This is a genomic window from Pseudomonas saxonica (genome assembly GCF_007858365.1).
Taxonomy (GTDB): Bacteria; Pseudomonadota; Gammaproteobacteria; order Pseudomonadales; family Pseudomonadaceae; genus Aquipseudomonas; species Aquipseudomonas saxonica.
Window position 1 is genome coordinate 1 of the sequence record NZ_VFIO01000006.1, and the last position, 115,343, is coordinate 115,343.

Sequence of the window (115,343 nt, forward strand, 5' to 3'; positions counted from 1 at the left end):
GCGTACGGCCCTCGCTTCGCTCAGGTGTCCCTCACTCCGGTCCCGCTCCGTGGGCACGCTGCGACGGGCCATCCATGGCCCGATCGCAGCTCTCCCGGCATCCATGCCGGTCGACCCACTCCGCGAAACCTCCACTCGGCCTCCCGAAGGGGCGGCAGATCAAGATCAAGATCAAAAGCAAGAGCAAGAGCAAGAGCAAGAGCAATTGCACCGTAAGCGTCCGGTTAAGTCGCCTTGACGCAAGGGATTGAAGGTAAAGGCGCTGATGCAAGCGTGAGAAGTGGCCAGATATCTATCCAGTTTTTGGACTTGAACCGTTCTTGATAGATCTTTGTTTTCTCCGTGGCAAACTTCCCTGCTGGTCTGATAACCAACCCAAACAGATCATCGAGGCCCAATGGCGCTGCGACCTCGCATGAACCTGACTCTCCTAGTCTGACGGCTACCGCTGTTGCGGTTTCCGGCCAGTAGCGCATTGCGTCGGTCGTTGAAAGGTAGGGTTCATCCCCATTCTGAACATGCATTCTGGCTTGGTTTTTTACAGACCACATTGCAGTCGGGTCTAGCCCTCTGAGGAGCATCTCCAAGGCTTTATCTTCCTCTGGAGAGCAACGTTTATGATCAAACCAAATGACGTCGACGTCTGTTGATACAGGAGAAGGACTGCGCCCGTGTAAATAGTCCCAAACCGCGTTTCGGAGGAAACCTGCTCCTATCCAGCAGTCTGGCAAATTGAGGGAACGCACCATTTTCAGTAGTCGCCAGCGGATGGGATCTTCTGAAATAAGCGCTTGGATTATTGATATATCGTCCACGAAAAACTCCCCTTTTCAAGCTATGCAGATATCCACTGATGCGGCAGCAGTTGCTCGATCTCGCTGGCTCGCTGCGTCGGCAGCCGCGTCAGCACATCCTTGAGATAAGCATAGGGATCATGCCCGTTGATGCGCGCCGACTGGATCAGGCTCATGATCGCCGCCGCTCGTTTGCCGCTGCGCAACGACCCAGCAAACAACCAGTTCGAACGTCCAAGCGCCCACGGCCGGATCAAGTTTTCGATCTGGTTGTTGTCGATGGGCACAGTACCATCTTGCAGGTAGCGCGTTAGCGCTACCCAGCGTTTAAGGCTGTAATCCAGGGCCTTGGCCGTGGCCGAACCCTCGGGCACAAGTTCGCGTTGAGCCAGCATCCACTCATGGAGTTTTTCAGCGATGGGTACCGCTGTTTCCTGGCGTAATCGCCAACGGTCTTCGTCGCTCATGTCCTTGGCGTGCCGCTCGACTTCATACAGCGCGCCAATCGAGTGCAACGCCTGTTCCGCCAACTGACTTTTATTCGCCACGTGCAGGTCGAAGAACTTGCGACGAGCATGCGCCATGCAGCCGATTTCGGTGATACCCGACTCGAAGCTGGCCTTGTAGCCGGCGAAGTCATCGCAGACCAGCTTGCCGTTCCAGGTGCCCAGGAAATTGCGTGCGTGTTCACCGGCGCGGCTGGGGCTGAAGTCGTATACCACAGCCTTTAGGGCCGAGAACGGCGTAGAGCTGTAGGCCCAAACGTAAGCGCGGTGAGTTTTCTTCTCGCCGGGCGCTAGCATTTGTACTGGCGTTTCATCGGCGTGAACCACGCGCTGGGCCAGCACCACTTCGCGCAGTGCATCGACCAGAGGCTGAAGCTGCACGCCGGTTTGGCCAACTCACTGCGCCAGTGTCGAGCGAGGGATGGCCAAGCCGGCACGGCCGAAGATCTTCTCCTGTCGATAGAGCGGCAGGTGATCGGCGAACTTGGCCACCATCACGTGCGCCAGCAGGCCGGCAGTGGGGATGCCCTTGTCGATCACCTGCGGCGGCACCGGGGTCTGAATCAGTGTCTCGCATTGCCGACAGGCCCATTTTCCACGCACATGCTGTTCGACGGTGAACACGCCCGGCGGTTGGCAAAGAGGTAAGCGCAGTGCGGCTTTGCCGCACCGAATACCGCGACCACTCTGGCCAATGCCGTCTCAGTGCCGGCACGGGCGACGGCGATCATGAGTTTGATCCAGTCGGCGCGGCTCAACGGGCATAATCCGTATGCTTATTTGAAGGACGTCCTCACGCGCCTGCCGACGCAACGGACGAGTGAAATAGGTCACCTGCTACCGCGTCAGTGGGTGCCTACATAACTTCATAGGGTGAGCTGTGCGAGCACTTCGTCCGATGACATAACATCGGCATACTCATCACCGAGTATTGCCAAGGTCAGTTCATGAACGGTTGTGGCGTCCCAGGACTTTCCATGCGCCCCGACGACGGGCACGGCTGTCGTGGCGTCTGAGGGAAGGATGATGCTGTATCCGAGTGCTTTTCCCGCACGGACTGTAGCGTCCATGCCGTTATGAATGACAACGCCCGTCAGCACCAAACGCTTTACCTGCATCCCTTTAAGAATGGCATCCAGTTCGGTGCCAATGAAGGCGCAGTTTTCCTGTTTGATGATGACGGTTTCTCCCTTTATCGGGGCAACGTCTTTCTTGATGCCATTCCAGGGGCCATGGACGTAATAGCTGGATGTAGGAGTCTGTTCATCGTGCTTCACGTAAAGAACTGGCCAGCCGTTTGATCGCCAGTGATCGAGAAGGCGTTGGATCACTACCACATACTCAGGATTATTTTTGCCATCCCAATTCGGGCGATCAATGGCATCCTGAACGTCAAGGATAACAAGGGGAATAGGGCTGGATTGATCCTTCATATAATTTCGTCTCCTTTAGGTGGGGCAAGTAGACAGAGTGTGCTGCTACGAGCCTCTACCAGCAACTGATTGCAGCCGAAACTTGCCTGGGAACTGCTATCCGTGAAGCTCTTCGTAATGACCCTCTAGCTTATGCAAGGTGACTTCGGCAGACGCTTACGATGTAGGCATGTAAGGAGTAAATGCTTTCCCCTCTGACGCGTCGCTGCTCTTGCCGCTTTTTGAAAAAAAGGCAGCCGAAAACCCCAAGTGTGTAAAGCTGAATTGGCGAAGGGAATTGTCCTAGCCCAAAATTTTCCCAAATAACCGGTTCTCGTGCGTCTCGTTTTGAAATGTATACGAGGGCGATCCTAGGTGCTCATAACCTTGCCGTGGATAGAACATGAGGGCACGATTGTTCCCAATCCAGACGGTGGCCCAGAGTAGAGATGCGCCGCGAAGGTAGGCATATTTCTCAGCCTCTTCGACCAATCTATATCCGACTCCTTTTCCTGTGAATTTTTCTTGTACATAAAGCCGTTGCAACTCGGACGAATTTGGATGAGAAATCAGATCATGACCAGTGCTCATAGCTACCTGCGCGAACCCAACTAGGTGGTCATCAACCTCTGCGACGATAATAAAAGTGTCCGACTTAGCGATTATCTTTGACAGGTTGTCTGGAGAGAATGATTCCAAGACTTCTTTTGCGATAGAGTCCCGAATTCCCTCTGTAGCATAGGTGTCGAGAAACACCTGCATGCCAAGTACTGCGATACACAGAGCGTCTTGATCCGTCGCATCGCGAATAGCTATCTTTTGTGCTTCAGGCATTCAACTGCTCTCTGTATTGGAGCGTCCAATACACGCGAGTGAATGGGCGTCTCGGTTGGGAATAATCGATTGCCAGTTATGAGGCAATAGGTCGGTAACTTGACCCGCCCGCTGCGTCGGCAACCGCGTCAGCACATCTTTGAGATAGGCATACGGATCATGCCCATTCATGCGAGCCGACTGTATCAAACTCATGACTGCCGAAGCTCGTTTACCGCTGCGCAGCGACCCGGCAAATAACCAGTTCGACCTCCCAAGCGCCCACGGCCGGATTAGGTTCTCGATTTGATTGTTGTCGATGGGCACAGCACCATCTTCCAAGTAGCGCGTCAGCGCTACCCAGCGTTTGAGGCTGTAATCCAGAGCCTTGGCCGTGGCCGAACCCTCGGGCACAAGTTCGCGTTGGGTCAGCATCCACTCATGCAGTTTTTCGGCGATGGGCGCTGCTGTTTCCTGGCGTAATCGCCAGCGATCTTTGTCGCTCATTTCCCCCGAACGTGCTGCTCGACGGTGAACACGCCCGGCGTGTAGTCCAGCTTCTCGCTGACGTCTTCACCGATGCGCTGAAGCTGGCAGCCGCAAGCGCACTGAGTGGTGTCAGGTTCGTGATGGATCACGGTGCGCGGGAACTGCGGCGGCAATGGCGCACGCTTGGGTTGCTGGCGTGGCTCTGTCTGCGCAGGTGGGGGATGAAGGGCTTTTAGCTCCGCCTCGATGGCTTCGAGGTCGGTATTGAGCAGATCATTGAGCAAGCTGCCTTGCGCCGGGCTGATCTGCTCGCTCCGCTTGGCGAACTTGTGCCGCTTGAGAATGGCGATTTCGTGGGTGAGCTGCTCGATGATCGTTTCAGCGATGGATCTTTCTGCTTTGGGTGTCGACCTTGGATATCAACTGCGCAGCCAGCGTGCGCAGTTGTTCAGGGGGCATTTGGTCGAGATCGGGCAAGGAAGTCATGCCGTGGATTTTACCAAAGCAGCCTGAGTGCTACAGCTGAAAGGCAGCGTTTAAAGCAATGTAATTGCGCTGCCCGCACCGACTCGTTGCCAAGGCAATCCCAGCACCAGCGCCTGATGTTGTTCGGGGTCGAGTTCGACGTCCGTGCCACGATGGATGCCGGGCCAATGAAACTTACCTTGGTTCAAGCGCCGTGCCGCCAGCCAGATACCGACGCCGTCGTGCACCAGGACTTTCATCCGGTTCGCCCGGCGGTTGGCAAAAAGGTAAGCGCAGTGCGGCTTTGCCGCACCGAACACCGCGACCATTCTGGCCAATGCCGTCTCAGTGCCGGCACGCGCGGCGGCGATCATGAGTTTGATCCAGTCGGCGCGGCTCAACGGGCATAATCCATATGCTTATTTGAAGGACGTCCTCACGCGCCTGCCGACGCAACGGGCGAGTGAAATAGGTCACCTGCTACCGCGTCAGTGGGTGCCTACATAACTTCATAGGGTGAGCTGTGCGAGCACTTCGTCCGATGACATAACATCGGCATACTCATCACCGAGTATTGCCAAGGTCAGTTCATGAACGGTTGTGGCGTCCCAGGACTTTCCATGCGCCCCGACGACGGGCACGGCTGTCGTGGCGTCTGAGGGAAGGATGATGCTGTATCCGAGTGCTTTTCCCGCACGGACTGTAGCGTCCATGCTGTTATGAATGACAACGCCCGCCAGCACCAAACGCTTTACCTGCATCCCTTTAAGAATGGCATCCAGTTCGGTGCCAATGAAGGCGCAGTTTTCCTGTTTGATGATGACGGTTTCTCCCTTTATCGGGGCAACGTCTTTCTTGATGCCATTCCAGGGGCCATGGACGTAATAGCTGGATGTAGGAGTCTGTTCATCGTGCTTCACGTAAAGAACTGGCCAGCCGTTTGATCGCCAGTGATCGAGAAGGCGTTGGATCACTACCACATACTCAGGATTATTTTTGCCATCCCAATTCGGGCGATCAATGGCATCCTGAACGTCAAGGATAACAAGGGGAATAGGGCTGGATTGATCCTTCATATAATTTCGTCTCCTTTAGGTGGGGCAAGTAGACAGAGTGTGCTGCTACGAGCCTCTACCAGCAACTGATTGCAGGCGAAACTTGCCTGGGAACTGCTATCCCCTGCACCTGCAACCTCCGGATGTTGGATCACTCTGCCACTGATTATTTCAATACTCCGGCGCGTAAAGCTCCCCCGCCTGCGGGTCCAGTAACCGCTGGACTATATCGCTCTGCAAAGCTAATAGTTTGCCATTGCGCTCATTCAGCAAAAGGCATCGCTCTGCACCACTCACCACTTCTTTCCACGCAGTGTGTACCCGTGCTCGCCTGACGGGCGCCAAGTAACCTATCAGGGTATCCATTGCCTGGCTCCCTGCGCCTAGCTGGAAGGCAGCCAACACTTTGCTGCGACGACGAGCACGCCCGCGTACAGCATCAAGCAACAGCAGAATGCTCTCATTGGCCACGTTGATTTCATCCGTGTCACGGGCCAGTAATAGCCCGTGAAGACGGGTCATCTGCTCATTGAGCAGGGCAAAATCCGTGACGTCATCCAATACATCCCGCTCAATGATGCTGAGCAGTTGATCACGCTGACTCAACGACTATCACCCTGATGATAAACAAGCATTGCTGCCGCCAATGCTGCAGTGTCAGTGACCAACTCACCCGCCGCCAACGCGGATTTGAGGCTTGCGACTTTGTCCAGGTCCAGCGTTGGCAGTTGCCCCAAAACTAACTGGATCTGTTCCAGGCCTGGTTTGACACTGGTCGGGGCGCTGACCGCAGCGACGGCTTTGTCTGTGGCAGACGGGCTTTTGCCGGTGCCCGCAGGCTCGGCACATCGGCTAAAACCAGTAGCCGGCTGACGGGTAATTTCCATGATGGGTTCCAGAACCAGGAGGTATAAGAACCCAAGGCGACGCACTGCAGCTCGTACTTAAATAATTTTTCAAAAAAAATCTGCTCCGCTTTGTTCTTCCCTGCCAACCCGGTAGCTGGTCTAAATGGACGATGTACCCACGACCCTGTCCGTGGAATAACTCGATAACTAGAACAAAACCGGGAGAACCCGTTGTGAATTCATTTGTGCGCCCTACCTGGCGAACTCACTACGCATTAGGCGTATTGGCTGCCATTTACGTGTTCAATTACATCGACCGGCTGCTGATGGCGATTTTGATCGAACCAGTGAAAGCTGAATTCGGCATTTCCGACACCGGTATCGGACTGCTTTCAGGCGTGACGTTCGCGGTGTTTTACACGGTGTTCGGCTTTCCGCTGGGGCGCCTGTCCGACCGTATCGGGCGCAAACCCGTCATCGCGCTCAGTTGCATTGCCTGGAGCCTGATGACGATTTTCTGTGGCCTCGCCGCCAGTTTCACGATGCTGGTGGTCGCCCGCATCGGGGTGGCTATCGGTGAGGCCGGAGGCACCGCGCCGTCGATGGCGATGGTCTCCGATCTGTACCCACCAGAACGGCGCTCAACCGCCCTTTCTGTCCTGATGCTGGGCTCCAGCCTGGGCGCTATTTTTGGCTTGGGGCTGGGCGGCTGGATCGCTCAACACTACGGCTGGCGCACTGCCTTTGTGGTGATCGGCGCACCGGGCATTTTCCTCGGTTTGCTGTTGATGCTGACCGTGCGGGCGCCCAAACCGACGATGCTGGTCAATCCACGGCAAGCTGTGCAAACACATTGGGCCAAGACTATCCGCGAGCTGTTTCAAACTCCGTCTTATCTGTGGCTGGTACTGACCGGGGGATCAGCGGCCATCGCCGGCTATGCCATCGGCACCTGGAGCCCCAGCTTCCTGATCCGTTCCCACGGTTTAAGCCTGCAAGATGCAGGGTTGTTGGCAGGGGTGGCCGGAGGCGCAGGGGCGACGTTGGGCACACTCACTTGCGGCATTCTCTGCGACCGTCTGGCGCGCCGCGACAAGGGTTGGCAAATCGGTGTGCCGTTAATTGGCACGCTGATCAGTATCCCGTTTGGCCTTGCCTACTTCCTCTGGCCCGTCGGCACTGCGTTTTCAATCGGTAACACGCCAGTGCCCACAGCATTCCTGTTTTACAGCGTGTTCAGTTTCTTCGGTACGTGGTGGGCAACGCCGTGTCTGGGGGCTATCTCGCATCTGTTCCCGGCGACTCGACTGGCGCAAGCGACCGCTATTTTCGTGATGGCCATGACCTTGCTCGGTGTCGGCGTTGGCCCGCTGTTGATTGGCATGCTCAGTGACGGCTTCGCCCATCGACTGGGCAGCGAAGGCCTGCGTTATGCCCTGGCGTCCTGTGTATCGCTGCTGGTAGTGGCCTCGGTTTTCCTGGCCATGGCCTTGCCGCGCTACCGTAATCACCTGAACCACATCGCGCCGTCGCCCGCCCCTTTGGCGAACGCTGTCAGCGCCTGATATTTGGAGAGCCTGTAATGACTGAACAAGACCTGCCACTGCCGATCGGCCACTTCGTCACCCTCGACAACGGCCTGCGCCTGCACTTTCTCGACGAGGGCAGCGGACCGGTCGTGCTGTGGTTGCACGGCAGTGGCCCGGGCGCCAGCGGCTACAGCAATTTCAAAGGCAACTACCCCCAATTTGTCGCCGCCGGCTTTCGCAATCTGGTGGTGGACTTGCCGGGTTTCGGGCGCTCGGACAAACCCGAAGACGTGAACTACGATCTCGACTTTTTCGTCAAAACCATCTCCGGGTTTCTCAAGGCGGTGGGCGTCAAACGCGCGATTCTGCTCGGTAACTCACTGGGCGGCGCGATCGCGCTGGGCCTGGCGCTGGCAGAGCCCGAACGTGTAGAGAAGTTGATTCTCATGGCACCGGGGGGCGTGGAAGAACGTGAAACGTACTTCAAGATGATCGGCATCCAGCGCATGGTCGAGTTGTACAGCGCCGGGCCGCTGGGCATTGAACAAATGCGGCGGATTATGAGTTTGCAATTGTTCGACAGTTCGCAACTGGACGACAACCTGCTGGCCGAACGCGTGGCCGTGGCCATCCACCAGCCACGTAATCTGTTCGCCACCATGATGGTTCCGAACATGACTGATCGCCTCGAAGAGCTGCAAGCGCCGATCCTCGGATTCTGGGGCACTGATGACAACTTCAACCCTGCCTCTGGCGCCCTGAAAGTGCTGAAGCATGCACCCAATGCCCGCTTTATCATGCTCAATCGCTGCGGCCACTGGGTTCAGGTCGAGCACCGCGAGTTGTTCAACAAGGCCTGCCTGGACTTTCTGCGAAGCTGACCGAGGCCTGAAGCTTCATCTCCATCACTTGAGCTCGGACTGAAATAACAATGACAAAATTCCCTCAGTTGCTGGCACCCGGACGCATCGGTTCACTCCAGCTGCGTAACCGCATCATCATGGCGCCAATGGGTTCCAATTTCGCTGAAGCCGATGGTCATTGTGGTGAACGCATTCAAGCGTATTACGAAGCCCGCGCCCGAGGCGGCGCCGGTTTATTGATCATGGGCGTGTGCTCGGTGGCGTTTCCGGCCGGCACCGCGGAGCCCTTTCAGGTGGGGGTGTCCAGCGATGAATTCCTCCCCGGTCTCAGCCGCCTCGCTGAACGTGTTCACCAACACGGTGCGAAAATTGCGATGCAACTGCAACACGCCGGCAAGACCTCGGTGCGTGACATGGCTGAAGGTCGGCAGCTGTGGGTGCCCTCAGTACCACCAGTGCTGCAAAGCGACATGATGGCGGCCTTGACACCCGAAGAGCTGAACAACTTTGTCAGCTCCATGAAACGTCGCGCTGAAGGCTCGCCGATCCGGGTTATGGACGACGCCGACATCGCGCAAATGATCGACTGGTTTGCCATGGCAGCCGACCGAGCCAAAAGAGCCGGGTTCGACGGTGTCGAAATACACGCGGCCCACGGCTACATCATTGCCGGTTTCCTGTCCTCTTATTACAACCAGCGTGAAGACGATTATGGCGGCTCGCTGGAAAACCGTGCCCGCCTGCTGCTGGACATCATCGCCGCCGTGCGGGCCAAGGTCGGTGATGAATTTGCCGTGTGGCTGAGGCTCGATGCCCAAGAACTGCACACCCCCAACGGCATCAGTTTGCAGGACGCTCAGGCCGTGGCGCGCATGGCTGAGGCCGCTGGCGTGGATGCGGTCAGCGTATCGGCCAGCGCGCGCATCATCAGCGGCGTGGTATTTACCGAAGCACCACTGGTGCAAAAGCCCGACGGCTTTCTGGAATGGACAGCGGCGATCAAGCGCAGCATCAATCTGCCCGTGATTGCGGTGGGCCGTATTGAACCGCAGTCAGGCGAAGCCGCCTTGAAACGCGGCGACTGTGACTTTATCGCCATGGCCCGCAAGCTGCTGGCCGACCCTGAGCTGCCGAACAAATTGATCAATGGCCAGGAAAACACCATCAGGCCGTGCATTTACTGCTATGTCTGTGTCAGCCAGATCTTTATCAACGAACGGGTCAAGTGCGCCGTCAACCCCATGACCGGGCATGAATTTGAATACGTCATCAGCCCGGCACTCACAGCCAAACATATCGTGATCATCGGCGCCGGGCCTGCCGGCATGGAAGCGGCTCGTGTCGCGGCCCTGCGCGGGCATCGGGTGACATTACTGGAGCGCAGCGACCGTCTGGGCGGCACCCTGTTCTTTGCTGGCCTGGCCTATGCCGAAAATGCCCGGCTGCTGGACAACCTCAAGGTGCAGGTGCAGCTATCTTCGATTGATGTTCGCCTCAACACCACGGCCAGCCCTGCCCTGTTGCGCGACTTGGCTGCCGATCAGGTGCTGGTGGCGGTGGGTGCCGAACGTTCAGCCCCGGCCATTCCCGGCGCCGAGCTGGACCATGTCTGGAGCGGGGACGAATTGCGCCGTTTGATGACCGGCGACCGCGCGGATGAAATTGCCAAACGTAAACTGTCCTTCACCCAGCGCACCCTGATGAAAGCCGGCAGTTTGGCCGGTGTGACGGACAGCAGCGAAGCCTTGCAAAAACTGTCGCGGATGTGGATGCCCCTGGGCAAGCGCGTGACCATCATCGGCGGCGGACTGGTGGGGCTGGAACTGGCCGAATTTCTGCTGGCCCGAGGCCGACAGGTGACTGTGCTCGAAAGCGGCACACATTTGGGCCGCGAACTGGCCATTGTGCGGCGCTGGCGGGTGCTGCATGAAATCCGTGTGCACGGTGGCGATCTCAAGACCGGCGCAAGTGTGACGGCCATTGACGGCAAGGGCGTGCATTATCAAATGGCTGATGGACAAGCTGCGTACAGTGAAGCCGACTCGGTGGTGCTGGCCATCGGTGCTCAGCCCAATACCGATTTACTGGATGAACTGAGCCGGGCGGGATTACCCGCCAGCAGCATTGGTGATTGCCACAGTATTGGTTATATCGAGGGGGCGATCAGCGCGGGCCATAAAGCCGGCCGCGAAGCCTGAAGCAGCAGCGGGCTGTAACCTGATTCAAACACCGAGTGGGATTTCGGCTAGCCTTTACTGTCGCTAAGCTGAACATGAAATTTTCTTAAGAAACGTTTCAGCTTTTTGTGGGCAAAATGTGCTCACCGACAAAAAGCCCACTCAGGTGAAGGTATGCCCCGCATTTTGACCATCGAAGACGATGCCGTAACGGCAAAAGAGATCGTGGCTGAGTTAAGCAGCCACGGACTGGAAGTCGATTGGGTCGCCAATGGCCGCGAAGGATTGGTACGCGCCGTCAGCGGTGATTATGACCTGATCACCCTCGACCGCATGCTCCCTGAACTCGACGGTCTGGCCATTGTGACCACCTTGCGCACCATCGGCGTCAGCACACCGATTCTGATGATCAGCGCCCTGTCCGATGTTGATGAACGTGTTCGTGGCCTGCGCGCCGGTGGCGATGACTACCTGACCAAACCCTTTGCCAGCGACGAAATGGCCGCCCGGGTTGAAGTCTTGTTGCGCCGTAAAAGCCCGGTCGACAAACACGAAACCTCGTTGCGTGTGGCCGATCTGGAGCTGAACCTGATCACCCGCGAAGCCAGTCGCGCCGAGCAGCAACTGAGCCTGCTGCCCACCGAATACAAACTGCTGGAATTTTTGATGCGCAACACCGGGCAAATCCTCTCGCGCATGATGATTTTTGAAGAAGTCTGGGGCTATCACTTCGACCCTGGCACTAACCTGATCGACGTGCACATTGGCCGTCTGCGCAAAAAAATTGATCCTCAGGGCCTGGTGCCATTGATTCGCACCGTTCGAGGCTCCGGCTATGTCATTGCCGAACCCCTCTAAGGGCTGGCGCTCCTCCAGCAGCCGACTGCTGGCGCTGTACAGCTTCTTGTTCGTGGCCTGGAGTTGCATCCTCATGGGGGTGCTGTATTACGAAGTGTCGGACTATCTGGGCAACCTGGCCAAGCACTCATTGATGCAACGCCAGCACCTGTTTTCACGCTTTCAGGGCGAGCAGCTGGACGAAGCGCTGGCCACCAGCCTGACGTTCGATATGCGCACCGTGGATGCTTACGGGCTGTTTGATGCGCAAAAGCGACCGCTAAGCGGCCCCATCCAGAGCATTCCTGAAGACCTGCCGCTGGATGGTGAAATCCATGAGTTGAGCACTTGCATCGTTTCCGATGACCCCAACCTGCCGCAAGACAGCTGCGACGCCGTAGCCACGCAGACTCACGATGGTCGCTGGCTGGTGCTGGTGCGCGATAACGGCTCACTGTTTGCTGTGACGCGGATCATTCTTCACGCGCTGTTGTGGGGTATATCGCTGACCATCATCCCCGGCATTGCTGGCTGGCACTTATTGCGCCGACGCCCATTGCAACGGGTGCGCGCGATTCAGGCCAGCGCCGAAGCCATCGTCGCGGGTGACTTGACCTATCGCCTGCCGCTGTCGGATCGACGCGATGAGCTCGACATGCTGGCCGCGATTGTCAACGCCATGCTCGACCGTATTGAGCTGTTGATGCATGAGGTCAAAGGCGTGTGCGACAACATCGCCCACGACCTGCGCACCCCGCTGACCCGGCTGCGAGCTCAGTTGTACCGGATTCAACAGCAAGCGGCAGAAGGTTCCCCTGAAGCCCTGCAACTGGAAGAAGTGATCGGTGAAACTGACACCCTGATGGCGCGCTTTCGCGGGTTGTTGCGGATTTCCGAGCTGGAAGACCACCAGCGTCGCTCGGGCTTCTTGCAACTCGATCCCTTGCCTTTACTTCAGGAACTGTACGACTTTTATCTGCCACTGGCAGAAGAAGGCCAGATCACGTTGGTTCTCGATGCTGCCGAACCGCTCCCAAGCTTGGTCGGCGACCGTGCCTTATTGTTTGAAGCGCTGAGCAACTTGTTGAGCAATTCGATCAAATTCACCCCGCCTGGTGGTGAGGTGATTTTGCGTGCAGTCAACGATGAAGGTAGCCCGCGTATTGAAGTGCTGGATACCGGGCCGGGTATTCCGGAGGCTGAGCGTGTGGCGGTATTTCAGCGTTTTTATCGGTGTGATGACACCCATGCAGGCTTCGGGCTGGGGTTATCCATTGTGGCGGCGATTGTCAGTTTGCATGGTTTTACACTGGAGGTGCGTAACCGCGACAACGGCGGTGCCTGGTTGACGCTGCACTGTCGGCAGAGTTTGATCAATAACCTGTAAGCACTGCGAATGCTATAGATACCCTCATCGCCACCGAGATTTTGATCTGCTTTTGATCTGGCTTTTGATCTTGATCTGCTGCCCCGTCGGGAGGCCGAGTGGAGGTTTCGCGGAGTGGGTCGACCGGCATGGATGCCGGGAGAGCTGCGATCGGGCCATGGATGGCCCGTCGCAGCGTGCCCACGGAGCGGGACCGGAGTGAGGGACACCTGAGCGAAGCGAGGGCCGTACGCAGGGGCAAGGCCTTTTTGCTTATTTTTGTGGTGGTCCGACACTCGGCTGTTTGACAAAAGTGAGCCGCCGTAAGGGCGGAACCCGTAGAAAGCCGTGATACATGAAATGGATATGTACACAGGCCGATTAAAAGCTGCAAGTACGTATCCATTTATTAGCGTCTAGCTGAAGTAATGGTTACGCCCTTACGGCGTGTCACTTTGCAAAAGCCGAGTGTCGGACCGTGACAAAGTAACCAAAACGCTTCCGCTCCCGCGTACGGCCCTCGCTGCGCTCAAGTGTCCCCAACCGAGCTACAACAGCATCACCCCTACAGCCCACATCGGGGCAAAACTCACCGGCAACCACACCGCCAGCCGTGGCCGGTAAGGCAGCAGCATAAGCAGCGCGAAACCACTTAACGAGATCAGCCCGAAACAGCCAACCGGGCCCATCGCCCATCCCCACGCCTGGCCACTGAAGTAAAAACTCAGTGCCAGACTCAACCAGCCGCCACCACGTAATAACCGACGCAGTCGTGGCGACGGCGCGGTATGCCAGACCTGTTTGTAGTGGCGTTCAAGCCCCTGACACAACGCCAGCATGGCGATGTAGGCACAGGCCAGCGCTGCAAAGAAATGACCCGCCATATCAGTTGCCCTCAGCCATTGCACCACTGTTACGACGCGGCATACGCACCGCCGCCGGTTGCGAGACTTTCCAGCTGGCCCACAGCAATAAAGCCCCCAGGCCCATCGCTGTCAGTTCCACACCTGCACGGCTGGGAAGTGCCCACGGGGCGTTGACCGTCAATACGCTGAGCAACGGCAATGTCAGGCACATCACCCCCGCCACCGCCAATTGCTCACGCCAGGCCTGCATCCGCGAACGAAACAGGGCATGGCCCACGCTCAACGCCCAGATGCAAAAGAACACATTCAGTTCGGCCGCCCCGCGGTCTGTCATGCCCGCAGGCAGCAACCGATTGGCCCACAGCAGGCTGATGCAAGCCAGACACAAACCAGCCATGACGGCCACGTTTATTGCTTCAACCAGCCGATACAGCACCTGCCCTACCCGGCCTTCACTGGCGTATTTCCGTCGACGCTTGACCGTGAACAAGACCAGGCCGCTGCCGATCATGGCAGTGCTGATCAAACCGCACACAAAGTACAGCCAGCGCATCGGGTATCCACCAAATTGAGCGAAGTGCAGCCCGGAAATAACTCGGTGCGTGAGAACGCTGGCTCGCATGTCTGTCGGCCCGGACAGCTGTTCGCCAGTGACCCCGTTAAACCGCATACCCTGGCCCTTGGTCAGGGCGATGCGGTTGCCCAGCAGTGGCCGAATCTGGATTTCGGCAGTGCTCTGCCCGGGGTTACTGATACTCACCCCTCCCAAGGGCCCCATCACCTCACGGGCTTTGGCCAGCAGCGGAGCCATCTGCACCAGAGGAGCAGGTTCGGCTCGTACTCCGCGTGCAGCTTCGCGCACCGCAGGCGCTGCATCTTGGGCCTTGAAAAAGGCTTCACGGTTGCCATCAAACAACGCGTCCATCGCGGCCGGCATGTAGATGATCAAAAATATCGCCAGACCGCTGTAAGTAATCATCAGGTGGAACGGCAGCAACAGCACAGCGCTCGCATTATGGGCATCTAGCCAGGAGCGCTGCCCCTTGGCCGGGCGGAAGGTGAAGAACTCCTTGAAGAATTTTTTATGAATCACGATGCCGCTGATCAATGCAGCCAGCATGCCCATTGCCAACGCGCCCACGAGATAAATGCCGATCATGCGCGGCAGGTGCAAGGTGAAGTGGAAACCGAAAAAGAACATCCCGCCTGCCGTTTCACGCACCGGCAAGACCTCGCCGGTGTCGGGGTCCAGACTCACCGAAACGCCATCACGGCGCCCGCCGGTTGAAGCCTGAAGCTGGGGCGAACGTTCGTTGGGCAAGCTGATACCCCACTGCCTGGCATCGGCCTTGTGTTCACTCAGATAGCCCAGCGCCAATTGCACTGCCTGCTCATCGCTCAGGTGGTGCGCAGGCAACTCCGGCTGCATCCAGTTATCGAGTTCCTGATCAAACACCGCCAGGCTGCCGGTCAGAAAAATCACCAACAACAACCAGCCGACAATCAAGCCGCCCCACGTGTGCAGCCAGGCCATTGATTGGGTCAGGGTCTGTTTCATCCAAGACGCTCCAGCCATTGCGGCCAAAAACCGATTGTGGCTAACGGCACCGCCAATACCGGGCCCATCCAGGCAGCCCACTGATGACGGGCAGCGAAGGCCCACAAAATAGCCAGGGTGTAGATCACAAAAGACAGCAGGCTGGCAACGATCAGCGAGTCCACATTGTCCAGCGGTAATACCCGCGCCAAAGCCGCCGTAAAGGCATAGGTAAAGACATAGCCGCCCACCAGTGCTGCCAGTGTGCGGGACAGGATCGGCAGCCAGGCCGAGGTTGCAAGTTTCATGGGTTCAATCCTTCACATGCTCTGTTTTTTTGCCTGCGCCAGATGCGACAACGGCGCGACACCCGCTACTTCAGATGTCACGCCATAAATGCCCGCACAGCCAACTGTGACAGGGCCCACCAGAGGATCAGAACGAACTGGTCACCGAGGCGAAATAAGCACGGCCCGCTTCGTTGTAGGTCTGCGCCCCGGCCTCATCCGAGTTGCCCTTGCGGTACAAGTGCTTGTCGAACAGGTTATTGATGCCCAGGCGCACGCTGAGGTGCTTATTGAACTCATAACCACTGCTCACGCCTACCAAACCGTAGGGATCGAGCGGAATCTGTACCGACTTGTCGAGTTCTTCGTTAGCCCGGTTGTTGCGCTTGGGCGCTTCCTGCTTGCCGTAGTAGGTGCCACTGACCTGGAAGGACAGTTTTTCTGTAGCGTACCAGTCGAGCATCGTATTCAAGGTGTACTTTGGAATGATGCTCAACGGATCACCGGTTTCCTTGTCCTTGCTTTCGATCATGTAGGTCAGGTTGGTGTTCCAGTCCAGATCGTCGCGCAGGCTGACAAACAGGTTGCCCTCGATCCCTTGCACAATGGCCTTGCCACTGTTCTCCCATTGCAGGACACGACGCCCGTTGGGCAAGCGGAATACTGCTTCGTTACTGGCGTTGATCTTGTTTTGATAGTCGTTGCGAAAATACGTACCGCTGGTGCGCCACGTTCCTTTGTCGAACGCCAGGCCAATCTCTTTGTTGATGCTGATTTCCGGCTTGAGGTCGGGGTTACCCACCAGATAGCAACCACCGAGGTTCACCTCGACGGAACTGCAACCCTGGCCGCGACTGTACAACAGGTAGTTGGGGTTGGATTGATACAGGTTCGGGGTTTTATAGGCACGGGCTATACCTCCCTTGATGCTCAGTTCATCGGTGATCTGATGAGACGCGTTGAGGCTCGGGCTCCAGTTGCCGCCGAACTCATTATGGTGATCGAATCGAACCCCCGGCGTGACAATGGTTTTGGCACCGACTTCGATGTTGTCTTCAACGTAAAACGCATAACTGTTGGCGGTTGTTTTGGTTTGTGTGCGGTCGGTGCCTGGCAGCCCCGGAGTGCCATCCGCGCCAGGGTCCCAGCTTTGCGGACGCAACGAGCCCGGATCATTCAACGATTCGTAAAGGTATTCGCCGCCCACCGTCAGCACCTGCTCTGTGCCCATGTGCAACGGCAGGTTCAATTCACCTGTGGCCCGCGTATTGCGCAAGCGTGACTCAAACGAGCCGGCGCTTTCAGAAGGTGCGCCTTCACCATAACCGGCCAGGCCTTCATTCAAACGTGAGTTGCGGGTCAGGTCGTGCGTCAGCGACGCTTTGGTTGAGCCCCAGTCAAACACGCCATTGTGCGTCGCGGAAAAGGTGCTGCGCTGAAGCACAGTGGTTTCTTTACCGGTCAGGCTGTTAACAAAATCTCCGCCACTGTTGAGCATGGTGTCACCGGCAAAGATGTTGCCCTGACGACTGTAACTGGCCTCCAGATCGAGACTCTGCTCAGGGGTGAACTGCCAGCTGAGCAAGCCATTGACGTCTTTGTTGCGCACCCCTTCACGGCCGGCCACCACACTGTCGGGTGACGCTTGCGCGGCCGTGTTGATGCCGGGATCGTCAGCATCGGTCTTGTTCACACCGCCATACACGCGAAATACCAGATCTTCGGTGATCGGGCCGCTGAGATTGAAGTTGGTGCGTTTACTAATGCCTTCGGCCTTGTCTTCAGGTGACAGGTAATAGGCTGTCAGCGAGCCGCTGAGTTTGTCGGCGGGCCTCTTGGTGATGATATTCACCACCCCGCCCATCGCCCCGGAACCGTAGCGAGCGGCGGCCGGGCCACGCAGGATTTCAATACGTTCGACTTCTTCGGCCGGCACCCAGTTGGTTTCGCCACGGGTATCACGGTCTCCACTCCAGCCATAGCGCTGGGCGTTGCGTGAAGCAGACGGTTTGCCGTCAATCAGGATCAGCGTGTTTTCCGGGCCCATGCCGCGCAGATCGATCTGGCGGTTGTTGCCACGAGCACCACTGGCGCTGTTACCCGTCAAGTTGACCCCCGGCTCACGGCGGATGATTTCGGAAAGATCATTCGCGGGTGGGCGCTTCTTGATGTCTTCTGCGGTGATAATCGAGACACCCGGTGCCTGTTTCAATTCTTGTGCGGCGGTGCCCAGCACACGGGTTTCTTCAAGTTGCAGTGCTTGTCTCGTCCCGTCGACCGGCAGGTCGCTGGCTTCTATCGGCACTTCATCGCGTTCGCGTTCCAGCGTGTCAGCCAGTAACGTTGGCGACGTCAGAGCGGCCAGGATAGCCAGTGAGAAATGACTGCGTTTAAATCGAGACGGCATGTCCAGTTGATCCTTAACCAGGGAGAATGCTCAGCAGGCCATAGGCTGGAAATCGCTCGCGCAGGCCCAAAGGGCACAACGTGTCTAGCTATTCCCGGCACTGCGAGACGCGCAATGATAAAGAATCTCATTTAAGAGTAAAGCGCAAATGATACTGCTACTCATTTGCGAGATTGCAGTTTCCCAGTCTCTATGGGCTATTCCTGCAGATTAATTTCATTACAAAATGTAAAACAGCTGAAATACACCGCATTATCAACCTGACTTAACGTCCCTCTTTTGAGCTTGCCCCCATGACCCAAGAACTCCAAATAATCGACCTGCACCGTGGCGAAGGTAAAACCGTGGTTAAAGGCGCCTTGATCACCACGCAGTACACTGGATGGCTGGCAGACGGTACGGTGTTTGACTCATCTCACGAACGTGGCAAGCCGTTCCAGTGTGTCATTGGCACCGGTCGCGTGATCAAGGGCTGGGACATCGGTTTGATGGGCATGCAGGTGGGTGGCAAACGCAAACTGCTGGTGCCCGCACAGCTGGCCTATGGTGAAAGAAGCATGGGCGCCCATATCAAGCCGAACTCAGACCTGACCTTTGAGATCGAACTGCTGGAAGTGCTGACGCGCGACGATTGAGCTCGCGTCATAAATAGGATGATTTTCAGGAGATAAGCGCGAGTGAATCGATTCTTCATGCGGTTTTTGACGCTTGCTCTATTCATAACCGTGGCGGGTTGTAGCACTCAGCCAGCGCAACCGGTGCGCTCGCCGGATCAAATACGTGCACGGATCGTACAACTGCTCCCGAGCACCGTGCAGGACCGTCAAGGTTGGGCGACTGATATACAGACCGCCTTTGCCGTCCAAGAACTGGACCCGACAGATGAAAACATTTGCTCGGTGCTGGCCGTCACTGAGCAAGAGTCGACCTTTCAGGCAGACCCACCCGTACCGGGTCTGGCGAAAATCGCACGCAGCGAAATCAACCGGCGCGCCAGCAAGCTGCATATCCCGGAATTTGTGCTGCGCAGTGCGCTGAATATCACTTCGCCCAATGGCAAGACCTATAACCAGCGCCTGGATACGGCCCGAACCGAGGGCCAACTGAGCGCGATTTTCGATGATTTCATTGGCATGGTACCGCTGGGTAAAACCCTGTTTGGCAGTTTGAACCCGGTACACACCGGCGGCCCGATGCAGGTCAGCATCGCTTTTGCACAAAAACAGGCACGCGATTATCCGTATCCAGTCACCGAGTCGATTCGTCATGAGGTTTTCACCCGACGTGGCGGCATGTATTTCGGCATTGCTCACTTATTGGGGTATCCGGTGGATTACCCACGATCACTGTACCGCTTCGCCGACTTCAATGCCGGCTGGTACGCCAGTCGTAATGCTGCGTTCCAAAATGCTGTCAGCAAGGCTTCCGGTATCCCGTTGGCACTGGATGGCGATCTGACCATTCCTGATTCCTATGCGGTCGGTGCCACCGAACGAGCCGTTCGCGCATTAGGCAAACAGTTGGATCTCAGCGAAAACGCCATTCGCAACCAGCTGCTCAAAGGCAACAGCCTGGACTTAAACGACACGGCGGTTTACCAGCGCGTCTATGCCCTCGCAGACCGCAAAAATGGCCAGCCACTGCCCCGCGCCGTATTGCCGGGTATTTCCCTGCAAAGCCCTAAAATCACCCGTAATCTGACGACTGCCTGGTTTGCCCAGCGTGTCGATGAACGGCGGCAACGCTGTATGAACCGGGCTAAAGCGCAGCCAAGCCTATGATAAATTCAGATACGAACAATTCAGTTGAGAAACACCAGATGTGGAGTAGTGTCGATCCTAATCATTCCAAGGACAATCCTATGGGACTCGCAGCCCGACACATCGAACCCGACATCAACAGCCCGGAGGCAGGCCGCGTTGCGCTGACCTTTTTCTTCAACCTGATGCAACATTGGGGTTGCACCAAGGATCAGCAATGCACCTTACTGGGGGCCATCGGCAATACCACCTATTTCAAATATAAAAAGCTGCCCGTCGTGCGCCTGCCCCACGATACCCTTGAACGTATTTCCTACCTGATGGGCATCCATAAATCCTTGCGCATTTTGTTCAGCAATCAGCCGGAACGCGCCTACGGCTGGGTGCACAAGCCCAATACCGCAGCGCCATTCAACGGCCAAAGTGCATTGAGTTACATGCTGGGCGGTCAAGTGGTCGATCTGGCTGACGTGCGACGCTATCTCGATGGCGTACGTGGTTGATGCGGGCGGTGCTGCCCGCATGGGACAACGCATGGCGAATCATCAACAGCGCGTTCCCGCCCATCTCGGTGTTTGAAGACACCCTTGACCCGGCAGACCTTGATATCGCCTTTGCGCTTGAAAGTTTGACCAATGACCGCCTGCGCGATCAGGCGGGCTTGATCACCCGGGTTAGCCCGCAAGACCGCCTGTGTGGTGCAGGGTCCACCCCGGTGATGGCTGCGTTCACCCATATAGGTCGAGCCAGCCGTTTTACCGATGGCAGCTATGGCGTGTATTACTGCGCCAGCAGCGTTGAAGCGGCGATTGCCGAAACCTGCTTTCATCAGGAGCAATTCTGGCGCGCCACGTGCGAAGCCAGTATCGAAATCACTCTGCGTACCTACATCAATCAGATCTGTCAGCCGATGATCGATGTGCGCCGAAAAACAGCGCTGCACCACCCCTCGCCCGAGACCTATGGCACCTGCCAGGCCTTCGCCCGCCCTTTGCGCGAAGACGGTGCCTGGGGGCTGCTGTACAAGAGCGTGCGGCTCAAAGGTCACGAATGCGTAGCAGCCTTTCGCCCTCCAGCCCTGTCGCTGCCGGTTCAAGGCCCGCACTTTCGTTATGTCTGGGATGACAAGCAGCAGGCCATTGCGTGGGTGTTACAGATCAGTGAAGTCGCGTTTTAAACACAACCCACACACCGGTTTAAACCAACACCGCTGTGTCACACGATGCACTGTTTGAACAATTCCTCCTTGATAATCAACAGTGCATCTTCGTAATAGCGCTCGCCCCGCGCTTCACTGAGCAACACCGAACGCACACTGCCCTCGCCTTCTGCAGGCGTGTGCTCACAGGTGAGGTAAAACTCGGCGGTGTCCGGTTTGAATTCCAGGTAATAGAACAACTCACGGCCTTCGCGGTGCCAATAGCCTATCTCTCTGCGCATGGGTATCCCTGGTCAATGTGAACCGGGCCACACAGTACCCGCATCGTCCAAAAACGCAAATCCCCCGTCACACACCCCCCGCTCGCCCTCGAAATCTTTACCCAAACCAACAAATCTGAACATTTACAGAACAAAAGTTACAACTTGGCACAAATATTTCTTGTCATTTCTCGTTCGTAATCTTCAGGCCGGGCACACAACGCCCAGGGTGGCTGTAACGCCCCCATTGCGAGCAGGGACGGCATCCACGTCCGCATTCAGTGCAAGGACTGGCCAAAAGTCAGGTCCAAGACCCGCTGTTATAAAGGAATATTCACGATGTGCTTAGTGTGCCTTATGCCAACCATGCCTCGCCGCACGACCCCTTTGCGCCCCCTGCCTCTGCGCCCTTGTTCTCCGGGCACCGACACATAGCCCGACCCGCGCTGTGACGCCCCGCTCTGTGCGCTGGGCGTTTGCTAGACGTACTCCGTGATCGACAACCTGCGTGCCTGGCGGCGCCGTGTGTGCTGCCACATCGACTCGTTTGTCCTTATCCAAGAAAGGTCAGTCATGTCTGAAGTTGACGCTATTACCGTTCCTCCTGATCGGCCGTGGGCCTTCGTGTGGCACTACATCCGCCTCTATCCCGGCTGGTACTGGGGCATTGCACTCCTGCAAATCGGCGCCGCCATGACCGCGACCTTGATGCCTTATGCCATTGGCCGCATTACCGGGGCGGTGAGTGACGGATTATGGGATCAGAGCGACCTGCTACAGGCCAGTCTCCCTGCACTCGGTCTTTTATTGGGCCTTGGGGTCGCGCAGATGCTCTGTGCCCGGGGCGCTACCTTTTGCATGATCATGGTTCGCCCGCATCAGAAAGTGCGCATCACCCGTGACCTGTTTGCCTATCTGCAACAACACTCACCGCGTTATTTCGGCGAGCACTTTGCTGGCAGTCTGGCCCAACGGATCAGTGAAGGCAGTATTGGTCTGTTGGACACCACGTGGGTATTGATCGTGGAGATGCTGCCGATTCTGGCGGTGTTGATCACAAGTCTCGTGCTGTTGACGCTGGCCTCGCCGTGGCTTGGCCTGAGCTTGCTGGTGTGGGTGATGTGTTACTCCCTGTTGGCGTACGCGCTGTCGCGTAAAGCTCAAGTACTCGCCCATGAACATGCGCAAACACGCAGTGTCACCACCGGCAAGATTGTTGATGCGGTAGGCAACCTGAGCAGCATCCGCCTGTTTGCCCGCCAGGGTTTTGAACTCGACTACTTGACCCGCTTTCAGGCCAAAGAAAAGAAAGCCGCCCAGCGTTCCTTCTTCTATCAGGAAAAAATCCGCCTGTTGCAGGACAGTTTATCGATCCTGTTGCGGGTCGGTCTGGTGGCCCTGGCGTTGTACTTGTGGCAGTTGGGCAAAATCGATGTCGGTCAATTGGTCATGGTTGCAACTCTGGGCCTGATGATTGTGGCGCAATGCAGTTTTCTCAGCATGCAGTTCATGCACTTGTTCGAGTTTGTCGGCAACATTGAAAACAGCATCAATACGCTGCTGCAACCTCATGAAATGCCCGACCGGGAAAAAGCCCAACCGGCTGTTATCAACAAAGGCGTGATTGAGTTTCGTAATGTCAACTTCAGCTATAACCCCGGCGCGCCGATTTTCAGAAACTTCAATTTGCACATTCGCGCAGGCCAACGGGTCGGTATTGTTGGCCAGTCAGGTTCTGGAAAGTCCACCCTGCTGAGTCTTTTACTGCGCTCTTATGACCCGCAAAGTGGAACCATTGAAGTTGACGGTACGGACATCCAGAATATGACTCAACAGTCATTACATCGTCATATTGGTTTAATTCCTCAAGAGCCCGGTCTGTTTCATCGCACCTTAAAAGAAAACATTGGCTATGGCGATGTACTCGCCAGTGACGCACATATTGTGCAGGCCGCAAAACGTGCTCATGCCCATGACTTTATCCTGCAAATGCCGGACGGTTATAACGCCTTGATCGGTGAACGCGGGGTCAAACTGTCGGGTGGCCAGCGCCAGCGCATTGCAATCGCTCGTGCGTTACTTAAAAACGCACCGATACTGGTCCTTGATGAGGCCACTGCCAGCCTCGACTCAGAGACTGAAAGCCTCATCCAGGGCAGCCTGGATGACATCATGGCGGACAAGACGGTGCTGGTCGTGGCCCACCGCCTTTCGACCATTGCCCATCTGGACCGCATCGTTGTACTGGATAAGGGCACCATTATCGAAGACGGCAGCCATGCCCAATTGCTGGAGCGCCGCGGGCTGTATTACCGGCTATGGCAGCATCAATCAGAGGGGGCATTAAGCGAAACCGACCCCACGCTGACAACTGCCTGATGCTCAACACACGTGTCAAACCCAGCGCTTTAAATTAAAACCGTTTTACCGAATAAACTGAACAAATAAGTGCACTAATACTTGGCACACTCCTGTCACTTTGGTGCACTTATTCAGGACAGCAATGCTTTAGTGTCAGATTGTCCAACAATCTTAATACCCCACTTAGTCGCGAGTAATTTATAAATAAGGGGCCTGCAACATAGGCACTAACCCTGTTTATAAAACACTCTAAATGCCGTACTTATTTATCCTGCCATGCACCCAACTTTGACGTTCTTGGCACAGCCGTTGCTTTACTTAACTTAACAAAACTACACGTGCTTCAGGCACTGACTTATCACCGATTTATCGGGAGCCAAGATGAAGTATTTGCCACGTAGCCCTTAACGCTAGAGATAAGTGAAACCTCACTTATCGAACGACTGAACCGACCATTCTCGTCCCTGCGTGCAAGGGCGAACGGAGCCTTATTGCCCTTCATTTAGTCGAGGGACTGTTAATGAGTGACGAGGTAAAAAACCAGACCCGCCCAGCGCCAGTGCTAGATGCTGAACGGATTAAACAGTGGACGCACATCAAACATGTGCCCAATACCTCGCAGCCGGGGGGTTTGGGCAAGCCGCAGATCATTATGTTGATTGGCGCGGTGGTGTTGCTGCACGCCAGCGCCTGGTGGTTTTTCCAGCAGGCCAAGGCTGAACCGTTGATCACCCCACCCGAAATACCGGAAATGACCGTTGAGCTGACCAGCCCCGCGCCGCCGGCCCCTCCGGTGGAAGAACCGCCGCCGCCCCCACCACCGCCCGAACCCGAAACACCGGAGGTGGATGAGGATGCGGTCAAGGAACCGCCCAAGCCGGTGGAGAAACCCAAGCCCATCGAAAAACCCAAGCCAGTGGTCAAGCCTAAACCGGTGCAAAAGCCACAGCCGGTCAAACCTGCACCACCGGCACCGGCTGCACCCGCAGCACCAACGGCGCCAACCGCCCCACCAGCGCCCGCCGCAGCGCCCGGCCCGGTTAAAGAAACCGCAGCCGTATCCGGGTTGGCGAGTTTGGGCAACCCACCGCCGCAATACCCGTCTCTGGCGTTGCGCCGCAGTTGGGAAGGCACCGTGGTGTTGCGCATCAAAGTGCTGCCCAACGGCCGTGCCGGCACCGTGGAAGTGACCAAGTCCAGCGGCAAGCAGGCATTGGATGACGCGGCTGTAGAAGCGGTTCGCAACTGGAAGTTTGTGCCGGCCAAACGCGGCGACACACCCATTGAAGGTTTTGCCACCCAGACCATCGCTTTCAAATTACCGGAATAACCCTGTCGGTTACCGACACTTACTTAGTTAGACACTGTGCGAGGTGTAGCCATGAACGAATCTCTGTCTTCAATGATTGTCCCTGGGGTGCTGTGGGCACTGGTACTGTTTTCGGTGATGAGCTGGGCCTTGCTGCTCATCAAGTCATCGCAGTACCTGCGTCAGAAATCGCAGAATAACCAATTCAGCAAAGCCTTCTGGGCCGCTCCCGACCTGCTCACTGCCGCGGAACACGCCAGCCAGTACCCAGGCTCTTTGGCGCGCATTGCCAACAGTGGCTTTGAGGCCATGATCGTCGATGACACACCACGCAATACCCAACAACTGGCGCACACCATCAACCGCTCCGACCGTCTGGAGCGCAACCTGCGCCAGCAGATTCAGAAGGAACGTCGTTCGCTGGAAAGCGGTCAGGCCATTCTCGCCAGTATTGGCAGCACCGCGCCTTTCATCGGTCTGTTCGGTACGGTGTGGGGCATCATGGAAGCGCTGCAAAGTATCGGTGTCAGCGGATCTGCCAGTCTTGAAACGGTGGCCGGCCCTATCGGTCATGCGCTGATCGCCACCGGCGTGGGCATTGCCGTCGCCGTACCCGCGGTACTGATTTACAACTTCTTCCTGCGCCGTCTGAAACTGGCCTCGGCCAATATGGACGACTTCGCTCACGACTTCGATGCACTCGCCCAACGCAGCGCGTTCGCCATCGACCGCCAGGCCATTTCCAATAAGCGCACCGCTGTGCGGGAGGCGAGCTGATGTCTTTCTCAACCCAGGACAGCGACGAAGTCCTCAGTGAAATGAACGTCACCCCGCTGGTGGACGTGATGTTGGTGCTGCTGGTGGTGTTTATTGTCACCACGCCGATGATGACCAACGCCATCAAGATCAACCTGCCCAAGACCGACGCCGTGGTGTCGGAGCAAAAGAAAGACCCGGTGGTGGTCAGTGTTGATCAGGACGGCAAGTTCTTTCTGGCCAAGAACGAAGTGGCCCCTGAGCTGCTGGAAAAAAGCCTTCAGGAAGTGAAAGCCAAGGATCCGGAAGTACGCGTGCAGTTGCAGGCGGATGAAGGGGTCAACTACGGCCAGGTGGCCAAGGCCATGGCTTCCATTGAGCGTTCGGGGATCAGCAAGATTTCCGTGATGACCGCCAAATGAGGCCCTCACCCCACCCCTCTCCCAAAGGGAGAGGGAGCTGATAAGTGCTGTTGCGCAAATAGGCTTCTGCCTTTAGCCCCCTCTCCCTTTGGGAGAGGGCTGGGGTGAGGGGTTTTTAACACCACACGATACACATGCCGCGCAAGGGCTTTCAGCCCATGCAGGGGAGCGGCTTGCTTGAAGAAAGTGTTTTGCCCGGGTCGACACAACCCATCTGGAGTCATGAGGGCCCATAAGGCCATTCCAATAAACGTCTAAAAAAGTCGGAAGTAACCATGCAGATGAAGCGTTCAGGTTTTACCCTCAAGCCCCTCGTTGCCAGCTTGCAACGGCATCGATTCGTGCCTCTGTACGTCATGGCGTTGGGGATTAGCGCAGGTCAGTTACAGGCTGCTGAAGCCACAGACGCTGAGGGCTCATCCAGCGCCGTCGCCGTGAGCGCAGACGCGGCTGCCGCACCTGCCACTACGCAACTGGATCGCGTCGAAGTGACTGGCTCGGCCATTCGCCGGGTTGATGCCGAAACCGCGGTGCCCATCACCATTCTGCGCGTCGAGCAATTGCGCAATGAAGGCGTGACCACCACCGCCGAAATCATGCAGCGCGTCACCGGTAACCAAAGCCTGCAAAACGCCGCTAGGTCGGTAGGCAGCTCAACCGGCGGTGCCAGCTTTGCCGACATGCGCGGCATCGGGGCCAATAAAACCCTGGTGCTGCTCAACGGGCGACGGTTAGGCAACAACGCCATCGACGGTTCCGCGGTTGACTTGAACACCATCCCGTTCGCCGCTATCGACCGCGTCGAAGTGCTGCGCGACGGCGCCTCGGCGTTGTACGGCACCGACGCCATTGGCGGCGTGATCAACTTCATCACCAAAAAATCGATGACCGACGGTACGCTGTCGCTGGGCGGTGAAGGCGCGGATGCCAGCGGGGGTGGCAGCAGCCACGACCTCAACGCCAGCTGGGGTTATGGCGACCTGGAAAAAGACCGCTTCAATGTCATGGGCGTGGTGGGTTACAACAAGCAGGACAGCCTGCGGGCCAAGGACCGTACCTTTACCAGCGCCTACGACCCCGGCCGTGGCCTGGACGGAACCTCCGGCACTGCGTTCCCGGCCAACTACGGCCAGAACGGGGTCAACACCAATCCGCTGGCGGGCAGCAACTGCGACGGGCCGGGCCTGGTGTCGCGTCAAGGCGTGTGCCGCTTCAGCACGCGCGAGTACATCGACTTGATTCCCGAGACCGAAAAAACCTCATTCTTTGGTCGAGCCACCGGCAAAATTACCGATGAAGACAACGTCAACCTCGAGTACTTCTTTGCGCGCAACAACAATGCCACGTCAGTCGGCCCTGCGCCCCTGAGCGGTTTGACCATGGACCCGACCTCACCCTACTACCCCGGCAATGGTGTGACGCCCGGTTCTACCATCCCCGGTTTCGACCCGACTCAACCCATTGATCTGAACTGGCGCGAAACCGCTGCCGGCGCCCGCCAATCCAAAGACCAGAACACCAGCCAGCGTCTGGTGCTGAGCTTCGACGGTGTGGCCAAGGGTTGGGATTACAACGTCGGCGCGTCGTATAACCAGAACAAAGTTGTATCCAGCCTCACCAACGGCTATATCAGCGACGCCGCCATGATCGACGGCATCGCTGACGGCATCATCAACCCGTTCGGCCCGCAAACAGCTGCCGGGCAGGCGCTGATCGATTCCAGCCGTTACCACGGCCAGTACTCCTCATCCGTAGGCCGCGTGACGGGCCTGGACGGTCGCATGAGCCGTGAAGTCGGCGACTGGTTCGGCGCAGGGCCTTCAGGCCTGGCCATCGGTGGCGAATTCCGTCAGGAGAAGTTCCACCAGAACTACGAGCCTTTCCTCGACGACGTCGGCAGCCTGGGCGTCACCTCGGAGGCCAGTGTTCAGGGCGATCGCACTGTCAAGGCGGTGTACACCGAGCTGAACGTGCCAGTGCTCGACAGCCTCGAACTGTCTGCCGCCGTGCGTCACGACAAATACAGCGACTTCGGCAACACCACCAACCCCAAATACTCGTTCCGCTACCAGCCTGTTAAAGAACTGGTGGTGCGCGGCGCCTACAGTGAAGGGTTTCGTGCACCGTCACTCTACGAGCTGTACAACACGCCCTATACCACCTACACCCAAGGCAGCTATAACGACCCAGTACTGTGCGCAGGCGGTGTCGTACAGCCCGGCGGCAACGCCGGACGTGACTGCGGCCAGCAATTTCTCAACCGCACCGGCGGCAACACCCAACTGTCACCCGAAAAAGCCCGTAACGTGACCGTAGGCTTTGTCTATCAGCCGGTGCGCAACCTGTCGGTGGGGCTTGATTTCTGGTGGATTCATATCGCCAACCAGATTGAGGAGTTCCCTGAGTCCACCGTATTCGACGAGGCAGGTACGTACGCCGACCGCTTTGTGCGCAACGCCGATGGTTCGCTGGCCTACGTGCAGACCGGCCTGGCCAACCTGGGTGCGGTTAAAACCAGCGGTGTCGACGTGTCGATGGACTACAAATTCCCCAACACCCCTTACGGCCAGTTCGGCCTGGGCCTGCAGGGCACGTATGTCTCGCGCTACGACTACCAGACCACCATTGGCGGTTCGTACACCGACCGCGCCGATGCGTTTGAAGGCACGGGCGTAATTTCACGCTGGAAGCACGTACTGAGCGGTACCTGGAACCTGGGCGCGTACCGTGCCTCGTTGGTCAACCGCTTCACCAGCGGTTATGACGACTACGACACCGAGACTCACTCCCGTGTAGCGTCTTACACGCTGTGGGACATCTCCGGCGGTTACACGTTCGACAAAACCGTGGACCTGGACGTGGGGATCAAAAACATGTTTGACCGCAACCCGCCGTTCACCAATCAAACCTACAACTTCCAGACCGGATACGATCCACGTTATGCCGATCCAATGGGCCGTACTTTCTTCGCCCGTGCCACTTACCATTTCTGAGTGAGCACCGTTGCTGGCAGACACCTGCCAGCAACGGTTTAACTGCGAAATCGCGACCCTGCCGCTGTTTAACGCGCACTGCGGCGGGGATTTTTCCAGGCAGTCAACGGTTCAACACGCGGTACAAGGAAGCCCCATGATGTCTGCATTTTTCCTGCCCCTGCTCCGCTCTCTGTGGGTACCCGTGCTGTCATGCGTGTGCCTGAGCGCTAATGCTGCGCCCAGCCAGGCCATGACGGTCTATGGTGAAGCGCCCAAATATCCAGCCAATTTCCAGCACTTCGATTTCGTCAATCCACAAGCGCCCAAAGGCGGTTCATTGACTCGATCGTCCATGGAAATCGGCCAATTCAACTACATCAGCCCTTATGTGGATCAAGGTACCGGTGTCGCGGGGATTGATCAGTGGGTGTATTCGCCTCTGGCGTTCCGTTCACTGGATGAGCCTTACACCGTCTACGGGCTGGTGGCGCAAACGATGGAGCGCGATCCTGACGGCCTGTGGGTGCGTTTTTACCTAAACCCCAAAGCCCGTTTTGCCGACGACACCCCCATCACCGCGCAAGACGTTGCTTTTACCTACAACACCCTCATGACCAAAGGCAGCCTGAGCTATCGCATGCTCTATGGCGAGGTCAAAGACGTAGTCATTGAAGGCCCGTTGCAAGTGCGCTTCGACTTCAAGAGTGACCAGAACCGTACATTGGCGCTGGACCTTGCGAGCATGCGAATTCTGCCGCAACACTGGTGGCAGAGCCGTGACTTCAGTAATGGCGGCGGCTTTGAGGCGCCGCTGGGCAGTGGCCCGTATACCGTGTCACGGGTCGACCCGGGGCGCAGCATCACCTTTGAACGCAACAAGAACTGGTGGGGCAAAGACTTGCCGGTGAGCAAGGGCCTGTACAACTTTGACCGCCTGAGCGTGAATTTCTACTCCGACACCGACGTGGCCCGCGAACTGCTCAAGGCAGGTGCCTTTGATTACAACCGCGAATTCTCGGCCACCGGTTTCAGCATCGGCTATGAAAGCCCCTCGCTAAAAGACGGTCGCCTGCAAAAAGGCATCTTTGCCAAAGATAAACCGGGTGCAGCTCAAGGCTTCGCCTTTAATTTGCAAAATCCTTTTTTCCAGGACCGCCGGGTGCGTCAGGCGCTCAGTCTGCTGTGGGATTTCGAGTGGACCAACAAACAGATGATGCGCAATTTTTATGTGCGCCAGCAGAGCTACTGGCCGAAGAGCGAAATGGCCGCCACCGCCCTGCCCGATGCCCGCGAATTGCAGATCCTCGAACCGTTGCGCGGCAAAGTCCCGGATGAAGTCTTCACCCAGATCTATGCCGCGCCCAAAACCGATGGCAGTGGCTATATCCGTGACAAACAGCTGCAAGCGCTGGCCCTGCTCAAAGAAGCCGGCTGGACGGCCCATAACAACACGCTGGTCAACGCGCAGGGCGAGCCACTGCGCTTCACCTTCCTAGACGGTCAGGGCGGCTTTGACCGCATGATCCTGCCGTATAAGCGCACCTTGTCGCAGATCGGCATCACGATGGACATCCGCAAGATCGACTCGGCCCAATATATCAACCGCCTTAACGCCCGCGACTACGACATGATCGTGGTCGGCTTCCCTCGCAACGGTCAGCCTATCGTCTCGCCGGGGCGTGAAATGTACGACATGTACGGCTCGCGCAGCGCTACCCAAGTGGGTGCTTCCAACGCCTTTGTATTGCGCGACCCGGCGGTGGACAGCTTGATTGATGGGCTGGTGCAGGCCAACAGCCGTGACGACATGGTGCATTACGCACGGGCCCTCGACCGCGTTCTGCAATGGGGCTACTACATGATTCCCAACTACTACTCGGTCGGCACCCCGACCGTGTACCAAAACCGTTTCGGCATGCCACCCTCTGGCCCCAAGTTCGATGAGGGACTGGACACCTGGTGGGAAGTCAGCAAAACCGCGCAAACCAACGCCGCGGTGAGCGGTACAACGTCGGAGGCTCAATGACATGCTGCATTACATCAGTCGACGTTTACTGCTGATCATCCCCACCTTGCTGTGCATTCTGGTGGTCAACTTTCTGATCGTGCAGGCCGCGCCCGGCGGCCCGGTGGAACAAGCCATTGCTCGTTTGCAGGGCTTTAGCGGCGCCACCGCGGGCGGTGGCTCTCGCGACATGGGTGCCAGCAGCAGTGGCGTCAGCCGTAGCAGCCGTGGCCTGGACCCGGCGCTGATTGAAGAAATCACCAAGCACTACGGCTTCGACAAGCCCATGCATGAGCGTCTATGGCTGATGCTCAAGAATTACGCGCAACTGGACTTCGGCACCAGCTTCTTTCGCGGGGCCAAGGTTACCGACCTGATCCTGCAAAAATTGCCGGTGTCCATCTCACTGGGCTTATGGGCCACCCTGATCACTTACCTTATTTCAATCCCGCTGGGCATCCGCAAAGCCATCCACAACGGCAGTGCGTTCGATGTCTGGACCAGCACCGCGATCATCATCGGCTACGCCATGCCAGCGTTCCTGTTCGCCATTTTGCTGATCGTGGTGTTTGCTGGCGGCAGTTACGTCAGCTGGTTTCCGGTACAGGGCATGGTCTCGGAAAACTTCGACAGCCTGAGTTTTTTCGGCAAGATTGGCGACTACCTGTGGCACATGGTGCTGCCCGTTTCAGCGCTGGTGATTGGTGGGTTTGCCACGCTGACCATCCTCACCAAAAACAGCTTCCTCAACGAAATCAGCCGCCAATACGTGGTCACTGCCCGAGCCAAGGGCCTGACCGAAAGCCGTGTGCTGTATGGCCACGTGATGCGCAACGCCATGCTGCTGGTGGTGGCCGGGATTCCACAGGCGCTGATCGAAGTGTTCTTTGCCGGTTCCTTGCTGATCGAAACCATCTTCAACCTCGACGGTATTGGGCGCATGAGCTACGAAGCCGCCGTGTCACGTGACTACCCGGTGGTGTTCGGCACCCTGTTTCTGTTCACCCTGTTCGGCCTGTTGATCAAGCTGATTGGGGACCTGTGCTACACGCTGCTCGATCCCCGTATTGATTTCTCGGCGAGGACTGCCTGATGTTTACCCTCTCTCCTCTGGGCCGACGCCGCCTCAAGCACTTCAAAGCCAACCGCCGCGGCTGGTGGTCGTTATGGATCTTCGTGGCATTGTTTGTGGTGTGCCTGGGCGGCGAACTGATCGCCAACGACAAACCGCTGGTGGTTCATTACAAAAACCACTGGTACTTTCCGATCATTTCCAACTACGTCGAAACCGACTTTGGCGGGGAGCTACCCTTCGAGCCTGACTACAGCAGCGAGTATGTGCGCAAGCTGATTACCGATCAGGGCGGCTGGATGTTATTTGCACCCATCCCGTTCAGCTACGACACGGTCAACTACGACCTCACGCAACCCGCCCCCAGCCCGCCGAGCGCCACCAACTGGCTGGGCACTGACGATCAGGCCAGGGACGTGCTGGCACGGGTGATATTCGGTGCGCGCATTTCCATCCTGTTTGCCTTGATCCTGACTGCCATCAGTGCCGTGGTGGGCATTACCGCCGGCGCCTTGCAAGGTTTCTACGGCGGGCTGGTCGATCTGTTTGGCCAAAGGGTGCAGGAAATCTGGGCCGGGCTGCCGGTGCTGTACCTGCTGATCATTCTGTCCGGCTTTGTCGCGCCGAGTTTCTGGTGGTTGCTGGGCATCATGGCGCTGTTCAGCTGGCTCGCGCTGGTGGACGTGGTGCGCGCCGAGTTCTTGCGTGGCCGCAGCCTGGAATACGTCAAGGCCGCGCGAGCCTTGGGCTTGACCGACGGCGCACTGATGCGACGGCACATTCTGCCCAACGCCATGACCTCCACCCTGACCTACCTGCCCTTCATTCTGACTGGCGCCATCGCCACCCTCACCGCCCTGGACTTCCTGGGTTTCGGCATGCCACCGGGCACCGCCTCGCTGGGCGAACTGATCGGTCAGGCTAAACGCAACCTGCAAGCGCCGTGGCTAGGCCTGACCGCGTTTTGTGCGTTGGCATTGATCCTGTCGCTGCTGGTATTTATCGGTGAAGCCTGCCGCGATGCCTTCGACCCACGGACTTGAATAATGAGCACTGAAATGAGCGAAAACCTGATTGAAATACGCGACCTGCGGGTTGGTTTTGGCGGCAAGGAAGTGGTTCACGGCATCAACCTCGACATCCGCCGCGGCGAGTGCCTGGCGCTGGTGGGTGAGTCGGGCTCCGGCAAGTCCGTGACCGCGCACTCAATCCTGCGCCTGCTGCCCGGCAAGGATGTGCAGACACAAGGCAGTATCCGCTATGGCGGGTTAGATTTGGTGACGGCCAGCGATAGCCAATTGCGCAGCCTGCGCGGCAACCGGATCGCGATGATTTTTCAAGAACCGATGACCTCGCTCAACCCGCTGCACACCGTGCAAAAACAGATCAGCGAAATTCTCATCACCCACAAAGGGCTGAAAAACCGCGCTGCTCGCGCCCGCACCCTTGAACTGCTGGAACTGGTCGGCATACGTGACCCGCAACAACGCCTCAACGCCTACCCGCATCAGCTGTCCGGTGGTCAGCGGCAACGGGTGATGATTGCCATGGCGCTGGCTAACGAGCCGGAACTGTTAATCGCCGACGAACCGACCACGGCGCTGGACGTGACCGTGCAACAGAAAATTCTTGAGCTGCTGATCGACCTGCAGCAGCGTCTGGGCATGTCGTTACTGCTGATCAGCCATGACCTTAACCTGGTGCGTAAAATCGCCCAGCGCGTGTGCGTGATGCGCGGTGGCGAAATTGTCGAGCAAGCCAGTTGCCAGAACCTGTTCCGTGAGCCCAAGCACCCCTATAGCCGCATGTTGATCGAAGCCGAGCCCAGCGGTCATCCGGTCAGCAGCGAATACCGACATAACCTGCTGCAAGTTGACAACCTCAAAGTCTGGTTCCCGTTGCCCAAGCCTTTGTTCAGCCGTGAGCGGCAATACATCAAAGCGGTAGACGGGGTCAGTTTTGAACTAAAAAAAGGCCGCACCCTTGGCATCGTCGGGGAGTCTGGCTCAGGCAAATCCACCTTGGGTCAGGCGATATTGCGGCTGGTGGACAGCGAGGGCGACATTCGCTTCGCCAACAAACACCTGAACCTGCTCAACCAGAACCTGCTGCGTCCTTTACGCAGGCAAATGCAGGTGGTCTTTCAAGACCCGTTTGGCAGCCTCAGCCCGCGCATGTCTGTGCAGCAAATCATCAGCGAGGGCTTACTGGCCCACGGTATAGGCACCGTGCAAGAACGCGAGGCGGCGGTTATTCGTGTCTTGCAGGAAGTGGGGCTCGACCCGGAGAGTCGCCATCGTTACCCCCACGAATTTTCCGGAGGCCAGCGCCAACGGATCTCAATCGCCCGTGCGTTGATCATGGAACCGGCGTTGATCTTGCTGGACGAACCCACCTCGGCGCTTGACCGCACGGTACAGAAACAAGTGGTTGACCTGCTGCGAGACCTGCAAGCCCGGCATGGCCTGACGTACCTGTTTATCAGCCATGACCTGGCCGTGGTGCATGCACTGGCTCACGACATGATTGTGATCAAGGATGGCAAAGTGGTGGAGCAAGGGGATGCGCATTCGATCTTTGCAAACCCGCAACATCCCTATACGCGGGAGTTGTTGCAAGCCAGCAGTTTGAAAGTGCCAGAACGGGCGGTGGACGCCGTATTGGCATAACGGTAAAACGCAAGTGCAAGTGCAGTGTTCCTGCTCTTGCTCTTGCCTTGCTCTTGTAGCCGCTGTCGAGGAACGAAGGCTGCGATCGGTGGCGCTGACGTCATAAATCCATCGCCAATCACTCAATAACCCCATCCAATACTCGATTAATCCTACGCAACTCCCGCTCTTGGCCTTTGAATCACCAGAGGTGTCCTACATCCAGCGTGCATCTGTGGTTGTTACCTTCGCGACCTACTGAGTTCTGACCCGATTCAGACCTCCCTCGCGCAAGGAATCTCTATGCCTCGCTCACTGTCCCGGCTTCCATTCATCCCGAAAGCTACATCCCCGCTCGAACAACCGCCTGCACAGCCCTTCGCAAACGAGAGTTGTGGGGGATGCATGCCAACAAAATTGAGTTATCTGCGAGTGAGAATTTCAAGTATTGGAATGATCAAATGGATAAAAACTGGAAAGCGAGGATAAAAGGCACGCCCCTCAAGTCACATCTCCAGCGCTTCTGGGACATAACAACACCCTATAGTCCTGCATTTACGGTGGACTAATGCGCGCATTAATTAGTATTGCCTTAGCTTTGTTTTTGACTTCCGGAGTTTCAGTGATGGCCGACCCTAAAACTTTTATATGCGCCCATGAAAAAGACAACTTACCCTCACTTGACCCTTTGGCAGATGCTTGGTACAGAGAAGCCGTACTGTTAGCAAAGCCGGACACTTTACGACCTTGGGATCGCATAGTTGAACTTTATAGCAAAGCAGTTGAGCGCGATCACTGGAAGGCTATGCATAACCTCGCAGCTCTATACCGCACCGGTTGGCCCGGAGGTGTAGAAAAAGACACCCAAAAGGCTATCGACCTATACCAGCGCATGATTGATCTTGATATCCCACAAGGTTTTTATAATATGGGGGCTATGATTGGGAACAGAGCTGGAGTTAAAAATCCAGCCACAGATGGCCTCACATTTTTGGACAAGGCCGCGAGAATGGGCAATCCGGCTGCACTTACAGAACTCGGCAAGCAATACATATATATAGGCAATAAAGACGCGCTCGGACTAGAATATACGCAATGTGCTGCAGATCAAGGGTATGGACAAGCCTACTACGAGCTAGGCTCTTATTACGAAATCGTCAAAAGCAACTTTCCCATCGCCCTTAATAACTACCAAAAAGGCTTATCACTTGGCAATGATAGTTCAGCGCGAACAATGAAAAACCTGTTCTGCAAAACTACACCCCCACATGAAGCTATGTGGTACATGCCAAACGACGACTTGTATGAGGTTTATAACGACTACTACCTAAAGCTCCTGGCAAACCCCGAGCTTAAATTCCCAGACCTTATTAAAGACCACCCCCTCCCACCCCACCCAACCCAACCCAGGGTTATGAAGCAGACAGACCGAACTGGAAGCCAGATCAGTAGCAATCTTTTTGAATATCTAGGCCCGGGAAATATCATGGTTACACTCACGATCCGATTCCCGGCCGTGCACCGCACAGATGAGTTAAGGCATTCAGTGCTTATCCGCGACTGCGTGAATGCCCTTCTTCCCCTTTGACCGGCAACACCGCATCTACCGAATTCCTCCACCACGCCTGGCTGGCCAGACCGTCCTGTATCTTCTGCTCTTGAAGAGCCAACGATGCCTGCCACACACGCATTTTTTCATCGATAACCTGCGCCAGTACCTTCTCCTGGCGCATCACGGCAAAGAGCTCTTGCTGGATGCGATCAAGGTTTTGCTCGGCCAGCTTCAACTCACGCACCTGCAAGTTATTCATGGCATGCAAAGTCGCCTTGTATTGCTGCACGTTATGGCGCTGCAAGGGCGTGCTGGTAACACTGTTGACGTCGCACAGCCGGGTCAGCGCGGCAATGTTATTGCGATAACGCTGGCAGAGATTTTGCTGATACGTCACCCGGCCCATCACCTGACGCACTTGCAGGGCTCGCAACCCAGCCAGCCGGTTAAGCACTCTGATGCGGTCCTTCATGCCTGACGCACTCCCCTACCCATGCCTTACCTGACAATGCTTTGCAGCGTTTCGATGCAGGCTTTCAGCTCTGCGCTGGCGCCTACGTCCTGACGCAAAAAACGCTCGATGTTGGGCGCCAGTTTCACCGCACGATCCGTGCCGGGGTCCATGCCCGGTGTATAGCCACCCAACGGAAGCAACTCCCTGATACCGTCATACAGACTGGCGTATTCCTTGAACTGGCGGGCGGCGTTGAGGTGTTTTCGGTCAGTGATCTGGCTCATGCAACGGCTCACGGAAGCCGCCACATCAATGGCCGGGTAATGACCGACATCAGCCAGCTTGCGCGACAACACAATATGACCGTCGAGGATGGCACGGGCACAGTCGACAATCGGATCTTGATGATCATCGCCTTCGGCCAGCACGGTATAGAGCGCACTCAAGCTGCCTGTCGCGCACTCGCCGTTGCCTGCACTTTCGACCAGTTCGGGCAGCATCCCGAACACTGAAGGCGGATAGCCTTTGGTCGCAGGCGGCTCGCCAAGCGCCAGGGCAATTTCACGCTGAGCCATGGCATAGCGCGTCAGGGAGTCCACCAGTAACAACACGTCATGCCCCTGATCACGAAAGTAAGCCGCAATGCTGTGGCACAACTCGGCGGCTTTGAGGCGCATTAACGGTGACTCGTTGGCCGGAGCCACTACCACCACGGCTTTGCGCAACCCCTCTGGACCAAGCGAATGCTGAATGAATTCCTGAACTTCACGACCCCGCTCACCGATCAACCCGACCACCACTACATCAGCCTTGGTCTGCCGGGTGATCATGCCCAGCAATACGCTCTTGCCCACACCGCTACCGGCAAACAAGCCCACACGCTGACCTTTGCCCAGTGTCAGCAAGGCGTTGATTGCGCGCACACCCACGTCCAAGGGCTCGGTAACCGGCTGGCGCTTGAGCGGACTGACCTTGGGCAGCTCGGTGGTGAGGGTATCTCGCCCGCTCAGTTTGCCCCCCTCATCCATCGGCTCCCCCAGCCCGTTGAGGACCCGGCCCAGCCAGGACTCATCAATTTGCAAGGCGGCATCATCACGGGCCGGGAACACGCGCGAACTGGAACTCAAGCCCAAGGGCTTTTTAAAGGGCATCAGGTAAGTGATGTCGCGATTGAAACCCACCACCTGCGCATCCAGCAGGCTGCCATCGGCCTGTTCGATGTAGCAGCGTTGACCCGTCACCCGCTGGCAGCCAATGCTTTCGAGCAACATGCCCGACATGCGTACCAGCCTGCCGCTGACCTTGGCCAGTTGCACGGCGTCCAATGAGCGTAACGCCTCATCCAGCTTGAACCGTTTGAGCACAGGTTATTCCTCAATCAGGTGCAGGTGCTCGCTGAGGGTCGACACACAGGCATCCAGCCGCTGCTGGCAGCCGACATCGACCTCCGCTTGAGGGGTGACGATGCGGCACTCGCCCAAGGCCAGGGTGTCATCGGCCACCAGACGCCAGGCGGCGGCGCGATCGGGCGCCAAATCCTTGATGCGGGCAAATTCTTGCGGGTGCAACTGGATGTGCACGTCTTCAGACTCCAGCGCCATGCCTGACAACGCCTCTTCGGCCAGGGTCAGCAGTTGCATGGGGCTCAAGGTCAATTCGCAGCGGATCACCTGTTCACTGACCTTCTTCACCAGTGCCAGCAGTTCTTCACGGCGTTTGCGCTCGAACTCGGCCATAAAAGTGCGCAACAGATTATTCGTCGCTTGCAGCGGCTCACTGGCTTGATCGAATGCCAGACGGCCATCGCGTTGCCCTTGAACCAGCCCTTGCTTGAGCCCTTCCTCATGGCCCGCAGTGAAGCCCTGCTGATGGCCTGACTCACGACCTTGTGCCAGACCTTCCAGATAGCCTTTTTCATTGCCCTCCTGAAAACCCTCGGCGATGGCCCGCTGAAACGCAATCGGATCATTGATCAGCGCTTGCGCTTCAAGGTCAGGCAAAGGCGAAAATCGATATGGCCGCCACTCAACACTGGCGCCTTTTACCACTTTGATCGACACGCGCTACCCCTCACTCAACCGTTTGCTCACGGAATAACTGCACAGGCAAACCGCCTTCAGTCGCCATTTCACGGACAATGGCCATGATTTCTTTGCGCACTTGTTCTACGCGACTGCGGGGCACCGGCCCCTGCCTGCGGGTCTGGGCTTCCATCTGCTGCATCTGGCGGCGCGGCATCGCGCCTTGTATCGCCTTGACCAATGCCGGTTCTGCACCCTTGAGCGCAACCACCCATTCGCTCAACGGGATGGCTTCGAGCAAGGTTTGCAGCACGTCCTGGGTTTGCCGGGAGAGGATGAAGAAGTCATACATCTCATCTTCAATGCGCTCCACCAGCGTTGTGTCCTGAGCACGCAGCAGTTCAAACATCTGCTCGCGGTCGCCCTTGTAACGGTTAAGGATATCGGCCGCCTGCTTGACCCCGCGAACTTGGGAGCCTTGGGTGGACAGCACCGACAGGCTTCGTTCGATCAGTTGCTCCAGTTCCTTGATCACATCGCTGTTGATTTCGCTGAGGTTGGCGATGCGATACAAGAGTTCGTCGCGGCGCCAGTCCGGCATGTGTTCAAGCACTTCGCTGGCCATGCCCGGCGGCAGAAAGGCCAGAAAAACGGCCTGCATTTGCGCATGTTCATTGGCGATCAGGGTAGCGAACTGTTTGGGATCAACCCATTCCAGCTTGACCATTTTTGCCCGTATTTCTTCGCCATAGATGCTGTCCAGCAGGCTGCGGGTGATGTCACTGCCCAAGGCTTTGCCGAGCATGCCCGACAGGTAGCTGCGCGAGGCGCCCTTGATGCTGCTTTGCTCTTTGTAGTCATCAAAAAACCGGCAGATGACTTCCGACACCATCGGTTGTTTGACATTACTGAGGCGGGCCATCGCCTGGCTGATAATCACAATTTCTTCGCGGGAGAAATGCTTGAGCACTCCCGCACACACGCCGTCACCCATGCTCAGCATGAGAATGGCCGCTTGTTCGAGTGAACTCATGCTGCGGTTCTGCGCCGTACGTGCGCGCAGCTCCTGCATGACGTCAGTTGGACGAGGGGAGACTGCTTTCATTGCGACCTATCCATTGTTTGATCACTTCCGACACGCGTTCGGGGTCATTTTCAGCCAGCATCTGCAAGTGTTCGACCTGTAACTCAAGCCCCGATCCCGCCGCAGGCAGTTGAATTTCAGACAGCGGGTTCAGTTCGCCCAGCATGCTGGGTCTGTTCTCGGCAGCCAGGCTTGCAGGCAGCGCCCGTTCAGCACTCTCGCTGCCCACCTTCAGCGGGTCATGCCCCTGCAGGCTTTGCGCCTGCGAGCGCCCCATCAAGCGGGACAGTGCCGGACGCACCACCAGGAACAGCAGCAATAAACTGACAAGCGCGATCACGCCCAGTTTGACCAGCTCAAGGAACGTCTCCTGCTGCCACCAGACGGGAGGAGCGACAGACAGGTCTGACGCTGCAAAAGGGAACACGCTCAAGGTCAGGACATCGCCGCGGGCGGCGTTGAACCCCACCGCACTTTTTAACATCGCCTCCAGCTCTGCACGGGCGGCAGGCGGCCAGCCGCCATCCGCCTCAGTGCTGCCATTGAGCACGACGGCAATGCTTTGGCTGCGCACGTTGAAGGGAGCGTGTTTGACGTGGGTGACGCTCTGGTCGTAATCCAGTTTGCGATTCGACTCTTTGCGCAGTGAAGTGGCGCCCTTGTCCGCAGTTGCCGGCGGTGTGCCGACCGCAGACGCCGCCCCGCCGGAAGGCGGGACCGGGCGGTTGCTGAGCGACCCGGGCACGCCCAGCGCCAACTGGTCGAGCACGCTTTCATCGCGCAGCTCTTCGTTGCGCACGTGTGGGGTAGCACCGAACGCCTGAACGGTTTCTTCTTTCTGGCTGAAGTCGATGTCGGCAGCCACGCTTATCCGGTAATTGCCATTACCCAAGATAGGCGCCAGCACCTGTTCGGCATTGCCCGTGATCCGCTGCTGATAGTCCTCGACCTGCTGGCGGCTCTGCTGCGGCCCGGTATCGCCCTCCGTGAGGCCACGGGATAAAAGCGTGCCGTACTGGTCCACCACACTCACGTCTGCGACCTCAAGCTTGGGGACGCTGTTGGCCACTAGACGGGCAATCGCACCGACCTGTTCAGGGTCGAGTTTGCTGCCCGCGTTCATTTGCACCATCACCGAGGCCTTGGCAGGGTCACGATTACTGATGACGAATGAATTGCTCTCTTGCAGCGCCAGGTGAACGCGCGCGCTATCAATCCCCTTCAGGCTCATGATGGTGCGGGCCAACTCGCCTTCCAGGCTGCGCTTGAGCCGCACATCCTGCACAAACTGGCTGGTGCCCAGCGGCTCGTCCTTATCGAACAGACCGTAACCGACCGGTACTGCCACCTGCACACCTTTGGCACTGAGCAACATGCGCGCACGGGCAAGGTCAGTGTCCCGGACCATAATCTGGCCGCTTTGCGGATGCAGCTGGTAAGCGATTTGATCGGCATCCAGCACCTGCATCACCTGTGCCGCAGGATACGCTTCGCCCGCACCATAGAGCGGGCGCAATGAGCCCTGGTCGCGCCACAGGTACAACACCGCGCTGATCGCCAGCAACGCCGCGACACCGGCCATCAAACCCAACGCAACTCGCGGATCAAGTTTGAACCCGGCGAGCAGCGCCTTGAATTTTTCGTTGATTGTTTGCAGCACGTCAGCACTCATTGTCGTTACACCGGCATTCTCATCACGTCATCAAATGCCGTGGTCAATTTATTGCGCACTTGCAACAACGCACTGAACGCTACGCTCGCTTTCTGGCTTTCTATCATCGCGCCTGCGAGGTTGTCGCTCAGCCCGCTGTCCACAGCGGCCATCGCGTTACTCGCCACATGCTGCTGTGCGTCGACAGCTTTCAGTGCCTGATCGAAGGCCAGGCCAATGCCTGTTTCAGCGCCCTGATCAAACACGGCTGAGGGTTGGATGACGGGGGTGTGCAGCAGGCTTGTGGCCTGTTCCATCTGGCCCAACATCTGTTGCTGGACGCTCTGGATTGAGGTCATGAGGAAAGTCTCCATCGCTATGGCCAAGGGAAGTTGAATGTAAAGGGAAGGCTCAAACCGGCACCCGTACGCCTTGATCGCGCATGGCGCTCAGGCGGTATCGCAGGGCTCGCGGGGTCATGCCAAGGCTTTGCGCGGCCTTGCTTTTGTGGCCGTCGCATTTGCGGATGGCATCCAGCACATGCTGGTATTCGGCCCATTTACCCGTTGCACGCAAGGCGGCCTTGCCGTGGGACAAGGGGTTGTCGGGCAAAGCGGCAACGGTGTTTTGCAAGGGGCTGCAAAGCCCCAGGTCGCGGGGTTGAATAAAGAGTCCTTTGCGCAACACCAACGCGCGTTGCAGCGTGTTTTCAAGCTCACGCACATTACCCGGCCAGTCGTGCTGCAAGAGCACCTGACACGCCTCGTCAGTGAGCAGGTCATCGCGATGTTCCTGCGCCGCGTACTGGTCAATAAAGCGTCTGGCCAAGGCCAGAATGTCCTCTTGGCGCTCACGCAACGGGGTGATATGCAAGGGGAGCACATCCAGGCGGAACATCAAGTCGGCACGAAACCGGCCCGCGGCCACTTCAGCGCCAAGGTCACGGTTGGTGGCGGCAATAATGCGCACATTCAGAGCGATTTCCTTTTGTCCGCCGAGCCGTTCGACCCGCTGTTCCTGGAGCACGCGCAGCAATTTGGCTTGCAAACCCAAGGGCAATTCACCGATTTCATCCAGCAACAGCGTGCCGCCATTGGCCATTTCGAACTTGCCCGGCTGCACGCTGACAGCTCCGGTAAAGGCTCCGCGCTCGTGGCCAAACAACAACGATTCGAGCATTTGCTCAGGGATGGCAGCGCAATTGACGGCCACAAAGGGAGCACTGTCAGCGGAGGAAAACCGATGGATGTAGCGTGCCAACATCTCTTTTCCGGTGCCCGTTTCGCCCGTGATAAGGATCGGCGCCCGGGTGCCCGCCAGCCGCTGGGCCATCGCCAACAGGCGTCGACTGGCCGTTGAACAGGAGACAAAACTGTCCTGCACACTGGCCGAAGCGGCTTGACGCTCCAGCACAGCCTTTATCTGAGACGCACAGAACGGGGCTAACAGGTAATCGACACAACCGCTGTCCATCAAGGCCGCCGCCCTGTCCTGCTCGGCATATTCGACAACGGGAATCACACTGATATGCGCTGCGCGACGAATCAAATGAACCACATCGGCCTGCAATAACTGCGGGTTATAACCGCTGACCAAAATAAACACCAACGTGGCGCTTGTGAGCGAGGACGGCGCAAGTTGCTCACAACTTTCATGGCACTCAACCGTGCACTGTAGTTGTGTCAAACTGTCGACCAGTTTTGAATAGCCACGGCACTCCGGGTGCCCGACAACAATGACAGCCGACGACTGTGTCGCTGTTTTAGAGTGCCCAACACTGGAATAACTCAACGCACTATTGACTGATCTCACCGTAAGTCCCTGCTCTATAAATCGCCGTGCTTCAGGCGGCTGACAGACATGCCCGAAGGCAGATTCATGACACTTTTATTGCGCTGCGCCGTACTGAACAGGTAGATGAGTGTTTGACAGCGACGACGCTGGCAAACATTACCCCGAGCCCCCAAGCGCTGAAAAATCATGAATCATCAAATCTTCGCCGGGCTTATCAAGCCCTTGTCAAATAGGCCTTTTGATAGTTTTTGATTAGCCTGCCCCGCCCATAAGCGTTAGTTTTTGCCACATTCAGTGACCCTCCCGGCGGTACTCAGAGAATGTTGCAATCACCATGACGCCTCACACAAAAGTTCAGCACTCGGTGCCCGTTGAAGTGCTCACGTTTTTAAAGCCTGAGAAACTCGGGCGGCACTACCACAAAGTGCCTGACTATATAAAAGGGATGACTAACAAGTATGCCCGGGTTATTCCTGATTATTTTCTGAGCCAGTACCGAATCAACAGTGATTTGCAGCACGTGCGTATTCACGAACACTTTACCCGGGCGCCCGATTGTCGCTATCACACTGAAATCGGCACGTTAGGTTTTAGTATTGATCGCCCTCTGTTGGCCGAGTTACTTGAAAGTTATTACGGCGGCATTAGTCCGACCAGCCAGAATGACCCTCCGGTCAGTGCGTCGGAAACCCGCCTGCTCGCCAGAATGGGTATCGACCTTTGCCGGATATGCGCGCGGATGCTCAACGGGGGGACACCCTTGCAGCACATTGACGACGCGGTCAGTACCTATGAAGAGATTCACTGGGGCTATTGCGTCGAGTTTGTGTTTGGCAACCTGGAAGCGGGGGTCGACGCCTCGGTCCATCTGTTTCTCGACACCCACGCCGTTGACGAACTGACCCGCCATCTCAGCGAACCTGCCCCGGCACTCACGGCGCAACCCGACGAACAGCGTATTAGCCAATTGCCAGTGCGCCTGGATTGCGTACTGGCCCGCCTGCAAATGCCATTGGTCAGCGTTCTGGCGTTGAACGTCGATGACATTGTGATGGTGCGTTTGCTGGAGCGCTGCGAGGTGCACATCAAGCAGCAAAAGTTGTTCTACGCAACCCTCGCCGAAGATGACGGGGCCTTGTATTTAACCTCACTGGACAGTGTCAAAAGCCCATGAACACCTCCCTTAGCGATACCGAACTGGACAGCTTGCTCGATGATACTCAGCTTGACCTCGAGCAAGGGCCTGCCCTGCCCGCCCCTCCTGCCCGTGAACCATTGCCCCAGCAGGACTTGAAGTTCTTCGGCAAGATCCCGGTCAACGTGACCCTTGAGGTGGCCTCTACCGACATCACGTTGCGCGAGTTGATGGACGTGGACATCAGTAGCGTAATTGCCCTCGACAAACTGGCGGGAGCGCCGCTGGACGTGAAGGTCAACGGCGCCCTCTTTGCCAAGGCCGAGGTGGTGGTGGTCAATGGCAACTATGGCCTGAGGATTGTTGAGCTGTGTGGCTCAACCCTCAGTGATCTGAGCGGATGAGCCGGTTCAAGCAGGTCGCCCGGTGCTGCCTGTTGCTGCTCACGGTGCTGATGCCGATGCCCGCCGTGGCCGCCAGCGGTGACATTTCGCTGTTCAGCCTCAATGACAGCGAAACAGGCCAGGTGCTGAGCATCAAGCTGCAGATCTTGATCATGATGACCCTGCTGGGTTTTCTGCCTGCCATGCTCATGATGATGACCAGCTTTACCCGCTTCATCATCGTGCTGGCCATTTTGCGCCAGGCGCTTGGCTTGCAGCAAAGCCCGCCCAACCAGATTTTGATCGGCATTGCCCTGTGCCTGACCATGCTGGTGATGCGCCCCGTGTGGATGGAGATCTACAGCGAGGCCTATGAACCTTTTCAAAGCGACCAGATATCCATGGAACAAGGCCTCGAAGTCGCCAAGAAGAGCATCAGCGGTTTCATGCTGGCGCAAACCAACAAGGCATCGCTTGAAACCATGGTGGCGCTGGCCAACGAGCCTTTGCCACAAAACCTGGAAACCCTGGATTTCTCTTTGCTGCTCCCGGCCTTCGTGCTCAGCGAGGTCAAGGCCGCTTTTCAACTGGGCTTCATGATTTTCTTGCCGTTTCTGGTGATTGATCTGGTGGTGGCCAGTGTACTGATGGCAATGGGCATGATGATGCTCTCGCCCATGATGATTTCACTGCCCTTCAAGCTGATGGTGTTTGTGTTGGTCGACGGCTGGGCGCTATTGGTGGGCACCCTGACCTCCAGTATTCAACCCTTTGGAGGTGGCTGATGCTGACCCCGGAAATCGCCGCAGGCCTTGTCAGCAATGCGATACAGATCACCGCACTGATTGTCTGCGTGCTGGTGGTACCGAGCCTGCTAGGGGGCTTGGTGGTTAGCGTGTTTCAAGCCGCGACCCAGATCAATGAGCAAATGCTCAGCTTCTTGCCGCGCCTGCTGATCACCCTCGGGATGCTGATTTGGGGCGGCAACTGGATCTTGCGTACCCTCAGCGACCTGTTTATCGAAACCTTCAAGCAAGCCGGAACATTGGTGGGTTGACCATGCACGCAACTGAGCCGCTGTTCCAGGCCAGTCAGTATTTGCAGGCCTTGCAGGGTTACTGGTGGCCTTTTTGTCGGTTGATGGCCGTGTTCAGCATGGCGCCGCTGTTCAATCACAAGGCCATGTCGCGAAAAATCCGTGTGTTGCTGGCACTGGTCATTACGGCGGCCGTGGGCGCCGCGTTGCCGACAGTGCCCCAGATTGACCCCTTGTCTGCCCGTGGTGTGATGACCGCCCTGGAGCAGATCGCCTTCGGCCTGATGCTCGGGCTGACCCTGCAACTGGTGTTCACAGTGTTCAGCGTGGTCGGCGAGGTGGTGTCGTCGCAAATGGGCATGAGCATGGCCCGCTACAACGACCCGATAAACGGGGTGTCCTCGTCCTCCATCGTTTACCAACTGTATTTCGTGTTGCTGGCCTTTCTGTTTTTGGCCATTGACGGGCACCTGCTGGTGCTGAGTGTGCTGTTCAAAAGTTTCAGTCACTGGCCGGTGGGCAGCGGCCTGAACTATCACAGCTACACCCTGTTTATCAAAGCCATTGCCTGGGTGTTCAGCGCCGCCGTGTTACTGACCCTGCCGATGGTGTTCTGCATGGTGCTGGTGCAGTTCTGCTTTGGCCTGCTGAACCGTATTTCCCCGTCCATGAACCTGTTTTCACTGGGGTTCCCGATCACCATTGTGGTCGGCCTGCTGTGCATTTACATGACCATCCCTAACCTGCCGGAACACTACTTGCACCTGACCCGCGAGTTGCTGGACAACATCGGCCTGATGATGGAGGACGGTCAAGGTGGCCAATGACAGCACCCAGGAAAAGACCGAAGAAGCCTCGCAGCAAAAGCTGCGCAAAAGCCGCGAGGACGGCCAGGTCACGCGCTCCAAGGACCTTTCCACCACGGTGTCGCTGCTGGTGACGCTGTTTATCCTCAGGCTCACCTTTGAGCGCTTTTATCAGGGGTTTCAGGACAGTTTTCGCATTTCGTTTTTGAACCTCAACTGGAGCGAGATCACCCAGCACGACCTCACCCTGATACTGGCTCACAACCTCGGTTTGTTTATCCAGATGCTCGCCCCCTTGCTGCTCACCAGCGTTTTGGTGGTGGTGTTTTCGCTGGTCCCGGGCGGGTGGGTATTTGTGGCCAAAAACTTCGCGCCAAAATTCAGCAAGCTCAATCCTGTTACCGGGCTGGGCCGGATAGTCTCCAAGCAGAACTGGATTGAACTGATCAAGTCGATGCTCAAGATCGCCTTGTTGATTGCCGTGGCCTGGACGCTGATCAGTGATGCCGTGCCGCACCTGATTGCGCTGCAACGCACCAGTTTGCTGACCGCCATCGGCACCTCTTTCAGAATTCTGTTTGATACCTTGCTGGCGCTGATGGGCATCTTCGTGGTGTTCGCCGCCATCGACATCCCGATCCAAAAGTATTTCTTTCTTAAAAAGCTGCGCATGACCAAGCAGGAGCGCAAGGAAGAACATAAAAATCAGGAAGGCCGTCCCGAGGTCAAAGCGCGGATCAAACAGATTCAGCGCCAGATTTCTCAGCGCCAGGTCAGCCACGTGATGAAGACCGCTGACGCCGTGATCGTCAACCCACAGCACTACGCCGTGGTGCTCAAATACGACATCAAAAAAGCCCAGGCCCCTTACGTGGTGGCAAAAGGCGTCGACGAGATGGCCTTGTACATCCGCACGATGGCGGCCGCCAACGCGCTGGAGGTGCTGGAGATACCGCCGCTGGCCCGGGCGATTTACTTCAGCACACAGATCAACCAACAGATTCCGAGCCCGCTGTATGCCGCCGTGGCACACGTGCTGACCTACATCCTGCAACTAAAAGCCTACAAAAGCGGCCTGCGCGCCAAGCCGCAACTGCCCGACAACCTCCCTATTCCAGAACGCATGGCGAACAAGGCGTAATCATGAACGTACTGCACACCCTCCTGCCGACACTTCGCAGCGGACGTATCGGCATCCCGGTGGTGATCCTGTCCATTCTGGCGATGATCATCTTGCCCTTGCCGCCCTTGCTGCTGGACGTGTTGTTCACGTTCAACATTGCCATGGCGGTGCTGGTATTGATGGTCAGCGTGTCCTCGAAAAGCCCGCTGGATTTTTCGCTGTTCCCCACCGTGATTCTGGTCACAACCCTGTTGCGCCTGACCCTTAACGTAGCGTCTACCCGTATTGTGCTGCTCGAAGGCCATACGGGCACGGGCGCAGCCGGCAAAGTGATTGAGGCCTTCGGTGAGGTGGTGATCGGCGGCAACTTTATTGTCGGCATGATCGTATTTGTGATCCTGATGATCATCAACTTCATGGTGGTGACCAAAGGCGGCGAGCGTATTTCCGAGGTAACAGCGCGCTTCACCCTGGACGCCCTGCCCGGCAAGCAAATGGCGATCGATGCCGACCTCAATGCCGGTCTGATTACCCAGGATCAAGCCAAACAGCGCCGCCAGACCATCGCCAAGGAAGCCGACTTCTACGGTGCAATGGACGGCGCTTCGAAGTTTGTACGCGGTGATGCGATCGCTGGCATCCTGATCCTCACCATCAATCTGTTTGGCGGTTTTGCCATTGGCATGTTCGTTTACGACTTGCCTGCCGGGCTGGCTTTCAAACAGTACGCGTTGTTGACCATCGGCGACGGTCTGGTGGCGCAAATCCCGGCGTTGCTGCTGTCAACCGCCGCAGCCCTGATCGTGACGCGTATCAATGAGTCCGCCGAAATCACCACCCAGGTGCGCCGACAGTTGCTGGCATCCCCCAGTCTGCTGTACACCGTAGCCGGCATTCTGCTGGTGCTGGGCATTGTGCCGGGCATGCCGCATCTGGCCTTTCTCAGCTTTGCCGCGGTGGTGGCCGGGCTGGCGTGGTGTGTCTCGCGCTATCAATCACCGACAGAGGCGCAAGAACTCGACGCGGTCAGCGCACTCAGCGAATCCATGCAGCACGAGCGTGCCCACACTTTGGCGTGGGAAGACATTCCTCACGTTGAACGGCTGTCAGTGTCTCTGGGCTACAAATTGGTCGGGCTGGTCAACGAAGCAGCGGGCGCACCGTTGACACACCGGGTGCGCGGGTTGCGCCAGTCTTTGTCAGAAAACCTGGGGTTTCTGTTGCCTGAAATCCACATGCGCGACAGTTTGCGACTCAAAGCGGCCTATTACGCGATCCATATCAACGGCGAGCAGATCGAGGGCGCCGAGGTGCATGCAGACCACCTGATGGCGATTGCCTCAGCGCAGTTGTATGGCGAAATCGATGGCATCCTGGGTATTGATCCGGCTTATAAAATGCCGGTGGTATGGATCAAGCCTGCCGATAAAAGTCGGGCGCTCAACCTCGGTTATCAAGTGGTGGATTGCGCGGGCGTGGTGGCCACACACTTGAACAAAGTGATTCGCGATCACCTGGCCGATATTTTCAAACACGACGATGTCGACCATCTGATGCAACGCCTCGGCGAAGTGGCGCCCAAGCTGGCAGACAACCTTAAAGCGCAGCTCAACTACACCCAACAACACAAGGTGTACCGCCAGTTGCTGACCGAAAACATCTCACTGCGCGACATCGTCACGGTGGCTAGCGCCTTGGTAGAAAGCAGTGAAAACACCAAGGATCCGGTGCTGCTGGCGGCGGATGTGCGCTATGCATTGCGCCGCAATATCGTGGCCAGCATTACCGGGCGCCGCGACGAAGTCAGTGTCTTTGTGTTGGATAACGCCCTTGAGAACACCTTGCTCGGCGCGCTGAGCATTGCCCAGCAAGCCGGGCCGGTGAGCCTGGACAGCATTGCGGTGGAGCCGAATCTGCTTAACCAGCTGCAAAATGCCATGCCGATTGTCAAAGAGAAACTGCGCAAGGACGGCCACCCTCCGGTGCTGACCGTCATGCCGCAACTGCGCCCGCTGTTGGCCCGCTATGCCCGAGTGTTCAGCCCGGGGCTGCACGTGCTGTCGCAGAACGAAATACCGGAAAACGTCAGCGTTAACATAGTCGGGACCTTGGGCTAGCGCGTATGACCTGCGGTCCCTGTGATCGACTTACTTATCCGACTTGATACTGGTCCAGGTGCGGGTGCGCACCCGCTCCAGTTTCTGCGGCAGCGGTTTGACGATGTACAACGACTTCAAGGCCTCAGGCGTCGGTGTCAGGTTGGGGTTGTCGGTAATGTCCTTGTTGATCAACGCCAGCGAGTCTTTGTTGGCGTTGGGGTAGCCGAGGAAATCACTGATCCCGGCAATCACCTTTGGCTCCAGCAAGGTGTTCAGAAACTGGTGAGCCTCTTCGACGTTTTTCGAACTTTTAGGAATCGCGAAGGTGTCGAACCAGATGGGCGCCCCCTCTTTAGGCAAGCGCCAGTCAACCACTACGCCGTTACCGGCTTCCTTGGCACGATTGGCAAACTGATAAAAGCTGCCCGAGTAACCGATGGCCACGCAAATATCGCCATTGGCGATGTCGGTCATGTACTTGGCGGAATTGAAGTAGGTGACGTAGGGGCGGATTTTCAGCATCAGCGCCTTGGCCTTTTCATAGTCGGCCGGGTTTTCACTGTTGGGGTCCAAACCCAGGTAGTGCAACGCCACCGGCAGAATTTCTGACGGCGAGTCGAGCATCGCTACGCCACAGGATTTGAGTTTTTCCATGTTCTCGGGTTTGAACACCAGGTCCCAACTGTCCACCGGCGCGTCGTCACCCAGCGCTGCCTTGACCTTGGCCGGGTTGAAGCCGATCAACACGGTGCCGACCATATACGGCACAGCGTATTGGTTGCCGGGGTCATTCGCTTCCAACAGTTTGAGCAGGGCCGGGTCCTGATGCTGCCAGTTGGGCAGTTTGGACTTGTCGAGCTTCTGGAACACCCCGGCTTTGATCTGGGTGTCGAGAAACTGATTGGACGGCACCACCAGGTCATAGCCCGAGTTGCCGGTCAGTAACTTGGCCTCAAGGGATTCATTGGTATCGAACGTGTCCCATATCACACGGATGCCCGTCTCGCGGGCAAAGTCTTTGGGCACGGACGGCAAGATGTAATCCGCCCAGTTATAAACACGCAGCTCACGCTGTTCAGCGTGCACGGCAGCGGCCAGCAGCGACAGCGAGCACACGGCTGCGCCCAGTAAATGTTTTATCGAGACCATGAAGGAGTTCCCCAAAGTGGCGTGAGATCGCCAGGTTCTGTACACGGCAGCGGCCTGCAAATGGCCAAGGGCACATCTATTATTTTCTTATTAGAGTGTCAGTGGTTTTGATTCTTGCTGAGCACTTTGCCGGATCACAGTGGCAGACCGGCCAAAAAGGGATGGATCTGGCCAATCTGTGTGACCCAATCGGTATCTGCCACCGTTAAACTACTGATGTAGAGGGAGAACAGGATGTCTTTCACGGCGATCAACGGCTTTGTCGCAGAGCCGGCGCGTCAATATTTTGCTCAATTACGCCCGCATTCAGCGTCGTGCGTCGATGAAGGATTATGCGGCCTGACCAGCGTGGTGTAAGGCTCAGGACCCGTAGCAGCACTACTCGTCAGCAGCTACGGGGACGGGGGCGGCTACAGGGCGCCTCGCAATGGTCACCACGTGGACCAACAGGCCGAACAGCAACCCCCAGAATGCTGCGGACAACCCTAAAAAGGACACACCCGAGGCCGTCACCAAAAAGGTGAACAACCCGGCGTCGCGCTCCTGCGGTTCGCTCAGGCTGCGCACCAGCGCAGCGCTAATGGCTCCGTACAAGGCCAAGCCCGCCAATGCGGCGATCAAGGCCGCTGGCAAAGCCTCAAACACCGACACCACTGTCGCCCCTGCAATGCCGAACAGCAGGTAAGCCACACTGCCCGACAATGCCGCAATGTAACGGCGCCGGGGGTTTTCGTGGGCCTCCTTGCCGGCACACAAGCTGGCGGTAACGGCCGCCAGATTAAGCCCGTGACAACCGAACGGGGCCAGCAGCAAACCACCGATTGCCGTACTGCTGATGATCGGACTGGCCGGAGTGGTGTACCCCGCTGTGCGAAGCACCGCCATACCCGGCACAAACTGCCCGGTGAGTGCGACCAGCACCAGCGGTAACGCAAGGCTCAAGGTGGCTGACAGACTGAACTCAGGGCTGATCCACTGCGGGGTCGCCCACTCGAACACCAACGCCTCGGCGCGCAAATTCCCGCTTGATAACGTGATAGCGACACCCGCCAATAGCACGCCCGCAACGGCATAGCGCGGCCAGGAGCGGCGCATGACGATATAGGTGATGAACATGCCCAGCACCAACCCCGGTTGCACGGGCAATGCACGAAACACCTCAACCCCGAAGGCAAACAGAATACCTGCCTGCATGCCGGCGGCAATTGAACCTGGCAAGCGTTTAATGATGCGATCGAATGCCCCCGTAACCCCCATCAGCAACAAGATCACATTCGCCACCAGATACGCCCCCACCGCCTGATTAATACCGATCTGTGGCAGCGCCCCGACCAGCAGAGCAGACCCCGGAATGGACCAGGCGATCACGACCGGCACGCGATAGCGCAGGCTCAAGGCAGCGCCGAGTACAGCGCTGCCGATAGAGATGGCCCACACCCAGGAGGACAACATCCGGGGTGACAACTGCGCGCTTTGCGCCGCATGAAACACAATCACCAGCGGCCCGGCATAAGAAATCAGCGTGGCGATCACTCCGGCAATCAGCGCGGACAACGAGCAGTCCTTGAACACCGTTTTCATGGATAAGCCACCGCTTCGACCACGCGCCGTTGCGGGCTGAAGGTGAACAGCAACATGGCCAGTGCAGCCACTGCCCCCGGCACGGCGAACGCCATAAAGTTGAGTTGCAGCGGCAGGTTCATGCCCATCAGCGCGCCCCCCAGCAGCGGTCCGAGAATCGCGCCATTGCGGCCAATACCGGAGGCCCAGCCAAGGCCGGTGGAGCGAATCGACTGGCCGTAGCTCTGTGCCGTGACCGCATACAGGAGGATTTGCGTACCGACTGTGGTGCCACCGGCCACAAAGATCAGCAGATACAACAACAAGGGCGCACTTTTGAACCCCAGCAAGGTGACTGTCACGGCGGCGACGAGGAAGAACACCACCATCACTTTGCTCAAACTCAAACGGTCTCCCAGCCAGCCGCCAAACACGGCCCCGACCATGCCGCCGAAATTAAGCACCAACAGAAATGACAGGCTCGAACCGAGGCTATAGCCTGCGCTCGCCATCATTTTCGGCAGCCATGAACTCAAGGCGTAGACCATTAACAGGCAACAGAAAAACGCCACCCATAAACACAGCGTACGCAGGGCCCGACCGTCACGAAACAGCTCCAGAACAGCAGCCCCTCTCCCCTTGGTATCTGCCATGAACAAAGTGTCATGCTCGCCACCTGCCAGTGCCGGGTCGATTTTTTGCAGGATGCGTCGCGCTTTTCCGGTTTGCCCCTGACGCAATAGAAAGCCCACGGACTCTGGTAACAGCCAGAGAATCACCGGCAGCAACAACAGCGGCACCACTGCTGCAAAAAACATCGACTGCCAGCCGAACTGCGGCAGCAAATAGATACCCACGCCCGCCGCAAGCACACCGCCCAGTGAGTAACCGCTGAACATGATTGCCACCAGCGTGCTGCGCAAGCGCTTGGGCGCATACTCGCTCATCAGCGCCACGGCATTGGGCATCAGCCCGCCGCAACCTAAACCGGCGATGAAACGACATAGGCCGAACTCCGTCGGATTGCTGGCAAAACCATTGACCAAGGTGGCGGTGGAAAACAGCAAGAAGCAAATCGCGATGCCTTTTTTGCGCCCGATTTTGTCGGCCAGCGTGCCGAACACTAATGCCCCGAACATCATCCCGAACAGCGCATAACTGCCCAGTGCACCCGCTTGCAAGGGGGTTAGCCCCCATTCCAGCATGATGGACGGGAGCACCACGCCGAAAATGAGCAGGTCGTAGCCATCAAAAATCAGTAGCAGCGCACACAGCGCCACCACTGAGCCGTGGAAGCGGCTAAAACGTGCGTTATCAATCACCTGATGAACGTCTATCTCTCGCATGGCGTCGTCACTCTTGTTTTTATTGTGGTCGCTGCACGTGCAGGTTTAAGCAGCATAGGGAGGGGGTTTGCATGCCTCTAGCCGATTTCTGCGCATCGCTATCCATTTCCTGCATCGCTGTTAACGGGATGACAATCGCATCTGAGATGTTATAAGGTAACAGTCTTTCCGCCTTCCCCTTGTTTGTGACCCTCTAATGACAACCACTCTCCATGCCCCGCCTTCAAGCCAGCGCTTGCTGTCCATCGACGCCCTTCGCGGGTTGGTGATTCTGTTTATGCTGTTGGACCATGTGCGCGAAACATTCTTTTTACATCGCCAGGTCGCAGACCCGATGAACATTGAACTCACCGACCCCGTCCTGTTTTTCAGCCGCACCCTCGCTCATCTGTGCGCGCCAGTATTCGTATTGCTGACGGGCCTTTCGGCGTACCTGTTCGGCGAAAAATATCAGGGCACTCGCGACGTTTCGGCCTTTCTGTTCAAGCGCGGGCTGTTTCTGGTGGTGCTGGAGTTCACGCTGGTCAACTTCGCCTGGACCTTTCAATTCCCCCCCACAGTGATTTACCTGCAAGTGATCTGGGCCATTGGCGTCAGCATGATGGCTTTGGCGGCGCTGGTATGGTTGCCGCGCCCGCTGCTGTTACTCGTGGCGTTAATCATTATTGGCGGGCACAACCTGCTCGATTCAGTCCATTTCCCGCAGGGTTCAGCCCTGCATGTGCCGTGGGCGGTGCTGCATGATCGCGGCTGGATCGAGTTCTCGCAGAACCTGCGACTGCGCACGTCGTACCCGCTATTGCCATGGATAGGTGTGATCGCGCTGGGGTACTGCATGGGCCCGTGGTTCGCACGCAGCGCCTCGGCCAGCCAGCGTCAGCAATACCTGTTGCGGGCAGGTTTGGGCGCCCTGCTCGGCTTTGTGCTGTTGCGATTATTCAATGGGTATGGCGAGGCTGCGTGGGTGAAGCACGAACACTGGCTGGCCACCCTGATGAGCTTCTTCAACATCACCAAGTACCCGCCTTCCCTGCTGTTCCTGGCATTGACGCTGGGTGCAGGCCTGCTGCTGTTACTGGCCTTTGAGCGAGCGCAGCAGCGTGCCTGGGTTCGCACCCTCGCGGTGTTTGGTGCGGCGCCCATGTTTTTCTATCTGCTCCATCTATACGCCTTGAAAGTGCTTTATCTGATCGGCGTCGCGGTGTTCGGTCTTAATCAGGGCAGTTACTTTGGATTCGACAGTATCGTCACCGTCTGGCTGATGGCTGTGTTGCTGGCTGCGGCGCTTTACGTGCCCGTGCGCTGGTTTGCAGCACTCAAAAACCGGCGTCGAGATGTGTCATGGCTGAAATACTTCTGACAATGAGTTTTTCCCCTATCCGCGACGTGTTCGTCTAACATGCCGCCGCCGGTCCCCCAACGGGATTAAAAGGGAATCCGAGGTGCTGTCAAAGCGCCAAACGGAACTGCCCCCGCAACTGTAGGTGCTGAGCCTGCTCCTTGAACGCCACTGGGTCACCCCCGGGAAGGTTGGAGCCGGGCGATGACGCATCAGTCAGGAGACCTGCCGGCACAGCAACACCTACTGACCGGCGGGGTGCCCGGGAAGGACATCTTTGCTGCGCGTGTCATTCACTTGACCGTCCTTGCCCGGCTGAAAAAACCGTGCTCAACGATGTGTTTCCAGGCCGTACGCTCCCGCTCTGTGTACGATCCAAATGGAGATTGCATCATGCTGCTGTTCCGCGTTGCCGCACTTGCCACCGCCTTGGGCGTGCCTGCCCTGGCTCAGGCCGCCCCCACCCACTATCCACTGACGATAGAAAACTGTGCCACCGCGCTGACATTTCAGCATGCCCCGCAACGCGCCGTGACCATCGGCCAGGCCGGGACTGAAATGCTCTATGCCTTGGGGTTGGGCGACAAGCTGGTCGGCACATCTCTATGGTTCAACGACGTCTCTGACCAGTACAAGGCCCAGAACGACAAGGTTGAGCGGCTGGCAGACAACGACCCCAGTTTCGAAGCAGTGATTGGCAAGCGCCCTGAACTGGTCGCCGTGCAGTTGGAGTGGATGGTCGGACCACAAGGCGTGGTCGGCACTCGCGAGCAGTTTCATGAGCTGAACATCCCGACCTATTTGATGCCCTCGGATTGCGAAGGCAAAGACAATCTGGTCGGTGCTGATGGCACACGCCTGCAACCCTTCCGTATCGACAGCCTGTACAAAAGCATCAGTCAGTTGGCGCAGATTTTCGATGTACAGGATCGCGGTGAGGAACTTAACGCAGTGCTCAACGCGCGTCTGGAAAGATCCCTGGCTTCGATCAAGGGCAAAGACCTGAAGCACACCAGCGCGCTGTTCTGGTTTTCCAGCGCAGACCTCGACATCGACCCCTATGTGGCGGGTCGCAAGGGCATCCCTGACTTTATGCTCAATACGCTGGGCGTGCGCAATGTGGTGGAGTCCGACGAGGAATGGCCAACGGTTGGCTGGGAAACCCTGGCCAAGGCCAACCCGACTTTTGTGGTCATCGCACGCATGGATCGCCGTCGCTTCCCCGCGGACGACTATCAGAAAAAGCTCGAATTCCTGCGTTCTGATCCAGTGACTCGCAACATGGATGCGGTTAAAAACAATCGCATCATCATTCTCGATGCTGACGCCATGCAGGCCAGCCTGCGACTGTTTGATGGATTTGAAACACTGGCAAACGCTATCCATAACAGCAACGCGGCCCAATGAGTGTGAGGTTGATGCCTTGGTGTGCGTCCCTGGCGATGCTGGTGCTGGCCATCCTTGCCGGGGTAGCCATTGGTGAAACCGCCATTGAGCCGGGCGTGGTTGTACGAGTGCTGGCCAACAAGATGTGGGGCGCCGGGTACGTGTTGGACCCGATCGATGAAGGCATTGTGTGGAACTACCGACTGACCCGTGCGCTGGTCGCGGCCGCCTGCGGTGCCGGGCTGGCCACCTGCGGGGTGGTGCTGCAGTCACTGTTGCGCAACCCTCTGGCCGATCCCTACCTGCTCGGCATTTCTGCCGGCGCTTCAACCGGTGCAGTATTGATTGCCTTACTGGGCTTGGGTGCCGGGGCGATCAGCTTGTCGGTGGGGGCATTTGCTGGCGCCATAGCCGCTTTTTCACTGGTGGTTTTGCTGGCCCGTGCCAGCGGCCCCGCCAGCGGAACCGGCCAAATCATCCTGGCTGGCATCGCGGGCTCACAACTGTTCAACGCCATCACCGCTTTTCTGATCACCAAATCGGCCAGTGCCGAACAGGCGCGCGGCATTATGTTCTGGTTACTGGGCAATCTCAGCGGCGTGCGCTGGCCTTCGGTGTGGCTGGCCGTACCCGTGGCTGTGGTCGGGCTGGCGGTGTGCCTGTGGCATCGCCGGGCGCTGGATGCTTTTGCCTTTGGCAGTGATTCCGCCGCCTCACTGGGTATCCCGGTGCGCCGCGTGCAGTTCCTGCTGATCAGCTGTGCGGCGCTGATCACGGCCGTGATGGTGTCCATTGTCGGCTCCATCGGTTTCGTCGGCTTGGTAATCCCCCACGCAGCGCGCCTGCTGTTGGGCACGGGCCATGGCCGGCTGTTGCCTGCCAGCGCACTGGGTGGCGCCTTGTTTCTGATCGCGGCAGACATTCTTTCGCGCACCCTGATCAAGGGGCAGGTGATCCCCGTCGGTGTCGTCACCGCACTGGTGGGCGCACCGGTGTTTGCGTTGATACTGATAGGCCGCAGGAGTGCCCGATGACGGATGAGCGTACGGTGCTGAGTTGCCACGACCTGAGTTACGCGGTGCGCGATTGCGTGCTGCTAAAGGGTATCAATCTGAAGGTTCGCGCTGGCGAGACGCTGGGCATTGTCGGCCCGAACGGTTCGGGTAAATCGACCCTGATCAAACTGCTGGCCAATCTACGGCCAGCCAGTCAGGGCCAGGTGCTGTTGAACGGACAGCCACTGCGGGCAATGGCCCGGCGGTGTATTGCGCAGCAACTGGCCGTGGTCGAGCAACAGGCCGATACCCACGACGCGCTGAGTGTGTTCGATGCCGTTGCACTGGGCCGCACACCTTGGCTGTCGGCCCTGCGCCCCTGGTCGGTCGAAGACACTGCCATCGTCGAGCAAGCGCTGCGCGATGTGGATGTTAGCCACCTGCGCAAGCGGATTTGGCGCGATCTTTCGGGCGGCGAGCGTCAGCGCGTTCACATTGCCCGGGCCTTGGCCCAGCGCCCGCACATTCTGCTGCTGGACGAACCCACCAACCATTTGGACATCCTGCATCAACTGTCTATTTTAAAAGCCGTGCAGAAGTTGTCCGTCACCACACTGATCGCTCTCCATGACCTTAACCAGGCACTGAGTTGCGACCAGGTGGCGGTGCTGGAACGGGGGCATCTGGTGGCTCTGGGCAAACCCTGTGATGTGCTGACCCCTCAACGCGTGCACGCCACATTTGGCGTGCACGCCCATTATTTAACGGACCCTTTTGACGGGGCCAAGATTCTGCGTTTGCGCCCCTCTTGAACCTTTTATGGATAAACCACGATGCGTATTTCTTCCCTTGTTGTGCTGTTGAGTGCTGCCCTGCTCTGTTCATCTGCGCTGGCCCAAACCCATGAAGTGAAAATGCTCACCCGTAGCGCAACAGCCGGCATGGTCTATGAGCCGGATTACTTACAGATAGCGCCCGGCGATACCGTCAAGTTCGTCGCCACACAGAGCGGCCATAACGCCGCCACTTTGCCGGGGCTACTGCCTGAAGGGGCGCAAGCGTTCAAAGGCAAAATAAACGAGGAAATTGAACAGACTTTTACCGTCCCGGGGCTTTATGGCATCCAATGCATTCCGCACCTGGCGATGGGCATGGTGATGCTGATTCAGGTCGGCGAACCGGCCGCACAAGCCCCCCAACTGCCCGCAACCCTGCCCAAGCGTGCACTGGACCGCATGACCGCTGCATTGCATAAACAGCAGGCGGCTCAATGACCGGCCTCTACTCACGCTCCGCGCTACTGCTGACCCTTGCCAGCCCCTTGGCATTGGCTGAGTCGGCACAGGAGCAAGCCAAGGGTTTTATCGAAGACAGCACCTGGGGCGTGCTAAACCGCACGGTGTATGACCATCGCGAATATCGCCACGGTGGCCGCAACAGTGGCTCACGCAATGCCTACAAGCCACGCTCCGAGCGCAACGGGTATGCCGAGGAATGGGCCTACGGATTAATGGGCACTCTGCAATCAGGTTTTACCCAAGGGCTTATCGGTGTCGGTATTGATGCTCACGGCTATCTGGCACTAAAACTGGACAGCGGTGGCGGCCGTGCGGGCAAGGCCCGTCTGCTGGGGCTGGATAACGACGGCTACCCCAAAGACAATTACGGCCGGGGCGGCGCAGCGGTCAAGCTGCGCTTGTCCAACACGGTGGTGTCTTACGGTGAGCAGCGCGTCAAAACCCCGGTGTTCAGCTCGTCCGACAGCCGTCTGCTGCCCGAGACAGCCACCGGCGTATTTGTTACCAGCAACGAGTTCAATGCCCTGAAAATGGTTGGCGGGCACTTTACCGAGAGCACTGACCGCAACGCCAGCAGCCACAATCAGGGCTTTGTGGTGAACTATTCGAACGGGCCAAAAGGTGATGCATTTGACCTTGCCGGAGTGGTCTACACCCCGGCCAAAAACCTGACGGCCAGCCTGTACACGTCTCGTTATGAAGACACCTGGAACCAGCAGTACCTGGGCACCGTGTTCAGTCAGGCCATCAATGACAACCAGTCCCTTTCGCTGAATCTGAACCTGTATCGCACCACCGATGAAGGCAAGGCGTTGTCAGGCACTATCGATAACACCACCTGGAGTTTGCTTGGCACCTACGCCCACGGCCCGCATAACTTCAGCCTCGGCTACCAGAAAGTGCACGGCGACACGCCCTTTGACTACGTGACACGGGGCGCAATTTTCATCACCAATGCCGTGCAATTGTCTGACTTCAACGGGCCCAACGAGCAATCGTGGCAAGCTCGCTACGACCTGGCCATGACCCCGTGGGGCCTGCCCGGGCTGGTGTTCAGCGCAGCCTATGTGCGCGGCAGCCATATCGACGGCAGCCATGTAGACCCCAAAGGCGGCTATGCGTATTTAGGTTATGGCAAGGATGGGAAACACTGGGAACGTGATCTGGAGGCGCGTTATGTGGTGCAAAGCGGTAGCGCCAAGGGTGCCGTCATTTCACTGCGGCACAACGTTCATCGAGGTAATACCGCGCAAGCGGAACTGGACACGGACCAGATTCGCTTGGCCATTGAATACCCGCTAACCGGCCGTTTCTGACGGGCTATGGCAAACGGCACTGCATATGGGTCGTTTGCCAGAGCGGATCGTCCTCTACATCCGTTACGGTTAAACCCTGTCGACGCCAGAACTCGATGGCGCCAGGCAGAAACGGGTGGGTGTGCAGATACATCAGCTCGACTGCGGCCTCGACTGCACGGGCTTTCAATGCATCGTAGAGCGCTCTAGCCACCCCTGAACGGCGACACTGCGGCAGCACAAACAAGCGCACCACCTCAACCACCTTGAGATCTCGGTAATCCAGTTGTGCGAAACGATGGTCATAGGGCACATAGCCAATCGAGGCGACGATGCGACCCCTCTGACGCGCAATCAGAAAGCAGCCCTCGCCCTGAAGATAGGTCTGTTCAAAATGAGCCAGATCGGCAGGCATACCGCTGGCACTCAACTTGGGAAACAGCGCGGCACGGGCCTGAAGCACAAAGGCCCGCGTTTGCGGGACGTCGGCTGAAGTGACCTGTTCAATCGTGATCATGTAGCACATCAATCCTGTAGCCAGCGACTCGGCGCAGAACTTTGTAGCAGCTGCCGCAGGCTGCGTCCGGCGGCGAAGCCGTCGTAAATCCTGACATTGCGAGTGGTCTGATTTTGCGACCGCTGCGCGCTCGATCGCAGCCTTCGTCTGCGGCTACACAATCCCGGCGTCACGCCTTAGTGCATGTGCTGATGGTCATGCATCGGCATGGTGTTCAAAGCACGCGCCTGCGCCTGGACTTCTATCGATTCCTTGGCCCCTTTACTGTCTTCGACAATCAGGGTCAGCGGTACATGATCGCCCTCTTTGATCTGGCCCACGAGGTCAATCAGCATCACGTGATAACCCTCAGGTTCAATGTTGACGGTTTTACCCGCCGGCAAAGCGATTGAAGGAACAGCCTGCATGCTCATCACGTCGTTTACCATCTTCGACTCATGAATTTGCACGGTTTTGGCGACTGGCGACTTGACCTCTACCAGCTTGCTGTCAGTGTTGGCAGTAATGTGCATAAAGGCACCGCTGGACGGCTGGCCGGGCACCGTAGCGCGCACCCACGCATCATCAACCACGGTTTGTGCAGACACATGCAGACTCATGCCCAGTAACGACAACATCAGATACTTAACAGTTTTCATGGTATTGGCTCATTCAAAGGACGTTAAATCAGCAGACTGACATCACCGTCAGCAGGTCTTCGGCGCACTGCTTGGCGGAGAGCGATGGCGACAAGCCCATGCGCAATACACCACGGGAATCAAAGACAAAACTGGTGGCCGTGTGCGATAGGGTATACGACGAACCGGTAGGGATCTTCTCGTAAAACACCTTGAATTCCTTCGCCGTGGCAGCAGTCTCTTCCAGCGTGCCGGACAGCGAGATAAAGGTCGGATCGAAGGCTTTTACGTAAGCATCGAGCATGGCAGGTTTGTCCCGCTCCGGGTCCAGGGTGATGAACACCACCTGCAAGCGGTCACCGTCCGGGCCCATCAACTTCTTGGCTTGTGCCGCACGCGCCAGTGCAGTCGGGCAGACCGCCGGACACTGAGTAAAACCGAAGAAAATCATCGGCATCATTCCGCGGAAACTGCCCAGCATCACTTCGTTGCCATCCACGTCACGCAGCTTGAACTTGCGCCCGAGAATCTCGTTGCTCAGATCTTTTGCGTACTTGTAAGACAAACCGCTGCCCATGTCGCAGCCCGAAAGTAAACCAAGACTGAGCACGCCAAGGCCTGCAAGCACGTGGCGGCGAGTCAGTAATTCGTTCATGTCATCGTTCCTCTAAGCGACTTCGACTGCATTCAGAAGCCTTGAACCTGCGCAATGCGCGGCAGGCGTGTACGCGGCTCGACCCAAGGGGGCTAATGCGTACGATTGCTGTGGGGTAGACCTTTACATGGGGGGCGAATTTACCACTCTCAACAACTTACCGCACGGCGGGTATGCCCTTATTTAGTGCGTCGCGTTACTAACAGCCAGTAAAACCGGGCAATGCGAGCGGCATGCGACAAATCGTCTCATGCGACTTAAAGACCTGCGTATTTTTCACATCCTCATCACCCGTCATCTACAGAGAGCCCTCTAGGGTGCAAGGCGAACTCGATTCAGCTCACTGTCAGGTCAGGACGGATACCTTCTCGTGCAAGAAAAACAGTTGTTAAGCCCTACGGTGCGCGGCATGAACGCAATCAAACATTGGCGCCATGAACACAACGCTTTGCTGCTCCTGTTAAGCGTATCGGCCTTGATGCTGTTACTGGGGCTGGGTTCACGGGAACTCTGGGGGCCGGAAACACGCTGGGCCAATATCGCGTTGCAAATGATACAGAGCGGCGACTATCTGGACCCTTATCTCATGGGTTCGCCGTACTACGACAAGCCATTGCCCTCGTACTGGTTGATCACCGCCGCAGCAGGGCTGACGGGTGGCTTAAATCACTGGTCGCTGCGTTTGTCTTCAGTCATCGCTGCGTGGCTGAGTATCTGGCTGGTGTACTTGATAGGCGAGCGTCTGTTTCGAAAAGACACCGGCCTGATCGCAGGCTGGATGCTGGCCAGCACGTTTTACTTTGTGTTTTGGGGGCGGGTCGCGACAGCCGACATCCTGACCGTATGCGGGTTGCTGGCGGCTATTTGGTGGTACTGGCGCGGCCCTGATGACACGCGGTTGAGCCGGTACTGCGTGTTCTTCTTGCTACTGGCGGTCACATCTCTGCTCAAAGGCCTGATCGGTTTTATCCTGCCTGGCCTTGTGTTGCTGCCCCATTTACTCAGTGAACAACGCTGGAAGCGCCACCTCAACGGACGTTTGGGCATGGCCGTGGTGATGGCCGCGGCAGTCTACCTCTTGCCGTTTGTGCTCTCACACGTCTATGGCACTGCGACCTATGGCCAAAGCGGCCTGGCGTTGGTATTGCGTGAAAACGTGGTGCGATTTTTCCAGCCTTTCGACAATTTGGGACCTGTTTACACCTACCTGATTTACTTGCCGGTCTACACCTTGCCGTGGGCACCTTTCTGGTTAGTCGGCCTCTGGGCTGCGGTGCGCCAATGGCGACACCTGGAGCCCAATGCTCGCTGGCTGGTGTGGGCGTTGTTGCTACTGTTTGTATTTTTTACGGCCAGCGGCAGTCGGCGCAGTTACTACGTGCTGCCGCTGGTGCCCTTTGCCCTGCTTCTGGCGGCCTGGTGGGTAACGCAGCGCACAGGGCTGACCAAGGGCTGGAAGATAGGTCTTGGCGCAGCCAGCGCGCTCGTGCTGGCTGTACTCGCGGGGTTTTACCCATGGTCCAATGCAGGGGGCGGAATAGCCGTGTTCGGGCAGCAGGTCAAGGCACAAGCATCAAAGCTAGCGCCTTGGGATCAATGGCGCATGGTGATGATCGACGTTGATAACAAGCTGCCGTTGTATGTGCAGAATCAGGGCGAACCGTTCTATTTTGTTGAAGCCGGGACGGTACCTGACCAGGGAACAGACAGTGCGCACTTTATGGCCTGGCTGGATAAAACCAGTGGCCAGCATTTCAACCCCCGGCGCACATTGATATTCACTCAATATCGCAGTGGTGATCCCCTGCCCCTGGGTTACCTGAGCGTGGATCATCAAGTGATTGTCAGCCAGCCCGACAACGGCGACCGATTAGTGCATCGCCGTGAATGGAATAGCGTGGCGTATGTCCCCTTGACACACCAGGGGACACACACACTGCCTGTTCAGGATTAACGATTGACCGGTGTACGCATGGTCACGAACTCTTCGGCGGCCGTGGGGTGAACGCCGATGGTTTCGTCGAAGTGTTGCTTGGTGGCACCTGCTTTCAAGGCAATCGCCAAACCTTGCACGATCTCGCCCGCCTCTGGCCCAACCATGTGGCAGCCCAGCACTTTGTCGGTGTCGGCATCGACCACGAGTTTCATCAAGGTGCGCTCCTGACACTCTGTAAGCGTCAGTTTCATGGGGCGGAAACTGCTTTCGAATATATGCACCTTGTGCCCGTCTTCGATGGCCTGCTCTTCACTCAGCCCCACTGTGCCAATGTTGGGCAAGCTGAACACCGCTGTCGGGATCATCTTGTAGTCCACTGCACGGTATTGCTCAGGCTTGAACAGGCGCCGTGCCACGGCCATGCCTTCAGCCAGAGCAACCGGCGTAAGCTGTACGCGACCAATCACATCGCCGATAGCGAGAATGGACGGCTCAGCACTTTGATACAGCTCATCGACCTCAACAAAACCGCGCTTATCGAGTTTGACGCCGGTGTTTTCCAGGCCAAGGTTGTCCAGCATCGGACGCCGTCCGGTTGCATAGAACACACAGTCGGCCATCAACTCACGGCCATCTTTGAGCGTGGCTTTTAAACTGCCATCAGGCTGCTTGTCGATGCGTGCAATGTCGGCATTGAATTGCACATCCATGCCGCGCTTGGTCAGTTCTTCGTGCAAGTGTTTGCGCACCGCACCATCGAAGCCACGCAGGAACATTTCGCCGCGGTACAGCAAGGACGTCTTGGCACCCAGCCCGTGGAAAATCCCGGCAAACTCCACGGCAATATAGCCACCGCCTACCACCAGCACTCGCTTGGGCAGTTCTTTAAGGAAGAATGCCTCGTTGGAACTGATCGCGTGCTCATGGCCGGGTATTTCGGGAATCTGCGGCCAGCCGCCCGTGGCAATCAAAATATGCTTGGCGGTATGACGCTGGCCGTTCACTTCCACTTCATGCGGGCCGGTGATCTTGGCATGCCCTTCCATCAAGGTAACGCCACTGTTGACCAGCAGGTTGCGATAGATGCCATTAAGGCGATGGATTTCACGGTCCTTGTTGGCGATCAGTGTCGCCCAGTCAAAGTTCGCTTCACCCAGACTCCAGCCAAAACCCGACGCCTGCTCGAAGTCTTCAGCGAAGTGGGCACCGTACACCAACAGTTTTTTAGGCACGCAACCCACATTGACGCACGTACCGCCCAAGTAACGGCTTTCTGCCACAGCGACTTTTGCACCGAAGCCCGCTGCAAAACGAGCCGCACGCACGCCGCCCGAACCGGCACCAATTACAAACAAATCAAATTCGTAGGCCATTTCGCTCTCCCAGGAAGTCCAACAGCATAATCGCTCCGGCGCGATTCACCAGCGCCGGGCTTGCCGAAGGCTAACAAACGACAAAGCCACCCGGAGGTGGCTTAGTCTTGAAACACACTCAACACAGGCGGTGTTAGTAAGCTTTGCCCGTTTTGTAGAAGTTTTCGAAGCAGAAGTTGGTCGCTTCGATGTAGCCTTCAGCGCCGCCGCAGTCGAAACGTTTGCCTTTGAATTTGTAGGCAATGACACAACCGTTTTGCGCTTGTTTCATCAGGGCGTCGGTGATCTGGATCTCGCCACCTTTGCCCGGTTCGGTCTGTTTGATCAGCTCAAAGATGTCCGGGGTCAAAATGTAACGACCGATGATGGCCAGATTCGAAGGCGCATCTTCCGGTGCCGGTTTTTCGACCATGTTGCGTACGCGATACAGGTCATCCCCAATCAAATCGCCGGCGATAACGCCGTACTTGTTGGTTTCTGCCGGATCAACTTCCTGAATGGCGATGATGGTGCAGCGGTACTGGTTGTACAGCTTGACCATTTGCGTCAGCACGCCATCGCCTTCCAGGTTAACGCACAAGTCATCGGCCAATACGACGGCAAAGGGTTCGTCGCCGATCAGCGGGCGGCCAGTCAGAATGGCGTGACCCAAACCTTTCATTTCAGTTTGACGGGTATACGAGAACGAGCACTCGCTCAGCAGACGACGGATGCCGACCAGGTACTTTTCTTTGTCAGTACCCTTGATCTGGTTTTCCAGCTCATAGCTGATGTCGAAGTGGTCTTCGAGTGCCCGCTTGCCGCGCCCTGTCACGATGGAGATTTCGTTCAGACCGGCATCCAGTGCTTCCTCAACCCCGTACTGGATCAGTGGCTTGTTCACCACCGGCAGCATTTCTTTAGGCATGGCTTTGGTCGCTGGCAAAAAGCGAGTGCCGTAACCGGCTGCTGGGAACAAGCATTTCTTGATCATATGAGTCCTTTAAAGGGCTGTACGTTCGAATTTGGCGCAGTCTAATCAGGCGGCTGCAGCGTTACAATGGCCCCTGATAGCAAACTGATCCCTCATAGAGAAAATTAGTGCCAGTTAGTTCATTTATTACATATTTTTCATCTTCAGGACGGGTTTATTGAACCTATGACGCTGCCCCCCGGTCTGCTCATCGGTACGGGCAACCTGCCATATAAGCCGCCTGCGATGAGTAATTGGCGCTATTATTGCTTCAACTTCCCAGTCAATAAGGCCTACGCTCCATGTCAGCTCCAACTAACACCATCAATGGTTACCTGATCAAGAAAGACGGCAATGACCAATGGTGGATTGCCGATGCTTCAGATGAAAACGTGGCCGGCCCTTTTACCTCAGAACAGTCCGCCATCGAGGTGGCTTCTGTGTTTCAGGATCAGCCCGCAGCACCCGCCCGCAAAGGCAAAAGTAAATCCTGACCTCTCACTTTTGATGATGACCCTCAATGAAAAAAGCCCTGACACTACTCGCACTTCTGGCGCTTGGCGGCTGTGCCACTGCATCTAACACCTACTTGGCCGATGGCAAACAAGGTTTGAGCATAGACTGTTCTGGCGAAGCCATGTCGTGGGCCAAGTGCTACGAAAAAGCTGACGCGTCTTGCGCAGGCACCGGTTATTCAATTGTCGGGACAGACGGCTCACCTGCGGTCAAGGAAAGCGACAAGACCCTCGGCGTTGATGTAGGGAATTTCAACAGCCGAAATATTGTTGTCGTGTGCAAGTAAAGACGGGGTCATCAGGCATGCCTGACGCTGCGTGGCGCAGTCGTCAGGCTCAAAGCCCTGACAGAGCTTGATGGCGGTCTGGTTAACCAGAAATGCAGTGCGTTGCGGCTTTGCGAATGTCACCTGGTCGAACAGGTACATTCGACATGCTTTCGTAAACCTTGATACTGCTGCCACCCGAACGCTCTTCGATATCAATCACGGCGGTCGGATTGGAAGTCAACTTTTGCGGGACGATGATTCGTAACCCTTCTTTATGCGGTTCAATCTGCGGTGCCTTACGTGTCTTCGACAACTGTTGCACCAGGCACTGAGCGTACGCATCAGGCTTCTTGCCTGAAATCACACTCATGGTCGGTAACGTCTGCTCAATATCCGTAACTGATGCACAGCCACCCAAAGCCAGCATCGCCAGCAAAACGCCCCACTTCATACATGTCCTCCGTTAAAGATCTTACGACCGTAAATTCCCGAATTTTCTCCCTGATAGAGGGAATAAAGATTCTGCTGTGGCGATTTGTCCGGATTTTACGTCAGAAATATCGCATCGCGGCATAATAAGCGCCTTTAGACCCCTGTTAGTACTAAAGCACATGTTATCTTGCTGATTTTTTAGCGACAGCAGCCCTTATTGGAGCACCCATGAAGTTTATCCACCAGCGCGAGCATTTGAACGAGGACGACATCGTCGTCATCGAATGCTCCCAGCCTTGCAACATTCGTCTGATGAGCGACGCACACTTTCGCAGCTTCAAAAATGGCGGGCGTCATTCGTATCACGGTGGTGCGTTCAAGGACTTCCCGGCCCGCATCACGGCGCCGAGCACAGGTTTCTGGAACATTACCATCGACACCGTCACCAGCCGTGCGATCAGCGTTACCCGCAAGCCTAGCTTCCAGCCGACCATTAAAATCGTCCGTCGCTCCAGCTCAAAGCTACGCTAAGCCTGACGCCCATAGCCTTTAAATACAGGAAATAGCGTGAACACACCTTCCGAGACAAAAAAATACGTCATCAAATACACACTCAACGGCCAACGTCGTTTCGAGTTTGTGCAGCTGAGCCAAAAATGTGATGAAGAAGCGCGTGCAAAGCTTGAGCGCATGCACGCCCCTGAAGACAAGATCACTGATGTAAAAGTCAGCAAGCCTCTCTGAACATGACGTTCGACCTGTTTGCCGATCATGACCTGCAGCAACCTGACCGGCTTGATCGTATCGGCGAGCAAGCCGTCGTTTTGCGCGGGTTTGCTTTGCCATGGGTCGACTCATTGCTGGCGGCACTGACACCGGTGCTGCGCCAATCGCCTTTTCGGCAGATGCAAACACCCGGTGGCTACACGATGTCGGCACGCCTTAGCAGTTGTGGCGCCCTGGGCTGGACAACCGACCACCAGGGCTATCGCTACAGCTCTGTTGATCCGTTGACCGCACAGCCTTGGCCAGCCATGCCTGAGGTCTTTTTGGCACTGGCTGAAGCTGCAGCCAGTGCCGCAGGGTTCAACACCTTTGTGCCCGACGCGTGCCTGATCAACACCTATTGTCCGGGGGCAAAAATGTCTTTGCACCAGGACAAGAACGAGCGGTGCTTTGACGCCCCTATCGTGTCAGTTTCTCTGGGTTTACCCGCTGTCTTTCAGTTCGGCGGGTTTTCACGCAGCGATACGGCTCAACGCATCTCGGTGTTTCACGGCGACATTGTGGTGTGGGGCGGTGTCGACCGCTTGCGCTATCACGGTGTACTGCCGGTTAAAACCGGCCATCATCCGTTGCTGGGTGAGCAACGACTCAATATCACCCTGCGCAAGGCAGGTTGAGTCGCACGCTGCAGCTTGCAGGGCGCAAAACGCTATAAATTTGTTTTTATACCGTTTATCTTCCTAGCGCCCCGACAACGCAATAACGCCGGGCTGCCCTCTTTTCTACATGGAGTTTTGTCATGCACGTTCGCGCTCGCCTGTTTGCCCCCACTGTGCTTGCGGCACTGATCACCAGCTTCACAGTTGGCACCGCCTGCGCCGATGACGTGCAAGTGGCTGTGGCAGCCAACTTCACGGCACCGATTCAAGCCATTGCCCGCGACTTCGAAAAAGATACCGGGCATAAGCTGATCGCAGCGTATGGCGCCACCGGCCAGTTTTATACGCAAATAAAAAACGGCGCCCCCTTTGAGGTGTTTTTGGCAGCCGATGACAGCACCCCCGAGAAACTTGAAAAAGAAGGCGACACCGTCCCCGGCTCACGTTTTACCTATGCCGTGGGCACCCTCGCCTTGTGGTCCGCCAAGGACGGCTTCGTCGACCCGGCGGGTCATGTGCTCAAAGATGGCACCTACCAGCACCTGGCTATTGCCAACCCCAAAGCAGCCCCTTATGGATTGGCTGCCACGCAGGTATTGGACAAGATGGGCCTGACCGAGAAGGTCAAAGACAAGATTGTTGAAGGCCAGAACATCACGCAGGCCTATCAGTTCGTATCGACAGGCAACGCGCAATTGGGTTTTGTAGCCCTGTCGCAAATTTACAAGGATGGCAAGGTCAGCAGCGGCTCCGCCTGGATCATCCCTGAGGCCATGCACGATCCTATCAAGCAAGATGCAGTGATTCTCAAGAAGGGCGCGAACAACCCTGCTGCCAAGGCGCTGACGGAGTATCTGAAAGGGCCTAAAGCCGCTGCCATTATCAAATCCTACGGCTATCAACTGTAAATGCCGCTCTCGAGTGCCGACTTTTCTGCGATCTGGCTGACCTTCAAACTGGCGTCTTTGACCACCGTCATTTTGTTGCTGGTCGGCACTCCAATCGCCCTTTGGCTGGCACACACCCGTTCACGCTTACGCGGCCCGATCGGCGCAATCGTCGCTCTGCCCCTGGTGCTACCGCCTACCGTCATCGGCTTCTACCTGTTGCTGGCAATGGGCCCGCACGGTTACGTCGGGCAACTGACGCAAATGTTGGGTTTAGGAACATTGACCTTCAGCTTCAGCGGGCTGGTCATTGGCTCGGTCATCTACTCCATGCCCTTTGTCGTGCAACCTTTGCAAAATGCATTTACGGCCATCGGCCCAAGGCCGCTTGAAGTCGCGGCAACGTTACGGGCCAACCCGTGGGACTGCTTTTTTACCGTCGTCTTGCCGCTGGCACGACCGGGCATTGTCACGGCCGCCATTTTGGGCTTTGCCCATACGGTGGGTGAATTTGGTGTTGTGCTGATGATAGGCGGCAATATTCCCGAGAAAACACGGGTAGTCTCCGTGCAAATCTACGATCACGTCGAAGCGCTTGAATACGCACAAGCGCACTGGCTGGCTGGAGCAATGCTGGTGTTCTCTTTTCTGGTGCTGCTGGCGCTCTATTCAAGTCGCAAATCGCAGAGCACCTGGAGCTGAGTATGACGTCGCAGATACACGTTCGGCTGCAAATGAATTACCCCGGTTTTGAGCTGGATATCGACGTGCAACTACCTGGCAAGGGTGTCACAGCGCTTTACGGACACTCAGGCTCGGGCAAAACCACCTGCTTGCGCTGCATCGCCGGGCTTGAGCGGGCCAGGCACGCATTGGTGCAGATCAATGGTGAAATCTGGCAAGACACTCAACAGCGCACGTTTGTACCCGTACACAAACGTGCCTTGGGCTACATCTTTCAAGAGGCCAGTCTGTTCGCGCATCTGTCCGTGCGGGGCAACCTGGAGTTCGGGCTCAAGCGTATCCCACGACATGAACGCAAGGTTGACCTCGATCATGCGGCCGAGTTGCTCGGCATCGCACACCTGATGCAACGCACGCCGGCGCATTTATCTGGCGGCGAACGCCAGCGGATCGGAATCGCCCGTGCCCTGCTGACCAACCCCAGGCTGCTGCTCATGGATGAGCCGCTGGCAGCACTGGACAGCCAACGCAAACGCGAAATCATCCCGTATCTCGAACGCCTGCACGCCGAGCTGGAAATTCCTGTGCTCTACGTCAGTCATTCGCAGGATGAGGTCGCACGCCTGGCAGATCATATTGTCGTGCTCAGTCAGGGCAAGGCGTTGGCCAGCGGCCCTATAGGCGAAACATTGGCGCGACTGGACTTGCCTCTCGCGCTAGATGATGACGCTGGCGTCGTCGTTCAAGGCTCAGTGGCGGCCTTTGATGCGCACTATCACTTGCTGACCCTGCAACTGCCTAACAGTGCCCAGCAGCTGAAAGTTGCGCACGAGGGGTTGGCGATCGGGCAATCAATGCGCATCAAAATACAAGCGCGCGATATCAGCCTGAGCCTTGATCGCATTGATCACAGCAGCATTCTCAACAGCTTGCAGGCCACTGTCATCAGCGAAACGGGGACAGACAATCAGGCCCACGTGCTGGTTCGCCTGGACGTCGATGGCAGTGCGCTACTGGCGCGTATCACCCGTTACTCGCGCGACCAACTCGGCCTGCACCCAGGCCAAACGCTCTGGGCACAGGTCAAGTCGGCAGCAGTGTTGGTCTGAGTCTATGGCTTACAGGGTCTCGCGGCGCTGCCTGACAAAATAGCGCACGGTTGCAATACCGAAACCCAACAGCAAGCCGAGTACCACGGCCAATCCGACTATCAGGCCCTTTTTCGGCTTGATCGGATCCAGCGGCGTTTGCGCCTTGCGATCAATGCTGGCCAGACCCAACCGGCTCATGTCCGTATTCAGGCCACCCAGACGGGCAACCTCCGCACGCAGCGGCTCGATATTTTTAAGAAACAGATCTTCGTTCGTGCGCTTACCGAGCATTTCAACCTGGCGGTTGACCTCTAGCATCTGCAATTTTTTGGCGATATCCGACACTTTTTCGTTGGTAAAGTCATCTGAGGTACGCTTGAGCAAAGCTGCACGCTCGGCCTCCAGGGCTTTGCTGCCCATAAAGTACAGGGGCAGAGCTTGTGAGGTGATCTCGGTACGCATACCCCGTGAAGAAGTACCTTGTGTAGCCGCGGCCATCGCGGATGGCGTCGTCGGCTGGGTAATACCCAACGAGTTGGCAATAGCGATAGCCTCTTGCAACTGTGCGATACGATCTGACCGTTCAGTCCGTAACTGCAGTCGCAGAGCCTTTAGCTCATCTTTAAGCTTTGCCGTTTGCAAGGTGTCGCCTTCTACCAGACCGGCAATTTCGGCGTCCTTGTCCGAACGATAGGCAGAACGTGCAGCGTTGATTTTTTCATCCAGTTCGCGCAATCGGTTATTAATAATGACTTTTAGATCCGCACTGATTTGCGCACGCTGGTTATTGATCGCGTATTCAACAAAACCGTTAAGGATCTGCGGGCCATTAACAGAATCCGGGTAAGTCAGCTGTAACTTTAAAAAAGAACTCAAGTCGCCTGACTTGGGGTCAGGGCGAATCAAATTAATGGCATCTCGGTTAAAAATCTCAAAGCTTTGCTCAGGCGTCATGCCCTTTTTTTGCAGCGGCTCGAACAACTCCGGGTGAGCGCGAAAGTAATTGAGACGCGTCTCGTATGAGTCCAGTGCTGCGCCCACTTTGAGCAACGCGTCTGAGGGAGGAAGGGTGTACACCTCAGAGCGGTTCAGGGCATCAAGCTCATTGATCGCTGCCGGGCGCAGCAGGGTACTGGCCTGGTAGACGGGTTGCGCGACGAGCACATAGCCCACAGCAATGGCCGCCACGGCGGCCGTGGTGACTGCTATCAATACCTTTTGTTGCCAAAACGAGTGAAACAGGTCAAGCACATCAATTTCTGCGTCAGCACGCGGATGTTCAGTAGTCTTCAAAAATAGCTCCCTGTGTGTGAACCGTTTTGGCACGTTCAGAGCTTGGCTGTTCTGGAAAAGAAAAGGGCAAGCAAATTAAAGTACATGTCTGACAGGGAAACAGCTAAAAAAGTCCCCGCCTTAATAAATCAATCACCTGACTGAACAATCGGGCAATATCATACTGATATCACCCTTGGTTAATTAAAGTCTTAATCTCACATTTTTCAATGACATTTCCTACCCTAATTTAGGGTATTTTTTATAAATAAGTGCTTGATCACGCTAAGGCTTTTTCGTGCAGTAGAATTTTCTTACACGCACACATTCGAGTTGTGATCCATTAAGCATTCGTCTGCACTTCATCATGCGGCCGCGCGCCAATTTGCACTGAAACAGTGCAAGAACATTCTCGGGAAAGCGGCATCTTTCTACAGTCTGTGTAATTATCGCCGCCACAAAACAATAGCTAATGTGCGGAGTCATTATCAGCATGGACATTCACCAGGCGATGCGCGTGTTTGTACGCGTAGTCGAGACCGGCAGCTTCACGGCTGCGGCACAGGCGCTTGGCTATTCCACAGCGCAGACCTCACGTTTGCTCTCGGAGCTGGAGTCCTTGTTGCAGGCGCGTTTGCTGCAACGCAGCACCCGACGTCTGGCACTGACCGAGGTGGGCACACGGTACCTGGAGCGATGCCGTTTGATTCTCGGCGAAATCGAGGATGCCAATGCCGAAGCTGCAGGCGCTCACTTGATCCCGCGCGGGCATTTGCGTGTGCAATCGACCACGGGCTTGGGGATACAACTACTCGCGCCCTTGGTGGCCCGCTATGTGAAGCTCTACCCGCAGGTCAACATTGACTTGACGCTCTCTCAACGCCAACCCGATTTGCTGGAAGAAGGCCACGATGTAGTGATCACGTTGTCGGGGGATCTGCCCGATTCAGAAATGATTGGCCAGCCGCTGGGCAGCATCGGCAGCGTGATCTGCGCAGCCCCTTCCTATCTGAAGAGTCACGGAGTGCCACAAACGCCCGCAGACCTGAGCCAGCATCGATGCCTGCATCTTGTTGATCCGCTTTTCACTGACAGCTGGACCTTTCGCGATGAACACGGCGAGCAGTCAATTCGTCCGGGGCATGTGTTTCAGGTCAACGTCGCCGAGGCCATGGCACAGGCGGCGCAAGCCGGCCTGGGAATCTGCTTGTTGCCCGATTATGTGGCCGTGGATTCTTATCAGCGAGGTTCACTGGTACGCGTGCTGCCACACTACCGACTGCACGAAAAAAGCATCTTTGCGCTCTACCCTTCTCGCCGCTTTCTGGATGCCAAAGTGCGAACGTGGGTCGAGTTCTTGAAGCAGGAGATACCCAAAGTGCTGGAAATGCACCAGGCCATCGTCGATGACCCGGCACATTGGGCGTGGGGAGCTTAGATCCCCTGCAACGCCAGATCCATTGCGAAGTAGGTCAGGATCATGTCCGCACCCGCACGCTTGATCGAACCCAGGGTTTCGCGCACCACACGGGCTTCATCGATAGCGCCGGCCAACGCACCGAATTTGATCATCGCGTACTCACCGCTCACTTGATACGCCGCCAATGGCAGGCGCGATGCTTCGCGTACGTCACGGATGATGTCCAGGTAAGCACCGGCCGGCTTGACCATCAGTACGTCTGCGCCTTCCTGCTCATCCAGCAGCGACTCGCGAATGGCTTCGCGACGGTTGAGCGGGTTCATCTGGTATGACTTGCGATCGCCCTTCAATGCGCTGCCACCCGCTTCGCGGAACGGGCCATAGAGGGCCGATGCGAACTTGGTGGAATACGCCATGATTGAGGTATCGATAAAACCGGCCGCATCGAGCGCGCTGCGGATGGCCTGTACTTGACCGTCCATCGCGGCCGACGGCGAGATGAAGTCGGCCCCCGCTGCTGCTGCCGCAACCGCCTGCTTACCCAAATTGATCAAGGTGGCATCGTTGTCAACGCCGTGATCGTGCATGACACCGCAATGGCCGTGGGAGGTGTACTCGCAGAAGCACGTGTCACTCATCACGATCATTTCAGGCGCAGTATCCTTGCAGATACGGGCCATGCGCGAGACCAGCCCGTCTTCGCGCCATGAGTCGCTGCCGGTGGCATCCAGATGGTGCGACACGCCAAAGGCCATCACCGATTTGATACCGGCACGGGCATAACGCTCAATCTCACCGGCCAGTTTCGACTCGGGGATGCGCATCACACCCGGCATGCTGGTGATGGGTACAAAGTCGTCAATCTCTTCTTCGACAAAGATCGGCAGCACCAGATCGTTCAGGCTGAATTCGGTTTCCTGAAACAGGTCGCGCAGTGTTTGTGTACGACGCAGACGGCGGGGACGGACAGAAGGGAACTGGCTAGGCATCATGGTTCCTGATGGGCAGGTTGAAGGCTTGATGGCGCAACAAATACAGGATTGAACCTGTAAATGCAAAATATCCGCCCTGCCTGCGGCCCGTTGTCACGGGGCACGACAGGGCCGTTGAACATTTCGTAAAAAAGCGTAGCATCACTGCCCATGATACTCGAACAGCTCAAAGCTTTGGGCAATGACACTCGCATGCAAATGATGGAGTGGCTCAAAGACCCACTCAGTAATTTCCCGCCTCAGGATCACGGTGATCCTGCTATCGGTGTGTGTGTCACCCATTTGCAGCACAAGGCCGGCCTGTCACCGTCCACCGCTTCTGCGCATTTGGCCATCTTGCAACGGGCCGGTTTTGTACTGAGCACCCGCATTGGCAAATGGACGTACTACCGACGCAATGAGCAGGCGATCGATGACTTTGCGGCTAGGCTGAAAATCGAGTTGTAATTTTTACCCTATCATTTCGTTATTTAACGAAATGATCATTATGCGTTGTGAAAAACAGAGGAAATATTGTGAGCACTAAAACTATCTTCGTTAAACCTGGTGGCGGTTATGACAATGTTGTCGTGGGCAGCAGCGAAGTGCGCGCCCCTGCCAGTGGTGAAATCACCGTACGCTTACACGCCAACTCCCTGAACTACCATGATTTTGCTGTAGTCAGCGGTATGTGGGGGCCAACCGAACAGCGGATCCCCATGGCGGATGGTGCGGGCGAAGTCACTGCGGTAGGCAGCGACGTCACTGAATTCAAGGTTGGCGATTCAGTCGTGAGCACCTTTTTCCCCGAGTGGATCGACGGCACACCGCTGGTTGAAGGCTTCGTGACCGTGCCTGGCGACGGCATCGACGGATATGCCCGCGAGCAAGTCACCGCCAAAGCCACCGCCTTCACCCTGGCACCTGTGGGTTACAGCCACGCCGAAGCGTCAACCCTGACCACGGCGGGTTTGACTGCCTGGCGTGCGTTGATGGCCGATGATTCCCTCAAGCCGGGCGACACCGTGTTGATCCAGGGCACGGGCGGGGTTTCGATATTCGCCCTGCAATTCGCCAAAATGGCGGGCGCCACTGTTATTGCGACCTCTTCCAGCGATGCAAAACTTGAGCGCCTGAAAGCGCTGGGCGCTGATCACGTCATCAACTATCGCAAAGACACCCAATGGGGCGCGACCGCACGCGCACTCACCGGTGGCCGCGGTGTTGACCATGTCATCGAAGTGGGCGGCCCCTCGACCCTTGAACAGTCGATGATTGCCGTACGGGTTGCCGGGCATATTTCGGTGATCGGCATTTTGAGTGGCGTATCCGGATCAATGGACTTTGTTCCCGCGCTGGTCAAGCAGGTGCGCCTGCAAGGCGTGCTGGTCGGTAGCCGCACCCAGCAACAAGACATGATTCGGGCCATTAATGCCAACGGTATGCGTCCGATCATTGACCGTCACTTCCCGCTGACCGACATTGTTGAAGCGTTCAAATATCAGGAAACCAACCAGCACTTCGGCAAAATCGTGCTGGATATCTGATACCGCGACACAGGTGGCGCATTGACAGTGCGCCACCCTCTTCTATTGATTCCAGAGTCTTTCCTGATGCGCCTTGAATCGGGGAGGCAGATGAACAATCGCAGTCCCCTATAGACTGCAAGTCGACGAGGATGATGGCAGGTAACTACAACGACAATTGATCAGACCCACATCGGCGGGTAAGGATGCACGCGGTAAAACTGACGCAGAGCATTGATGTCAGCGTTGAACTGATTGTTCAACCAGGTTTTGAAATGCTGGTGAACTACGTGCTCGCCACTTGGCCAGGCGCGGCAGTCGGCAATGGCCTGGGCCGCTTGCATGCCGGACATCAGCGCTTTAAGCACGCCGTGCGACGAAGCAGGATCCAATATCGCCGCTGCATCACCGACCAGTATGTAGCCGGGCCCCATGGGTGCCTCGGATAGGCGCCAGGAGACGTCTGCGCCGCGTACCGGGCCAACCGGTGTCAAGGACTTGAGCGCATCGGGCGAACCGGCTATCGGCATGCTGTTTGAGTCAAAACTCAAGGTTGTCCAGTGTAGGTGATGAGTGTCGAGGCGAGCGATCCATTGCCAACCATTACTGACCGCGATAAGCCGTGGAGTGTCATAAATCCGCTCGAGCTCGTCTTGGTAATAGCCATAGCGAGCAATCAGTTGCGGTGAAAATGCCTGCCACTGGATCGGCAATTGCCGCCGAAGCCATCCGTGCCCTCCCGAAGCATCGACTACACAGGCTGCCAGAAGCCGGTCTTGCCCTAAGGTGACCCCTGCGACCCTGTTGCCATCATGAATGATCGTTGGGCTTGCACAGGGCTGGATAATCCGCACCCCCAAAGCACGCGCTCTGTTCATGAGTTGAACATCGAAGGCTGCTCGCTCAATCTGGAAGCCTCGCCAAGGGCCAGCCGCATCACCACCGAACTCGACAAAACGCGGCACTCCCTCCCAATGCACCCAGTGCCCATGATGCCGTAGACCAGAGAGTTCGGTCAGCTCGCGCAGTATCCCCAGTTGGCCAAGCAGCGGCTCAATGGCCGGGTGTAAGGTTTCGCCGGGGCGATGGCGCGGGAATGAATCGCGCTCCAGCAGTGCCACGTGCATACCATGCTGTGCGCACGCGATCGCTGTCGCACAGCCGGCAGGCCCTGCACCGACCACAATCACATCATATTGATTCGTCACGTAAGTGCCACGGTGTGTCGTCTTCTTTGGCTATCAGGGCGCTCTGGCTGACATACATTTGCACTCGCGTATCAATCTCCACATGACGACGCTTGAAATCATCCGCTGGCGTGCTGATTGCACCGTGTTTGTAAAGGAACAAGTACATTACCTCCCCCTCCAGACTATGCCCTGCCTCTTGCTCGGCAGCGTCCAGTTGCTCGTCAGGCTGTTGCACGATCGAGAAGGACAGTACCGACCACAGCCTTTTCTCTGCCTTTTCGGTTGCTCCAACCGCTTTATAGGCGCGATGCATGGCCAGGACTCGCCGATGGTACTGCTCAGTATTAATGTGCCCCGTAACAGCCAGTGAAAGCTGTCCTTTTAATGCTGCCGACGTGTAATCACTGTACTCGTAGGCTTGGTACTGAACGACCTGACGACCTTCCAGTTCAACCAAAACAGGACCTTTCAGGCCGTCCCATGAGGGCGCATCACTTAAACCGATTTCGGCGTCTGTCATGGGAATGACCGAAGAGGCGACGGTACGCGGTTCATATGTACGGGTTGAATCAGGTGCCACGCCAGGCCAATAGGAACCCAACGCTGCGCAAATCCGCGCATCTTCAGTAAACGGACTGGCTAGCATGTAACCATTAAGTTCTTCCTTGAAAGGTTTATCGATCAAACCTCGACCAATCTCCCAGCCGGGTCCGAACACGCCACTTGCGAAGTCGGGCAAGCAAGACTGGCGTTGCGCCAAGGCTACTTCAGGTGCTGTCAAAGCTTGGGCAGACACTGATTCACCAAGCGGCAAGGAGACAATGGCCGTGACACCGCGATCTTCCTCGGCAAAGTAATTGCCCTCCAAAGCCGGGTTGATCGAGTAACGAACGTCCGACAATGGATTAACACGGGCGTGCCAAACCTCGGGGCACGGCGGCGCAGGACAAGGGAATACATTCGGATCATTTGACCACGCCTTCAGCTCGCGCTGCCCACACAGCGGGAAGAAGTCGGGAGCGCCGATGATCGAATAGGCTGCGACGCTGTCCTTGTCCAGGCCGTAGGACTCTAATTCTGGACAACGTGCCCGGACCCAGCCGTCTGCCATTGCATCCTGATAGTGCAGCGTGCGATAGCCACCCTGCCTGACGATCGCATCAACACCTTCGACGTTATTCAGATCTTCGATCGTGCCGTCGTCAAGGACCCGATGGCGACCATGCAAGAGCCCACCCGTGCCCGCTGGCATCGTAAATGACAAGGGTTGCCCCTGATAGTGGGCCAACTCAACCAACCGCTCCTTGGCATCCGGGACCAAAAGCCCAGTACCCATGTCAGTGGGTTCAGCCCAATGACACAGGCCTTCGGTAATGACAAATGGATAATTCAGGATGTCTGGTTCTTGCCATCCCGTTGCGCTGTACATCATATGCACTTGCCGGATCTTCTCATTGATCTGGTAGTTTTCCAGATGCACTGTCAAGTCCAGGCCCTGCAGGCATTCCTTGCCATTGAATAATTTGTGTATCGGCACCCAAAAACTCAAATTTGCGTCAGAGGGTGATTGAAAACTCATAGGACCGAAGCTTTCACTATCACCGTTTTTTTGCATGGCAATGTACGCGCCATAACGGGCCGGAATGACCCGCATCTGCTGCGTATCGGCCTCTACAAAGGGCAGGAAGCCACGCCGTGCGGCATCATACAAGGCGGGTGCGGTACCTATTCGGGCCACGCCGGTACGGGAGAAACACAGGTCTGCCTTGGCTTTATGTACGGTTTCCGGGCGTGGCCGATACTCATAAGCAAACACGACTATGGCCAATGGCGCTGAGCCCGCGTATGCACTCAACATCTCCATGCTGGGTGGGTTGAACCCGTAAACGAAATTCAGTAACTGCTCAATTTCAAGCGCTGTAGGGAAAGCCGTCAGTTGGGTTCCATCGGCGGTGCTCAACACATTCGGCGAAGCAAACGCGTGATACAACAAACTTTCTGCAGGCCGACCGGCTTCGATGCCACGCCCCCCAGCGGGAGAAAAGTCTTCAAAGCCCTTGAGGGCTCGGTCAACAGACAATGGTTTGCTCAGTTCCTGCTGCAAGTTTGGCGCAGTGATGTCCAAGCCATGTTGGAGCAGAAGTGAGTGCCAGCCGTGCGGAGCCAAGCGCGAGCAGGCAAGTTGTACATCACTGAACAAAGCCATGTTGTTGTCCTCAAGTTTGTCCCTGATGCTGAATAAGTAGAAAGATCCTTTCGACGGGTCGTACAGATAGGGATTAGCGATAGTTGCGTTCGGCGTTTATGTGCCTTGCTCAAGGTAATAGCGACCGAAACACAAGAATCTGCTCGTTTACCAAATATGTATAGCTGGTAGAACTATCAGGTACTTGCCTGAACTGACGGCCATCAAGCCAGCATCTGTTGGACGATCCGTCAGTTGCACTAAAGCGAGTGCGCGCAAATCGATTGCGAGCACTGAAAGTGCGCTTAATGCAAACATGGCCGTTTTCCATTGCATGCACTTACCGGTAGTCACCGACCCGGCCAGACGACCTCAGCCTGCCCTGTTGCCAGGCACAGGCTGAGTCACAGCGTTACGAGATGGCCGCATCCACCAGCACTTGAGCTTCGTCGACCAGACGGGCGAGGTGCTCATCGCCGATAAAGCTTTCGGCGTAGATCTTGTAAATGTCTTCAGTGCCTGACGGTCGTGCCGCGAACCAGCCGTTTTCAGTCATCACCTTCAAACCGCCAATGGCCTGATTATTACCGGGCGCATGGCTGAGGATTTGGGTAATGGTTTCGCCCGCAAGATGAGTCGACTTGACCTGCTCAGGCGACAACTTGCTCAACAGGGCTTTTTGCTGCGGGGTGGCTTGGGCATCGACACGGGTCGAGAACGGCCGGCCCAGATCTTCAGTCATTTTTTGATACAGCTGAGAAGGGTCACGACCCGTACGGGCGGTCATTTCTGCGGCCAGAAGTGAGGGGATCAAGCCATCCTTGTCGGTCGACCAGACGCTGCCGTCCAGACGCAAGAACGAAGCTCCCGCGCTCTCTTCTCCACCAAACCCCAGTGAACCCTCGAACAAACCATCTGCGAACCATTTAAAGCCCACCGGTACTTCATACAATCGACGTCCGAGGCGCGCACTCACCCGATCGATCAAGCCACTGCTAACCACGGTTTTGCCGACGGCTGCATCTGCACGCCACTGCGGGCGGTTGTTGAACAGATAATCAATCGACACCGCCAGGTAACTGTTGGGTGCCAGCAAGCCACCGGATGGCGTGACAATGCCATGACGATCATGGTCTGGGTCACAGGCGAATGCCACGTCAAAGCGCTCTTTGAGCCCGATCAAGCCTTGCATCGCATAGCTGGAAGACGGGTCCATGCGGATGCGCCCATCCCAGTCAACGCACATAAAACGGAACGTTGGGTCTACCGAGGTGTTGACGACTTCAAGGTTCAACCCATAGTGCTCGCCGATGGCTGACCAGTAACGCACACCCGCACCACCCAGCGGATCAACGCCCAAACGCAAATTGGCACCGCGCAGGGTGTCCATATCGATGACGTTTTTCAGATCGCCAACATAGGTATTAAGGTAGTCGTGACGGTGCGTGGTGCCCGCTTTCAAGGCTTGCTCATAACTGATGCGCTTGACGCCCGAGAGCCGGGCAGCCAGCAATTCATTGGCTTTGGCTTCGATCCACTTGGTTACATCGGTATCAGCCGGGCCACCGTTTGGCGGGTTGTATTTGAAACCACCACTTTCTGGCGGGTTGTGCGACGGAGTAATCACAACGCCGTCGGCCAGGCCCGAAGTGCGGCCACGGTTGTAGCAAATGATCGCGTGGGAGATGGCGGGTGTCGGTGTGTATTCATCGTTCGCCGCAATCATGGTTTCGACGCCATTGGCCGCAAAAACTTCCAGTGCGCTGGCACCCGCCGGGGTCGACAGCGCATGGGTGTCGATGCCGACGAACAGCGGACCGTTAATGCCTTTCATCTGGCGGTACAGGCAAATAGCCTGACTGATAGCCAGCACATGCCACTCATTAAAGCTCAGCTCAAACGAGCTGCCGCGGTGCCCCGACGTGCCGAAAGCAACACGCTGTGTGGCAATGGCAGCGTCGGGTTGACCGGTGTAATAAGCGGTCACCAGTCGCGGTATATCGACCAGCAGTTGAGCTGGAGCCGGTTTGCCCGCAAGAGGACTGAGTGTCATGCAAAAACCTCGGGAAATAATGATTCGGAGGAAAAAAAACAGTTTACTGGCACTTCGACATTGGCGAGAAGCAATCTATCCCGACAACGGGCCGATTTTGCACTTAAATAGACTTGTCGTTGTCTGATTGCGCCACGACGACGAGAATACACCCGCGTTCAGTGCGCATCTTTCAAGTCGACACCTATTTATGTTTTGGAATAAGGAAACCGCATGAAACCATTCGTCATCAGCGCAGCACTTTTACTGAGTGCGCTGTGCAGCGTAGCCCACGCGGCCAAACTGGAAGACGTGGCCCCCTACCCCAAAGCCGAAACCGGGTTCAGCCGCCAGGTCATCTATCTGCCCAAGCAGAAGAATGAAGACGATTACAAAGTTCAAATCATTGCCGGTAAAACCTTGCAAGTGGACTGTAATCAGCAACGACTGGGCGGCAAGCTGGAAGAAAAAACCCTCAAAGGCTGGGGTTATCCGATGTATCGCCTGAATAAGGTGACGGGCCCGGCGAGTACTATGATGGCTTGCCCGCAAGGCAAAGCCCATCCTGAGTTTGTTCCGGTGGTGGGTGAAGGTTTTATGCTGCGTTACAACAGCAAGTTGCCGATTGTGGTATATGTGCCCAAGGACATAGAAGTGCGCTATCGCATCTGGTCGGCTTCCAAACAGATCAAGCAGGCTGTTAGCGAGTGAAGGCCCCAAAATAAATACTCAGCGGCCCTTATTGCTCCACTGGACTCAACTTCCTGTAGCAGGGCCGGAGAGTGCCGGGTACTGCGAACTGACCGCTTGAACAAAGTCGGCGGCTTGCGCTTTTATCCAGTCCATCAGTCTGGCTATATCAGGCTCTGTTTGACGCCCTTCCTTGCAGATAATGTAGTAAGTCGCTGGCGATATCATTGCAGCCCCGCTTAGAGCAACCAGACTTCCCTCCTCTAATAGGTCATAGACCAGCGCGGTTCGCCCCAATGCTATTCCCCCACCCTTGACTGCCAGGCTGATTGCCAGGCTGGAGTCAGGAAATCGAGGGCCCTGGTGATAAGTTGGCGCCGGTAAATCCTGAAAAGCGAACCAGCTTTCCCACCCGGGGCACAACGGGTCATCGACCCGATGTATCAAAGGGTACCGAGCGATATCCATCAAGGAGATGTCACCGTTACGGCGACGAAACTCCGGCGAGCATACGGGGAATACCGCGTCGCGCATCAATCGCTCTACGTGTTGGCCGGGGTAGTGACCGTACCCCATTACAATGGCGACATCGTATTGAGTGGCGTCCAGGTTGGTGGCACTTAAATCGGCATTTGTTAAAACCAGATCCAGGTTCAAACAAGCGTCACTCTGAGAGGCATGCATCCTGGGGATCAGCCAGGCGGAGCACAATGACGAAGTACAGTAGAGATGCAATGGAGACGAGTTGCCGCGATTGAGTGAATGCAAAACTTCGTCAAGGTTCGTAAAAAATGAATGAATAACGGGCAGCAACGCCTCGCCAGCGGCTGTCAACTTGACGCCACGCGAGTGCCGCTCAAACAACTGCACATCCCACCACTCTTCAAGGCCTGATATTTGATGGCTGATCGCACTCGCGGTCAGATTCAATTCAGTGGCGGCACGAGCAAAACTACCGGTTTGGGCCGCGCAAACGAATGCCTGAAGCATGGGGGTTGGCGGCGGACGTTGGGGCATTAGTTACTCACCTTGATCAAGATAATCCCGCACACAATCACAAACGCCGAGAGCAGTCGCCTCCAGCCAAACCGCTCATGAAAAAACAAGGCAGCAATGATTGCGCCGATGATAACACTGGTTTCTCGCAGCGCTGACACCTTGGCCACGGCATCCAGAGAGAGTGCAAACAGCACCAGACCATAAGACGTCAGGTAAAACACCCCTCCCAACACGCCGACGCGCCAGTGACGACGAACCGCATGAGCAAGCGCCGAGCGCTCTTTGCAAAATGCCAGCAGCGGAATCGGAATACTCTGAAAGACTGTCAGGTAGATGATGTACTGCAACACGGTATCGCTGGCCCTGACCCCTTTGGCGTCCACCACCGTATAGGCAGCAATAAAGACCCCCGCACAAATAGCCATCATGATGGGCTTTAGCAAATGAGCGGTCATCTTGCGCACAAACGTCAGGCTGATAATGCCCGCGCAAATCAATAAAACACCTGCCATTGCCTGAAAGGATAAATGCTCATGCAGCAGGAAATAGGAAAAGAGCGCCACCAGCACCGGCGGTACTCCGCGCATAATCGGGTAGACCTGACCGAAGTCCCCTGTCTCATAGGCCTTGATCAAAAACAGTCGATACACCGTGTTGAGCACGACTGAAACCAACACATACCCTGCAACGTGCAGACTTGGCACATTAACCAGTGGCAATGCCGCAAGGCAGATCACCAAAGCCGTTGCATCGACCATGGCTAACGTCATGAAGCGACTGCTTCCCGCTCTAACCACCGCATTCCAGGTGGCGTGCATAAACGCTGAAATCAAGACGAGCGTGATTGCGATATCGGAGTTATCCATGGGCTCTGCTTTTTTTGATGAGAGAGTATGAAAGACGGCCGCTTTCATGGAGCTACGACGGTTTGCGTAACCACATACGCAACATGTAACGGTTAAGGGTGGCCAGGCAGTCGCTGTCACTGATTTCTGCACGGGGAGCATGCTGCTCAATAAATTGCGTTCGTGTATGCAAGAACTTGTTATCCGCCGAAACCAGTACTTGGCCGGGCTCCAACAAAATTCGATGCTGCACGCTGGATTGATCCAGGGCGGTGTCAAGAAAGTCCAGCGCCTGCACTTGAAGAGCGGTTAACGGTTGGCCAGCCTTGAGGTGAGCCGATTCAATGTAAACCCGGAAATATCTGATTTGAGGAATACCCTCATCGGAAAAACTCAGGATTGGAGCCCTGAATAACTGTTCTTCCTCAGCCATCCCCCGATTCTCGAAAAGGAAATCCCCTTTAAGCACTTCGAGTATCTCTGGAAATGCCGTTAATTCGACATACACCGCGCTGGCGTCTATCAGAATACTTTCACCGCCCAGCAGCGCTTTTTGCCCGCAAGCAAGTATCAGGTAATCAATAGGGACTGGGTCGCTCACGCCATCGTTATGTACGTAGGCACCTTGTTTGGTCTGATGATATCTGGCGCCCTCCTCAATGCTTTTGCCTCCCCGGTCATAGACCTCGATCATGTGATGCCCCAAATGGTTTTGCACCATCGGTACACCCAACAGAGAGCCGAATGTCCAAATCAGTGATTTAAAGCGGGCGAGCGTATCAACCTTGAAACCGTCGATGAGCAGTACATGACGTTCGTGATCAATCATGTTTCTGACAGTGCCCAGTTCCTCAAGCAGGGCGCCTGAGCACTGGGAGTCAAGGAGAGCCGGCGTGACATCGATCCGGTGTGTCAAAGAATCAGGGGCCAGTTTATCTTGGGCCGCCAACAATTCATTGAAGGCATTATTTGACAGTTTGAACTTAGAGACTTCTTGACGAAAGTTACTAACGTTTAGGGTCATGGCATGTTTTTTTATGGGTTTTAAGTGCAGCCATTAAACTAAGCCAGACGCGTAGGCGAAAAGCGAAAGGTCATCAGCGCTGCCATTAAAAACCATCATGCCTGCTGTCGGTAAGTTCGCCCCATTCCCGGCACGTCCCGGCACGCTTAGCGAGCAAGGGGGACACACCTCACTTCAACAGTTCCTGTATCTGTTCTTGCAAGGTATCGAGGTCAAAGGGCTTGGCCAAAATCGGTGCCTTGCGGGTAATCGGGCTGCCCGTTTCACGAATTTCCGCCGGATAACCACTGATGAAGATCACTTTCAGATCCGGCCGTAATTTAACTGCGGGCTCTGCAATATCAACCCCTGAAATGCCACCCGGCAGTCGGAAATCAGTGACCATCAAATCCAGATGCGGCTTGCTCGCCAAAATTTCAAAGGCCCGCTGCCCGTTTTCCGCTTGCAACACTCGATAGCCTACACCCGACAGATAAGCGCTTAACACCATCAGGATCGAGGGATCGTCCTCAACAATCAAAACAACATCTTGCGCATCTTCACTCATGGGAAACCCTAATCCGTACTATCGCTGCCATTACGACCTCACGCCGAGCGAGAGGTTGCGGCCAATTCATGACTTTTGCACCAACGGTAGGCTGACCCTGAACAAAGCGCCCTCGCCCAACGTACTGTGTACGCTGATAGAACCGTTGTGAGCGGCGATGATCTGCTCAGAAATAAACAGCCCCAACCCCAGCCCGCTCACAACGTCACTCCCGGCAACCCGCTCGAATTGATGGAAAATTCGTTTCTGGTTTTCTTCACTGATGCCAATACCCTGGTCTCTCACGTCGATGATGGCACTCGCCCCTTCAACATAAACAGAAACCTGCACCGGTTTGCGGGCACCGTAGCGCAATGCGTTGGTCAGCAAGTTGGACACTACCTGCTCTATTCGGAATTCATCCCACTGACCTATCACTGACTGGCGAACGGTAAAGTCGACTCGCGATTGTGCTGCGCTGATTTGCGCTGCGAAGCTTTCGAGCAGATTGGCCACAGTTTGCGACAAGTCAAACGTCGAGGGGCGAATCGATAACTTGCCGGTGCGTATGCGCGACACATCCAGCATGTCTTCTATCAGGCGGATAAGGCTCTGAATCTGGCGTTCGTCGCGATCGACCATGGCGTGCATTTTGTCCATGGTAAAGGCAGCGGCATTTTCGCGGGCCAGATGCATTTTGCGCAGCTGGGTTTCAAGAATCAGTCCATTGAGTGGCGTACGAACTTCATGAGAAACAATCGACATGAAATCGTCGCGCATACGCACCGCATGCTCAAGCTCACACTGGGTAACTTTCAGTTGTGCCAGCAAGGTTTCTTGCTCGCGGCGGCTCTGTTCCAGCGCTTCAACCTGATGCTTCATGGCCTTGCTTTGTCGATACAACTCGACAAACACATTGACCTTACTTTTGACCGCATGGATATCCAGTGGCTTGTGTAAAAAGTCCACGGCACCACTTTCGTAGCCCTTGAAGGCATAGTTCATCTCGCGCCCGGCGGCACTGACAAACACGATCGGGATATTTTTGGTTTTTTCAGTACCGCGCATTAACTCGGCCAGTTCAAAGCCGTTCATACCCGGCATCTGAACATCAAGAATGGCCATCGCAAACTCATGTTGCAGTAATAGCGACAGCGCCTCGTCCGCGGACAGGGCTTTGTAAACCGTGCGATCCTCGCGTGTGATCAACGCTTCCAGCGCCAGCAAGTTCTCAGGCAGATCGTCAACGATCAGCAACTTGGCTTGAATTTCACTTAGTAGCATTAGATTCGTTCCAGCTCGACGAGCAAACGGGCAATGCCGTGCAAAGGAAGGATGTAGTCCGGTTGGCAGCGTTCAAGCGCTGCATGCGGCATGGTGGCCACAAGGGCTTCGGTCGGGTCTTGCACAATGGTCAAACCGCCTTGCTGTTTGACCGTTAGCAACCCTTGGGCACCATCCTGGTTAGCCCCCGTCAGTAATATTGCAGCCAGACGCGATTGATACACATCGGCTGCCGACTCAAAAAGGTAGTCAATGGAGGGGCGGGAATAGTGCACCCGCTCCTCGCGGCTCAATGAAAAACTGTGATCGTGCTCTATCGAGACATGATAACCGGGGGCCGCAAAGTACAAGGTCCCCGGGGCAATAGGCTCTTTGTCGTCGACTTCCTTGACCGGTAATAACAAACGATTGTTGAACACAGCGGCCAGCTGGCTGCGACGCTCATCAGGAATATGCAAGACCACAATAACCGGCAACCGAAAGCCTGGTTGAACGTTGGCAAAAAGCGTCAGCAATGCCTCGACGCCACCTGAGGAGGCGCCAATGACCACAGCGTCTACAGCCCTGAGTTCGGTGGTCATAGCTTTCGGTAGATCCGTTCTTGCTTGAGCACCGGCGCAAACGCTTTGCTGTAATCCGAAAAATCGAGAGTTTCCTTGCTACCCAGCATCAGAAAACCGCGATGACAAAGTGACTCATGGAACAAACCAAACGCTCGGTTTTGAAGATTTTTGTTGAAGTAAATCAACACGTTACGGCACGAAATTAAATTAGTTTCTGAAAACACACTGTCGGTCGCCAGGCTGTGGTCGGCGAACGTGACGTTCTCACACAAGCTCTTGTCAAAGATGGCGTAGTCATAAGCCGCCGTGTAGTAATCGGCAAACGAGCGTTGACCTCCCGCCTTTTGGTAATTGCTGGTGTAGCCGCGGATGCTTTCCATCGAGAAAATGCCTTGCTTGGCTTTTTCCAGCGAACGCGGATTGATATCGGTGGCATAAATAATGGTGCGGTCCAGCAGCCCTTCTTCCCGCAGCAAGATGGCCATTGAGTAGACCTCTTCGCCGGTGCTGCAACCGGCGATCCAGATTTTCAGCGAGGGGTAGGTCTTGAGAATAGGCACCACCTCCTGGCGGATCGCCAGGAAGTGCTCAGGATCGCGAAACATCTCACTGACCGGAATCGTCAAATACTGCAACAACTGCATAAACACAGTCGGGTCATGCAGCACGCGCTCCTGCAAGGCCGAAATAGTGTTGCAGTCGAACTGACGCATTGCGTGATGGACACGGCGCTTCACCGAAGCACCGGAGTAGTCACGAAAGTCATAGCTGTATTTGAGGTAGATCGCTTCGATCAGCAACCTCAATTCAATGTCGGTGTTTCGATGCACTTAGAGTCGTTCCATTTTCGGTAGCCAGACCCGGATCAGAGAGAACAGGCGATCCAGATCAATCGGTTTAGCCAGATAATCATTGGTGCCTGCCTGCAGACAACGCTCCTGATCGTCCTTCATCGCTTTGGCTGTTACGGCAATGATCGGCAGCTTGCGCCAACGCGGGTCTTTGCGAATTTCAATAGTGGCTTCATAACCATCCATCTCCGGCATCATGACGTCCATCAGCACCAGGTCGATGTCTTCCACTTCGTTCAGGCGCTCAATGGCTTCACGGCCATTACGGCCAATCACCACGATGGCACCTTTATGCTCAAGCGCACTGGTCAGGGCAAAGATGTTTCGTACATCGTCATCCACCAGCAAAATCTTGCGCCCTTCAAACACCTTGTCGCGGCTGCGAGCAGTCTGGAGCATCGTTTGGCGCTCATGAGACAACTGGGATTCCACTTTGTGCAGAAATAATGTCACCTCATCGAGCAAACGCTCAGGTGAACGCGCGCCTTTGATGATGATGGAGCGCGAGTATTTGCGCAGTTCGGCTTCTTCATCGCGGGTCAGGTTACGTCCGGTATAGACGATGACCGGCGGGAAAGAACAAATATCTTCAGTCGACATGCGCTTGAGCAAATCACCACCGAGCATGTCCGGCAGTTTGAGGTCGATGATCATGCAGTCGTAAATATTGCTGCGCAGTAGATCCAATGCTTCCTGTGCGAAGCCAACTGCGGTGATTTCAATATCATCATCGCCGATCAGGCGGGCGATGCTGTCGCGTTGTAGATCATCGTCTTCGACCAATAACACTCGCTTGACCTTCTGGGTCAATTTGGCTTCAAGTCGTGCAAACACATTTTTCAGTTCTTCACGGGTCGTCGGTTTCACCGCATAACCCACTGCGCCCATGTGCATCGCCGCTTCTACACGGTCCTCAACGGAAATCACGTGTACCGGAATGTGCCGGGTCGGCGCTGACGCTTTAAGGCGTTGCAGCACTGTCAACCCGGAATGATCAGGCAAGCGCATGTCCAGCAAAATAGCGTCGGGAATGAACTCAGCAGCCAGCCCGAAGCCTTCGTCCGCGCCGTGGGCCACCAGGCAGTTATACCCCAGCTCATGCGCAAGATCGAAGAGGATACGGGCAAAGTTCGGCTCGTCTTCAACCACCAAAATACAGCGAGTGCTGAACGGTGCTTTTTCACGGTCATCGGCAAAACGGGGAATGTGTACAGGCGCAACCTCAACGGGCACCAACACAGTGCTGGCCGGTACGGGCCGGGGCGATGGCGCGACCTTGGGCGTCATCGGCTCGGCAGGCTCGACAAATTGCTCAGGCATGATCAACGTAAACTCACTGCCCTGCCCCGGCGTGCTGCTGATACTGATGGAGCCGCCGAGTAAAGTCGCCAGGTCACGTGAAATCGACAACCCCAAGCCGGTACCGCCATAGCGGCGATTGGTGGTGCCGTCAGCCTGACGGAACGCCTCAAAGATACTTTCTTGCTGATCCTGGGCTATACCAATACCGGAATCCTTCACTGTGAAGGCAACCCCTTCGCCGGGCACCCGCGCAACGGTGAGGCTGACCTGACCTTTTTCGGTGAACTTGATCGCGTTGGACAGCAAGTTCTTCAGGATTTGCTCCAAACGCTGGCTATCGGTGTAGAGCATGGGCGGCGTGCCGGGTTGCACTTCAACCTTGAGTGTCAGCCCCTTGTCCGCGGCCAATGGCTCAAACATCCCGCGCAAGCCTTCTACCACCCTCGCTACGCTGGCGTTTTCGGGCAAGACTTCAAGCTTGCCAGCCTCGACTTTTGAAATATCCAGAATGTCATTGATCAGGTTAAGCAAGTCATTGCCCGCCGAATAGATCGACTCGGCGAACTTGACCTGCTCACCTGAAAGGTTTCCGTGAGGGTTCTCAGACAGCAGTTTTGCCAAAATCAATGAGCTATTGAGGGGCGTGCGCAGCTCATGGGACATATTGGCAAGGAATTCGGACTTGTACTTGCTGGACCGTTGCAGCTCCTGAGCGCGCTCTTCCAACTGAACCTGAGCCTCATTAAGCTCGATATTCTTGCGGTTCATCGCATCGCGCTGACCGGACAGAGCTTCGTTGGTCTGCTCCAGTTCCGCCTGCTGGGTCTCAAGGTTAGTCTGCGACTCTTTAAGGATCTGCGATTGCTCCTCAAGCTCTTCGTTGGCGGTCTTGAGTTCTTCCTGTTGCACTTGCAGCTCTTCATTTAGCTGCTGAGTCTCAGCCAGTACCTCTTGCAGACGTTGACGATAACGAGCAGCCTCAATCGATGTACCAATGTTGTCGGCGATCAATTCAAACAATTCAATATCACGCTCAGTCAAGGCCCTGAGAAAACCCAACTCAATCACACCATTGACCCGATCATCATCGCTGGTTGGCACCACCAGCACACTGCGCGGCGCGCCTTCGCCCAACCCGGAGCTGACTTTAAAGAAATAGTCTTGAGGCACATTGTCCAGGCGAATCAGCTGGTCCTGCTGAGCGGCTTGGCCGACCAACCCTTCATCATTGTGAACCAGTTGATCCTTAGCCTCTTGCTCACGGGAAAACCCATAAGAAGCCACGCGCTTGAGGCCGCCATGATCTTCGCGCACATACACGGCGCCCACCACGCTGCCCAGATACTGGGCGCAGAATTGAAGAATATTGCGTCCCAGCATATTCAGGGTCAGACGCCCCAATACCTGTTCAGCCAGCTCGGTCTGGCCGTTACGCAGCCATGCCTGACGCTCCAAACGTTCCGCCGTCTTGATATAAGACTCGAAGTTTTCGTTGTAACTATTTGAAAGGTTTACTAAATCACGACGTCCTACATAGGCCAGAAACCCGCTTAGGCCGAGGATAAATATCAGGTAAAGGCTGATGCTGATGACAGTCGTCTGGCTGACTTGATCACTGCGGGCCACCCGCAATTGCTGCTCTGTTTGAATGAACTCTTCGTATTCCTTACGTATCTCATCCGTCAGACGTTTGCCTCTGCCGGACTGCACCGCGGCTTTGTAATCACCGTTCTGACGACTCAAATCAACCATTGACTGTGCGTACAGCGCCCATTCTCTCTGCAAAGCTTCAAGGCGCTTGAGTCGATCGACTTGCTGCGGATTATCACTGACCAGTTCTTGCAAGCTTTGTAATTGCGCAACTATTTGCGGCTTGGCAACGACATAAGGGTCAAGAAAGTGCTCGTCTCCGGTGATGAGGTAGCCACGCATCCCTGTTTCCAGGTCAACCGTGAGCCTGGCGGCTTCATTGGCGTTGCTAATGACACGATCACTGTGTTCGACCCAGCGGATCACCGACAACAGATAGCTGATCATCACCACAAATAGCACGGCACTGAGCACGCCAACGGCCAAGGGCAAGCCTACGTTTCGACTTAAAAGCTTGCGAAAGCTTCGCTCATCAATGGATGCGGGGGATTTCATGTGTCGAGTCCGTACTGGAGGCAAAAACGAGAGTTTGCAGGATAAGCGACGAGCAGTTCCATCTTCTTACAGACAAGAGAGAAATTTCGTACAAAATAATTCAATTTAAACCTTCACAAGGCTATTCTTGCCCACATTGTTGAGACTCAAGCGGTACTGAATGAGCCCAACGTTCAAATTCTTGAAGAGATCATGACTATGCCCGCAACAACCTCCACGATCCTTGTGGTTGAAGACGACAGCATTGTCAGAATGCTGATCGTAGACGTGCTTGAAGAGCTGGAGTTCAACGTGATTGATGCTGATTGCGCTGAAAAGGCTCTGGTTTCTCTTGAGAATCTGGACAAGCGCATAGACCTGCTGATGACCGATTTTAGCCTGCCCGGTTTCAACGGTCAGGAGCTGGCAGGCAAAGCCCGGCACTTGCGCCCAAACTTGCCTGTTCTGGTTGCCAGCGGCCTGGCCGAAACACTGGAGCTTTCCGATGGTGTGTATTTGATCGGCAAACCCTTTTCCATTGATCAGTTACGCGACAAGGTTAAAAGTATTCTTGATCCTGAGGTTTGCCCTGACTTGATTTGACCTGCCCCGCAGAGCTGTGCTTTCCTAAGCACCTTGTATCAGGTGCCCTTCACAGGGTGAAACGGGAAACCGGTGCGTCAGGCATTATTGGCTGACAAGTCCGGCGCTGCCCCCGCAACGGTAAGCGAGAGAAACATCAAAGCCACTGCGCCTCGTGCGTGGGAAGGAGATGTTTACAGGCTCAAGCCCTTTGAGCCCCTCGCAAGCCCGGAGACCGGCCTGGTTCTTTTTGAATAACAAACCCGCGGTGGGCGGGCGCTGTTGAACCCTGCGAGCCTCGTTCGCGGGGTTTTCTTGCGCTCTCATGCCCGCTGCCAGCCCCGAGGCAAGCGCCATGTCCACTCGCACCAGCAGCACCCATGCCATTGCTACTCCTACCACGCAAAGCCAACGCATCGTAGCCGCTGTCAGCGCCGCCGTGCTGGGGGTTTTCCTCGTTTACTTTGCTGGTTTCTCACACATCGATGCAGTTCACAACGCAGCCCATGACACCCGTCACAGCTCTGCATTTCCGTGCCATTGAGAGTGCCTGCCATGATTAAGCGTATCGCTCAAACCGCGGGTTTCACCGGCTTATTGGCAGCCCTGCTGTTGACACTGCTGCAAAGTTTTTGGGTTGCCCCACTGATTCTGCAAGCAGAAACCTTTGAAAAACCGGCAGCAAGCGAAACCCATGACCACGCTGACATGAACATGCCCGCCCACGAGCATAACGCCGAGGCCTGGGAGCCGGAAGATGGCTGGCAGCGCGTGCTATCCACCACAGGTGGAAATCTGGTGGTTGCAGTCGGTTTCGCCTTGATGCTGGCGGGCCTGTATACCTTGCGTGCCCCCACCCGCACTTCTCAGGGCCTGCTCTGGGGGCTGGCGGGGTATGCAGTGTTCTGTCTGGCTCCAACAATGGGACTGCCGCCGGAACTGCCGGGCACTGCCGCCGCCGACTTGTTGCAACGCCAGCTTTGGTGGGTCACCACGGCCGCATCCACAGCGGTGGGCATTGCCCTGCTGGTCTTCGGCAAACATTGGGCGCTCAAGGTACTTGGGGTTGCCATTTTGCTGGTGCCGCATCTCTTTGGCGCACCTCAGCCTTTGGTTCACTCAAGCCTGGCACCGCAAGCACTTGAGTCCCAGTTTAAAATAGCCGCACAACTGACCAACTTCGTTTTCTGGCTGGCGTTGGGGGTGATTAGCGCCTGGTTGTTCCGTCGCAAACCTGACGGCCAGTATTCAGCGTGAGGGAGGCAGCCACAGGGCCAATTCTGGTGATTGGCCTTGGCTGCCGACAAGGATGCAGCGCTGAACATTTACGCGCGCTGATAGAACACTCACTGGGCAAAGCCGGCATCAGCCTCAGCGAGATCAGCGCTTTGGCCAGCATCGACACCAAACAGCATGAGCCGGGGTTACTGCAAGTGGCTGCACACCTCAATCTCAGGCTTGAGGTCTTCAGCGCCGAGCAATTGGCGCCGTACACGTCAAGGCTCAGCCACCACTCCACAATAGCGTTTGAACATACGGGGTGTTTTGGCATAGCCGAAAGCGCGTCTTTGGCCCTTTCGGAACAGCTCGGCACATGGCCAGCCAGCCTGTTGATCACCCTGCAAAAATCATCAACCGCTACCTTTGCGTTAGCTTCATCAGAGCAAAAGCCGCGATAATCCCCCGCCTCACTATGAGCAATGTTCACGAACAGCTCTATCACGACCCTTTCAAGAGACTCCCATGACTGTCTATTTCATCGGTGCCGGGCCTGGCGATCCAGAGCTGATTACCGTCAAAGGCCAGCGCCTGATCCGTAGCTGCCCGGTGATTATTTATGCCGGCTCGCTTGTTCCTGAAGCGGTACTACAGGGGCATCACGCCGAACGCGTCATCAACAGTGCCGAGTTGCATCTAGAACAAATCATTGCGTTGATCAAAACCGCCAATGACGAAGGTCACGATGTCGCCCGCGTGCACTCCGGGGACCCGAGCCTCTACGGCGCCATTGGCGAGCAAATTCGCTGCTTGCGAGCGCTGGGCATCGCCTTTGAGATCATTCCCGGAGTCACCGCTACGGCAGCTTGTGCTGCGCTGCTGGGGGCAGAACTGACATTGCCGGACATTTCGCAAAGCGTCATTTTGACACGCTATGCGGAAAAAACCGTGATGCCGCCCGGAGAAGAACTGAGCAGTCTGGCGCAACATGGAGCGACCATGGCCATTCACCTGGGTGTCAAAAACCTTGAAAGCATCGTTCGCGAATTGTCTCCGCATTACGGCAGCGACTGCCCCATCGCTGTCATCCATAGAGCCAGTTGGCCGGATCAGGATTGGGTAACCGGCACGCTGTCGGACATTGCACTGAAAGTCCAGGCCAAGGGTTTTACCCGTACAGCGCTGATTCTGGTAGGCCGGGTACTGGGTAATGATACGTTCTCGGATTCGTCACTCTATCGTGCCGGACATGCCCACGTGTATCGCCCGTGAATGAGGGCAACCTTAAACGGCGCCCATAAAAAAACGGTGCTCACGGGGCACCGTTTTTCCATGCAACTGGCAGCGAACGCTTTTTTACTGAGGCAACTCAGTAGTAAGCGTTTTCTTTCTGCGAATGGTCTGTCACGTCACGCACGCCTTTAAGCTCAGGAATACGCTCCAGCAACGTAAGCTCGATACCTTCGCGCAACGTCACATCCGCCTGGCCGCAGCCCTGGCAACCGCCACCGAACTTCAACACCGCAATGCCATCTTCAACCACTTCGATCAGGCTAACTTGACCACCATGGCTGGCGAGCCCTGGATTGATCTCGGTTTGCAGGTAGTAGTTGATGCGTTCGTTGATCGGACTGTCATCATTGACCATTGTCACTTTGGCATTCGGCGCCTTGATAGTCAGTTGTCCGCCCATGCGATCAGTGGCGTAGTCCACCACGGCATCTTTCAAAAACGGCTCGCTGACTTGATCGATATAGGCCGTAAAGCTTTTCAGGCCCAGAACCGTATCTTCAGGCTTCACTTCTTCTTTCTTGCAGTAAGCAATACAGGTTTCAGCGTACTGAGTACCCGGCTGGGTGATAAAGACGCGAATGCCAATATCGTGGGAGTTCTGCTTGGACAGCAGATCAGCCAGGTAATCTTGGGCGGCGTCGGTAATCGTTATGGCGCTCATGGAATCTCCTCACAGACATGGGGGCAGTTTACGCCAATCGGCGCGCCTGACAAAGTCCTAGTATTTTTGTCAGGAAATCCGCCCCCACGAGTCATGAATTACAGGTTTTCGTAGCGGTTCATGTCCAGCACGCCCGCCTCTACCGGGTCGGTTTCATTGATGTACTGGCCAATATCATGGAAGTACTGCCAAAACTCGGGATTGCTGCGACGAATACCCCAGCGCTCGACAATGGCATCGAAAGACGCTTGATCCTGGGACTTCTCCATCGCCTGAACAAAGGCTTCAACCTCGCCCGCGGGGATGTTGAACATAAAGTTGGGGTAGCTGCTCAGCACACCCGGATAGATGGTCAGAGTGTCCAACCCCGGTTGCAAGCGGTACTCCTCGCCCAGCATAAACGCCACGTTGGTGTGCGCGCGGTTACGCAGCATGCTGTACATCTCACGATTGCCATCGCTGCCTTCGATGCGCAGCATGGTTGCTTCCGGCAGTTGGTTGATGACCACCAGCCCCGCAGCAGGCCGCGAAGTCAATCGACTCAAGGACTGTTCTGCGTACTGGAACTCCCGAGCGATATTGGGCCGCGAGCAATAAGCACCCGTGCAACGGTTGATGGGATCGGGGCGAGCGTTCAGTGTGCCGGTGCGCTCAATCAGCTTGAGAGCAAAGTCACGCTTGGGGTCTACCGGATCGAGCTTCATCCCGGTCGGGGTGTCCGTGTCGATTTTCTGGTAGTCCATCCACATTTTCAGCTTGCCACTGTTTTGATACCAGTCGCCGAGGATCGCGGCCCGGGAGTCCGCCGGCATCAAACGCAGGAAGTTGACCTCGGCGCCGTTGCGGATCAAGTCAAAGTACAACCGCGTTTGCGCTTGGTGGGACACGTTGCCAAACACATCGAAGTTGACCGCCAACTGATAATAGGTGCGCTCCAGCAAAGGATAATCAAACAGCCACAGGGTTTGCGGCACCTCGCCCACCAGACCTTTGGTGACACTGGCACTGTCGAAGTGGCGGAAGATGGTCAGCAAGGCATTATCGTTACCCGCCCACAGTGTCGACCAGCTGGGCGGTGGCATTTTCGCATACGCGTCCTGACGTAACTTTTCATAGTCGTTACGTTTGTCGCGGTAGTTGTGCCACAGGGTAATAATGCTGCCAACGTCGTCGATCTGGCCGGGCATCGCCAACAAAGGCGTTGCTTCACCTCGATACGCGGCATCCACCACATACCGATCACGCGCGGGCTCCTGGAACACCGCCCAGAAGTTGTCACGGATCACGTCCGTAGCAATTTGCCCACGGCAGACCGGCCCGCGAATGAAGGTCCGCACAAAGTATTCAGCGTTATCGAGCATGAACTGATAACGCGCCACGGCTGGAATGGCTTCAAAGGTTTCAAACGGGTTGGCGCGACCGCGCGGGCCATAGCCAGGCAAACGCGAGGCATGCCAATTACCGCTGTAAAACAATTCTTTGACACGCTCCAGTTTGCGCTCCCCCATCGGATAGGTGATGTGGGTTTTGTGCACAATCACGCCCTGAACGGGCATCAGGCGATAGTAAAACGTAGTGCCCGGGTCATCGTTCGGACGACGTGTCGCGATCAGATCGACAGGCTGGCCACTGGGCGTACGCGAACGTACCCACTGGAAGTAATGGCCCGGTACGCCGTTGTCCAAATAAACATGCGCGAGAAACAAGTGCTCGTATAACCAGCGCGCGACCAGCGCTTCGGTTGAGCCCGGACGATTGAATAGCTCTTCCCACTCGGCAATCTGTGCGGCTTCGCCCGCCGTTGGCTTGATAGCGTTTTGATCAACAGGAGCCCCTGCAGCCAGCCAGCCCTGCAATGTGCTGTATTGCTGATCTGTCAGCCCGGTCACTGCCAGCGGCATGCCTTCTTTGGAATGGCTTTGTGCGTAGGCATTGAACTCACCCGGTGCCGGGCATGAGTTCTCACGGTTCAGGCCCAACACGATTTCTTCAGGCAGTTTGGCGTTAGGCGTTAACGGTGCGCTATGCCCCAACTCCAGCATGCGCGCCATAAGAGCCGCTTGTGCGCCCTGAGCATCGAGCACTGAGTAAAAGCCTTTGTTACGCCACTCAGTCGGGCCATTGGCATCATAAAAAATCCGCGTCGGCGGCACCGGGGTGGTCCTGTCACCTTTATAAACCGGAACTTTGCTGGCCCCCCGTGTAGCCCCTTCGGCACTGCCGAGGTTGAGTTGGCAGGCAGCGTCGTTGCACGCGTGGCAGGCAACGCACTTTTCAGTAAGGATCGGTTGAATATCTCGGGTATACGAAATAGCCGGGCTGACGAGCGGGACCTGCCCAAACGTTGTACTGCACATCACCAGCGTCACGGCGCCGGTGAGTAGGCGAAAAAACATGTGCCATTGTCCTGATATTAGAGTGTCGCAATTCTACCCATGGAGCGCCCGCCTAAACATGAGCAAAATTCATGTAAATCGGCGAGTGATCAAATACCACGCAGGTTTGTTATGCTTTGGCATCTTTTGCATGGCTCTAAACAGGTAGTCCTATGTCTGACCGCAGCGCTCGTCTCCAAGCACTTCAGCAAGCCCTCAAAGAGCGCATTCTGATTCTCGATGGCGGCATGGGTACTATGATCCAAAGCTACCGTCTCGAGGAACACGACTATCGTGGCACACGCTTCGCTGACTGGCCGAGTGATATCAAGGGCAACAACGACCTGCTGGTCCTTACACGCCCGGACGTTATTGGCTCTATCGAGAAGGCCTATCTGGATGCTGGCGCCGACATTCTCGAAACCAACACCTTTAACGCCACTCAGGTTTCTCAAGCCGACTACGGCATGCAAGCCCTTGCCTACGAGCTAAACGTAGAAGGCGCACGTCTGGCACGCAAGGTGGCCGATGCCAAAACCCTTGAGACGCCAAACAAGCCTCGTTTTGTTGCGGGCGTTCTGGGGCCAACCAGCCGCACCTGCTCACTGTCTCCGGATGTCAACAACCCCGGTTACCGCAACGTCACCTTCGATGAACTGGTGGAGAACTACACCGAGGCCACCAAAGGCCTGATCGAAGGCGGTGCCGACCTGATCCTGATCGAAACCATTTTCGACACCCTCAACGCCAAAGCCGCGATCTTCGCCGTTCAAGGTGTATTTGAAGAGTTGGGTATCGAGCTGCCGATCATGATTTCCGGCACGATTACCGATGCCTCCGGCCGCACCCTGTCCGGCCAGACTACCGAGGCGTTCTGGAACTCGGTCAGCCATGCCAAGCCGATTTCGGTGGGCCTGAACTGTGCACTGGGTGCCAGCGAGCTGCGCCCCTACCTGGAAGAACTGTCCAACAAGGCCAACACCTACGTCTCGGCGCACCCCAACGCAGGCTTGCCCAACGAGTTCGGCGAGTACGACGAACTGCCGTCCGAAACCGCCAAGGTCATTGAAGAGTTCGCCCAAAGCGGCTTTTTGAACATTGTCGGCGGCTGCTGCGGCACAACGCCAGGGCATATCCAGGCCATCGCCAACGCCGTGGCCGGTTATGCACCGCGCCAGATCCCGGACATTCCCAAGGCCTGCCGCCTTTCGGGCCTGGAGCCGTTCACCATTGATCGCAACTCGCTGTTCGTCAACGTAGGTGAGCGCACCAACATCACCGGCTCTGCGCGATTTGCCCGCTTGATCCGTGAAGACAACTACACCGAAGCCCTGGAAGTGGCTCTGCAACAAGTTGAAGCCGGTGCGCAAATCATCGACATCAACATGGACGAAGGCATGCTGGACTCGAAGAAGGCGATGGTCACCTTCCTCAATCTGATCGCCGGCGAGCCCGACATCTCCCGTGTGCCCATCATGATCGACTCCTCCAAATGGGAAGTGATCGAAGCCGGCCTCAAGTGCATTCAGGGCAAGGGCATCGTCAACTCGATCAGCATGAAAGAAGGCGTCGAGCAGTTCATCCATCACGCCAAACTGTGCAAGCGTTATGGCGCCGCCGTGGTCGTGATGGCCTTCGACGAAGCAGGACAAGCCGACACCGAAGCGCGCAAAAAGGAAATCTGCAAACGTTCGTACGACATTCTGGTCAATGAAGTGGGCTTCCCGCCGGAAGACATTATCTTCGACCCGAACATCTTCGCCGTGGCCACCGGCATCGAAGAGCACAACAACTACGCTGTGGACTTTATCAACGCCTGCGCCTACATCCGCGACGAACTGCCCTATGCACTGACCTCCGGCGGCGTGTCCAACGTGTCGTTCTCGTTCCGTGGCAACAACCCGGTGCGCGAAGCCATTCACTCGGTGTTTCTGCTATACGCCATCCGCAACGGTCTGACGATGGGCATCGTCAACGCCGGACAATTGGAAATCTACGACCAGATCCCGACTGAACTACGCGATGCTGTCGAAGATGTGGTGCTCAACCGCACCCCCGATGCCACTGATAACTTGCTGGCGATCGCCGACAAGTACAAAGGCGACGGTAGCGTCAAAGAAGCCGAGACCGAAGAGTGGCGCAGCTGGGACGTCAACCAGCGTCTGGAGCATGCGCTGGTCAAGGGCATCACCACCCATATTGTGGAAGACACCGAAGAGTCACGCCTGTCCTTCAAGCGCCCGATCGAAGTGATCGAAGGCCCGCTGATGTCAGGCATGAACATTGTGGGCGACCTGTTTGGCGCCGGTAAAATGTTCCTGCCGCAAGTGGTTAAATCCGCCCGCGTGATGAAACAGGCGGTCGCGCACCTGATTCCGTTTATCGAACTGGAAAAAGGCGACAAGCCCGAGGCCAAAGGCAAGATTCTGATGGCCACGGTCAAAGGCGATGTGCATGACATCGGCAAGAACATTGTTGGCGTGGTGCTGGGCTGTAATGGCTACGACATCGTTGACCTGGGCGTTATGGTGCCGGCCGAGAAAATCCTGCAAGTGGCCAAGGAACAGAAGTGCGACATCATTGGCTTGTCCGGCCTGATCACCCCGTCACTGGATGAAATGGTTCACGTAGCCCGCGAAATGCAGCGTCAGGGCTTCCACCTGCCACTGATGATCGGTGGCGCGACCACTTCCAAGGCCCACACGGCAGTCAAGATTGAACCCAAGTATCAGAACGACGCCGTGATTTACGTCACCGACGCCTCCCGCGCTGTGGGCGTGGCAACACAGTTGCTGTCCAAAGAGCTCAAACCGGCATTCGTCGAGAAGACCCGCGAAGAGTACGTTGAAGTACGCGAACGTACGGCCAACCGCAGCGCCCGAACCGAACGCCTGAGCTATGCGGCATCTATCGCCAAAAAGCCGCAGTTCGACTGGGCCAACTACCAGCCGGTCAAGCCCACCTTCACTGGCGCCAAGGTGCTGGATAACATCGATCTCAAGGTGCTGGCCGAATACATCGACTGGACTCCGTTCTTTATCTCGTGGGATCTGGCAGGCAAATTCCCGCGCATCCTCACCGATGAAGTGGTCGGCGAAGCCGCAACTGCGCTGTATGCGGATGCACAGGAAATGCTGAAAAAACTGATCGACGAGAAGCTGATCAGCGCCCGCGCGGTCTTCGGCTTCTGGCCGGCCAATCAGATCAACGACGACGACCTGGAACTGTACGACGACAACGGCCAGCCGTTAGCCAAACTGCATCACCTGCGCCAGCAAATCATCAAGACCGATGGCAAGCCGAATTTCTCGCTGGCCGACTTTGTCGCGCCAAAAGACAGCGGCATCACTGACTACGTGGGTGGTTTTATTACCACGGCCGGGATCGGCGCCGAAGAAGTGGCCAAGGCTTATCAGGACGCAGGCGACGACTACAACTCGATTATGGTCAAAGCGCTGGCAGACCGACTGGCTGAGGCCTGTGCAGAGTGGCTGCACCAGCAAGTTCGTACCCACTACTGGGGTTACGCCAAGGACGAACAACTGGCCAACGAAGAGCTGATCAAAGAGCAATACAGCGGCATCCGCCCTGCTCCCGGCTACCCGGCCTGCCCTGATCACACCGAGAAAGCCACTCTGTTCAAGTTGCTCGACCCTGAAGCCGAAGAAATGCGTGCAGGCCAAAGTGGCGTGTTCCTGACTGAGCACTACGCCATGTTCCCGGCCGCAGCGGTCAGCGGCTGGTACTTCGCACACCCGCAAGCGCAATATTTTGCGGTGGGCAAAGTCGACAAGGATCAAATCGAAAGCTACACAGCACGTAAAGATCAGGACCTGTCTGTCACCGAGCGTTGGCTCGCCCCGAACCTGGGGTATGACAACTAAGCCCCCGCCACGTAACGCATGAGCGCTGCCGCAGACTCTGTCAAAACAGAGTCGCTACGCCCCCATCGCAGCCTGCGGCAGCGACTACAGCAATAAGTGCCCTGAACTACACTCATGCCACTGCCATCTGCGCGAGTGAGTGACATGAGCGACCCGGCTGACAACAAACCTCCTACCTTCTGGCAAGTCCTGCACAGCGTGATGGCTGCCGCTTTTGGCGTGCAAAGCTCAAAAAACAGGACACGCGATTTCACCCACGGCAAACCCGCCCAGTTCCTGCTGCTGGGTTTGCTGTTTACCGGGGTATTTGCCCTGACGTTGTTCGCAATCGTCAAGCTGGTGCTGTATTTCGCGGGGGTCTGACTATTGATGACTCACCCAGTACACGGCTGTCGCCACGACCAGAATTATCAAAAAAAGTATGGCCCACGCATCGACTTTGCTGTCGCTTTTACGCACTTTGACTGGAGTACTCATCGCATCGCCTTTTTTCGGTTTTATGGGTGAATGCTTCAAGACTCCACTGAGTTAAGCCCAGCAATGCCCTTCTCACAAGTAAGGGATTTAGAATCAGTCGCTTATAGTCGTTTTCGTTCTGTCCATATGCTTAAACATCACTTTTGCGCATAACTACAAACTGGTATCGTGCCCAGCTCCGTGGGGAGTGCGCGGCCGTGCGCGCAGATAAGCTGTTAGCAGCCTGAGAACAGGACCTATATGTACGTATATGACGAGTACGATCAGCGGATCATCGAGGACCGCGTCAAGCAGTTCCGAGATCAAACCCGACGCTATCTGGCCGGTGAGCTGAGCGAAGAAGAATTCCGCCCTCTGCGCTTGCAGAATGGCTTGTATGTTCAACGTTTCGCTCCGATGCTGCGGGTCGCTGTGCCCTATGGCCAATTGACTTCGCGCCAGGCGCGGATGATGGCAAAGATTGCTCGCGATTATGACAAGGGCTATGCCCACATCAGTACCCGCCAGAACGTACAGTTCAACTGGCCAGCGCTGGAAGACATTCCGGACATTCTGGAAGAGCTCGCTACCGTGCAAATGCACGCTATCCAGACCAGCGGCAACTGCCTGCGTAACGTCACCACCGACCAGTTTGCAGGCGTTGCCGCCGATGAACTGATCGATTCGCGTCCGTGGTGTGAAATCGTACGTCAGTGGACGACCTTCCATCCTGAATTCGCGTACTTGCCGCGCAAGTTCAAAATTGCGATCAACGGCTCCGCGTCTGACCGTGCCGCGATTGAAGTTCACGATATCGGCCTTGAGCCCGTATTCAATGATGCCGGCGAACTGGGCTTCCGAGTACTGGTCGGCGGCGGTCTGGGCCGCACCCCGGTGATCGGGGCCTTTATCAACGAATTCCTGCCGTGGCCTGACCTGTTGAGCTACCTCGAAGCCATCTTGCGGGTCTACAACCGCTATGGTCGTCGTGACAACAAGTACAAGGCGCGGATCAAAATTCTGGTTAAAGCGCTCACACCAGAAGTGTTCGCCGAGCGCGTTGAAGCCGAAATGGTTCACCTGCGTGGTGGTTCAAACACCCTGACCGAAGCCGAAGTCCAACGCATTGCCAAGCACTTCGTCGACCCGGAATACAAAACCCTGCCCGACTTCGGCGCTGAACTGGCTGAACTCGATCAGCAGCATCCAGGCTTTGCCCGTTGGCGCGTGCGCAACACCTTGGCTCACAAAAAGCCGGGCTATGTCGCCGTAACCTTGTCGCTTAAACCTACAGGCGTTGCGCCGGGTGATGTGACTGACAAGCAGTGGGACGGTATTGCCGACATGGCGGATCGCTACAGCTTCGGCCAATTGCGCACCTCCCACGAGCAAAACATCATCCTTGCCGATGTTGAAGAGAACCAGTTGTTCGCCATGTGGGGTGAGTTGCGCGAGCTAGGTTTCGCTACGCCTAACATTGGCCTGCTGACCGACATGATTTGCTGCCCCGGCGGCGATTTCTGCTCGCTGGCCAACGCCAAATCCATCCCGATTGCCGAATCGATCCAGCGTCGTTTTGAAAACCTCGACTACCTGTTCGACATTGGTGAACTGGACCTTAACATTTCCGGTTGCATGAACGCCTGTGGTCACCACCACGTCGGTCATATCGGCATTCTGGGTGTCGACAAAAAAGGCGCCGAGTTCTATCAGGTCTCATTAGGCGGTAGCGCCAGCCGCGATGCCAGCTTGGGTAAAATCCTCGGCCCATCGTTTGCTCAGGACGCCATGCCGGATGTCATCGAAAAGCTGATCGACGTGTACGTTGAACAACGCACTGAAGACGAGCGTTTCATCGACACTTATCAGCGTATCGGCATTGACCCTTTCAAGGAGCGCGTCTATGCAGCGAATAATTAAGAACAACGAAGTCATTGATGAAACCTGGCACTTGGTGCCAAAGGACACCAGCTTTGACGAAATATCCAACTGCGACGATCTGATCGTCCCGCTGGCGATGTGGCGTGAACACGGCCACGCCCTCAAGGCTCGCGATGGCGGCTTGGGTGTGTGGTTGGACAGCGATGAAGAAGCCGAAGAAATTGGCGAAGACGTGGCGAACTTCCAGGTGATTGCCTTGAACTTCCCGGCCTTCACTGATGGACGCAGCTACTCCAACGCCCGTCTTCTGCGTGACCGTTACGGCTTCAAAGGCGAACTACGCGCCATTGGCGACGTACTGCGCGACCAATTGTTCTACCTGCACCGCTGCGGCTTTGACGCCTTTGCCATTCGTGCCGACAAAGACCCGTATGAAGCACTGGCAGGCCTGAAGGATTTTTCGGTGACCTACCAGTCCTCTACCGACGAGCCGATGCCACTGTTCCGCCGTCGTTGAGACCTTGAAAGGTTCTGGGTCGGAAGATCCAGAACCTTTTACTTAATTCCCTGCCTGAGCCTCAGCCTCATTTACGGCCCCTGCCAATGGATGCGCCTGCAGTTCTGAGGTGGTCAACCTGGTAATCAGCGCCTGCCTGGCTTGATTACGCTCTTCTCTGATCGCATTCAAACTCTCAAGATAGGCGCCGTTAGATTGGCCCTGCCGCTGCGAAAACAAAACATCCAGACGCTGTGCAAAAGGTTCGTCAGACAGACTGAACGCCTCTGGGTATTTTTTCTCTAAGAATTCGTACCAAAAGTCTCGTGTTTCGATTGAAGCTTTCAATGCCGAAGGTGTTTCCTGACGCGCGACAGACGCACGGGCGGTTTCAACCTCGGCCTGCGTCACTTGGGCAATTTGTGCAAAACGCATGCTGGTTGGCCGCGCGGGCAAGTCCAGACGATTGGCCAACTGGATGTGGTAATACATTTGTATCTCCAGCGGGTCGTGTCGGGCCAACCTGCTGCGCAATCCTGCTGCACTGAGTAACGGCGCCAACCTCAGGGCCTCGGGTGTGCCCAATCGATAGGCAACACCTTGTTGTTCTTCAGCACTCATTTCACGCAAGGGAGTGGGCGCAAAGTCAGGGCTTGCGGCGTCAACAAGTGCTTGCAGTTGTTCAACGTACTCCTGTTGCTCGGCGAGGATGACTGCATGACGAGCATTGATCACCTCTGTGACATGCTTGTCGAGCAACTCCAGGCGAAAGAGCCCACGTGCCAATTTCAAGAGTTCTTCTTCTGTACCGGACTGACGCAAAGCAGTACTTACGTGACGCTGCAACTCCAGACTGGCGAACGTCATTGCGCTCCCATCACGGCAGGTTCGCGGGTTAGCCGCAATGTCGAATGACCGGCGCCGCAACTCGCTGTTTTCATGCATGGCTGTGAGCATTGTCCAGACACGCTCGGTGAGATCATCCTGAGTTCGCAAAAACTGCTCAGATTCACTCATATCCTCCAGCACCCGAAAAAACGATCTTGATTGCCTCAAGCTCGATAAATCATTCCAAATTCGCGTTTGATCAAGTGTCGGCTGGCGAGCCCAGTGCAGTATGCCTCTGGCCGACCTCGCATGCGCATGAAGCACTTCAACACCTAAATTGATGCCCTGTTCACGCCGATAAATATCAAGACGGCGAATCGAATCGGCATTCAATGGGTTGTCATGCAGGTTAGTCACACGATTGATTACAGCTCTTTGAGGCGTCAATACTTCGCTGGGTATATGAATAATTGCGTTGTCTCGTAAATCCAGAACCTGTAAACGCGTGAGATTTTCCACACCTTCAGGCCATTCACTGATCTGGGTATGCCGCAGTCGCAAGGCCTCCAGATCCGGTAGTTGGCCCACTGAAATTCGTCGCCCCAGTGGATTGCCCGTCAGGTTCAGCGATTTAAGTTTGTTCAGCCCTGACAACATCGTGACGGCATCAGAACTCAATGCTACCTGATTACCTTGAAGATTCAGTTCTGTGAGGTGCGCCAGCGTGGCCAGTGATAAGGGTAACTCGCGCAGGTGATTATTTTCGAGCGACAGCACGCGCAAGTTGGGAAAGCGTTGCAGAAAATGAAATGGCAGGTTGCCGCTGGGAGAGTCGGCCAATCGCAGGGCACTTATATGGCTGAAATCGGCTGACAACACCGGCAAGCTATCGACAGGCCAACTATTGAGATCGAGTACATGCCCGACATGATCGCCAAAATTGATCGTGGGCGTTTGCCGTCTCCAGGCCAGTATCAATCGCTGGCCAATTGCACGTTTTTCAGCAGCGGACATGAGCACCCTGGGGCCTGTGTGTGGCTGACTCCAAACAGGGCCTGAGGCCCACTGTTCGAGGTCGATGCGCAAGGTCTGTAATTGAGTCTTGAGCGCCGCGAGGGCCCGGGTTGCCAGAGCCGGACTGAGCCGCAAGTGGTATAAAAACTGCCCTGCTTGAACCTCAGTCATCAAGGGATAAAGCTCCAGCACAAGGTTCTTGAGTAACCGTGATTTGTTTTCATCCACAAGATGCCCCGAGCGGCCACCCAAGGTGTAGCCTATACGACCATCCGCCAGGCGCATGGGGGGTTTTAACCAGGGCTTTATCGTCTGCAAGCCTAGCTTTTGGGCGCTATTGATGCGCTCATGAGCGGCCAGTGTGGCCACTTTATGGGCAAATGCCTGCCCGGCATTAGCCTCCGGCATGCCCATGGCCGCCCGCGCCGATGGCGAAAGCGCTCTTACGACGCACTTCAAGAGTTGAGGGCTGCTGTACGTGTCTTCAGAGACCGTGCTGAAAAACTCATAATTGTCAGCGTTTTTGATAAGTTCCACTCGGTTTGGGGCTGACGCATGACCCAACCGGTCCAACTCCTGACCCGTGGTCTTGTCGCGAATCACAAGCCTCAAATTCTCTGGCCAGCCCGGCAAACGTTGCATGGTGTGCCAAGCCAGCTTTTGAGTATCAACATTGCTCAAACCTTCAAAATAAAGCCCTTCCAGCGCGCGATTCAGACGCAAGAATTGAACATAACTGCGCGCCTCTTCCAGAACATGCAACGGCAGGCGGTTGGTTTGTTCAAGAACGGACACTTCGCCAGGTGCAAGATGACTCATCAACTCAGTCATCACAGAAACCGGCAACCCGGAAAAGTGATCAGTGATTGCATTCACATACGGCGTGACAGGTTCGCTGGCGTGGTACAACCGGGTCACCAACCTTTGTTTTACCGTTTCAGCATGATCGCCCAATGTGCGTGCCAACAACTGAACCTGCTCGTCGACACCGACCACATCCTCGCCTGATAATTGGGCACGTTGTTCTGAAGAAAGACACTCCAGTGTTGTCTTGAGCAAGTCCCCGTTATTGATCTGTGCATCGGTTATCTGCATCCGTGGGTGCATGGCTGCAAGTTCACTGCCGTATTCTTTGACAGTCCCGCCTTTTACATCCACTACACGCAGCACCTGACCGGAAGGCCACCCTGCAAGCTCGGTCAGAAGTTCCAGTTGCAAGTCAGTATTATCAGAGCCGGTAATAACGCCTTGCTTCATCTGCAGAATAAAACGTTCGACTCTTTCGCAGAGACCTGCACGCTTTATGCTGTCCGCGAGTAAAGGAGGAAGGGGCAAGTTATCTGTAAACAATGCACGCAGCATGTCGTCGGTTGTATTTGAAGCCTGCAACACAGCGTCCATGGAATGGCTTGAGAGCACCTGTGCATCAGGCCCCAAACGCCTGCACAACTGCTCACGACGCCACAGTTGAGGGTTATCCAGTTCGTGAGTCCAGGCGCCGTGATTGTTATGGTGCAATTTTGGGGTGTAGGCCTGGGGATCATTGGGGTGCTGGATATAGCTCTGTGTACTCAGGGGATCTGCCTTGATCCTGTAAACCTTGCCCTCCAGATTGATATATGACTGCCCTTCAAAAAAATACACGCCTTGAGCATCCGGTTTGATACCCCCAAGCGATATGTTTCTCACCTCATAGGGCTTCAAGTCCGGCACCCACAACCGCTTATGTCCTTGTACTGTCGTCACAGGTATTAATCCATCCACCACCGCAGAAGGCTTCAACGCTTTAGCCGCGCCAGCCGTACCCGCTGCCAAGGCCAGGTTCTGGACGATATCAAACAGGTACTCAAGTGCCTGTACACGATCACCCCGCCGCCAGGCCTTGATGCCTTCGTACACTTCGGTCCCCAGTTGAGCCACACTGACGGCCAATAACACCTCACCCAGTATGGGTACAAAACCCAGAGCGATACCGAGCAAACTGACGCCTAGATTTAAATACGATGCCAAACGGGTAACACGGCTTTTAGTGTCTTCATCGTCTGTAGGTACAACTAATACGCGCGCATCATCCTTCATTTGCTCAAGTTGCAAGCGCCAGGCGACTTCAAATGGCGGTTGTGTTTGAGGAATATGTTGAGTTTCTAGAAACAATGCCGGTTCATCGATAATGGGCGGCCGTCGAATCAACAGCGAATCCAGTGTCAGGTTTTTGGTGTCGATTCTGCGCATGAATTCGCTACGGTGGCGCAAAGGCACAAGCCTTGCGAAGTAACGCGTGAAACCGGGTTCCTGGAGCCACCCTCGCAATTGCTCCTTGAAGGCCGTGAACGTTTGAAATAAATGAAATGACTGGCCGGGGGCCTGCGGCAAGTACACCAGGCAGCGTTGCACCTGTGCGGTGGGTTTGCGTTCCGGCCACATCACAATAATTCCGGGAATTTCAAAGCCCATTATTTTTAAAGTACTGTGCCGGGGATGGCCTTGCGCAGCAGAAATTTTCGTAAGGGCCAGCAGATCAACCATAAACATATAGTTCGTCGGACTCATTTGCTTCTTCATGTAGGCAAGATGCAATGCTGACGCAAACATATGTTGTTGATTCAAGCTGAACAGGTAATTTAGTTTATAACGTGTCGACCTTGGGTCATCACTGGGCCATCGATCATCGGGTGGGGCAAAAATATTACTCAGGTGAGTTTGATACTGTTGACCCAAATCCAGATTGCGACAAATCCTGGCAAATACCTCTGGTTTCAGAGATGAAGCAATGCGCGCAGAAGCGCCCTCTACTTTATAAATCAATGATCCCTGGGCAAAACCATTTACCTCGGTCTGAACGGCCTCAAAATTTTGCATGGCTGCCTGTAGCAGGCTTTGATGTGTAATGCTCGATACGATATTAACTTCCAGACTTTGGGGTACCAATAAGTCAGGTAACAGCAACCGGATGAGCGTGTCAGCCAGCTTGAACTGTTGCTGACTCAAAAAAACCAGCAAATTGTTCAGCAGGTGAACTTCTTTAAGACCATGCGCTCGAGGTGTTATAGCCCCCCACCCGTGTGCAGCCAATGCCGAATTCAATAACGGCTCGCAAAAAATTTCAATGGGCCTTATTTGCGACAAAACTTGCGAGACAGCCTGCTGAGTGACTTGCCCCTGCCTGATACTTTCACGCAATGCTTCACGAACAAACGAGGGCGCATCCTTGAACCACGATGGCAGCAGGGGCCCAATAAAGAGTTCATGCAGATTAGTGGCCTCTGTATTGGCCAGTTCCTGCGCACTGAGTGTTTTAGATGCGGTGGAATCCGCTTCTAGTGCCTCTACAGGATTTTCCATAAAACAAACCTGAGTTATTCATAGAAGCATTAGCTTATAGTCATAACCCAGACTGATTGAGTCAATTAGTTGATCAGTCACATGCCTATTCAAGCAAGCATATAACGTTAGAAAACAAACATGTACCGCACAAAATAAACATGTAAAGAAGTTACTTGCCAACAGCCCCTGGCGAGACATCACTGTCGCGCCAGGGAGTGGCTTGTCAGAAAAACCGCTGAGTCAGACGGCGCCATACCGAATCAATTACGTGTTCCGCCGAGGTGCTTGCCGCGAGCCCGACACGCTCTTGCAGACTTTTACGCTGCGCGTAGTGCACGTGATAGAGATGAGCGTTTTTAGCGCGTTCAGACAGGTATTCATCACTGGTTTTCAGTTCATCAACCAATTGTTTTTCAACTGCGGCCACGCCCAGCCAGACCTCGCCAGTGGCCACTTCGTCAATCGCCAGTTGCGGGCGGTATTTGGCGACAAAATTCTTGAACAACTGATGGGTAATGTCCAAATCCTGCTGAAACTTCTCCCGGCCCTTCTCGGTGTTTTCGCCAAACACTGTCAACGTCCGTTTGTACTCACCCGCCGTCAGCACTTCATAGTCAATGTCATGCTTTTTAAGCAGACGATGCACATTCGGCAACTGCGCCACAACGCCAATGGAACCGAGAATCGCAAAAGGTGCGCTAATAATTTTTTGCCCAATGCAGGCCATCATATAGCCGCCACTGGCAGCCACTTTGTCGATGCAGATCGTCAGCGGAATTCCCGCTTGGCGGATACGCGCCAGTTGCGACGAGGCCAGACCATAGCTGTGAACCATGCCGCCACCACTTTCCAGGCGCAGCACCACTTCATCAGCGGGTGTGGCGAGGGTCAACAAGGCTGTGATTTCATGGCGCAAACTTTCAGTAGCAGACGCTTTGATGTCACCGTCGAAATCCAGCACAAAAACCCGGGGTTTATCTTCCGGTTGTTTTTTCAACTTTTTATCAGTCTTGGCCTGTTGCTTATGCAAAGACTTGAGTTGAGCTTTTGACAATAAGGTCTGTTCGAGTTTGTCGCGCAGCCCTTTGTAAAACTCATTCATCTTGTTGACCTGCAACTGCCCGGTCGTGCGACGGCCTCTACCACGCAATGCGGCGACAGTGACCAGCACCACCACAATGGCGATTACCAGGGTTACGGTTTTAGCCAAAAAACTGGCGTAATCGGCAAGAAATTCCACAGCCTCTCCTTAAATTTCTGAGTGGCCCTGAGTTCGGGCCGCGTAATGTTGCCCAGCATACCGACGCGACCTTCGACCTGCCAGCCACGAAACACAATGCCCAGCACGCCCATACGGACGATTCAAACGAGCGTATGTTTTTTCATTGACAGGTTCTTGCCTACCTCCTAACCTCGCCAGACTTTCAGCGTACCGGGATAAAGCGGACGTGGGCAGCATCTATCTGATCAGACATGGCCAAGCCTCATTCGGTGCAGACGACTATGACGTCCTGTCGCCTCTGGGGGTGCGCCAGGCTCAAATCACCGGCCAACATCTGGTTGATCTTGGTGTGCGTTTTGATCGCTGCCTGTCGGGTAATCTGCTACGCCAACAAGATACCGCCCAGCATGCGCTCGCCCAGTTCACTGCCGCAGGACTCACTGCGCCGGAACTGGAAATAGACCCGGCGTTCAATGAGTTCGATGCCTTCGCGGTGCTTGATGCGTTGCTTCCGGGCCTCTTGCCACAAGAACCAGAAGCCCTGAACACGCTGAAAAATGCCGCGCATGATCCGGAAGAATTCCAGCGCATCTTTGATCTGATCATTGCGCGCTGGATCAGCGGCACTTACGACACCCCGCAGCTAGAAAGCTGGCTGGGGTTTGTCGAGCGTGTGCAAGGAGGCCTGAACCGTGTTCTCGACCTCGCCAGCCATCATCAAAACATTGCCGTGTTCACTTCCGGCGGCAGCATCACTGCCCTGCTCCACTTGCTGACCCAAATTCCTGCCAGCGAGGCCTTCAAGCTGACCTGGCAAATTGTTAATACCTCGCTTAGCCAACTCAAGTTTCGTGGCCGCGAGGTCACTCTGGCTTCCTTTAACAGTCATGTGCATTTACAACTGTTGAAGATGCCATCGCTGATCACTTACCGATGAGCGCTGGCAACCGTGACCTGCGGGTCGCAGTAACTCACCCTAAAAGGATCGAACCATGACTTCTGTAGCTGATGCCGTTCAAGCAATGAAAGCCAAATTCAACCCAGCCGCTGCTGAGGGCCTGGATCTGGTATTTGGTTTTCGCATTGATGACACCAAAAACTTCTCGTTGATTGTTAAAGACAACACCTGCGAGCTGCAAGAAGGCGAAAACCCGGATGCCCAAGTGACGCTGGTCATGGACGGCGAAACGCTGGAAGGCATCGTCAGCGGCGAGACCGATGGCATGCAAGCCTTCATGGGCGGCAAGCTGCGCGCTGAAGGCGACATGATGCTGGCCATGAAACTCAGCGAACTGTTCCCGTCGTAAGCTATACGCCACACTGAAAACCGAAGCCCACGCGCTTCGGTTTTTTTTGCACTGCGTTTCGCTCAAGGGTTATCAAGATCGCTGATTGCCTGCTAACTACCGTGTCTATAAAGGCCGAGACTGGCTTGTAGCTGCACTAAGCGCCTATTAAATTAGCCCATGTTGTCCGGCCCCAACTATAAGTAGAAGAGATAATCATGGCGCTCACCGACTCATCCACCCGTATCCGCACCGGAGAAGAACTTGATGCCGGCGCAGTCGATGGCTATCTCAAAACGAAGGTGCCAGGTCTGACCGGCAAGCCCGTGATCAGCCAATTCCCGGGCGGTGCCTCCAATCTGACCTACCTGATCGAATACCCCGGTATAGAGCTGGTTCTGCGCCGCCCGCCCTTTGGGCATAAAGCCAAATCGGCTCACGACATGGGTCGCGAATACCGCATCATCAACCAGCTCAAGGAGGCCTTTCCCTATTGCCCGGGCACCTATGCCCACTGTACTGACGAATCGGTCATCGGCAGCGAGTTCTATGTCATGGAGCGCGTTAAGGGGATCATCCTGCGCTCAGATCTGCCCCCCGAACTGAATTTCACCGTTGAAGGCACGCGTACGCTTTGCCACAGCTTTATCGACAAGCTGGTTGAACTGCACAAGGTCGACTACAACGCCTGCGGTCTGGGCGACTTGGGTAAACCGCAGGGCTATGTGCAAAGACAGATTAGTGGCTGGTGCGAACGATACGATAAAGCCTTGACCCCGGATGCACCGCACTGGCAACTCGTCAAGGACTGGCTAAAGGCCAATATGCCAGGCGACTCCCCTGCTCCGAGCCTTGTTCATAACGACTACCGCTTTGATAACGTGATGCTTGATCCCGCCGATCCCATGAAGATCATCGGCGTTCTGGACTGGGAACTGACGACCCTTGGCGACCCTCTGATGGATCTGGGCAATAGCCTGGCCTATTGGATCGAGGCGGACGATCCCGCGCCCGTGCAACTAATGCGCCGCCAGCCAAGCCATGCACCCGGCATGCTGACACGCCGCGAATGGGTCGACTATTACGCTGAACGCTCCGGGATACAGATCGACAATTTCGATTTTTACTACACCTATGGGCTGTTCCGCCTGGCCGGTATCGTTCAGCAGATCTACTTTCGCTACTACCACGGCCAAACCCGGGATAAACGGTTTGCCGCGTTCGTAAAAATGAATCAATTGCTGGAGCACATGAGCCTCAAGGTCATTGCCCAGTCCAGTCTTTAATGACGCCATCTGCAAGGAATCAGCATGACCAAGACTCAACTGTTCGACCTCGATGGCAAAATTGCATTTGTTTCGGGTGCCAGTCGCGGCATCGGTGAAGCCATCGCCAAACTGCTGGCCCAGCAAGGCGCCCACGTGATTGTTTCCAGTCGCAAGCTCGAAGGTTGCCAACCAGTCGCCGATGCAATCATCGCCGAAGGCGGTAAAGCCACTGCCATTGCCTGTCACATTGGCGAGATGGAGCAGATCGTCCAGACGTTTGCCCACATTCGCGAAGCGTTCGGTCGCCTGGACATATTGGTCAACAACGCCGCCACCAACCCGCAGTTCTGCCATGTACTGGACACCGACTTGAGTGCATTCCAGAAAACGGTTGATGTGAACATTCGCGGTTATTTCTTCATGTCGGTGGAAGCCGGCAAGCTGATGCGCACCCACGGTGGCGGCAGCATTATCAACGTCGCGTCAATCAACGGCGTATCCCCGGGTGAATACCAGGGTGTCTATTCGATGACCAAAGCAGCCGTGATCAACATGACCAAAGTGTTCGCCAAAGAGTGCGCGGCGTTCGGTATCCGCTGCAACGCCTTGTTGCCAGGCCTGACCGACACTAAATTTGCCTCAGCGCTGGTCAGCAATGACGCCATCTTGCAGACGGCACTGCAACATATCCCGCTTAAGCGCGTGGCCGCTCCCAGCGAAATGGCTGGGGCGGTGCTGTACCTGGCCAGTGATGCCTCCACTTACACCACCGGTGTTGCATTGAATGTGGATGGCGGCTTTTTGTCATAACACCTGCAGAACACAGCAAGCTTACTGCGACAACTCCCTGATCATGGCCACGGTCAGGTACAGCCGTGGAGCTACGCTGCTGAGTTCAATGTATTCGTTGTCCGCATGCAAACCCGCCCCCACGACGCCCATGGTTTCCAGCAC

General features: G+C 56.1%; 104 protein-coding genes, 5 pseudogenes and 2 riboswitches (1 of these 111 running past the window's edge). Of the genes and pseudogenes, 61 read left to right on the forward strand and 48 right to left on the reverse strand.

All coding sequences use genetic code 11. The features are described from left to right. Window positions 1-224: 224 nt before the first annotated feature. Window positions 225-815, reverse strand: coding sequence for a nucleotidyltransferase family protein (locus FJD38_RS15370; RefSeq protein WP_244302737.1), 591 nt, complete (start codon window positions 813-815; stop codon window positions 225-227). 20 nt (window positions 816-835) lie between these two features. Continuing rightward, window positions 836-1,930 (reverse strand): annotated as a pseudogene (tnpC, locus tag FJD38_RS15375) (IS66 family transposase); the annotation flags it as partial. Window positions 1,931-2,014: 84 nt separating this feature from the next. Between tnpC and FJD38_RS15380 the strand changes: the two are divergent. Beyond that, a pseudogene (locus FJD38_RS15380) lies at window positions 2,015-2,164 on the forward strand (transposase domain-containing protein); the annotation flags it as partial. A 2-nt stretch (window positions 2,165-2,166) separates the two neighbouring features. Here the strand turns inward: FJD38_RS15380 and FJD38_RS15385 are convergent. The 4 genes and pseudogenes from FJD38_RS15385 to tnpB all read right to left on the reverse strand — a co-directional run bounded on the left by FJD38_RS15385 (window position 2,167) and on the right by tnpB (window position 4,853). Further along, entirely contained in the window at window positions 2,167-2,733 is a 567-nt protein-coding gene (locus FJD38_RS15385) for an isochorismatase family protein (protein WP_146386107.1), read from the reverse strand. A gap of 282 nt (window positions 2,734-3,015) precedes the next feature. Beyond that, window positions 3,016-3,546, reverse strand: coding sequence for a GNAT family N-acetyltransferase (locus FJD38_RS15390; protein WP_244302738.1), 531 nt, complete (start codon window positions 3,544-3,546; stop codon window positions 3,016-3,018). Further along, window positions 3,547-4,500 (reverse strand): annotated as a pseudogene (locus FJD38_RS15395) (IS66 family transposase). A gap of 50 nt (window positions 4,501-4,550) precedes the next feature. Next, a complete protein-coding gene (gene tnpB / locus FJD38_RS24665) occupies window positions 4,551-4,853 on the reverse strand; it encodes an IS66 family insertion sequence element accessory protein TnpB (RefSeq protein WP_208727520.1) in 303 nt (100 codons plus the stop codon). Between tnpB and FJD38_RS15405 the strand changes: the two are divergent. Beyond that, window positions 4,834-4,986 (forward strand): annotated as a pseudogene (locus FJD38_RS15405) (transposase domain-containing protein); the annotation flags it as partial. The gene tnpB and the pseudogene FJD38_RS15405 overlap by 20 nt on opposite strands. A 2-nt stretch (window positions 4,987-4,988) precedes the next feature. On the opposite strand, the gene FJD38_RS15410 reads toward FJD38_RS15405, so the two are convergent. The 3 genes from FJD38_RS15410 to FJD38_RS15420 all read right to left on the reverse strand — a co-directional run bounded on the left by FJD38_RS15410 (window position 4,989) and on the right by FJD38_RS15420 (window position 6,421). Then, the gene (locus FJD38_RS15410) at window positions 4,989-5,555 is read right to left on the reverse strand and encodes an isochorismatase family protein (protein ID WP_146386109.1); all 567 of its coding nucleotides are present in this window, start codon (window positions 5,553-5,555) and stop codon (window positions 4,989-4,991) included. A 150-nt stretch (window positions 5,556-5,705) separates the two neighbouring features. After that, a complete protein-coding gene (gene flgN, locus FJD38_RS15415; protein WP_146386111.1) occupies window positions 5,706-6,140 on the reverse strand; it encodes a flagellar export chaperone FlgN in 435 nt (144 codons plus the stop codon). Further along, window positions 6,137-6,421 (reverse strand): flagellar biosynthesis anti-sigma factor FlgM, encoded by a 285-nt coding sequence (locus FJD38_RS15420; protein ID WP_146386113.1) that lies wholly within the window; start codon window positions 6,419-6,421, stop codon window positions 6,137-6,139. Before FJD38_RS15420 ends, flgN begins: the two co-directional genes overlap by 4 nt. Window positions 6,422-6,615: 194 nt before the next feature. Here FJD38_RS15420 and FJD38_RS15425 point away from each other — a divergent pair, with 194 nt between their 5' ends. The 5 genes from FJD38_RS15425 (at window position 6,616) to FJD38_RS15445 (ending at window position 13,175) form a co-directional block, all read left to right on the forward strand. Beyond that, window positions 6,616-7,947, forward strand: coding sequence for a spinster family MFS transporter (locus FJD38_RS15425; protein ID WP_122783608.1), 1,332 nt, complete (start codon window positions 6,616-6,618; stop codon window positions 7,945-7,947). Between the two features lie 17 nt (window positions 7,948-7,964). Continuing rightward, complete coding sequence (locus FJD38_RS15430) at window positions 7,965-8,792, forward strand: alpha/beta fold hydrolase (RefSeq protein WP_122783607.1); 828 nt, start codon at window positions 7,965-7,967, stop codon at window positions 8,790-8,792. A 50-nt stretch (window positions 8,793-8,842) separates the two neighbouring features. Continuing rightward, entirely contained in the window at window positions 8,843-10,972 is a 2,130-nt protein-coding gene (locus FJD38_RS15435; RefSeq protein ID WP_146386115.1) for an oxidoreductase, read from the forward strand. A gap of 153 nt (window positions 10,973-11,125) precedes the next feature. Further along, entirely contained in the window at window positions 11,126-11,809 is a 684-nt protein-coding gene (locus tag FJD38_RS15440; protein ID WP_122783605.1) for a response regulator transcription factor, read from the forward strand. Beyond that, window positions 11,787-13,175: a sensor histidine kinase gene (locus FJD38_RS15445; RefSeq protein ID WP_122783604.1), complete on the forward strand. Its 1,389-nt coding sequence runs from the start codon at window positions 11,787-11,789 to the stop codon at window positions 13,173-13,175. The genes FJD38_RS15440 and FJD38_RS15445 overlap by 23 nt, the downstream gene beginning before the upstream one ends. Window positions 13,176-13,702: 527 nt before the next feature. Here the strand turns inward: FJD38_RS15445 and FJD38_RS15455 are convergent. The 4 genes from FJD38_RS15455 to FJD38_RS15470 form a co-directional block, all read right to left on the reverse strand. After that, window positions 13,703-14,038 (reverse strand): DUF3325 domain-containing protein, encoded by a 336-nt coding sequence (locus FJD38_RS15455; protein ID WP_146386117.1) that lies wholly within the window; start codon window positions 14,036-14,038, stop codon window positions 13,703-13,705. Window position 14,039: 1 nt separating this feature from the next. Next, entirely contained in the window at window positions 14,040-15,578 is a 1,539-nt protein-coding gene (locus FJD38_RS15460; RefSeq protein WP_146386119.1) for a PepSY-associated TM helix domain-containing protein, read from the reverse strand. Beyond that, entirely contained in the window at window positions 15,575-15,865 is a 291-nt protein-coding gene (locus tag FJD38_RS15465; RefSeq protein WP_122783601.1) for an iron transporter, read from the reverse strand. The genes FJD38_RS15460 and FJD38_RS15465 overlap by 4 nt, the downstream gene beginning before the upstream one ends. 127 nt (window positions 15,866-15,992) lie before the next feature. Then, window positions 15,993-18,251 (reverse strand): FepA family TonB-dependent siderophore receptor, encoded by a 2,259-nt coding sequence (locus FJD38_RS15470; RefSeq protein WP_146386121.1) that lies wholly within the window; start codon window positions 18,249-18,251, stop codon window positions 15,993-15,995. Between the two features lie 293 nt (window positions 18,252-18,544). Here FJD38_RS15470 and FJD38_RS15475 point away from each other — a divergent pair, with 293 nt between their 5' ends. The 4 genes from FJD38_RS15475 (at window position 18,545) to FJD38_RS15490 (ending at window position 21,188) form a co-directional block, all read left to right on the forward strand. Further along, complete coding sequence (locus FJD38_RS15475; RefSeq protein ID WP_122783599.1) at window positions 18,545-18,886, forward strand: FKBP-type peptidyl-prolyl cis-trans isomerase; 342 nt, start codon at window positions 18,545-18,547, stop codon at window positions 18,884-18,886. Between the two features lie 57 nt (window positions 18,887-18,943). Then, window positions 18,944-20,032, forward strand: a complete 1,089-nt coding sequence (locus FJD38_RS15480; RefSeq protein WP_146386371.1) for a DUF1615 domain-containing protein — start codon at window positions 18,944-18,946, stop codon at window positions 20,030-20,032. An 80-nt stretch (window positions 20,033-20,112) separates the two neighbouring features. Next, window positions 20,113-20,514: an MbcA/ParS/Xre antitoxin family protein gene (locus FJD38_RS15485; protein WP_146386123.1), complete on the forward strand. Its 402-nt coding sequence runs from the start codon at window positions 20,113-20,115 to the stop codon at window positions 20,512-20,514. After that, the gene (locus tag FJD38_RS15490) at window positions 20,514-21,188 is read left to right on the forward strand and encodes an RES family NAD+ phosphorylase (RefSeq protein WP_146386125.1); all 675 of its coding nucleotides are present in this window, start codon (window positions 20,514-20,516) and stop codon (window positions 21,186-21,188) included. The genes FJD38_RS15485 and FJD38_RS15490 overlap by 1 nt, the downstream gene beginning before the upstream one ends. A gap of 38 nt (window positions 21,189-21,226) precedes the next feature. On the opposite strand, the gene FJD38_RS15495 is transcribed toward FJD38_RS15490, so the two are convergent. Further along, window positions 21,227-21,451, reverse strand: a complete 225-nt coding sequence (locus FJD38_RS15495; RefSeq protein ID WP_122783595.1) for a hypothetical protein — start codon at window positions 21,449-21,451, stop codon at window positions 21,227-21,229. 552 nt (window positions 21,452-22,003) lie between these two features. Here FJD38_RS15495 and FJD38_RS15500 point away from each other — a divergent pair. From FJD38_RS15500 to FJD38_RS15545, 10 genes and pseudogenes are all read left to right on the forward strand, one after another. Next, complete coding sequence (locus tag FJD38_RS15500) at window positions 22,004-23,809, forward strand: ABC transporter ATP-binding protein (protein WP_146386127.1); 1,806 nt, start codon at window positions 22,004-22,006, stop codon at window positions 23,807-23,809. 502 nt (window positions 23,810-24,311) lie between these two features. Continuing rightward, on the forward strand, window positions 24,312-25,121 hold the full coding sequence (locus tag FJD38_RS15505) for an energy transducer TonB (RefSeq protein WP_146386129.1): 810 nt from the start codon (window positions 24,312-24,314) through the stop codon (window positions 25,119-25,121). A 51-nt stretch (window positions 25,122-25,172) separates the two neighbouring features. Further along, window positions 25,173-25,877 (forward strand): MotA/TolQ/ExbB proton channel family protein, encoded by a 705-nt coding sequence (locus tag FJD38_RS15510; RefSeq protein WP_122783592.1) that lies wholly within the window; start codon window positions 25,173-25,175, stop codon window positions 25,875-25,877. Continuing rightward, the gene (locus tag FJD38_RS15515) at window positions 25,877-26,278 is read left to right on the forward strand and encodes an ExbD/TolR family protein (RefSeq protein ID WP_122783591.1); all 402 of its coding nucleotides are present in this window, start codon (window positions 25,877-25,879) and stop codon (window positions 26,276-26,278) included. The genes FJD38_RS15510 and FJD38_RS15515 overlap by 1 nt, the downstream gene beginning before the upstream one ends. A gap of 275 nt (window positions 26,279-26,553) precedes the next feature. Further along, window positions 26,554-29,271 (forward strand): TonB-dependent receptor, encoded by a 2,718-nt coding sequence (locus tag FJD38_RS15520; RefSeq protein ID WP_146386130.1) that lies wholly within the window; start codon window positions 26,554-26,556, stop codon window positions 29,269-29,271. Between the two features lie 139 nt (window positions 29,272-29,410). Next, on the forward strand, window positions 29,411-31,279 hold the full coding sequence (locus FJD38_RS15525) for an extracellular solute-binding protein (protein ID WP_146386373.1): 1,869 nt from the start codon (window positions 29,411-29,413) through the stop codon (window positions 31,277-31,279). Window position 31,280: 1 nt separating this feature from the next. Further along, the gene (locus tag FJD38_RS15530) at window positions 31,281-32,351 is read left to right on the forward strand and encodes a microcin C ABC transporter permease YejB (RefSeq protein ID WP_146386132.1); all 1,071 of its coding nucleotides are present in this window, start codon (window positions 31,281-31,283) and stop codon (window positions 32,349-32,351) included. Continuing rightward, window positions 32,351-33,373 carry an ABC transporter permease gene (locus FJD38_RS15535; protein WP_146386134.1) on the forward strand — a complete coding sequence of 341 codons (1,023 nt, stop codon included), beginning with the start codon at window positions 32,351-32,353 and terminating at the stop codon, window positions 33,371-33,373. Before FJD38_RS15530 ends, FJD38_RS15535 begins: the two co-directional genes overlap by 1 nt. A gap of 15 nt (window positions 33,374-33,388) precedes the next feature. Continuing rightward, window positions 33,389-34,999: an ABC transporter ATP-binding protein gene (locus tag FJD38_RS15540; protein WP_122783587.1), complete on the forward strand. Its 1,611-nt coding sequence runs from the start codon at window positions 33,389-33,391 to the stop codon at window positions 34,997-34,999. A 547-nt stretch (window positions 35,000-35,546) separates the two neighbouring features. Next, window positions 35,547-36,430 (forward strand): annotated as a pseudogene (locus FJD38_RS15545) (tetratricopeptide repeat protein). Between the two features lie 98 nt (window positions 36,431-36,528). Here FJD38_RS15545 and FJD38_RS15550 read toward each other — a convergent pair. Genes FJD38_RS15550 through FJD38_RS15580 form a run of 7 tightly spaced genes read right to left on the reverse strand, consistent with a single transcriptional unit; the run spans window position 36,529 to window position 43,531 of the window. Then, window positions 36,529-37,002 (reverse strand): flagellar FliJ family protein, encoded by a 474-nt coding sequence (locus tag FJD38_RS15550; protein ID WP_146386136.1) that lies wholly within the window; start codon window positions 37,000-37,002, stop codon window positions 36,529-36,531. A 26-nt stretch (window positions 37,003-37,028) separates the two neighbouring features. Then, window positions 37,029-38,348 carry a flagellar protein export ATPase FliI gene (gene fliI, locus FJD38_RS15555; RefSeq protein ID WP_146386138.1) on the reverse strand — a complete coding sequence of 440 codons (1,320 nt, stop codon included), beginning with the start codon at window positions 38,346-38,348 and terminating at the stop codon, window positions 37,029-37,031. 3 nt (window positions 38,349-38,351) lie between these two features. Continuing rightward, window positions 38,352-39,044: a flagellar assembly protein FliH gene (gene fliH / locus FJD38_RS15560; RefSeq protein WP_122782745.1), complete on the reverse strand. Its 693-nt coding sequence runs from the start codon at window positions 39,042-39,044 to the stop codon at window positions 38,352-38,354. A 10-nt stretch (window positions 39,045-39,054) separates the two neighbouring features. Next, entirely contained in the window at window positions 39,055-40,110 is a 1,056-nt protein-coding gene (locus FJD38_RS15565) for a FliG C-terminal domain-containing protein (protein ID WP_122782744.1), read from the reverse strand. After that, window positions 40,082-41,761, reverse strand: a complete 1,680-nt coding sequence (gene fliF / locus FJD38_RS15570; RefSeq protein ID WP_146386140.1) for a flagellar basal-body MS-ring/collar protein FliF — start codon at window positions 41,759-41,761, stop codon at window positions 40,082-40,084. Before fliF ends, FJD38_RS15565 begins: the two co-directional genes overlap by 29 nt. A gap of 5 nt (window positions 41,762-41,766) precedes the next feature. After that, window positions 41,767-42,099, reverse strand: coding sequence for a flagellar hook-basal body complex protein FliE (fliE, locus tag FJD38_RS15575; protein ID WP_146386142.1), 333 nt, complete (start codon window positions 42,097-42,099; stop codon window positions 41,767-41,769). A gap of 52 nt (window positions 42,100-42,151) precedes the next feature. Beyond that, window positions 42,152-43,531: a sigma-54 dependent transcriptional regulator gene (locus tag FJD38_RS15580; protein ID WP_208727522.1), complete on the reverse strand. Its 1,380-nt coding sequence runs from the start codon at window positions 43,529-43,531 to the stop codon at window positions 42,152-42,154. Window positions 43,532-43,868: 337 nt separating this feature from the next. On the opposite strand from FJD38_RS15580, the gene FJD38_RS15585 reads away from it, so the two are divergent. From FJD38_RS15585 to FJD38_RS15615, 7 genes are read left to right on the forward strand one after another with little or no spacing between them, the layout of a single operon-like run. Then, window positions 43,869-44,708, forward strand: a complete 840-nt coding sequence (locus tag FJD38_RS15585; protein WP_146386144.1) for a FliM/FliN family flagellar motor switch protein — start codon at window positions 43,869-43,871, stop codon at window positions 44,706-44,708. Continuing rightward, window positions 44,705-45,073 carry a flagellar motor switch protein FliN gene (gene fliN / locus FJD38_RS15590; RefSeq protein ID WP_146386146.1) on the forward strand — a complete coding sequence of 123 codons (369 nt, stop codon included), beginning with the start codon at window positions 44,705-44,707 and terminating at the stop codon, window positions 45,071-45,073. Before FJD38_RS15585 ends, fliN begins: the two co-directional genes overlap by 4 nt. 50 nt (window positions 45,074-45,123) lie before the next feature. Next, window positions 45,124-45,837: a flagellar type III secretion system pore protein FliP gene (gene fliP, locus FJD38_RS15595; protein ID WP_411172356.1), complete on the forward strand. Its 714-nt coding sequence runs from the start codon at window positions 45,124-45,126 to the stop codon at window positions 45,835-45,837. Next, entirely contained in the window at window positions 45,837-46,109 is a 273-nt protein-coding gene (locus FJD38_RS15600; protein ID WP_122782738.1) for a flagellar biosynthetic protein FliQ, read from the forward strand. Before fliP ends, FJD38_RS15600 begins: the two co-directional genes overlap by 1 nt. Window positions 46,110-46,111: 2 nt before the next feature. Further along, window positions 46,112-46,915, forward strand: a complete 804-nt coding sequence (gene fliR / locus FJD38_RS15605) for a flagellar biosynthetic protein FliR (protein WP_122782737.1) — start codon at window positions 46,112-46,114, stop codon at window positions 46,913-46,915. Further along, entirely contained in the window at window positions 46,905-48,035 is a 1,131-nt protein-coding gene (flhB, locus tag FJD38_RS15610; protein ID WP_146386148.1) for a flagellar type III secretion system protein FlhB, read from the forward strand. Before fliR ends, flhB begins: the two co-directional genes overlap by 11 nt. A 2-nt stretch (window positions 48,036-48,037) precedes the next feature. Beyond that, window positions 48,038-50,134, forward strand: coding sequence for a flagellar biosynthesis protein FlhA (locus tag FJD38_RS15615; protein WP_122782735.1), 2,097 nt, complete (start codon window positions 48,038-48,040; stop codon window positions 50,132-50,134). Between the two features lie 30 nt (window positions 50,135-50,164). On the opposite strand, the gene FJD38_RS15620 is transcribed toward FJD38_RS15615, so the two are convergent. Continuing rightward, a complete protein-coding gene (locus tag FJD38_RS15620) occupies window positions 50,165-51,265 on the reverse strand; it encodes a polyamine ABC transporter substrate-binding protein (protein WP_122782734.1) in 1,101 nt (366 codons plus the stop codon). A 234-nt stretch (window positions 51,266-51,499) separates the two neighbouring features. On the opposite strand from FJD38_RS15620, the gene FJD38_RS24985 reads away from it, so the two are divergent. Beyond that, the gene (locus tag FJD38_RS24985) at window positions 51,500-51,622 is read left to right on the forward strand and encodes a hypothetical protein (RefSeq protein WP_280116029.1); all 123 of its coding nucleotides are present in this window, start codon (window positions 51,500-51,502) and stop codon (window positions 51,620-51,622) included. 21 nt (window positions 51,623-51,643) lie between these two features. Here the strand turns inward: FJD38_RS24985 and FJD38_RS15625 are convergent, their stop codons facing one another. Together FJD38_RS15625 and FJD38_RS15630 are read right to left on the reverse strand one after the other, a co-directional pair. Then, window positions 51,644-52,846 carry a benzoate/H(+) symporter BenE family transporter gene (locus FJD38_RS15625; RefSeq protein ID WP_146386150.1) on the reverse strand — a complete coding sequence of 401 codons (1,203 nt, stop codon included), beginning with the start codon at window positions 52,844-52,846 and terminating at the stop codon, window positions 51,644-51,646. After that, window positions 52,843-54,171, reverse strand: a complete 1,329-nt coding sequence (locus FJD38_RS15630; protein WP_146386152.1) for an MFS transporter — start codon at window positions 54,169-54,171, stop codon at window positions 52,843-52,845. Before FJD38_RS15630 ends, FJD38_RS15625 begins: the two co-directional genes overlap by 4 nt. A gap of 196 nt (window positions 54,172-54,367) precedes the next feature. Here FJD38_RS15630 and FJD38_RS15635 point away from each other — a divergent pair, with 196 nt between their 5' ends. The 6 genes from FJD38_RS15635 (at window position 54,368) to FJD38_RS15660 (ending at window position 60,505) form a co-directional block, all read left to right on the forward strand. After that, window positions 54,368-55,531 (forward strand): acetyltransferase domain-containing protein, encoded by a 1,164-nt coding sequence (locus FJD38_RS15635; protein WP_146386154.1) that lies wholly within the window; start codon window positions 54,368-54,370, stop codon window positions 55,529-55,531. A 32-nt stretch (window positions 55,532-55,563) separates the two neighbouring features. Then, a riboswitch (cobalamin riboswitch) is annotated at window positions 55,564-55,757 on the forward strand. Window positions 55,758-55,903: 146 nt separating this feature from the next. Next, window positions 55,904-56,917, forward strand: coding sequence for an ABC transporter substrate-binding protein (locus FJD38_RS15640; RefSeq protein WP_122782730.1), 1,014 nt, complete (start codon window positions 55,904-55,906; stop codon window positions 56,915-56,917). A gap of 11 nt (window positions 56,918-56,928) precedes the next feature. After that, entirely contained in the window at window positions 56,929-57,930 is a 1,002-nt protein-coding gene (locus FJD38_RS15645; RefSeq protein ID WP_244302739.1) for a FecCD family ABC transporter permease, read from the forward strand. Continuing rightward, window positions 57,927-58,703 (forward strand): ABC transporter ATP-binding protein, encoded by a 777-nt coding sequence (locus tag FJD38_RS15650; protein ID WP_146386158.1) that lies wholly within the window; start codon window positions 57,927-57,929, stop codon window positions 58,701-58,703. The genes FJD38_RS15645 and FJD38_RS15650 overlap by 4 nt, the downstream gene beginning before the upstream one ends. 21 nt (window positions 58,704-58,724) lie before the next feature. Further along, a complete protein-coding gene (locus tag FJD38_RS15655) occupies window positions 58,725-59,165 on the forward strand; it encodes a pseudoazurin (RefSeq protein ID WP_122782727.1) in 441 nt (146 codons plus the stop codon). After that, window positions 59,162-60,505, forward strand: coding sequence for an OprD family porin (locus FJD38_RS15660; RefSeq protein ID WP_122782726.1), 1,344 nt, complete (start codon window positions 59,162-59,164; stop codon window positions 60,503-60,505). Before FJD38_RS15655 ends, FJD38_RS15660 begins: the two co-directional genes overlap by 4 nt. 4 nt (window positions 60,506-60,509) lie before the next feature. Here FJD38_RS15660 and FJD38_RS15665 read toward each other — a convergent pair whose 3' ends face one another. The 3 genes from FJD38_RS15665 to FJD38_RS15675 form a co-directional block, all read right to left on the reverse strand. Then, window positions 60,510-61,001: a GNAT family N-acetyltransferase gene (locus FJD38_RS15665; RefSeq protein ID WP_244302740.1), complete on the reverse strand. Its 492-nt coding sequence runs from the start codon at window positions 60,999-61,001 to the stop codon at window positions 60,510-60,512. A 176-nt stretch (window positions 61,002-61,177) separates the two neighbouring features. Next, window positions 61,178-61,639, reverse strand: a complete 462-nt coding sequence (locus tag FJD38_RS15670) for a copper chaperone PCu(A)C (RefSeq protein ID WP_122782724.1) — start codon at window positions 61,637-61,639, stop codon at window positions 61,178-61,180. Window positions 61,640-61,667: 28 nt separating this feature from the next. Further along, window positions 61,668-62,273 carry an SCO family protein gene (locus FJD38_RS15675; protein ID WP_122782723.1) on the reverse strand — a complete coding sequence of 202 codons (606 nt, stop codon included), beginning with the start codon at window positions 62,271-62,273 and terminating at the stop codon, window positions 61,668-61,670. Between the two features lie 409 nt (window positions 62,274-62,682). Between FJD38_RS15675 and FJD38_RS15680 the strand changes: the two genes are divergently transcribed. Then, window positions 62,683-64,227 carry an ArnT family glycosyltransferase gene (locus FJD38_RS15680; RefSeq protein ID WP_146386162.1) on the forward strand — a complete coding sequence of 515 codons (1,545 nt, stop codon included), beginning with the start codon at window positions 62,683-62,685 and terminating at the stop codon, window positions 64,225-64,227. Here the strand turns inward: FJD38_RS15680 and gorA are convergent. Continuing rightward, on the reverse strand, window positions 64,224-65,582 hold the full coding sequence (gorA, locus tag FJD38_RS15685) for a glutathione-disulfide reductase (RefSeq protein WP_146386164.1): 1,359 nt from the start codon (window positions 65,580-65,582) through the stop codon (window positions 64,224-64,226). The genes FJD38_RS15680 and gorA overlap by 4 nt on opposite strands. Before the next feature lie 133 nt (window positions 65,583-65,715). Further along, window positions 65,716-66,555: a UTP--glucose-1-phosphate uridylyltransferase GalU gene (gene galU, locus FJD38_RS15690; RefSeq protein ID WP_122782721.1), complete on the reverse strand. Its 840-nt coding sequence runs from the start codon at window positions 66,553-66,555 to the stop codon at window positions 65,716-65,718. 281 nt (window positions 66,556-66,836) lie between these two features. Here galU and FJD38_RS15695 point away from each other — a divergent pair, with 281 nt between their 5' ends. Then, window positions 66,837-67,028 (forward strand): hypothetical protein, encoded by a 192-nt coding sequence (locus FJD38_RS15695; protein ID WP_146386166.1) that lies wholly within the window; start codon window positions 66,837-66,839, stop codon window positions 67,026-67,028. A gap of 26 nt (window positions 67,029-67,054) precedes the next feature. Next, window positions 67,055-67,336, forward strand: coding sequence for a hypothetical protein (locus FJD38_RS15700; RefSeq protein WP_122782719.1), 282 nt, complete (start codon window positions 67,055-67,057; stop codon window positions 67,334-67,336). Window positions 67,337-67,418: 82 nt separating this feature from the next. Here FJD38_RS15700 and FJD38_RS15705 read toward each other — a convergent pair whose 3' ends face one another. Continuing rightward, window positions 67,419-67,769 (reverse strand): hypothetical protein, encoded by a 351-nt coding sequence (locus FJD38_RS15705; RefSeq protein WP_122782718.1) that lies wholly within the window; start codon window positions 67,767-67,769, stop codon window positions 67,419-67,421. Window positions 67,770-67,978: 209 nt separating this feature from the next. On the opposite strand from FJD38_RS15705, the gene FJD38_RS15710 reads away from it, so the two are divergent. From FJD38_RS15710 to modC, 6 genes are all read left to right on the forward strand, one after another. After that, window positions 67,979-68,281 (forward strand): DUF1883 domain-containing protein, encoded by a 303-nt coding sequence (locus tag FJD38_RS15710; protein ID WP_003445729.1) that lies wholly within the window; start codon window positions 67,979-67,981, stop codon window positions 68,279-68,281. A 36-nt stretch (window positions 68,282-68,317) separates the two neighbouring features. Then, a complete protein-coding gene (locus tag FJD38_RS24560) occupies window positions 68,318-68,494 on the forward strand; it encodes a hypothetical protein (RefSeq protein WP_167654276.1) in 177 nt (58 codons plus the stop codon). Between the two features lie 2 nt (window positions 68,495-68,496). After that, a complete protein-coding gene (alkB, locus tag FJD38_RS15715) occupies window positions 68,497-69,153 on the forward strand; it encodes a DNA oxidative demethylase AlkB (RefSeq protein ID WP_146386168.1) in 657 nt (218 codons plus the stop codon). Window positions 69,154-69,275: 122 nt separating this feature from the next. Continuing rightward, entirely contained in the window at window positions 69,276-70,043 is a 768-nt protein-coding gene (modA, locus tag FJD38_RS15720; RefSeq protein ID WP_146386169.1) for a molybdate ABC transporter substrate-binding protein, read from the forward strand. Next, window positions 70,044-70,724, forward strand: coding sequence for a molybdate ABC transporter permease subunit (gene modB / locus FJD38_RS15725; protein ID WP_146386171.1), 681 nt, complete (start codon window positions 70,044-70,046; stop codon window positions 70,722-70,724). 2 nt (window positions 70,725-70,726) lie between these two features. Further along, the gene (gene modC / locus FJD38_RS15730) at window positions 70,727-71,815 is read left to right on the forward strand and encodes a molybdenum ABC transporter ATP-binding protein (protein WP_146386173.1); all 1,089 of its coding nucleotides are present in this window, start codon (window positions 70,727-70,729) and stop codon (window positions 71,813-71,815) included. A gap of 9 nt (window positions 71,816-71,824) precedes the next feature. Here modC and FJD38_RS15735 read toward each other — a convergent pair whose 3' ends face one another. Next, window positions 71,825-73,090, reverse strand: coding sequence for a Wzz/FepE/Etk N-terminal domain-containing protein (locus tag FJD38_RS15735; protein WP_233609124.1), 1,266 nt, complete (start codon window positions 73,088-73,090; stop codon window positions 71,825-71,827). 472 nt (window positions 73,091-73,562) lie between these two features. On the opposite strand from FJD38_RS15735, the gene FJD38_RS15740 reads away from it, so the two are divergent. Continuing rightward, the gene (locus tag FJD38_RS15740; protein WP_122782713.1) at window positions 73,563-74,507 is read left to right on the forward strand and encodes a LysR family transcriptional regulator; all 945 of its coding nucleotides are present in this window, start codon (window positions 73,563-73,565) and stop codon (window positions 74,505-74,507) included. Here the strand turns inward: FJD38_RS15740 and hemB are convergent. After that, window positions 74,504-75,478 carry a porphobilinogen synthase gene (hemB, locus tag FJD38_RS15745; RefSeq protein WP_122782712.1) on the reverse strand — a complete coding sequence of 325 codons (975 nt, stop codon included), beginning with the start codon at window positions 75,476-75,478 and terminating at the stop codon, window positions 74,504-74,506. The two genes, FJD38_RS15740 and hemB, sit on opposite strands and share 4 nt — an antisense overlap. Window positions 75,479-75,631: 153 nt before the next feature. Here hemB and FJD38_RS15750 point away from each other — a divergent pair, with 153 nt between their 5' ends. Then, window positions 75,632-75,928, forward strand: coding sequence for an ArsR/SmtB family transcription factor (locus FJD38_RS15750; RefSeq protein ID WP_122782711.1), 297 nt, complete (start codon window positions 75,632-75,634; stop codon window positions 75,926-75,928). A 68-nt stretch (window positions 75,929-75,996) separates the two neighbouring features. Next, a complete protein-coding gene (locus FJD38_RS15755) occupies window positions 75,997-77,007 on the forward strand; it encodes a zinc-dependent alcohol dehydrogenase family protein (protein WP_146386175.1) in 1,011 nt (336 codons plus the stop codon). Window positions 77,008-77,168: 161 nt separating this feature from the next. Here FJD38_RS15755 and FJD38_RS15760 read toward each other — a convergent pair whose 3' ends face one another. The 3 genes from FJD38_RS15760 to pgm form a co-directional block, all read right to left on the reverse strand. After that, window positions 77,169-78,194 (reverse strand): NAD(P)/FAD-dependent oxidoreductase, encoded by a 1,026-nt coding sequence (locus FJD38_RS15760; RefSeq protein ID WP_146386177.1) that lies wholly within the window; start codon window positions 78,192-78,194, stop codon window positions 77,169-77,171. Continuing rightward, window positions 78,178-80,382 carry a hypothetical protein gene (locus tag FJD38_RS15765; RefSeq protein WP_146386179.1) on the reverse strand — a complete coding sequence of 735 codons (2,205 nt, stop codon included), beginning with the start codon at window positions 80,380-80,382 and terminating at the stop codon, window positions 78,178-78,180. Before FJD38_RS15765 ends, FJD38_RS15760 begins: the two co-directional genes overlap by 17 nt. 391 nt (window positions 80,383-80,773) lie before the next feature. Then, the gene (gene pgm, locus FJD38_RS15770) at window positions 80,774-82,414 is read right to left on the reverse strand and encodes a phosphoglucomutase (alpha-D-glucose-1,6-bisphosphate-dependent) (protein ID WP_146386181.1); all 1,641 of its coding nucleotides are present in this window, start codon (window positions 82,412-82,414) and stop codon (window positions 80,774-80,776) included. 213 nt (window positions 82,415-82,627) lie between these two features. Between pgm and eco the strand changes: the two genes are divergently transcribed. Then, window positions 82,628-83,104, forward strand: a complete 477-nt coding sequence (eco, locus tag FJD38_RS15775) for a serine protease inhibitor ecotin (protein WP_122782706.1) — start codon at window positions 82,628-82,630, stop codon at window positions 83,102-83,104. 45 nt (window positions 83,105-83,149) lie between these two features. Here eco and FJD38_RS15780 read toward each other — a convergent pair whose 3' ends face one another. The 8 genes from FJD38_RS15780 to FJD38_RS15815 form a co-directional block, all read right to left on the reverse strand. After that, window positions 83,150-84,100 (reverse strand): LysR substrate-binding domain-containing protein, encoded by a 951-nt coding sequence (locus FJD38_RS15780; protein WP_146386183.1) that lies wholly within the window; start codon window positions 84,098-84,100, stop codon window positions 83,150-83,152. Continuing rightward, a complete protein-coding gene (locus FJD38_RS15785; protein ID WP_146386185.1) occupies window positions 84,100-84,948 on the reverse strand; it encodes an EamA family transporter in 849 nt (282 codons plus the stop codon). Before FJD38_RS15785 ends, FJD38_RS15780 begins: the two co-directional genes overlap by 1 nt. 52 nt (window positions 84,949-85,000) lie before the next feature. Continuing rightward, window positions 85,001-85,756, reverse strand: coding sequence for a TauD/TfdA family dioxygenase (locus FJD38_RS15790; RefSeq protein ID WP_244302742.1), 756 nt, complete (start codon window positions 85,754-85,756; stop codon window positions 85,001-85,003). 364 nt (window positions 85,757-86,120) lie between these two features. After that, window positions 86,121-86,498, reverse strand: coding sequence for a response regulator (locus FJD38_RS15795; RefSeq protein WP_122782702.1), 378 nt, complete (start codon window positions 86,496-86,498; stop codon window positions 86,121-86,123). Between the two features lie 66 nt (window positions 86,499-86,564). Further along, entirely contained in the window at window positions 86,565-87,761 is a 1,197-nt protein-coding gene (locus FJD38_RS15800; protein WP_146386189.1) for a hybrid sensor histidine kinase/response regulator, read from the reverse strand. Further along, complete coding sequence (locus FJD38_RS15805; RefSeq protein WP_146386191.1) at window positions 87,761-88,342, reverse strand: chemotaxis protein CheB; 582 nt, start codon at window positions 88,340-88,342, stop codon at window positions 87,761-87,763. The genes FJD38_RS15800 and FJD38_RS15805 overlap by 1 nt, the downstream gene beginning before the upstream one ends. Beyond that, the gene (locus FJD38_RS15810) at window positions 88,339-89,154 is read right to left on the reverse strand and encodes a CheR family methyltransferase (protein ID WP_122782699.1); all 816 of its coding nucleotides are present in this window, start codon (window positions 89,152-89,154) and stop codon (window positions 88,339-88,341) included. Before FJD38_RS15810 ends, FJD38_RS15805 begins: the two co-directional genes overlap by 4 nt. Continuing rightward, complete coding sequence (locus FJD38_RS15815; RefSeq protein WP_122782698.1) at window positions 89,155-92,622, reverse strand: response regulator; 3,468 nt, start codon at window positions 92,620-92,622, stop codon at window positions 89,155-89,157. A gap of 198 nt (window positions 92,623-92,820) precedes the next feature. Between FJD38_RS15815 and FJD38_RS15820 the strand changes: the two genes are divergently transcribed. The 5 genes from FJD38_RS15820 to cobM all read left to right on the forward strand — a co-directional run bounded on the left by FJD38_RS15820 (window position 92,821) and on the right by cobM (window position 95,673). Beyond that, window positions 92,821-93,204, forward strand: a complete 384-nt coding sequence (locus FJD38_RS15820) for a response regulator (protein ID WP_146386377.1) — start codon at window positions 92,821-92,823, stop codon at window positions 93,202-93,204. A 23-nt stretch (window positions 93,205-93,227) separates the two neighbouring features. Continuing rightward, a riboswitch (cobalamin riboswitch) is annotated at window positions 93,228-93,441 on the forward strand. A 97-nt stretch (window positions 93,442-93,538) separates the two neighbouring features. Continuing rightward, on the forward strand, window positions 93,539-93,727 hold the full coding sequence (locus FJD38_RS15825; protein WP_146386193.1) for a CbtB domain-containing protein: 189 nt from the start codon (window positions 93,539-93,541) through the stop codon (window positions 93,725-93,727). Window positions 93,728-93,738: 11 nt separating this feature from the next. Beyond that, a complete protein-coding gene (locus FJD38_RS15830; RefSeq protein ID WP_146386195.1) occupies window positions 93,739-94,440 on the forward strand; it encodes a CbtA family protein in 702 nt (233 codons plus the stop codon). Next, window positions 94,437-94,862 carry a cobalamin biosynthesis protein gene (locus FJD38_RS15835; RefSeq protein WP_146386197.1) on the forward strand — a complete coding sequence of 142 codons (426 nt, stop codon included), beginning with the start codon at window positions 94,437-94,439 and terminating at the stop codon, window positions 94,860-94,862. Before FJD38_RS15830 ends, FJD38_RS15835 begins: the two co-directional genes overlap by 4 nt. Window positions 94,863-94,926: 64 nt before the next feature. Continuing rightward, window positions 94,927-95,673 carry a precorrin-4 C(11)-methyltransferase gene (cobM, locus tag FJD38_RS15840; RefSeq protein ID WP_122782694.1) on the forward strand — a complete coding sequence of 249 codons (747 nt, stop codon included), beginning with the start codon at window positions 94,927-94,929 and terminating at the stop codon, window positions 95,671-95,673. 97 nt (window positions 95,674-95,770) lie between these two features. On the opposite strand, the gene nfuA is transcribed toward cobM, so the two are convergent. After that, the gene (gene nfuA, locus FJD38_RS15845) at window positions 95,771-96,355 is read right to left on the reverse strand and encodes a Fe-S biogenesis protein NfuA (protein WP_146386199.1); all 585 of its coding nucleotides are present in this window, start codon (window positions 96,353-96,355) and stop codon (window positions 95,771-95,773) included. A 98-nt stretch (window positions 96,356-96,453) separates the two neighbouring features. Next, window positions 96,454-98,751, reverse strand: coding sequence for a fatty acid cis/trans isomerase (locus FJD38_RS15850; protein ID WP_146386201.1), 2,298 nt, complete (start codon window positions 98,749-98,751; stop codon window positions 96,454-96,456). Window positions 98,752-98,903: 152 nt separating this feature from the next. Here FJD38_RS15850 and metH point away from each other — a divergent pair, with 152 nt between their 5' ends. From metH to FJD38_RS15870, 4 genes are all read left to right on the forward strand, one after another. Beyond that, window positions 98,904-102,614 (forward strand): methionine synthase, encoded by a 3,711-nt coding sequence (gene metH, locus FJD38_RS15855; protein WP_122782691.1) that lies wholly within the window; start codon window positions 98,904-98,906, stop codon window positions 102,612-102,614. A 144-nt stretch (window positions 102,615-102,758) separates the two neighbouring features. Continuing rightward, window positions 102,759-102,977 (forward strand): DUF2970 domain-containing protein, encoded by a 219-nt coding sequence (locus FJD38_RS15860; RefSeq protein WP_122782690.1) that lies wholly within the window; start codon window positions 102,759-102,761, stop codon window positions 102,975-102,977. A 354-nt stretch (window positions 102,978-103,331) separates the two neighbouring features. Then, window positions 103,332-104,990, forward strand: coding sequence for a nitrite/sulfite reductase (locus tag FJD38_RS15865; RefSeq protein ID WP_122782689.1), 1,659 nt, complete (start codon window positions 103,332-103,334; stop codon window positions 104,988-104,990). Next, window positions 104,974-105,468 carry a DUF934 domain-containing protein gene (locus FJD38_RS15870; RefSeq protein WP_122782688.1) on the forward strand — a complete coding sequence of 165 codons (495 nt, stop codon included), beginning with the start codon at window positions 104,974-104,976 and terminating at the stop codon, window positions 105,466-105,468. Before FJD38_RS15865 ends, FJD38_RS15870 begins: the two co-directional genes overlap by 17 nt. A 42-nt stretch (window positions 105,469-105,510) precedes the next feature. Here FJD38_RS15870 and FJD38_RS15875 read toward each other — a convergent pair whose 3' ends face one another. Next, window positions 105,511-110,631, reverse strand: a complete 5,121-nt coding sequence (locus tag FJD38_RS15875) for an NEL-type E3 ubiquitin ligase domain-containing protein (RefSeq protein ID WP_146386202.1) — start codon at window positions 110,629-110,631, stop codon at window positions 105,511-105,513. A 205-nt stretch (window positions 110,632-110,836) separates the two neighbouring features. Continuing rightward, complete coding sequence (sohB, locus tag FJD38_RS15880; RefSeq protein ID WP_146386204.1) at window positions 110,837-111,853, reverse strand: protease SohB; 1,017 nt, start codon at window positions 111,851-111,853, stop codon at window positions 110,837-110,839. A 208-nt stretch (window positions 111,854-112,061) separates the two neighbouring features. Here sohB and FJD38_RS15885 point away from each other — a divergent pair, with 208 nt between their 5' ends. The 4 genes from FJD38_RS15885 (at window position 112,062) to FJD38_RS15900 (ending at window position 115,199) form a co-directional block, all read left to right on the forward strand. Beyond that, window positions 112,062-112,772, forward strand: a complete 711-nt coding sequence (locus FJD38_RS15885) for a histidine phosphatase family protein (RefSeq protein ID WP_146386206.1) — start codon at window positions 112,062-112,064, stop codon at window positions 112,770-112,772. Window positions 112,773-112,827: 55 nt separating this feature from the next. Then, window positions 112,828-113,142 carry an SCP2 sterol-binding domain-containing protein gene (locus FJD38_RS15890; RefSeq protein WP_146386208.1) on the forward strand — a complete coding sequence of 105 codons (315 nt, stop codon included), beginning with the start codon at window positions 112,828-112,830 and terminating at the stop codon, window positions 113,140-113,142. 197 nt (window positions 113,143-113,339) lie between these two features. Then, entirely contained in the window at window positions 113,340-114,407 is a 1,068-nt protein-coding gene (locus tag FJD38_RS15895; RefSeq protein ID WP_146386210.1) for a phosphotransferase family protein, read from the forward strand. A gap of 24 nt (window positions 114,408-114,431) precedes the next feature. Next, window positions 114,432-115,199, forward strand: a complete 768-nt coding sequence (locus tag FJD38_RS15900; protein WP_146386212.1) for an SDR family oxidoreductase — start codon at window positions 114,432-114,434, stop codon at window positions 115,197-115,199. A 21-nt stretch (window positions 115,200-115,220) separates the two neighbouring features. Here FJD38_RS15900 and FJD38_RS15905 read toward each other — a convergent pair whose 3' ends face one another. Continuing rightward, window positions 115,221-115,343: the final stretch of a M20/M25/M40 family metallo-hydrolase gene (locus FJD38_RS15905; protein WP_146386214.1), read on the reverse strand. It continues 1,113 nt past the right edge of the window; the window shows 123 of its 1,236 coding nt (coding positions 1,114-1,236); its start codon lies off the right edge, out of view — the gene reads right to left on this strand; the stop codon is at window positions 115,221-115,223.

Bases quoted from the DNA above. Each gene is read 5' to 3' on its own strand.
- FJD38_RS15385 (WP_146386107.1), bottom strand. From the start codon at position 2,733: ATGAAGGATCAATCCAGCCCTATTCCCCTTGTTATCCTTGACGTTCAG.
- FJD38_RS15390 (WP_244302738.1), bottom strand. From the start codon at position 3,546: ATGCCTGAAGCACAAAAGATAGCTATTCGCGATGCGACGGATCAAGAC.
- tnpB (WP_208727520.1), bottom strand. From the start codon at position 4,853: ATGATCGCCGCCGCGCGTGCCGGCACTGAGACGGCATTGGCCAGAATG.
- FJD38_RS15410 (WP_146386109.1), bottom strand. From the start codon at position 5,555: ATGAAGGATCAATCCAGCCCTATTCCCCTTGTTATCCTTGACGTTCAG.
- FJD38_RS15420 (WP_146386113.1), bottom strand. From the start codon at position 6,421: ATGGAAATTACCCGTCAGCCGGCTACTGGTTTTAGCCGATGTGCCGAG.
- FJD38_RS15430 (WP_122783607.1), top strand. From the start codon at position 7,965: ATGACTGAACAAGACCTGCCACTGCCGATCGGCCACTTCGTCACCCTC.
- FJD38_RS15435 (WP_146386115.1), top strand. From the start codon at position 8,843: ATGACAAAATTCCCTCAGTTGCTGGCACCCGGACGCATCGGTTCACTC.
- FJD38_RS15440 (WP_122783605.1), top strand. From the start codon at position 11,126: ATGCCCCGCATTTTGACCATCGAAGACGATGCCGTAACGGCAAAAGAG.
- FJD38_RS15445 (WP_122783604.1), top strand. From the start codon at position 11,787: ATGTCATTGCCGAACCCCTCTAAGGGCTGGCGCTCCTCCAGCAGCCGA.
- FJD38_RS15455 (WP_146386117.1), bottom strand. From the start codon at position 14,038: ATGGCGGGTCATTTCTTTGCAGCGCTGGCCTGTGCCTACATCGCCATG.
- FJD38_RS15460 (WP_146386119.1), bottom strand. From the start codon at position 15,578: ATGAAACAGACCCTGACCCAATCAATGGCCTGGCTGCACACGTGGGGC.
- FJD38_RS15465 (WP_122783601.1), bottom strand. From the start codon at position 15,865: ATGAAACTTGCAACCTCGGCCTGGCTGCCGATCCTGTCCCGCACACTG.
- FJD38_RS15470 (WP_146386121.1), bottom strand. From the start codon at position 18,251: ATGCCGTCTCGATTTAAACGCAGTCATTTCTCACTGGCTATCCTGGCC.
- FJD38_RS15475 (WP_122783599.1), top strand. From the start codon at position 18,545: ATGACCCAAGAACTCCAAATAATCGACCTGCACCGTGGCGAAGGTAAA.
- FJD38_RS15480 (WP_146386371.1), top strand. From the start codon at position 18,944: ATGCGGTTTTTGACGCTTGCTCTATTCATAACCGTGGCGGGTTGTAGC.
- FJD38_RS15485 (WP_146386123.1), top strand. From the start codon at position 20,113: ATGGGACTCGCAGCCCGACACATCGAACCCGACATCAACAGCCCGGAG.
- FJD38_RS15490 (WP_146386125.1), top strand. From the start codon at position 20,514: ATGCGGGCGGTGCTGCCCGCATGGGACAACGCATGGCGAATCATCAAC.
- FJD38_RS15495 (WP_122783595.1), bottom strand. From the start codon at position 21,451: ATGCGCAGAGAGATAGGCTATTGGCACCGCGAAGGCCGTGAGTTGTTC.
- FJD38_RS15500 (WP_146386127.1), top strand. From the start codon at position 22,004: ATGTCTGAAGTTGACGCTATTACCGTTCCTCCTGATCGGCCGTGGGCC.
- FJD38_RS15505 (WP_146386129.1), top strand. From the start codon at position 24,312: ATGAGTGACGAGGTAAAAAACCAGACCCGCCCAGCGCCAGTGCTAGAT.
- FJD38_RS15510 (WP_122783592.1), top strand. From the start codon at position 25,173: ATGAACGAATCTCTGTCTTCAATGATTGTCCCTGGGGTGCTGTGGGCA.
- FJD38_RS15515 (WP_122783591.1), top strand. From the start codon at position 25,877: ATGTCTTTCTCAACCCAGGACAGCGACGAAGTCCTCAGTGAAATGAAC.
- FJD38_RS15520 (WP_146386130.1), top strand. From the start codon at position 26,554: ATGCAGATGAAGCGTTCAGGTTTTACCCTCAAGCCCCTCGTTGCCAGC.
- FJD38_RS15525 (WP_146386373.1), top strand. From the start codon at position 29,411: ATGTCTGCATTTTTCCTGCCCCTGCTCCGCTCTCTGTGGGTACCCGTG.
- FJD38_RS15530 (WP_146386132.1), top strand. From the start codon at position 31,281: ATGCTGCATTACATCAGTCGACGTTTACTGCTGATCATCCCCACCTTG.
- FJD38_RS15535 (WP_146386134.1), top strand. From the start codon at position 32,351: ATGTTTACCCTCTCTCCTCTGGGCCGACGCCGCCTCAAGCACTTCAAA.
- FJD38_RS15540 (WP_122783587.1), top strand. From the start codon at position 33,389: ATGAGCGAAAACCTGATTGAAATACGCGACCTGCGGGTTGGTTTTGGC.
- FJD38_RS15550 (WP_146386136.1), bottom strand. From the start codon at position 37,002: ATGAAGGACCGCATCAGAGTGCTTAACCGGCTGGCTGGGTTGCGAGCC.
- FJD38_RS15565 (WP_122782744.1), bottom strand. From the start codon at position 40,110: ATGAAAGCAGTCTCCCCTCGTCCAACTGACGTCATGCAGGAGCTGCGC.
- fliF (WP_146386140.1), bottom strand. From the start codon at position 41,761: ATGAGTGCTGACGTGCTGCAAACAATCAACGAAAAATTCAAGGCGCTG.
- fliE (WP_146386142.1), bottom strand. From the start codon at position 42,099: ATGACCTCAATCCAGAGCGTCCAGCAACAGATGTTGGGCCAGATGGAA.
- FJD38_RS15585 (WP_146386144.1), top strand. From the start codon at position 43,869: ATGACGCCTCACACAAAAGTTCAGCACTCGGTGCCCGTTGAAGTGCTC.
- fliN (WP_146386146.1), top strand. From the start codon at position 44,705: ATGAACACCTCCCTTAGCGATACCGAACTGGACAGCTTGCTCGATGAT.
- fliP (WP_411172356.1), top strand. From the start codon at position 45,124: ATGCCGATGCCCGCCGTGGCCGCCAGCGGTGACATTTCGCTGTTCAGC.
- FJD38_RS15600 (WP_122782738.1), top strand. From the start codon at position 45,837: ATGCTGACCCCGGAAATCGCCGCAGGCCTTGTCAGCAATGCGATACAG.
- fliR (WP_122782737.1), top strand. From the start codon at position 46,112: ATGCACGCAACTGAGCCGCTGTTCCAGGCCAGTCAGTATTTGCAGGCC.
- FJD38_RS15615 (WP_122782735.1), top strand. From the start codon at position 48,038: ATGAACGTACTGCACACCCTCCTGCCGACACTTCGCAGCGGACGTATC.
- FJD38_RS15620 (WP_122782734.1), bottom strand. From the start codon at position 51,265: ATGGTCTCGATAAAACATTTACTGGGCGCAGCCGTGTGCTCGCTGTCG.
- FJD38_RS24985 (WP_280116029.1), top strand. From the start codon at position 51,500: ATGTCTTTCACGGCGATCAACGGCTTTGTCGCAGAGCCGGCGCGTCAA.
- FJD38_RS15625 (WP_146386150.1), bottom strand. From the start codon at position 52,846: ATGAAAACGGTGTTCAAGGACTGCTCGTTGTCCGCGCTGATTGCCGGA.
- FJD38_RS15630 (WP_146386152.1), bottom strand. From the start codon at position 54,171: ATGCGAGAGATAGACGTTCATCAGGTGATTGATAACGCACGTTTTAGC.
- FJD38_RS15635 (WP_146386154.1), top strand. From the start codon at position 54,368: ATGACAACCACTCTCCATGCCCCGCCTTCAAGCCAGCGCTTGCTGTCC.
- FJD38_RS15640 (WP_122782730.1), top strand. From the start codon at position 55,904: ATGCTGCTGTTCCGCGTTGCCGCACTTGCCACCGCCTTGGGCGTGCCT.
- FJD38_RS15645 (WP_244302739.1), top strand. From the start codon at position 56,929: ATGCCTTGGTGTGCGTCCCTGGCGATGCTGGTGCTGGCCATCCTTGCC.
- FJD38_RS15650 (WP_146386158.1), top strand. From the start codon at position 57,927: ATGACGGATGAGCGTACGGTGCTGAGTTGCCACGACCTGAGTTACGCG.
- FJD38_RS15655 (WP_122782727.1), top strand. From the start codon at position 58,725: ATGCGTATTTCTTCCCTTGTTGTGCTGTTGAGTGCTGCCCTGCTCTGT.
- FJD38_RS15660 (WP_122782726.1), top strand. From the start codon at position 59,162: ATGACCGGCCTCTACTCACGCTCCGCGCTACTGCTGACCCTTGCCAGC.
- FJD38_RS15665 (WP_244302740.1), bottom strand. From the start codon at position 61,001: ATGATCACGATTGAACAGGTCACTTCAGCCGACGTCCCGCAAACGCGG.
- FJD38_RS15670 (WP_122782724.1), bottom strand. From the start codon at position 61,639: ATGAAAACTGTTAAGTATCTGATGTTGTCGTTACTGGGCATGAGTCTG.
- FJD38_RS15675 (WP_122782723.1), bottom strand. From the start codon at position 62,273: ATGAACGAATTACTGACTCGCCGCCACGTGCTTGCAGGCCTTGGCGTG.
- FJD38_RS15680 (WP_146386162.1), top strand. From the start codon at position 62,683: ATGAACGCAATCAAACATTGGCGCCATGAACACAACGCTTTGCTGCTC.
- gorA (WP_146386164.1), bottom strand. From the start codon at position 65,582: ATGGCCTACGAATTTGATTTGTTTGTAATTGGTGCCGGTTCGGGCGGC.
- galU (WP_122782721.1), bottom strand. From the start codon at position 66,555: ATGATCAAGAAATGCTTGTTCCCAGCAGCCGGTTACGGCACTCGCTTT.
- FJD38_RS15695 (WP_146386166.1), top strand. From the start codon at position 66,837: ATGTCAGCTCCAACTAACACCATCAATGGTTACCTGATCAAGAAAGAC.
- FJD38_RS15700 (WP_122782719.1), top strand. From the start codon at position 67,055: ATGAAAAAAGCCCTGACACTACTCGCACTTCTGGCGCTTGGCGGCTGT.
- FJD38_RS15705 (WP_122782718.1), bottom strand. From the start codon at position 67,769: ATGAAGTGGGGCGTTTTGCTGGCGATGCTGGCTTTGGGTGGCTGTGCA.
- FJD38_RS15710 (WP_003445729.1), top strand. From the start codon at position 67,979: ATGAAGTTTATCCACCAGCGCGAGCATTTGAACGAGGACGACATCGTC.
- alkB (WP_146386168.1), top strand. From the start codon at position 68,497: ATGACGTTCGACCTGTTTGCCGATCATGACCTGCAGCAACCTGACCGG.
- modA (WP_146386169.1), top strand. From the start codon at position 69,276: ATGCACGTTCGCGCTCGCCTGTTTGCCCCCACTGTGCTTGCGGCACTG.
- modB (WP_146386171.1), top strand. From the start codon at position 70,044: ATGCCGCTCTCGAGTGCCGACTTTTCTGCGATCTGGCTGACCTTCAAA.
- modC (WP_146386173.1), top strand. From the start codon at position 70,727: ATGACGTCGCAGATACACGTTCGGCTGCAAATGAATTACCCCGGTTTT.
- FJD38_RS15740 (WP_122782713.1), top strand. From the start codon at position 73,563: ATGGACATTCACCAGGCGATGCGCGTGTTTGTACGCGTAGTCGAGACC.
- hemB (WP_122782712.1), bottom strand. From the start codon at position 75,478: ATGCCTAGCCAGTTCCCTTCTGTCCGTCCCCGCCGTCTGCGTCGTACA.
- FJD38_RS15750 (WP_122782711.1), top strand. From the start codon at position 75,632: ATGATACTCGAACAGCTCAAAGCTTTGGGCAATGACACTCGCATGCAA.
- FJD38_RS15765 (WP_146386179.1), bottom strand. From the start codon at position 80,382: ATGGCTTTGTTCAGTGATGTACAACTTGCCTGCTCGCGCTTGGCTCCG.
- pgm (WP_146386181.1), bottom strand. From the start codon at position 82,414: ATGACACTCAGTCCTCTTGCGGGCAAACCGGCTCCAGCTCAACTGCTG.
- eco (WP_122782706.1), top strand. From the start codon at position 82,628: ATGAAACCATTCGTCATCAGCGCAGCACTTTTACTGAGTGCGCTGTGC.
- FJD38_RS15780 (WP_146386183.1), bottom strand. From the start codon at position 84,100: ATGCCCCAACGTCCGCCGCCAACCCCCATGCTTCAGGCATTCGTTTGC.
- FJD38_RS15785 (WP_146386185.1), bottom strand. From the start codon at position 84,948: ATGGATAACTCCGATATCGCAATCACGCTCGTCTTGATTTCAGCGTTT.
- FJD38_RS15790 (WP_244302742.1), bottom strand. From the start codon at position 85,756: ATGATTGATCACGAACGTCATGTACTGCTCATCGACGGTTTCAAGGTT.
- FJD38_RS15795 (WP_122782702.1), bottom strand. From the start codon at position 86,498: ATGAGTGAAGATGCGCAAGATGTTGTTTTGATTGTTGAGGACGATCCC.
- FJD38_RS15800 (WP_146386189.1), bottom strand. From the start codon at position 87,761: ATGCTACTAAGTGAAATTCAAGCCAAGTTGCTGATCGTTGACGATCTG.
- FJD38_RS15805 (WP_146386191.1), bottom strand. From the start codon at position 88,342: ATGACCACCGAACTCAGGGCTGTAGACGCTGTGGTCATTGGCGCCTCC.
- FJD38_RS15815 (WP_122782698.1), bottom strand. From the start codon at position 92,622: ATGAAATCCCCCGCATCCATTGATGAGCGAAGCTTTCGCAAGCTTTTA.
- FJD38_RS15820 (WP_146386377.1), top strand. From the start codon at position 92,821: ATGCCCGCAACAACCTCCACGATCCTTGTGGTTGAAGACGACAGCATT.
- FJD38_RS15825 (WP_146386193.1), top strand. From the start codon at position 93,539: ATGTCCACTCGCACCAGCAGCACCCATGCCATTGCTACTCCTACCACG.
- FJD38_RS15830 (WP_146386195.1), top strand. From the start codon at position 93,739: ATGATTAAGCGTATCGCTCAAACCGCGGGTTTCACCGGCTTATTGGCA.
- cobM (WP_122782694.1), top strand. From the start codon at position 94,927: ATGACTGTCTATTTCATCGGTGCCGGGCCTGGCGATCCAGAGCTGATT.
- nfuA (WP_146386199.1), bottom strand. From the start codon at position 96,355: ATGAGCGCCATAACGATTACCGACGCCGCCCAAGATTACCTGGCTGAT.
- FJD38_RS15850 (WP_146386201.1), bottom strand. From the start codon at position 98,751: ATGTTTTTTCGCCTACTCACCGGCGCCGTGACGCTGGTGATGTGCAGT.
- metH (WP_122782691.1), top strand. From the start codon at position 98,904: ATGTCTGACCGCAGCGCTCGTCTCCAAGCACTTCAGCAAGCCCTCAAA.
- FJD38_RS15860 (WP_122782690.1), top strand. From the start codon at position 102,759: ATGAGCGACCCGGCTGACAACAAACCTCCTACCTTCTGGCAAGTCCTG.
- FJD38_RS15865 (WP_122782689.1), top strand. From the start codon at position 103,332: ATGTACGTATATGACGAGTACGATCAGCGGATCATCGAGGACCGCGTC.
- FJD38_RS15870 (WP_122782688.1), top strand. From the start codon at position 104,974: ATGCAGCGAATAATTAAGAACAACGAAGTCATTGATGAAACCTGGCAC.
- FJD38_RS15875 (WP_146386202.1), bottom strand. From the start codon at position 110,631: ATGGAAAATCCTGTAGAGGCACTAGAAGCGGATTCCACCGCATCTAAA.
- FJD38_RS15890 (WP_146386208.1), top strand. From the start codon at position 112,828: ATGACTTCTGTAGCTGATGCCGTTCAAGCAATGAAAGCCAAATTCAAC.
- FJD38_RS15895 (WP_146386210.1), top strand. From the start codon at position 113,340: ATGGCGCTCACCGACTCATCCACCCGTATCCGCACCGGAGAAGAACTT.
- FJD38_RS15900 (WP_146386212.1), top strand. From the start codon at position 114,432: ATGACCAAGACTCAACTGTTCGACCTCGATGGCAAAATTGCATTTGTT.